The organism is Paraburkholderia sp. BR10923 (genome assembly GCF_040948765.1).
Taxonomy (GTDB): Bacteria; Pseudomonadota; Gammaproteobacteria; order Burkholderiales; family Burkholderiaceae; genus Paraburkholderia; species Paraburkholderia youngii.
Genome location: NZ_JBFPKO010000028.1, coordinates 1 through 82,272, shown reverse-complemented (window position 1 = coordinate 82,272; position 82,272 = coordinate 1). Strand labels below are relative to the sequence as shown.

The 82,272-nt window shown below is 64.5% G+C and carries 64 protein-coding genes and 2 pseudogenes; 25 read left to right on the top strand and 41 right to left on the bottom strand.

Going from position 1 to position 82,272, the window contains the following annotated elements; all coding sequences use genetic code 11:
• Both AB3X94_RS34780 and AB3X94_RS34775 read left to right on the top strand, forming a co-directional pair.
• Positions 1-296: pseudogene (locus AB3X94_RS34780) on the top strand (4-hydroxy-2-oxovalerate aldolase); the annotation flags it as partial.
• Positions 297-365: 69 nt separating this feature from the next.
• The gene (locus AB3X94_RS34775; protein WP_368613878.1) at positions 366-1,457 is read left to right on the top strand and encodes a porin; all 1,092 of its coding nucleotides are present in this window, start codon (positions 366-368) and stop codon (positions 1,455-1,457) included.
• 176 nt (positions 1,458-1,633) lie between these two features.
• Here AB3X94_RS34775 and AB3X94_RS34770 read toward each other — a convergent pair whose 3' ends face one another.
• On the bottom strand, positions 1,634-2,326 hold the full coding sequence (locus AB3X94_RS34770; protein WP_176111905.1) for a phosphatase PAP2 family protein: 693 nt from the start codon (positions 2,324-2,326) through the stop codon (positions 1,634-1,636).
• A 162-nt stretch (positions 2,327-2,488) separates the two neighbouring features.
• Entirely contained in the window at positions 2,489-4,057 is a 1,569-nt protein-coding gene (locus AB3X94_RS34765; RefSeq protein ID WP_176111904.1) for a hypothetical protein, read from the bottom strand.
• A gap of 506 nt (positions 4,058-4,563) precedes the next feature.
• Between AB3X94_RS34765 and AB3X94_RS34760 the strand changes: the two are divergent.
• A pseudogene (locus tag AB3X94_RS34760) lies at positions 4,564-4,692 on the top strand (class II aldolase/adducin family protein); the annotation flags it as partial.
• 75 nt (positions 4,693-4,767) lie between these two features.
• On the opposite strand, the gene AB3X94_RS34755 reads toward AB3X94_RS34760, so the two are convergent.
• The 5 genes from AB3X94_RS34755 to AB3X94_RS34735 form a co-directional block, all read right to left on the bottom strand.
• The gene (locus AB3X94_RS34755) at positions 4,768-6,081 is read right to left on the bottom strand and encodes an MFS transporter (RefSeq protein ID WP_368613877.1); all 1,314 of its coding nucleotides are present in this window, start codon (positions 6,079-6,081) and stop codon (positions 4,768-4,770) included.
• A gap of 45 nt (positions 6,082-6,126) precedes the next feature.
• Complete coding sequence (tcuB, locus tag AB3X94_RS34750) at positions 6,127-7,344, bottom strand: tricarballylate utilization 4Fe-4S protein TcuB (protein ID WP_368613876.1); 1,218 nt, start codon at positions 7,342-7,344, stop codon at positions 6,127-6,129.
• Positions 7,331-8,740 (bottom strand): FAD-dependent tricarballylate dehydrogenase TcuA, encoded by a 1,410-nt coding sequence (gene tcuA / locus AB3X94_RS34745; protein ID WP_368613875.1) that lies wholly within the window; start codon positions 8,738-8,740, stop codon positions 7,331-7,333. The genes tcuB and tcuA overlap by 14 nt, the downstream gene beginning before the upstream one ends.
• A 52-nt stretch (positions 8,741-8,792) precedes the next feature.
• Complete coding sequence (locus AB3X94_RS34740) at positions 8,793-9,758, bottom strand: LysR family transcriptional regulator (RefSeq protein WP_176111901.1); 966 nt, start codon at positions 9,756-9,758, stop codon at positions 8,793-8,795.
• Positions 9,759-9,825: 67 nt separating this feature from the next.
• The gene (locus tag AB3X94_RS34735; protein WP_368613874.1) at positions 9,826-11,862 is read right to left on the bottom strand and encodes an ATP-binding protein; all 2,037 of its coding nucleotides are present in this window, start codon (positions 11,860-11,862) and stop codon (positions 9,826-9,828) included.
• Positions 11,863-12,163: 301 nt separating this feature from the next.
• Between AB3X94_RS34735 and AB3X94_RS34730 the strand changes: the two genes are divergently transcribed.
• Positions 12,164-13,282, top strand: a complete 1,119-nt coding sequence (locus AB3X94_RS34730) for a patatin-like phospholipase family protein (protein WP_368613873.1) — start codon at positions 12,164-12,166, stop codon at positions 13,280-13,282.
• A gap of 64 nt (positions 13,283-13,346) precedes the next feature.
• On the opposite strand, the gene AB3X94_RS34725 is transcribed toward AB3X94_RS34730, so the two are convergent.
• The 3 genes from AB3X94_RS34725 to hppD all read right to left on the bottom strand — a co-directional run bounded on the left by AB3X94_RS34725 (position 13,347) and on the right by hppD (position 17,229).
• Complete coding sequence (locus AB3X94_RS34725; RefSeq protein ID WP_368613872.1) at positions 13,347-14,552, bottom strand: amino acid aminotransferase; 1,206 nt, start codon at positions 14,550-14,552, stop codon at positions 13,347-13,349.
• 44 nt (positions 14,553-14,596) lie between these two features.
• Positions 14,597-15,982: an amino acid permease gene (locus tag AB3X94_RS34720; RefSeq protein ID WP_368613881.1), complete on the bottom strand. Its 1,386-nt coding sequence runs from the start codon at positions 15,980-15,982 to the stop codon at positions 14,597-14,599.
• Positions 15,983-16,155: 173 nt separating this feature from the next.
• Positions 16,156-17,229: a 4-hydroxyphenylpyruvate dioxygenase gene (gene hppD / locus AB3X94_RS34715; protein ID WP_176111897.1), complete on the bottom strand. Its 1,074-nt coding sequence runs from the start codon at positions 17,227-17,229 to the stop codon at positions 16,156-16,158.
• Between the two features lie 287 nt (positions 17,230-17,516).
• On the opposite strand from hppD, the gene AB3X94_RS34710 reads away from it, so the two are divergent.
• Positions 17,517-17,990: an Lrp/AsnC family transcriptional regulator gene (locus tag AB3X94_RS34710; RefSeq protein WP_013094327.1), complete on the top strand. Its 474-nt coding sequence runs from the start codon at positions 17,517-17,519 to the stop codon at positions 17,988-17,990.
• A 106-nt stretch (positions 17,991-18,096) separates the two neighbouring features.
• Here AB3X94_RS34710 and AB3X94_RS34705 read toward each other — a convergent pair whose 3' ends face one another.
• The 4 genes from AB3X94_RS34705 to AB3X94_RS34690 form a co-directional block, all read right to left on the bottom strand.
• Positions 18,097-18,849, bottom strand: coding sequence for a dTMP kinase (locus AB3X94_RS34705; RefSeq protein ID WP_368613871.1), 753 nt, complete (start codon positions 18,847-18,849; stop codon positions 18,097-18,099).
• Between the two features lie 9 nt (positions 18,850-18,858).
• Positions 18,859-20,286 (bottom strand): tryptophanase, encoded by a 1,428-nt coding sequence (locus AB3X94_RS34700; RefSeq protein ID WP_368613870.1) that lies wholly within the window; start codon positions 20,284-20,286, stop codon positions 18,859-18,861.
• A gap of 68 nt (positions 20,287-20,354) precedes the next feature.
• The gene (locus tag AB3X94_RS34695) at positions 20,355-21,887 is read right to left on the bottom strand and encodes a radical SAM protein (protein ID WP_368613869.1); all 1,533 of its coding nucleotides are present in this window, start codon (positions 21,885-21,887) and stop codon (positions 20,355-20,357) included.
• A gap of 81 nt (positions 21,888-21,968) precedes the next feature.
• Positions 21,969-23,078: a hypothetical protein gene (locus AB3X94_RS34690; RefSeq protein WP_368613868.1), complete on the bottom strand. Its 1,110-nt coding sequence runs from the start codon at positions 23,076-23,078 to the stop codon at positions 21,969-21,971.
• A gap of 524 nt (positions 23,079-23,602) precedes the next feature.
• Here AB3X94_RS34690 and AB3X94_RS34685 point away from each other — a divergent pair.
• Genes AB3X94_RS34685 through AB3X94_RS34635 form a run of 11 tightly spaced genes read left to right on the top strand, consistent with a single transcriptional unit; the run spans position 23,603 to position 39,870 of the window.
• Complete coding sequence (locus AB3X94_RS34685; protein ID WP_368613867.1) at positions 23,603-24,373, top strand: Coq4 family protein; 771 nt, start codon at positions 23,603-23,605, stop codon at positions 24,371-24,373.
• An 18-nt stretch (positions 24,374-24,391) separates the two neighbouring features.
• A complete protein-coding gene (locus tag AB3X94_RS34680) occupies positions 24,392-24,721 on the top strand; it encodes an acyl carrier protein (protein ID WP_176111891.1) in 330 nt (109 codons plus the stop codon).
• Entirely contained in the window at positions 24,718-25,635 is a 918-nt protein-coding gene (locus AB3X94_RS34675) for a hypothetical protein (protein ID WP_368613866.1), read from the top strand. Before AB3X94_RS34680 ends, AB3X94_RS34675 begins: the two co-directional genes overlap by 4 nt.
• 26 nt (positions 25,636-25,661) lie before the next feature.
• The gene (locus tag AB3X94_RS34670; protein WP_368613865.1) at positions 25,662-26,744 is read left to right on the top strand and encodes an SDR family oxidoreductase; all 1,083 of its coding nucleotides are present in this window, start codon (positions 25,662-25,664) and stop codon (positions 26,742-26,744) included.
• Positions 26,745-26,762: 18 nt separating this feature from the next.
• Positions 26,763-28,424 (top strand): nucleotidyltransferase domain-containing protein, encoded by a 1,662-nt coding sequence (locus tag AB3X94_RS34665; protein WP_368613864.1) that lies wholly within the window; start codon positions 26,763-26,765, stop codon positions 28,422-28,424.
• A 15-nt stretch (positions 28,425-28,439) separates the two neighbouring features.
• Positions 28,440-31,217 carry a phosphoenolpyruvate synthase gene (locus AB3X94_RS34660; protein WP_368613863.1) on the top strand — a complete coding sequence of 926 codons (2,778 nt, stop codon included), beginning with the start codon at positions 28,440-28,442 and terminating at the stop codon, positions 31,215-31,217.
• 54 nt (positions 31,218-31,271) lie between these two features.
• Positions 31,272-32,276: a fatty acid desaturase gene (locus AB3X94_RS34655; protein ID WP_368613862.1), complete on the top strand. Its 1,005-nt coding sequence runs from the start codon at positions 31,272-31,274 to the stop codon at positions 32,274-32,276.
• A 16-nt stretch (positions 32,277-32,292) separates the two neighbouring features.
• The gene (locus tag AB3X94_RS34650) at positions 32,293-33,963 is read left to right on the top strand and encodes a fatty acyl-AMP ligase (RefSeq protein WP_368613861.1); all 1,671 of its coding nucleotides are present in this window, start codon (positions 32,293-32,295) and stop codon (positions 33,961-33,963) included.
• A gap of 2 nt (positions 33,964-33,965) precedes the next feature.
• Positions 33,966-35,072, top strand: coding sequence for an efflux RND transporter periplasmic adaptor subunit (locus tag AB3X94_RS34645; RefSeq protein WP_368613880.1), 1,107 nt, complete (start codon positions 33,966-33,968; stop codon positions 35,070-35,072).
• The gene (locus tag AB3X94_RS34640) at positions 35,069-38,314 is read left to right on the top strand and encodes an efflux RND transporter permease subunit (RefSeq protein WP_368613860.1); all 3,246 of its coding nucleotides are present in this window, start codon (positions 35,069-35,071) and stop codon (positions 38,312-38,314) included. The genes AB3X94_RS34645 and AB3X94_RS34640 overlap by 4 nt, the downstream gene beginning before the upstream one ends.
• A 2-nt stretch (positions 38,315-38,316) precedes the next feature.
• Positions 38,317-39,870, top strand: coding sequence for an efflux transporter outer membrane subunit (locus tag AB3X94_RS34635; protein ID WP_368613859.1), 1,554 nt, complete (start codon positions 38,317-38,319; stop codon positions 39,868-39,870).
• Here the strand turns inward: AB3X94_RS34635 and AB3X94_RS34630 are convergent.
• Positions 39,807-40,694 carry a class I SAM-dependent methyltransferase gene (locus AB3X94_RS34630; RefSeq protein WP_368613858.1) on the bottom strand — a complete coding sequence of 296 codons (888 nt, stop codon included), beginning with the start codon at positions 40,692-40,694 and terminating at the stop codon, positions 39,807-39,809. The genes AB3X94_RS34635 and AB3X94_RS34630 overlap by 64 nt on opposite strands.
• Before the next feature lie 231 nt (positions 40,695-40,925).
• On the opposite strand from AB3X94_RS34630, the gene AB3X94_RS34625 reads away from it, so the two are divergent.
• The gene (locus tag AB3X94_RS34625; RefSeq protein ID WP_176368678.1) at positions 40,926-41,282 is read left to right on the top strand and encodes a CPBP family intramembrane glutamic endopeptidase; all 357 of its coding nucleotides are present in this window, start codon (positions 40,926-40,928) and stop codon (positions 41,280-41,282) included.
• Positions 41,283-41,302: 20 nt separating this feature from the next.
• Here the strand turns inward: AB3X94_RS34625 and AB3X94_RS34620 are convergent, their stop codons facing one another.
• Positions 41,303-44,596 (bottom strand): adenylate/guanylate cyclase domain-containing protein, encoded by a 3,294-nt coding sequence (locus AB3X94_RS34620; RefSeq protein ID WP_368613857.1) that lies wholly within the window; start codon positions 44,594-44,596, stop codon positions 41,303-41,305.
• Positions 44,597-44,844: 248 nt separating this feature from the next.
• Here AB3X94_RS34620 and AB3X94_RS34615 point away from each other — a divergent pair, with 248 nt between their 5' ends.
• A complete protein-coding gene (locus AB3X94_RS34615) occupies positions 44,845-47,073 on the top strand; it encodes a SulP family inorganic anion transporter (protein ID WP_368613856.1) in 2,229 nt (742 codons plus the stop codon).
• Between the two features lie 36 nt (positions 47,074-47,109).
• Here AB3X94_RS34615 and AB3X94_RS34610 read toward each other — a convergent pair whose 3' ends face one another.
• Entirely contained in the window at positions 47,110-47,409 is a 300-nt protein-coding gene (locus AB3X94_RS34610) for a hypothetical protein (protein WP_368613883.1), read from the bottom strand.
• A 177-nt stretch (positions 47,410-47,586) separates the two neighbouring features.
• Here AB3X94_RS34610 and AB3X94_RS34605 point away from each other — a divergent pair, with 177 nt between their 5' ends.
• On the top strand, positions 47,587-50,193 hold the full coding sequence (locus AB3X94_RS34605) for a PAS domain-containing protein (protein ID WP_368613855.1): 2,607 nt from the start codon (positions 47,587-47,589) through the stop codon (positions 50,191-50,193).
• 42 nt (positions 50,194-50,235) lie between these two features.
• Here the strand turns inward: AB3X94_RS34605 and AB3X94_RS34600 are convergent, their stop codons facing one another.
• From AB3X94_RS34600 to AB3X94_RS34530, 15 genes are all read right to left on the bottom strand, one after another.
• On the bottom strand, positions 50,236-51,357 hold the full coding sequence (locus AB3X94_RS34600; protein WP_176111878.1) for an asparaginase: 1,122 nt from the start codon (positions 51,355-51,357) through the stop codon (positions 50,236-50,238).
• Between the two features lie 74 nt (positions 51,358-51,431).
• Positions 51,432-52,850, bottom strand: coding sequence for an aspartate ammonia-lyase (gene aspA / locus AB3X94_RS34595; protein ID WP_368613854.1), 1,419 nt, complete (start codon positions 52,848-52,850; stop codon positions 51,432-51,434).
• 95 nt (positions 52,851-52,945) lie between these two features.
• Positions 52,946-54,412 carry an aspartate/glutamate racemase family protein gene (locus AB3X94_RS34590; protein ID WP_176111876.1) on the bottom strand — a complete coding sequence of 489 codons (1,467 nt, stop codon included), beginning with the start codon at positions 54,410-54,412 and terminating at the stop codon, positions 52,946-52,948.
• Positions 54,409-55,704, bottom strand: coding sequence for a dicarboxylate/amino acid:cation symporter (locus AB3X94_RS34585; RefSeq protein ID WP_368613853.1), 1,296 nt, complete (start codon positions 55,702-55,704; stop codon positions 54,409-54,411). The genes AB3X94_RS34590 and AB3X94_RS34585 overlap by 4 nt, the downstream gene beginning before the upstream one ends.
• A gap of 187 nt (positions 55,705-55,891) precedes the next feature.
• Positions 55,892-56,812, bottom strand: coding sequence for a LysR substrate-binding domain-containing protein (locus AB3X94_RS34580; RefSeq protein ID WP_368613852.1), 921 nt, complete (start codon positions 56,810-56,812; stop codon positions 55,892-55,894).
• A 94-nt stretch (positions 56,813-56,906) separates the two neighbouring features.
• Positions 56,907-58,367, bottom strand: coding sequence for an NAD-dependent succinate-semialdehyde dehydrogenase (locus AB3X94_RS34575; RefSeq protein ID WP_368613851.1), 1,461 nt, complete (start codon positions 58,365-58,367; stop codon positions 56,907-56,909).
• 27 nt (positions 58,368-58,394) lie between these two features.
• The gene (locus AB3X94_RS34570; protein ID WP_368613850.1) at positions 58,395-59,102 is read right to left on the bottom strand and encodes a GntR family transcriptional regulator; all 708 of its coding nucleotides are present in this window, start codon (positions 59,100-59,102) and stop codon (positions 58,395-58,397) included.
• Positions 59,103-59,113: 11 nt separating this feature from the next.
• Positions 59,114-60,211: an ABC transporter ATP-binding protein gene (locus tag AB3X94_RS34565; protein ID WP_176111871.1), complete on the bottom strand. Its 1,098-nt coding sequence runs from the start codon at positions 60,209-60,211 to the stop codon at positions 59,114-59,116.
• Between the two features lie 28 nt (positions 60,212-60,239).
• Positions 60,240-61,034 carry an ABC transporter permease gene (locus AB3X94_RS34560; RefSeq protein WP_176111870.1) on the bottom strand — a complete coding sequence of 265 codons (795 nt, stop codon included), beginning with the start codon at positions 61,032-61,034 and terminating at the stop codon, positions 60,240-60,242.
• Between the two features lies 1 nt (position 61,035).
• Entirely contained in the window at positions 61,036-61,920 is an 885-nt protein-coding gene (locus tag AB3X94_RS34555) for an ABC transporter permease (protein WP_176111869.1), read from the bottom strand.
• Between the two features lie 73 nt (positions 61,921-61,993).
• Complete coding sequence (locus AB3X94_RS34550; protein WP_176111868.1) at positions 61,994-63,025, bottom strand: ABC transporter substrate-binding protein; 1,032 nt, start codon at positions 63,023-63,025, stop codon at positions 61,994-61,996.
• A gap of 110 nt (positions 63,026-63,135) precedes the next feature.
• Positions 63,136-64,104: a flavin reductase gene (locus tag AB3X94_RS34545; RefSeq protein ID WP_368613849.1), complete on the bottom strand. Its 969-nt coding sequence runs from the start codon at positions 64,102-64,104 to the stop codon at positions 63,136-63,138.
• The gene (locus tag AB3X94_RS34540; protein WP_368613848.1) at positions 64,097-65,020 is read right to left on the bottom strand and encodes an alpha/beta fold hydrolase; all 924 of its coding nucleotides are present in this window, start codon (positions 65,018-65,020) and stop codon (positions 64,097-64,099) included. Before AB3X94_RS34540 ends, AB3X94_RS34545 begins: the two co-directional genes overlap by 8 nt.
• 250 nt (positions 65,021-65,270) lie before the next feature.
• Positions 65,271-65,957, bottom strand: a complete 687-nt coding sequence (locus AB3X94_RS34535) for a GntR family transcriptional regulator (RefSeq protein WP_176111865.1) — start codon at positions 65,955-65,957, stop codon at positions 65,271-65,273.
• Positions 65,958-66,059: 102 nt separating this feature from the next.
• On the bottom strand, positions 66,060-66,350 hold the full coding sequence (locus AB3X94_RS34530) for a DUF1330 domain-containing protein (RefSeq protein WP_018436685.1): 291 nt from the start codon (positions 66,348-66,350) through the stop codon (positions 66,060-66,062).
• Positions 66,351-66,584: 234 nt separating this feature from the next.
• Here AB3X94_RS34530 and AB3X94_RS34525 point away from each other — a divergent pair, with 234 nt between their 5' ends.
• The gene (locus tag AB3X94_RS34525) at positions 66,585-67,187 is read left to right on the top strand and encodes an amino acid synthesis family protein (RefSeq protein WP_176125497.1); all 603 of its coding nucleotides are present in this window, start codon (positions 66,585-66,587) and stop codon (positions 67,185-67,187) included.
• Here AB3X94_RS34525 and AB3X94_RS34520 read toward each other — a convergent pair.
• On the bottom strand, positions 67,180-67,371 hold the full coding sequence (locus AB3X94_RS34520) for a hypothetical protein (protein WP_368613882.1): 192 nt from the start codon (positions 67,369-67,371) through the stop codon (positions 67,180-67,182). The genes AB3X94_RS34525 and AB3X94_RS34520 overlap by 8 nt on opposite strands.
• Here AB3X94_RS34520 and AB3X94_RS34515 point away from each other — a divergent pair.
• The 3 genes from AB3X94_RS34515 (at position 67,279) to AB3X94_RS34505 (ending at position 70,213) form a co-directional block, all read left to right on the top strand.
• A complete protein-coding gene (locus AB3X94_RS34515; RefSeq protein WP_368613879.1) occupies positions 67,279-67,620 on the top strand; it encodes an alpha/beta fold hydrolase in 342 nt (113 codons plus the stop codon). The two genes, AB3X94_RS34520 and AB3X94_RS34515, sit on opposite strands and share 93 nt — an antisense overlap.
• Positions 67,621-67,693: 73 nt before the next feature.
• Positions 67,694-68,731, top strand: a complete 1,038-nt coding sequence (locus AB3X94_RS34510) for an LLM class flavin-dependent oxidoreductase (RefSeq protein WP_176111862.1) — start codon at positions 67,694-67,696, stop codon at positions 68,729-68,731.
• 12 nt (positions 68,732-68,743) lie between these two features.
• Entirely contained in the window at positions 68,744-70,213 is a 1,470-nt protein-coding gene (locus tag AB3X94_RS34505) for an aldehyde dehydrogenase (protein ID WP_368613847.1), read from the top strand.
• Between the two features lie 137 nt (positions 70,214-70,350).
• Here the strand turns inward: AB3X94_RS34505 and AB3X94_RS34500 are convergent, their stop codons facing one another.
• The 6 genes from AB3X94_RS34500 to AB3X94_RS34475 all read right to left on the bottom strand — a co-directional run bounded on the left by AB3X94_RS34500 (position 70,351) and on the right by AB3X94_RS34475 (position 77,267).
• Positions 70,351-71,757 carry a DNA-binding protein gene (locus tag AB3X94_RS34500; protein WP_368613846.1) on the bottom strand — a complete coding sequence of 469 codons (1,407 nt, stop codon included), beginning with the start codon at positions 71,755-71,757 and terminating at the stop codon, positions 70,351-70,353.
• Between the two features lie 149 nt (positions 71,758-71,906).
• Complete coding sequence (gene lipA, locus AB3X94_RS34495; protein WP_368613845.1) at positions 71,907-72,887, bottom strand: lipoyl synthase; 981 nt, start codon at positions 72,885-72,887, stop codon at positions 71,907-71,909.
• 5 nt (positions 72,888-72,892) lie between these two features.
• A complete protein-coding gene (locus tag AB3X94_RS34490; protein WP_176125491.1) occupies positions 72,893-74,002 on the bottom strand; it encodes an acetoin dehydrogenase dihydrolipoyllysine-residue acetyltransferase subunit in 1,110 nt (369 codons plus the stop codon).
• Between the two features lie 3 nt (positions 74,003-74,005).
• Complete coding sequence (locus AB3X94_RS34485; RefSeq protein ID WP_368613844.1) at positions 74,006-75,010, bottom strand: alpha-ketoacid dehydrogenase subunit beta; 1,005 nt, start codon at positions 75,008-75,010, stop codon at positions 74,006-74,008.
• 135 nt (positions 75,011-75,145) lie between these two features.
• Positions 75,146-76,129 carry a thiamine pyrophosphate-dependent dehydrogenase E1 component subunit alpha gene (locus AB3X94_RS34480; RefSeq protein WP_176111856.1) on the bottom strand — a complete coding sequence of 328 codons (984 nt, stop codon included), beginning with the start codon at positions 76,127-76,129 and terminating at the stop codon, positions 75,146-75,148.
• A gap of 82 nt (positions 76,130-76,211) precedes the next feature.
• Complete coding sequence (locus AB3X94_RS34475) at positions 76,212-77,267, bottom strand: NAD(+)/NADH kinase (protein WP_176111855.1); 1,056 nt, start codon at positions 77,265-77,267, stop codon at positions 76,212-76,214.
• 440 nt (positions 77,268-77,707) lie between these two features.
• On the opposite strand from AB3X94_RS34475, the gene AB3X94_RS34470 reads away from it, so the two are divergent.
• Positions 77,708-79,648: a sigma-54-dependent Fis family transcriptional regulator gene (locus tag AB3X94_RS34470; protein ID WP_368613843.1), complete on the top strand. Its 1,941-nt coding sequence runs from the start codon at positions 77,708-77,710 to the stop codon at positions 79,646-79,648.
• Positions 79,649-79,992: 344 nt separating this feature from the next.
• Here AB3X94_RS34470 and AB3X94_RS34465 read toward each other — a convergent pair whose 3' ends face one another.
• On the bottom strand, positions 79,993-80,352 hold the full coding sequence (locus AB3X94_RS34465; RefSeq protein ID WP_312883699.1) for a hypothetical protein: 360 nt from the start codon (positions 80,350-80,352) through the stop codon (positions 79,993-79,995).
• Here AB3X94_RS34465 and AB3X94_RS34460 point away from each other — a divergent pair.
• A complete protein-coding gene (locus tag AB3X94_RS34460; protein ID WP_368613842.1) occupies positions 80,234-81,775 on the top strand; it encodes a hypothetical protein in 1,542 nt (513 codons plus the stop codon). The genes AB3X94_RS34465 and AB3X94_RS34460 overlap by 119 nt on opposite strands.
• Positions 81,776-81,807: 32 nt before the next feature.
• Here AB3X94_RS34460 and AB3X94_RS34455 read toward each other — a convergent pair.
• Positions 81,808-82,272, bottom strand: a 465-nt coding sequence (locus AB3X94_RS34455; RefSeq protein WP_368613841.1) for a hypothetical protein, incomplete at its 5' end; no start/stop codon positions are given.

Here is an 82,272-nt window from a genome sequence, read left to right as displayed (position 1 = left end):
CAGCGGAGCGCATGGGCTGGAATCACGGCACCGACCTCTACACGCTGATGGACGCCGCCGACGACATCGTGCGTCCGCTGCAGGACCGGCCGGTGCGCGTGGACCGCGAAACGCTCGCGCTCGGCTACGCGGGCGTGTATTCGAGCTTCCTGCGTCATTCGGAAGTGGCCGCGAAGAAGTACGGTCTGAAGACCGTCGACATTCTGGTCGAGCTGGGCCGGCGCCGCATGGTCGGCGGCCAGGAAGACATGATCGTCGATGTCGCACTCGACTTGATGCAGGCACGCCAGGCTTGAAGCGCGCGGACTAGCAGCCTCATTGAAGCTGCACAAAAGATCGATCAAATAAATTATCTGGAGACTGGAATGAAAAAACATTCCATTGCAATTCTTTTTGGATTCCTGCCTGTCGGATACGCGTTCGCCCAGAGCAACGTCACGCTGTACGGCCTGATTGACGGGGGCGTCTCCTATGTGACGAACCAGGGTGGGCATTCGGTCACGAAGTTTGACGACGGCATCTATACGCCGAACCTGTTCGGCTTGCAGGGCGCCGAAGATATCGGCGGTGGAAACAAGGTCATTTTCAAGTTGGAGAACCAGTTTCAGCTCGGTACGGGCGCGACGGTGCAGCCGGGCATCTTCGGGCGGAATGCTTACGTCGGTCTGGATAGTGCCAGCTTCGGCAAGCTGACTTTCGGCAATGTCTTCGATTTCATGACGACGTCGCTGACCGAGGCGGGCAATGCTCCTGCCGTGTTCACTGGCGGCTTGTACAACTTCGCGGCCGGCCCGTTCCAGAAACTGAACATTCCGCAAAACCCGACCGGCTGGTTCGACTGGAGCCGCATGAGCGGCATCCCGGCGGCCAATTCGATCAAGTATCAATCGCCGGTGTTTGCGGGCTTGTCCGCTGGGGCAATGTATTCGCTCGGCGGAGTGGCTGGTTCGTTCGGGTCGAATTCAACCATGAGCTTCGGGTTGAATTACGGTGCCGGTCCGTTCGGAGTCGGGGCCGCCTACACGAAAGCGAAATATCCGGGCTCCAGCAACGGCTCGCCGCAGATTCCAATCACGAACTGGGGTTTCGGCGCTCACTATGTAATCGGACCCGTCTACACGGTCGCGAACTTCACGACCGTGCGCAACTCGTTCAACGGCGCCGCGGCCTTTGCCGCACAAGTCGGCGCCAGTTGGCAGATCACTCCCGCGTGGTCGTTCGGCGGGAACTATATGTACCTGAAAGGTAACGAGGAACTCAACAACAACCACGCGCATCAGTTTGGTGCAACGCTGAACTATTCGCTCTCCAAGCGGAGCATGGTTTATGCGGAGGGCGTTTATCAGAAGGCGAGCGCAGGTTCGCAGGCTGCCATCAACGGCATCATGGGTCCCAACGGATCGTCTAGCACGACGTCGCAAGCCATTGCACGAGTTGGCCTTCGCACCGCGTTCTGATATCCGGCTGTTCTGGGCTGGACGTGGCGATCGGCAACGCTTGCGGGCGGTGACTGCGCAGCGTCGTAACCGCTTTCAACTCGATGCTGCTCGCCACACTGCACGACGCCTGCTACTACGCCGACGATTACTCTGCCAGTTTCAAACGCATTGCCGATTGAATCAGGATGGGTAATTCATAGGTGTCTGATCACACTGCCGGCCAGCTTGCGCAGTTCGTCGAACTGCGTGGCGAGTTCGAGGCACAGCATGAACGCCAGCGATGCTGACGGTCCCGGGTAACGCTCCATCCAACGCAGCGCCGGAGTAGCGTAGCGCACGCGAATCGCATCTCGCGTCATTAGATAGGTGATTCCGGCGCCGATGAGCGCGCCCACCAGCAAGTCCGACGGATAGTGAAAGCCGAGATAGGCGCGCGGCACGCAAATGACCAGCACCGCATAGATAAGCACCAGCACACCGACGGCCCGCCACACGAGGAAGATGCCAGTCGCGATCGCCATCCATAGCATTGCGTGATCGCTTGGGAAGGAACTCCATGTCGACAGCTGTGCGTCGTCGATGACGCGACCCGCGAAGCGCAGATGCAACTCGCTGCTAAAGACGGGACGCACTCGGAACGGTAACCAGTGAGTCAGCAGCCTTCCGACGAAGAGCGCCAGGAGGCCGCTGAGAAGCGTTGCGAGCACCATTTCCCGCCGCCATTCGCGGCGATCGCCACGCTGAAACCACATCCACCACAGCAACGGTATGAGTACGAGCCCTTTGAACGTGTAGAGGTCTGCAATGACCTCTATGGTTTGGGTCGTGAGATTCCCGAAGTGGATGTTGGATAGATATGTTTCGATAGATGAATCGATGCTGTTCATTGTCTTGTTGGAATATCGAGCTGGTCCCATCGGAAATCAGCATGGTCCATTGGATGTGCCACATTTCACGACGCTTACTTTCACCGACAACTTCTACTGCACAATTTCATCGCAAACTTATGGGGATGGCCTACTACCTGAAGAGATCAAGGAACAACGAGCTCAGCGGGGGCGCAATTCATAGAGCCGATGTTCCGGCAAAGTCGCAACCAGTTGCCAACCATCAAGCGTCTCGGGTAGACGCCGGTACGGGTCGAGCACCGCAAGATAGACCGTCGTGAACCGGCTTTGAAGGTCCGGGAAACGATCCAGCAGTTCAGTCGACCAGGCGCGCAACATCTCGCCATCTGCCAAGACATTCGGTTTCCGGGTGGAGCTGTCGTCCTGGAACTCCCTCAATGCTACGTTCTCGCTCCGGTAAAGCACGGGTTGCTGCCCCGGTTTGAGATACAAATCCGGCACCAGAACGCCATTCACCGTTGCGAGCGCCACCACCTTGTCCAGATATGGATTCCAGCGGTGGGGGTCTTTCCATGGAGACCGGTCGGCGGTGTCCTGCTTGTACTGGAACAACACGGAACCGGCCTTCAGCGACGCGAACGTATCGCGGTAAGCCTGAATGACAGGCCTGTCGCCACGCCAGTCTTCAGTCACAGTCACGATCCGGAAAACAAAGACAAGCGTGAGCGCGACTGCGCCGATACGTTGAAAACGTGGCGCCACCGAGGGCCGTATGCCGACCAACGCAGTCAGCAAAAACGCGAAGCTGATCGCACATCGCTCGATCACACCGTAGGAAGCAAATGCGTCAAACGGTGCGAGTAGGACTACCAGTGGAAGTGAAAACACGGTTATCCGGAACTCTGGCTCGCACGTCCACCATTTCAGAACGAGACCAATGGCCACGAACAGGCTCAAACCCGCCACGATCGCCACATCGCCCGCACGATTGCCCACCGAGAAGACATCGATGCAGAAAGCGAGCTTCGAAAGTACGTGGATAAGGCCGAAGTGAGTTGACCCGTGAAGGCCACCGGTGGTGCTGCGGACCAACAGTGCAAGAGGAAGCAGCAACGGAACGACGCTCGCGGCCGCGTGGCGAGCAATTGATTGACTCGAGATCTTCCCCTCGCGAAGAAGACAGCCAAGTTCCCACGTGCCTACGACCAGAGCGAAAACGGCGAGTGGAAACAGATGGCAAAAATAAATAACAAGGGCACTGCAGCACGAGACCACGATCCGCGCGAGGGTGGCTCTGCGCAACGCCACATGCGCGGCGATCGCCCAAAAGGAAATGCCAAGACCGAACAGAAAGTTATCGTAGCCGCGGATGAGTATCCAGTTATAGAGTAGCAGGAAGCTGACAAGCGGCAACCATGACCAGCGGCCATTGGCAACACGGCTCAACACCAGGCAGCCCGACGTCAATAGCCCGAGTTCAGCGAGGGTAAATAGCCAGGCGGCCCATTCTACCGGTATGAGCTTCGTGAACCACGGGAGGGCCAGGTCCATCGCAAGGTCAGGCACGGCATCCCAATGAACGACAAAGTTTCTCGCATACGAAGCCGGATGAGAAAGGATATCGACCCTGACGATATTGTAAAAGTGTTGCCCAAGAGGCGGATATAGCGTGACGAGGAATGGCACCGACGCAACCACGGTCGCAATAAGCCACACACCCCACAGACGCATAAGCGAGATGCCAGTGTTCATCCGGTCGCTCACAGTCATCGAAACCTCGGAAGGTTGATTTTGAACCCTCCACGCAAGGTATTCTCGAATTGTTCTGTTCACCGAAATTTCCGTTTCTCAAGGAAGCTGTCGCGCAGCTATATTCGAGGACGCTTTCGGTCTGATGGTGCTATATGTCACTTTTTTTACAAGCATACGCGCGCGCCAATATAGCCATTTGTACGTCACCTCACACAAAGATGAAGACATTCCTTCCGGTCTCGCTGACGAAGGCACCGTGACGTCCCTGGACAGACGCAGCGCAGATGGAATGAAGCGATAAAGCAGACGAAATCGCTTTGTTACGATGAACGACCCGGCGTCGATACCGGCTAAGTAGATGCTCAAGGAAAGCACCGAGGGTCGGCCGCATCGCGCGATGGTCGCATGCCGACATGCAGAGGAAGAACTGGAGCCGTGCCCATTCGTCCGTCAGCCGAATGGCCTTCAACCCGTAACGCGATAGATAAGCGTCCGCAATCAGGCAGCACGGAGTTGAATCCGGTGTGCCCAAAGACGTGCTCGAAGAGACCTACATGAACTATCAACCGCAGACGCGTCGCCCGTACGGTGTGATGGAATGGCCGGCGCTGCTGCGCAAGCTGGATCGGATCGATCCGTCGTATCGGGAATGAGCGAGAGGGCGCCGCCAACCGTGGCGGCGCCCTCTCCATACAGCTCAGCACGTCAACGGCAACGCGCTAAAAGCCTCACGCCGACGAAGAAGCCGCCCGCTCCGCTCGCCGCCGATAGAGCCCAAGCGTCGCGCCAAGCCCGCATAGCGCGGCAAAACTGAGCCAGTAGCCGGGCGCGGCCTTGTCGTGTGTGGTTTCGATCAGGAAGGTCGACACGGCCGGCGTGAAGCCGCCGAACAGCGCCGTCGCGAGACTGAACGCCAGCGAAAAACCCGCGACGCGCACCTCCGCCGGCATGACCTCGGTGAGCGCTGCGACCATCGCGCCGTTATACATGCCGAAGAAGAACGAGAACCACAGCAGCACGCTCAGCATGCGGCCGAAGCTCGGCGCCGCGGCGAGCCACGACAGCGCCGGATACGCGGTGAAGATCGCCAGCAGGGCAATGGTCAGCAGAATCGGCTTGCGGCCGATCCGGTCCGACAGCGCGCCGCCGATCGGCAGCCAGACGAAGTTCGACACGCCCACCAGCAACGTCACCATCAGGCTATCCGATGTCGACAGTTTGAGAACGGATTTGCCGAAGGTTGGCGTGTAGACGGTGATCAGATAGAACGTGGTCGTCGTCATCGCGGTGAGCAGCATGCCCGCGATCACCGTGCGCCAGTTGCTGAGCAGCATCGCGAAGATTTCGCGCGTCTGCGGATGATGCCGGCGCGCCTCGAACGCGGCGGTTTCCTGCAGCGAGCGGCGCAGCATGAACAGGAACGGCACGATCGCGCAGCCGATGAAGAACGGAATGCGCCAGCCCCACGCGCCGATCTGCTGCGCGCTCATCCAGTGATTCAATCCGTAGCCGAGCGCCGCCGCCATCACGATCGCGACCTGCTGGCTGGCCGACTGCCAGCTCGTGTAGAAGCCCCTTGCGCCGGGCGTGGCCATTTCCGCGAGATACACCGACACGCCGCCCAGCTCCGCGCCCGCCGAGAAGCCCTGCAACAGCCGCCCGAGCAGAACGAGCGCGGGCGCGAGCAGGCCGATGGTCGCGTAACCGGGCACGCACGCGATCAGGATCGTGCCGCTCGCCATGATCGACAGCGTAACGATCAGGCCGGTACGCCGCCCCACCTTGTCGATATAGGCGCCGAGAAAGATCGCGCCCAACGGACGCATCAGAAAGCCCGCGCCGAACACGGCGAAGGTCAGCATCAGCGACGCGAACTCGCTCGACGCCGGAAAGAAAATCTTCGAGATCGACGTGGCGTAGAAGCCGAACAAAAAGAAGTCGAACTGCTCGAGGAAGTTGCCGCTCGTCACGCGCAGTACGGCCGCGGCTTTGGACGAGCGCGCCCCGACCGGCGTGCCGGCTAGTGGTTCGGTAGCGTTCATGAATATGTCCCCTGTTGTTATACCAATATGCGGCGCGTGATGCGCCTAGTCCGAGCCGAGACCCAAGGTATTGGGCTGGCGCTTTTCGATAGATGATTTGAGCAGCGCCGCCGAGCGGAAAATGCCGTGCGCGAACTTGCCGTACGGAAGCGTCGCGAACAAGGCGATCACGATGCCAAGATGCACCGCCAGCAGCCACGGCATCGCCGCCGTTTCGCGCAATGCCAGCAGCCCGAGGCCCGACGCGCTGGTGAGCAACAGCAGCGCGATGAAGGCACGGTCCATCGGACGCTGGCGCGCATCGCCCTGCTCAGGATGGCGCTTCAGGTTGAGCCACAGGAGCCCCAAGGGCCCGACGATCAGGCCGATCCCGCCCGCCGTGCCGAGCAATACCGGTAAGCTGAAGACAGGATACGGCGCTTCCTCGCCGAGCAGGTAGTGATAGAGCGTCGCCACCACCGTTGCCGAGAAACACAGCATGAACCCGTAGAACGTGAAGTGGTGAAATTTCCGCCGCGCGAGCGTGAAGGCATCGTTCGATTCGTTGCAGCCATCGCCATGCCCGCCGTCGAGATACTTGAGCGTCAGCGCGTTTTTCGCCGCTTCCGTCACGGCCGGCGTGCTCGCGTTCGCGGTTCCCGGCGACACGTCGCCCCAGAAGCGCGTCACGCCGATGCCGAGCGCCACGATCGCGAACAGGAAGACCGCGCCGAACATCGCCGCCAGCAGGTTGTGCGGGAAGATCGCGTAGAAGTTCGCGGGCGCGACGTTGCCGCTCAATCCGCCATGCATTGCGGTGCCGAGCAGCAGAAACAGCGCGAGCCCCGCCGCCAGCGCGACCGACAGCGTCACGCCATTGCGCTTGTACAGCTTGCCTAGCGCCTTGGGCCACGCGTATTCGGTGTAGGTTTCGAGGCGCACTTGCGCCATCGCCTTCGGCACGTTGACCGCGAATTCGTGCGGCGGCGCGTACTGGCATGCGTGGTAGCAGGCGCCGCAGTTATGGCACAGATTGGCCAGATAGTTGACGTCGGCCTTGCCGAATTCGAGGCGCCGCGTCATCGCCGGGAACACCGCGCAGAAGCCTTCGCAATAGCGGCACGCGTTGCAGATCTGCATCTGGCGCGCCACTTCGCCTTCGCTTGCGGTCAGCGGCACGATCGGAATCACGCGCGAGCCGCCGCGCGTGCGTTGCATGTCGTGCTTCGATTCGAACGCCGCGGCGCGCGTGCGTTCGGACGCGAGCGTGTCAGTTTGCTGCACAGGAAACCTCCGTAGTCTGCAGTGCGGCGCGCGCGGCCTGAGTGCCGGCAATGCGCCCGAACGCCGTGCCGATCGACATGCCGACACCCGCTGTATAGCCCTTGCCGAGCACGTTGCCCGCCATCATCTCGCCCGCGACGAACAGGTTCTCGCTCGCCTCGCCGCCGAAGTGCACCTGGGCGCGGTCGTTGGTCTTCAGCCCGAGATACGTGAACGTGATGCCGGGACGCAATGCGTAGCCGTAGAACGGCGGCGTGTCGATGGGGCGGGCCCAGTGCGTCTTGGGCGGTATGACGCCTTCCGTGTGGCAGTCGTCGAGCGAGGTGTGATCGAAGGTGCCGACCCGGCATGACTCGTTGTAGCGCGACAGCGTCTCCACGAAGCGTGCTTCAGGCAGCTTCAGTTGGCGCGCGAGTTCGGGCAGCGTGTCGGCCTTCACGCCCGGAAACACCGGCGGCATGAAGCGGCCAATCGCCTTCGAATCGATGATCGAGTAGCCGATCTGTCCCGGTTGATGCGCAACGAGGCGTCCCCAGATCGCATAGCGTTTCGGCCAGAAGTCCTCGCCTTCGTCGTAGAAGCGCTCGGCCTCGCGATTGACGACCACGCCCAGCGACACGCAGTCGATGCGCGTGCAGATGCCGCCGTCATAGAGCGGCGCGCGCGCATCGATGGCCACGCAGTGCGACTGCGACGGATCGCCGATCATGTCCGCGCCGGCATCCCGCATGTGGCGGATCAGCACGCCCTTGTTGAAACGCGTGCCGCGGATCAGGAAGTTGTCGGCGGGCCATTCGCCGCGCTCGTTTTGCCCCCAGGCCTCGCGCAGCCATTCGCGGTTCGATTCGAAGCCGCCCGCCGCCAGCACGCAGGCGCGCGCCTCGAAGCGCCGGCTGCCACTCCTGGCCGCGACGAAACGGCCGCCGTCCAGTTCCAGCGAATCGACCGGCGTGTCATAGCGAATCTCGACGCCCAGCGCCTCGGCACTGCGGTAATAGGCATTCACGAGCGCCTTGCCGCCACCCATGAAAAACGCGTTGGTGCGCGCCACATGCAGCGCGCCCGACAGCGGCGGCTGAAAGTGCACGCCGTGCTTTTGCATCCAGGGCCGGCACGACGACGACGCGCGAATCGTCAGGCGCGCGAGATGCTCATTCGTGATGCCGCCGGTGACCTTCAGCAGGTCTTGCCAGAATTCTTCTTCCGGATAGGCATCGACGAGCACGTCCTGCGGCGCGTCGTGCATGCAGCGCAAATTGCGGGTGTGTTGGGAATTGCCGCCGCGCCATTCGCGCGGCGCCGATTCGAGGAGCAGAACCGACGCGCCAGCTTCGCGCGCCATCAATGCCGCGCAGAGCGCCGCATTGCCTCCTCCGATTACGAGTACGTCGACCATCTTGTGGGCCTCCTTTCGGACGCACTCTAAAGGTCGCGCTCGTCCTCCGCCATCAGCGGGCCGTCAACAGGCCTTCAGTTTTTGTGAAGCCCTCCGACTGACGCAAGCGCGCGCCGGGCCAGCGGCCTTCACGCACCAGTTCGCGCGCGACGTCCGCGAGCACCACGCGCGCGGCGAGCCCCGCAGGTGAAAGCTCGTCGTCGGAGATGCTCGCGATCATATTGGGCCGCACGGCGAAGCTTTCGGACACGGGCACGCTAGCCAGCACCGCGTTCTCCGGCCGCGCGAGTGCGGCGCCGGGCTGGATGGTCGCGGCGATGCCCGTGCGCACGACGTCCATCAGCAGAGCGAGGCCGTCTACTTCAGCCGCGATGTTCGGTTCATATTTGGCCCGCTTGAACGCGGCGGACAGCAGCGAGCGCAGGCCGTGCGCGCCGCTCGGAAGAACGAGGGGAAGCTTGCCGAGTTGCCCGAGACGCACGCTCGCGCCCGACGGCATGCCTTCGAGCTCGTGCCGGCCGATCACGAACAGCCGCTCGTCGAGCAGCGACACGACGCTCCAGCGCTGCGCGGGCTCCGGGCGAAACAGCACGGCAAGATCGATCTGGCGTGCGCTCAGCATCGACGCGAGATAGCCGGACAGGCTTTCGACGATGCGCAGCCGCACGTCGGGATAGCGCGCGCGCATGGCCTGCATGAAGGGGACCCCGAGCACGCTGGCGGTGCTGGGCGCCATGCCGACGCTGACGTGGCCCGAGAGCCGGGCAGCGCGCGCGGCGAGCGCCGCGTCGTCGATATGACGCAGCGCGAGTTGCGCCTGACGCCAGAACGCGAGACCGGCATCGGTCGGCACGACGCCGCTGGAGGTGCGCTGCAAAAGGCGCGTCGACAGTTCGCCTTCGAGGCGGCTGATCTGCTGACTCAGCGCGGAAGTGACGACGCCGAGTTCGAGCGCGGCCTTCCCCATGCTGCCGTGTTCGACGACGCTGAGGAAATAGCGTAGTTGTCTGAGTTCCATTTCACGATCGGCCTGGACGAGAATCGGGGCTATTGTCGCAGATTGGAAATGGGGTACTGACGGCGGGTCACGGCTCGCGTTTACGTTTTTCGCCGGTCATCCGCCTGATGATCGCGAGCAGTTCCTCGATATCGACGGGTTTGACGAGATGCGTATCACACCCCGCCTCCGCTGAGTGAGCCACGTCCTCAGGGTGTCCGTATCCCGACACGGCGACGATTTCAACGCGCTTGCCGGCCGCCTGATGTTCCCTCAGCCGACGAGCAACCTCATAGCCGCTGATTCCCGGCAGCCCAAGATCGAGGAACACGATCTGCGGCTCGAACGCAGCGGCTATCTGAAGCGCCTCTTCACCGCTGTGCGCGGTGCGCACATCGTGCGCGTCGAGAATCATGGCGAGCGACACAGCGGCATCGCTGTTATCGTCGACGATCAGAACCCGCAGACGGTCGGACGCTGGCAGACCGGCTTCGGCACCGTCCTTCGCGTCCTGACCGCGGCCCTGGCAAACGGGTAGACGTATTTCGAATTCACTGCCTCTGTTCTTGCCTGCGCTCCTCGCGGCAATGGTCCCGCCGTGCATCTCGGTCAGCGTCTTGCACACCGACAGCCCGATCCCAAGACCGCCCCTCGACGGCTCGCCGTGGCAGGAACCCTGTACGAACAGATCGAACACGTGAGGCAGTGCGTCGTCCGAAATACCTGTGCCCGTGTCCGACACCGTCACGGAGACTTCCTGCCCGACGAGCGTTGCGCATACGACAATCCGCCCACCCTCGTCGGTGTATTTGATCGCGTTATCGAGCAGATTCGAAAATGTCTGGGTGATCCGCGCCGGGTCGCCGTGCACGTACACCGGGTGCTCCAGCGGCAGACGCACGATGTCGTGATGCCGCTGCGACGCAGCCGGCATCGTGATCTCGAGAGCGTGGTCGAGTGCCAGCCTGATATCGAAGACCTCGCGCTTCAACTCGATCTTGCCGGTGGTGATTCTCGATACATCGAGCAGGTCGTCGATCAGATGCGACAGGTGACCGGTCTGGCGTTCGATCACATTGCGCAGCCACTCGCGTTTGGCGGGATCGGCTCCCGCGCTGTGACCCAGCAGATGCGCGGCGTTGCGCACGGGCGCCAACGGATTGCGCAGCTCGTGCGCGAGCGTGGCCAGAAAGATGTCCTTGCGGCGATCGGCGTCGCGCAGTTTCGCCTCCGCGTCGGCCCGCTCCGTCACGTCGCACAAGCTGCCGATGAACGTGTAATCGTCCTGATGAATCGGCGGTCGCAGATACCCGAACATTTCGACGGTCCTCAGCGCACGATCGCTTATGCGGTGCAGCCGGAACGCGACATGCACCGGTTCGCCGGAGACCCGCCGGGCCTGGAAATGGCTTCGCAGCAGTTCGACATCGTCCGGATGAACGACCGACGTCATGAACTCGGTTTCCGTCAACGGGCCCCTGTCCTCGGGCTGCCCGGTGATTTCGTACATCCGGCGGTTTTCCCACACGCCTTGTCGCGACGCGCCACACCACTCGAAGATGCCGATGCCGGCCGCGCTCGTCGCGACACGCAGCCGCTCCTCCGTGAGCTTCAGCGCGGTCAGCGCCGTGCGCAGGCTGTCCTGTGCCGCCGCCACCTCGCCCGCCTGACGTTGCATGTACGCCTCGATCGCGTTTTCGATCATCGCGCGAAAGGTGCGCTCGACAACGTCGTGCGCCCGCATGTGAACGTCGACGGAAGCGGCAACGGGACCGAAATACGCGCGGATCTCGTGCTTCAGAAAGCGCTGCATCAGATCCATGTTGCGAAACAGATCCGTGACCCGCCAGTCGTCCGGCCAGAACCTGCCGGGCTGCGCGATACCTACGTGATCGGTTAAAGACGCGTCGCTGTCGGCGACCAGCAAGGAAGCGCATACCTCGGCCAGCATGTAGGCGAAACAGGCAGTCAGTCCCTGCCCGCTGTCCGCACCGGGGTGCGCGCCCTGCTCCGAAGTCTCGGCGATCCAGCGCTGCATCAGCTGCTCACGGGTACGCCCCAGCCTGCGCGCCAGCCCATTTAGCGTGATCGCGCCTCGGCAATCCTGGTCGAAATCCCGTTTCATCGAGGCGCCCCCGGACAAGCGCGGTGAGCCCGCGATGCCGCCCTGGCACGCTGGCTTATGTCATTCAACTTCTCTCTCATGGCCCGTTTTTTATCGGATATGTCGCTTGCGACTATTAATAGTATCGATCGGCCGAGGTTTGGGCCCCGGCCCGCCGCAAATCGCCTCACACTGTACCTGCTGCCGGGCGGCGGTTTAACCGAGACAAACCCGCAGCCGCGTCTGGCGAGGCTAGACCAAACGCGTGACACTTACGGGTAAGATTGCCGGAACGCGATCAAGACGCGAAGGAGCCGTGACGATGGAGGAACCTCGGAACTCGACGCGGCACAAGGGCCCCAAGGTCGCGCTTGCCCTGCAAGGCGGCGGTTCGCACGGCGCGTTCACGTGGGGTGTGCTCGACCGTCTGCTGGAGGCTTCGTCGCAGGCAATGCCACTCGATATCGCGGCAATCAGCGGCGCGAGCGCGGGCGGCATCAATGCGACGCTGTGCGCGGCGGGTCTCGCGACCAGCGGGGCAACGAAAGCACGCGACATGCTGCGCGCGTTTTGGGAAGCGGTATCGCGCGCCGGCGCGCTGGCGGGCAACGCGCTCCTCGGCTTTTCCGAACCTGGCCCATTCGGCGGCTGGAATATCGACTGGAATCCCGCCGCCATCATGCTGGAGGCCGTCGGACTCGTCGCTTCGCCTTATGGCAATCCGTTCTACCGCGATCCGCTCGGGCCGGTGATCCGTTCCGCGCTCCCCGAGCACGATCTCGCCGCGCTCAATACGACGCGCGACGGCCCGCAACTATTCATTTGCGCAACCGACGTACGAACCAACCAACGCGCAATCTTCACCCGCCCCGCTATTTCGATTGACGTATTGCGCGCTTCCGCATGCCTGCCGAACGAGTTTCGCACCGTCAGCGTGGACGGCATACCGTACTGGGATGGTGGTTATCTGGGCAACCCGCCTTTGGCGCCGTTGATCGAGCACGCCCACGACCTGATTCTCGTGCTCGCGAATCCGTTCGTGCGCCACGATATGCCGCCCAAAGATGCGCGCGGCATTCTCGAACGGCTCAATGAAATCGGTTTCAACGCGTCCGTGGTGCTGGAGATCAACGCGATCGAAGCGGTCAACCACGTGCTCGATTCGGTCGGCGAGGAAGCGGCGAGCAAGAGCCGCTACAAGCCCGTCAGGTTTCACCTGATTCGCGACGACGAATTTCTGGCGAAGTTCGGATTCGTGTCGAAGAGCAGCACGTCCTGGTCATTGCTCAGCACGCTGTTCGAGCATGGCCGTGAAGTCGCCGACGAATGGCTCAAGGGCGGCTACGCGAAGCTCGGGCAAGCGTCTTCGGTGGACGTCAAGGCTTCGTTGATCGATCCGACGCTCAAGCACAGCGGCAACGCGAGCGCGCGACGAAACTGACATGGACGGACGGCGCATTTGACGACATCGCGTAGCAGGCTGGCGCGCTCAGCCTGCGGTGCTGTCAATCGCCTGCGCGCGAGATGACCTTGGCGATGGCCTGCGCCGCCGTCGCAACGTTGTTGTCATTGAGCGCGGCGACGCACATGCGCCCGGACCGAATCAGGTAGACGCCGTGCCGTTCGCGCAGCGTGTCGACCTGCTCCGCCGACAGCCCCGTGTACGTGAACATGCCGCGCTGCTCGAGGTAGCGCGCGAGCATCGTGTCCGGCACCTTGCCGCGCAGGCGTTCATGGATCTCCGCGCGCATGCGCATGATGCGCCGGCACATCGAGGCAAGCTCCTGTTGCCACGATTGCCGCAGCGCCGGTGTGGTCAGCACGCGCGCTACGATCTTCGCGCCATGCGTCGGCGGATTGCTGTAGTTCGCGCGCACAGCGCTCGTCAATTGACCCAATACGCGCGCGGCAATGTCCGGTGACTCACAAATCACCGACAGTCCGCCGCACCGCTCGCCATACAGCGAGAAGTTCTTCGAGAACGAATTGGCCACCAACGCCGGCACGTTCTGGCGCACCAGTTCACGAATCGCGAATGCGTCGGCGTCGATACCAGCGCCGAAGCCTTGGTACGCCATGTCGATAAAGGGCAGCAGGTTCCGCTTTCCAATGACCTCGATCAGTTGCACCCATTGCGCGTCGTTCAGATCGACACCCGTCGGGTTGTGACAGCACGCGTGCAGCAGGACGACGCTGCGCGCCGGCAGAGCGTCGATGGCCGATAGCATCTCTTCGAACTTCAGACCGCCGCTCGACTCGTCGTAGTACGGGTACGCATTGACTTCGAATCCCGCGCGCTCGAAGATGAAGCGGTGGTTTTCCCACGTCGGATCGCTGACCCATACCCGCGAGCCCGCAAAGTAGCGCTTGATGAAATCCGCACCGACCTTCAGCGCGCCCGAGCCGCCCAAGGTCTGCACGGTCGCGATGCGCCCCTCGGTACGCGCCGCCGAGTCGTCGCCGAACACCAGCGATTGCACGGCATCGCGGTAGTGGGCGAAGCCCGCCATCGGCAGGTACGGCTTGGGACCGAGTTCGGCGAGCAGTTGTCCTTCGGCCTCGCGTACCGCTTGCATCACCGGCAAGCGGCCTTGATCGTCGTAGTAAATGCCGATGCTCAGATTGACCTTGTGCTCGCGCGAATCCTTCGCGAAGTTTTCGTTCAAAGTGAGGATCGGGTCGCCCGCATAGGCATCGATGTGTTCAAACATGCTAGTTCCTTGAATCAGGCCAAAAGATCGCAAAAGCGCGGTGCCTAGCGCGTCGGCACGCCAACGGCAACCGAGGCGCCCGCCCGCCTGTTGCGCACGCGATAGCCGACGCCCAGCGCAACGAGCCAAACGGGGATCAGGTAGACCGACATGCGCAGATCCGGTATCAGCCACATCACGACCAGAATGCCGGCAAGGAAGATCAGGCAAAGATAGTTGGTAAGCGGATAACCGAGGCTGCGGAATAGGGTCGTCTCACCGGCGCGCGCTTTCGCAGCGCGGAAACGCAAATGAATGATGCTGATCATTGCCCAGTTGATGATCAGCGCCGAGACGACGAGCCCCATCAGCAGCTCGAATGCCTTGCCCGGCATCAGATAGTTGATTACCACGCAGGCGGCCGTCGCCACGGCGGACACACCCAGCGCGACGAGCGGAATCCCGCGCGCGTTGACCTTCAGCAGAGCGCGCGGCGCATTGCCCTGGCCTGCGAGGCCGTAAAGCATGCGGCTGTTGCAATAGACACCGCTGTTGTACACCGACAGCGCGGCGGTGAGCACCACCGCATTGAGGACGTTGGCGACGAAGTTGCTATTCATCGCGTGAAAGATCAGCACGAACGGACTACCGCCCGCGACGACTTTTTCCCACGGATACAGCGACAGCAGCACGCCGAGTGCGCCGACGTAGAAAATCAGGATCCGGTAGATCACCTGGTTGGTCGCGCGCGGGATCGTGTGCGAAGGATCTTCGGCCTCGGCGGCCGTAATGCCGACGAGTTCCAGTCCACCGAACGAGAACATGATGACGGCCATCGCCATCACGAGACCCGACACGCCGTTCGGGAAGAAGCCGCCGTGGCGCCACAGATTGGTCACCCCCGCCTCAGGACCCGCATGGCCCGAAATCAGGAGATAGCCGCCGAAGCCGATCATGCCAACGATCGCCGCGACCTTGACGATCGAGAACCAGAATTCGAGTTCGCCGTATGACTTCACGCTCGTGAGGTTGATCGCGTTGATCACGCCGAAGCACACGAGTGCGGAGACCCACGTTGGCAGTCCTGGCCACCAGTACTGCATGTATATGCCAACGGCCGACAGTTCCGCCATGGACACGAGCACGTACAGCACCCAGTAATTCCACCCGGAAACAAAGCCAGAGAATTGCCCGCAGTATTTTCCTGCGAAGTAACTGAAAGAACCTGCGACGGGTTCGTCGACGACCATTTCGCCGAGTTGCCGCATGATGAAGAAAGCGACGATGCCCGCGATCGCGTACCCAAGCAACACGGACGGCCCTGCCGTCTTGATGGTCTGCGCGATGCCGAGAAACAGGCCCGTGCCGATTGCGCCTCCTAGCGCGATCAACTGAATGTGACGATTCTTCAGGCCGCGCTTTAGCGTGCCCTGTTGCTGGTGTGCCACGATGTTGTCTCCTGTGTCCTGCGGTTGGTTCTGGACGCCACGCTTCGCTTTTTTCGCCTGCTCGGGTCAGAGCAGGCGAAGTATGCCGAGGCCTCACAGCCGACGCTTGTGACGCCGGTGCCGTGTCTTGCTGGGATAGGTATGGTTGAAGCGGCGATGAACGGGTTGCATGCGCGTCAAACTTTCAGCGTGCCCCGCTCGATCTGATCGCGTTCGAGCGACTCGAACAGCGCCTTGAAATTGCCTTCCCCGAAACCTTCATCGCCCTTGCGCTGGATGAATTCGAAAAAAACGGGGCCAAGCAGCGGTTTGGAAAAAATCTGTAGCAACAGGCGCGGCGATCCATCCGCAGTCGTTCCATCGAGAAGAATGCCGCGCGACTGCAATTCGCCAACCGGTTGACCGTGGCCTGGCAGGCGGGTTTCGAGCGCATCGTAGTAGTAGCTGTTCGGCCCGGTCATCAGCGGCACGCCAGCCATCTGCAGGTTGTCGATCACCGCGATCAGATCGTCGGTCAGGAAGGCGATGTGTTGAATGCCCTCGCCGTTGAAGGCCATCAGAAATTCTTCGATCTGGCCGCTCCCCTTGCCGGACTCCTCGTTCAATGGAATGCGGATCTTGCCGTCCGGCGCCGTCATCGCCTTCGACGTGAGCCCCGTGTATTCGCCCTCGATGTCGAAGTAGCGCAACTCCCGGAAGTTGAACAGCGTCTCGTAGAAGTTGGCCCAATACGTCATGCGGCCGCGATAAACGTTGTGCGTCAGATGATCGACGAGGCGCAAGCCATGACCGGCCGGCCGGCGCTCGACACCTTCGATGAACTCGAAATCGATGTCGTAGATCGACTTGCCGTCTTCGAAGCGGTCGATCAGATAAAGCGGCGCGCCGCCAATGCCTTTGATTGCCGGCAATCGCAACTCCATCGGACCGGTTGCGATTTCGATCGGCTGAGCGCCCAGCGACAGCGCGCGGGCGTAGGCCTTGTGCGAATCTTTCACGCGAAATGCCATGCCGCAAGCACTCGGGCCATGTTCGGCGGCAAAGTAAGCGGCCTGACTATTGCGCTCACGATTCACGATGAAGTTGATTTCGCCCTGGCGGTAAAGCAGCACGTCTTTCGAACGGTGGCGAGCCACCAGTGTGAAGCCCATCTGCTCGAACAGCGGTTCGAGGACATCGGGTGCGGGCGAGGCGAATTCAACGAATTCGAAGCCCATCAGTTGCATTGGATTGTCAAACAGGTCGGCCATGATTTCTCAGGTTCAGCGGAGGATGAATGATTGGTGGCGATCGACGGGCACTGACTGATGCGGAGGCATGTTGGAACAATGAAAGAAAATTTCCCATTCGTCACGCAGGGGAAGGCCCCTCGAGCCACCTGCCCATCTGACCACCTTCCCAGCACACGCGCTCGTGTCGCAGCAACATCTGGAATCAGTTTAATTTTTTATCGATGCAATAGGATTTCCTAGCGGACGCAGACAAACCCTGATTTGTGCATTAATATTTCATTTCACTGCCGAACGAGGAAATAAGAGTGCACACAATCGACATCGACCGAATCGACGTGCGTTTGCTGGAGATTCTTCAGTCGCAAGGGCGCATCTCCAATCTCGAGTTGGCGGAGGCGATCAAGCTGTCGCCCGCGCAAACGCTGAGGCGTCATCGCCGGCTCGAGGAAATGGGCGTAATCAAGTGCTACGAGACGCGGCTCGACGCGCAGCTGCTGGGCTTCGGCGTAGTGGCTTTCATCCAGGTGACGATGGAGCGAGGCCATGTGCGCGACCTGTCGAAGTTCAAGCGAATGATCTCGGAACTCACCCAGGTTCAGGAATGCTTCGTCGTAACGGGTGATATCGATTACATGCTCAAAGTCGTCGCGCACGACCTGAAAGCGCTGTCGGAGTTTCTACTGGATACGCTGATGCGTATTCCGGGCGTGAGCGGAGTCAAGTCCAGCGTTTGCCTCGATGAAATCAAATGTACAGGCGCTGTCCCGTTGGCAGCCTAGTGAATCGACTCGGAGACCGTACTGACATGCTCACCAAAACGTGTCGACGTGCGTTTTGTCGCCCACCTCGACGCCAGGACGCGGCGTGTCGGTGCAGGTCGAAGCCTCAGCATGCCGCCAGGGTTCGTGCAGCGTGTTCCGCCGCGATAGGGCCCAACCGCCCCGCAACCCGTTCGATAGCCGCGATACGACTGATTGCCGCGCGGTACGTCTCGTCGATACTCCGCTCCCCATCCAGCGCGACGACGCCATTGACGTCGAACACGGCGCGATAGGCCGCCACCTGACGCGTCAGAAAACTCATCGGCGGCGGCTGGTCGGTCACGTCGTTCCTTGAGCGCACGCGGCGGTGTGAAGTCGCGCCGGAAACGTTCAGACCAAAGGCGACGTCGGGACGCAGCACATGGCCAGCGATGCTGCGGAGCACCGGCGCAGTCGCAGCCGGATCGGAACGAGTGCCGATCTCGGCCTGAGAGGTGAACACGTAGCGGTCGCAAAAGACTACGTCGCCACGTTCCAGTGCCGGTATGACCGTGTCGGTCAGATGCTGGACGAGGTCGCCCATGATGGACAGCAGAATGCCCAGCATGTCGACGCGACGTACGCTTGCGTCGGGCTCCGAGCTCGCTTTGGAGGTATGCCAGTGGCTGTCGACCATATCCCGGAACACCGCATCTTTGCGGATGCGACTGGTCGGCGTAAACGTCGTCACGCAATTGAGCCCTGCACGCGTACACGCGCTTTCGAGCTTTTTCATCAGTGAGGACTTCCCGGCCCCATCCACGCCGCACAACGTGACCAGCACGCCGGGATAAGCATGCGGTTTGAGCTCAAGCGCTTCGAACACGGCATTCGACATGAAATCACCTCAGACCATCACTTCGCGGCTCTCCGCAAACACCTCGTCATGGGCCTCGATCGGCGCGAGCACCGCGGTGAAGTGCTTGAGCATCGGCGGCGCCGAGACGATGCGCATACCGCGGATCGCATCGCGTCGCTGGTAGACCCGGATCAACGCCGCCGCAACCGCCGCGAGGTGGCTATCGGTGTAGACGCGGCGAGGAATGGCGAGCCTCAGCAGTTCCAGCCTCGGGGCGCTGAGCGCGCCCGTCGATGGATCTTCTTTCAGGAACGCCAAAGAGCCCAGACCGACGGCGCGCACGCCGCCCTCCAGGTAAAGCTCGGAAGCCAGCGCCTCGGCTGGGAACTCCGAGCGCGGCACGTGCGGCAGGAAGGCGGCCGCATCGACATACACCGCGTGTCCACCGGTCGGCCTAAGAATCGGAACGCCACCGGCAAGCAGTGTGTCCCCTAGCCGTTCGACCTGACCCACGCGGTGTTGCAGGTATCTGTCGTCGACCATCTCGCGCAGACCGATCGCGAGCGCTTCGAGATCGCGGCCTGCCATCCCTCCGTAGGTGACGAAGCCTTCGTGCAGCACGAGCAGCGGCACAACCTGCTCGTAGAGCACGCGCGACCGTGTCGCGAGCAAGCCGCCGATGTTGACCAGCGCATCCTTTTTGCAACTGAACGTGCAGCCGTCGGCGTAGGAAAACTGCTCCTTCAGAATTTCCGCCACCGACCGGTTCGCATAGCCGCTCTCGCGCTGCTGGATGAAATAAGCATTCTCCGCGCAGCGCGCCGCGTCGAAGTACACGGGAATCGCAAACTCATCGGCCAACGCTTTCACCGCGCGCAGGTTCGCCATCGATACCGGCTGTCCGCCGCCCGCGTTGTTCGTCAGCGAGACCATGATTAGCGGAACGTTGTCGCGCCCTTCGCTCTCGATCACGTTGCGCAGTTTCTGCACATCCACGTCGCCCTTGAACGGATGCTCGACAGAGGGTTGGTAGCCGATTTCGGCGACACACGATATCGCGGTCCCGCCGGCAATCGATACGTGCGCCTCGGTCGAATCGAACGGCGCGTTGAACGGCACCACCTGTCCCGGGCGCACGAGGGTCCGGAACAGGAAGTGCTCGGCCGGCCGTCCCTGGTGAGTCGGCAATACGTATTCGAAGCCGAGCATGTCCCGCACCGCCTGCGTCAGCTTGGTAAAGCTGCGGGAGCCGGCATACGACTCGTCGCCGGTCATGATGCCCGCCCACTGGTTCGCGCTCATCGCGGAGGTGCCGCTGTCCGTCATCAGATCGATATAGACGTCGTCGGCTTCGAGGCGAAACACGTTGTACCCGGCAGCGGCAAGCCGCGCCTGCCGTTGCTCGCGGTCGATCAGCCTGATCGGCTCGACCATCTTGATCCTGTACGGCTCAGGCTGGCTGTTTTCTAAAAGCATGCACTCCTCCTGCGTTGAAAGTACACGGGCCAGCGGATGGCTGGCCGCTTCGGACATCACATCCCGCGTCAGGCGCTTTGCTCGATCGGCAAAATCTCGATCGGCGTCCAGTCCGGATCGCCGCCGTCCGCCGACGCGCGGTGACAAGCGCGCGCGTGATGGGCCGCTTCGAAGCGTTTCTCGATCCGGTTCAGGATCGACCAATACGCGCCGCGTTCGCCTTGCGCGATCGCTTCGACCAACGCGTCGTTCGCGTTGTAGTTGAACAGGCTCGCATTGGTCCCGAAGAACCGCCGGTCATTGCCGATCAGATCGGCAACGAACTGCTGCGGGTCCGGGCCCAATGCGGTCGGCAGATAAAACACCGGGTGCAGCAGATCGTCGTTGCCTTCGATATGGCCGTGCAGATTCGGATTCCCGGCATGCAGGCCTTCGCGGCGGATCATCTGTTCGAGCTCGGTGCCCGGAAAAATCCTCAGCCCGACCGTGACCGAAACGCGCTCCGGATCGACCCGCTTGATGAACTCGATCGTCTCGCGAGCGGTCTCCTGCGTCTCGCCGGGTGCGCCGAACAGCAGTTCGATGATGTGCTCGAGGCCGTGGCGCTTCGCGGTATTGACCGCATGTTCGATGTCGGGAGCACTGAAGGTGCGGCGCAGTATCTTCAGCATCGTTTCGCTGGCGGTATCGACGCCGAAGTTCATGCCGACGCAACCGGCCGCTTTCATCGCGGCCGCGAGTTCGTCGGGAAACGGCCGCGGCATCCCGTACGCATACCACTGGATTTTTCCGGCGAGCCCGTGCCGGATGATGGCGGCGCACAGCGCCATCGGATGCGCGACGCTCAGATTGAATTCCGAGTCGTTGATGTGAAAGACGTTGACCCCGCGCTCCTCGAGCGATGCCATCTCGGCGACGACGTCATCGGGTTCGCGCATGCGCACCGAGCGGCCTTTGATCAGCGGCTCGACGCAATAGATGCAGGAGCGATTGCAGCCGCGTTTCGTTTCGATGCCGATCTGGCCGCCTTTGGCGAAATAGTGCGGGTTGTTGACCAGCTCGCGTTTGTGAGGCCCTATGCTGGCCAACGGTCCGCATGTGTTGGGCGCGAGCGGCGTAGCATGCACGCCGGCCGTATCGCGGTAGACCAAGCCGGGTATGTGCGTGAAACTCCTGCCTTCTTCGAGGCAGGTCAGCAGTTCGGGAAAGCTGAATTCGCCTTCCCGAACTATGCCGAAGTCCGCGTCGAGGTACGCAAGCAGTTTTTCCGGCATCACCGAGTAGCCCGCGCCGCCCATCACGATCGGGACCGCGCGCGCACGCCGAAGCATCGCGACGATGTCCCTGATGCGTTCGAGAAAGCTGTAGCCGCTGGAGAAATAGACGTCGTCGGTATTTCGCAGCGTCACCCCCCAGTAATCCGGCGCGGCGGTGTGGCAGTGCTCGGCAATGGCCGCCTCGCAATCGTCGGAGAAGCACAGGTCGAGCAAGTTGAGCTCGAACCCTGCTCGCTCCATCGGCGCCGACAGATAGTCGAAGGCAATCGGCGCAATCGCCGGCTTGATCTGGTTCGTGTTGACGAAGGTGACGCGCTTGGCCATGTTCGATCAGTCTCAGTGGAAAGTTTCGCGAGGGTTCGCAAGGGGTCGCAAGGGGTCGCAAGGGGTCGAAAAAGGGCGCGGCTAGACGGCGACGTCGATCGACATCTTCTGGCCCGCGCGGGCCACCGTCATCTCGCTCATGAATTCACTGAACCGATGCCGCATCACCGCCGAGAGGTGCTTCGCCTTTTCCTCGCAGTCGGAAAACGCATAGAAGCCCGGACCCGCGCTGCTCATCCCCGCGTACACCGCGCCCTCGCGTTGCATCGTCTCGTCGAACTCACGCATCACGTCGGTCCGGAAGATGCCTTCGAGCACCTTCATGTTGCTCATGCTGTTGAGTTCCCAGCCGTGCTTCAGAAACGCGAACAGGTCGTTGCGATGCAGCGCCGGCCGCAGTTTCTGTTCGATGAAGTTTCGCCAAGCGGTGCCATAGCGCTTCTGCCACTCGACGAAATGCGTCGGCACGAAACCGGCCTCGGTGGAGCCGGACATGTCCGCGCCTTCGCCATGCGCACGCAGCGCTTCGGTCGATAGCGTGTCGTAGTTGCCAACGGCGGTGGTCACCCACAGGTTTTCCGAACTCAGGTTGCCGAGGAAACGGCCGTTGCCGTGTTTCTCGTCGACCCAGACCAGCCCGCCGAAGAACAGGCAAGCTTCACCGACGCCGGTCTCGAGGCCGAAATACACGTGCTCGTCATCCTTCGCGGTCTCGACGTAGTTGCGGGTGATCATTTCCCACATGTCGTGCGGCGAAAACGGTGAGCCGAACAACGCGTTCAAGCCGGCGAGCGTCGCGGTGTTGAACGACACATTCGAGCCGAAGCCGCTGTGCTGATGCTGGATGCTGCGCAGCCGATCGACACGGATGTCGTCGCGTGCGTAGCCGACCGTTCGCTTGAACAACTCGAGCATGTGCCGCCCGCTCGGCACGTCGCAGCCGCCTTCGCCGTTGTTCGTCTTCGTGACGGTAATCCGGTGTCCGACCGTGCTCGTCGATACGCCGAGTCCGCCGCCGCCGAAGCCGGGCATCATTTGCATGAAGTCGAACACGGCGAAGTGAAGGCGCCCTGGCACCGAGACTTCGGCACGATCGTAGCTCGGCACCGCGTCGCGCTCCCAGTGCGGCAGCACAGTCAGATTCGCCCCCGGCAGGAACTGCCCCGCTTTCGCCTTCCAGGCCTGATTCATTGCTCTACCTCCGTCCTCGTGAGTTCCAGGAATTCCAAAGGGCACCACCCGTTGTTCGCGCTCCTGGTGCACTGTTCGTGCCAGGCATTCTTTAGCTGCGCGAAGTGAGTCCCCGTCAGAGGCAATGACGCAAGCAGGCCGCCAGATTTCAAAAGGCCGGGCGATATATCCGAACGTTTAGATGTTTGGACGTTGGCATGTGAACCGGGCCGGTACAGACGTCATGCAGTCGAGCTGCAACCAACAGATCTCCTTCGGATGTTGGCCCGGCACCGACATTCAAGAGCTGCGAGGGGTTTTCCTCCAACGTGCGTCGGCAATGCGCCGACACCGCTTCAATCCGCGCGATACCCGCCCCGCCTTTTGAGATCTGGGCACTTCGTTCCGTTCTTGCAGGGGATGAGGACGACTTGCGTGGTGCCAACGGATGACTGGCATGAACCCTGCAAAAAGCGTCCGCAAGAAGTGGCACCGGTCGATCGCCACTCGTGACCCGCCCTCTTGATCTTTGCCGGGAGCCGCAGATGACAGCAACTTTGAAGGACGACGCGCTGGCGCGACGCCACATCGATTGGCCGCGCGCGTTGCGAGCGATCAAGGCGTTGAGGGAGAACGTAGACGACATTCAGCACGCCTACGAAGTGATGATCGCGCTCGACGGCGGTCAGATGGAGACGATGTACCAGCGCTTTCTGAGCGAGCCGGGCGCCGGCGCGCTGATTGCGGAGCAGCCGTCGCTGCTCGACACGCTCGCTGATTCCGACACGCTGCTGCGCTTGCCGCCCGGCTCGTTCGGCCGCGCCTACATGGCGATGATGGAGCGCAGCGGCTACAGCGCCGATGGTCTGCTGCAAGCAAGCCGGCTGGCCGCCGGTCTCGAAGAAATCCTGCCGGGCCCGGACCGTCAGTGGTTCATCGAGCGCAGCGGCTGCATTCATGACCTGCTGCACGTGTTGACGGGCTATGGACAGGACTGGGCCGGCGAGACCTCGCTTCTCGCATTCGACTGCGGCCTCGAACCGATGCGCGCGCGCATCGTCGGTCTGCTCGGCACCGCGTTGACCGCGCCGTGGTGGCCGAACTTCTGGGTCCATCGTTTTCTGCACCGCGCATGGCTGCGTGGCAAGCGCGCGCGCATTCCCCTCTCATACCGCTGGGAACAAGCGTTGGAGCGACCGCTCGCACTCGTCCGCCTGCAACTGGCGATCGAGCCGGTCGCGCTCGCGCATCCCCAGGGCATCCTGGCCGGTGGCCAGACTCTGCCGTGGCGCTACGCCGCGCCGAGCAACGCGTGAACGGAAAAGGAACCCAGCATGGCCAGCACACCGAAAAATGCGTCGCTGCGCAACACCGTATTCGGCATCGTACGCACGCAGTTGCTGCGCGTCTGCCGCGAGCATCAGCGCGACTTCAACGCAGAGATTCACCTCGAGAGTTCGCTGATCGCCGATCTCGGCCTCGACTCGCTATCGCTCGTCGAAGCGGTGGTCGCGGTCGAGCAGGCGTTCGGCATCGACCGTCTGCCGCTCGAAGCGTTGAACGAAGAACACGCCGAAACGTATTTCACGGTCGGCTCGCTCGTGGACCTGTGCATCCGGCACGCCGCCATCCGCGTGGACGCCAACGAGGGGATGCGTACATGAGCCCGCGCCTTTCGCTGGCCACCGCGCAGGCAAGACGTGGCCGGCTTGCGGCCGCGGCAGCTGCCGTCGGCAACACGCTCGGCCGCTTGCCGCTGGCCGCCGAAGCGCTGCCGATCGCCGGCGCGTTCGTCTGCTCGCTGCTGCTGTACGGACGGATCGCCGGCGTCGCCGTTGAACCGGGCTGGCGTGTGCTGGCCGGCCTCGTGTCCTTTCTCCTGCTGTTCGTCCAGCTTCGCTTGATCGACGATCTCGACGATCTCGAACGCGACTATCCCGCCGGGCACGCGCTGTTGGCGCGCCGCGAGGCACGACGCACACGTCTCGTCGCCAGCCTCGCGACCAGCGCGCTGCTGCTCGTTGCGCTGAACACCGGCATGGGGCACGCGAGGACGGCCGCCGCTGCCGCCACCGCCCTCGCCTTCGCCGCGCCGTTCGTATTCAAGCGGCTGCTCCCGAGCAGCCCGCTGCTGTGCTTTCCCGCATTCGAGGGGGCGCCCTTCGCGGTCTTCATGTACGGCTATTTCTGGTGGCGCGACATGGCTGGCCGCGAACTGAGCTTCTATGCCGTGATGTGCGTAGCGGGCTCGATGTGGACCGGCTACGAATTCTGGAAGTTCTCGCGCAAAGTCGGCACCACCGCACTGCAGCCCTATCACCTGTCGGCGCGCGAAATCCGCGTCGCGCTGAATGTCCTGCTGATGCTGGCGCTCGGCATCAACGTGTCGCTGTCGCGCCTCGCAGGCCTGTCGCAAACCTATTCGATCTATGCGGCGACGCTGCCACTCGTATGGCTCGTCTGGCTCAACGCGAGTCGGCCGGGCCCCGCGAGCAGGCCGAGCCGGCCACGCTGGGCGGGCACGCGCTTCATCGTCGCCGTCGAGCTCGGAATGCTGGCCGAGATTCTCCTCAAATGACACGCAACCCTGGATGGTCACCCACGATGAATAAGCACGTTCTCGTCACCGGTGCGCGAGGTCTGTTGGGCGCCGAAGTGATCGCCCGGCTCACGGCAATGGGCTACCCGGTCGTCGCATTCTTGCGCTCCGAAGGACCGGTTGTCCGCAACGACGGCACGCCGCTCGCGGCAACCACGTACGACGGCCACACGCCTGCGGCCGGAACCTTCGCGTGTGTGCGGGGCGACGTCGCCGAACCCCAGCTTGGGCTCGATCCGCACACCTACGAGGCGCTGCGCGCGACGACGGGCGCGATCGTCCACTGTGCCGCGCTCACCAGCTTCGGCCGCAAGCCCGAGGTCTACGACGCGATCAACTTTCGCGGCACCGAGCGCATCGTCGAGTTCGCGCAACCTCGCGACGAAGCGCCGATTCCGCTGCTCTACGTGAGCACCGCCTATGTCTGCGGCGAGCGTCCCGGCGTGTTCAGCGAGGACGATCTGGACCTCGGCCAGCGGCTGGGCAACCCGTATGAGCAGAGCAAGTACCGCGCGGAACAATCGGTGCGAGCTGCGATGCGCAGCGGTCTGCCGGCCGCGGTGCTGCGCCCGTCGATCATCGTCGGCGACTCGGCGAGCGGCGTGATCCGCAAGTTCGACACGCTCTACACCGTCGTGCGCCTGACGGCCGCGGGACTCGTGCGCACGATGCCCGGCGACTACGGCGCGACGCTGAACATCGTGCCGATCGACTGGGTCGCCGACTGCGTCGTCGAGGCACTGGTGAAGTTCCCGCTGGTGCGCGGACGCACGCTGCATCTGACCTCGGGCGCGCCGACCACGCTGCGCGAAATCAACGACGTCTGCGCGGAGTTCCCGTCGTTTCACGTGCCTCGCTATGTGCCGCGGCATGTGTTCGACGCCGCCGCGATGAAGCCGCTCGAGCGGCGCTACTACGACGAGGTCGTGAAGCTGTACGAGTCGTACCTGACGCGCCAGGTGCGCTTCGCACGCGACGCAACCGCCGCGATCCTGCCGGCCCTGCCTCGCGCGACGGGCAAAACGCTGCTGCGCAGGATCTTCCGTTATGGGATCGCGGCGGGCTACTTCGTGCCGCGCACGGCTTGACGCTCAGGGAGCCTAACCATGTTGATGACCGATCCGATTCTCGCCGAGCTCTGGCAAAAAGCGCGCACCGCGTTGAGCGCCCAGTTCGAACAGCGGGCACCGAGCGCCGTCTTTCTCGAAGGCTCGATCGCCGAAGGTTTCGGCAACGAGCGCTCCGATGTCGACTTCGTCGCGATCGTCGATAGCGGGCTGGAGCCGGCCACGATGCCGTACATCCTGTTCATCGACGGCCGCCGCATCGAAGTCAGGTTGCTGAGTCCGGCGCGCCTGCGCCGCGAGCTCGCGCAGGTTCGCGCAGCGCTCGGCAAAGGGCGTCGCGCGGTCGCGCGCCTGTCGTGGAATCTGCTCGAACGGTGCCAGCGCTTCATCGGCGCGCTGCCGATCGACAACCCGGCATTGATCGAAACGCTGCAAGCGGAGCTTGGCCGCGACGCGCTCTGCGAGGCGGTGGCGCTGTGGTTCGAGGATTTCGCGCGCCAGACCGGCCGCTATGCGGTCGCGATGTTCGCGCTCGGCGAGCCCGACTACGCCCGCGCCTGGATCAGAACCGCCGCGTTTCATGCGGCGAAGAGTCATGTGGCGCGGCTCGGCGAGTGCTACATGAGCCCGAAATGGCTGTCGCTGCAACTCGAACGCGCGGCTGTCGACGCGGGTCTCGCCGGCCGTCTGTGGAACCTGCTGCACGCGCCGCGCGAGCATGGCGCCGAAAGCGCGTTCCTCGCGGCGGGGGTCGCGCTGCTCCGCGAGTTCGGCGTCCGCGGTGTGAGCCTCGCGGCGGAGAACGTGCTGATCGGCCCAGGCAAGGACGCGACGACCTGGCAGATCGGCGAACGGGTCCATGTGCTGCGAGGCAGCGACGTCTTTGCGCTCGACGACGAAGCCGCCCAGGCCTGGCGTGCGATCACCTTCGACACCCCATGCACGGCCATCGCCAGCCGTGGCGACGCGCAGGCGGCGAGCCGGCAGCGCGCGCTGATCGCGGACTTCAGCCGGCTGGGTCTCGTCAGCCTGCGCTGGAAGGGCAGCGGAGAAATCCACGCACGACAGCAGGCGACTTCGACGCCGGTGTCCCGTGCGCCGTTGATCTCGATCGACGGCGCACGCCTCGCGGCCGGCCGCGCGAGCGGTGCCCAGTTGCTGCCGATGCCCGCCGGGCGCTTCGCCGAAGCGGGCCTCGAGATGGTCTGGGCCAACATCGGCCTCGAAAATGCGCGCGAGGACGCCCAGGGCGCACTGCGGCGCGGCCAATGGAAGGTGCTCGAGTACGCGCTGCAACGGATGATGCAAACCGCCTGCATGGTCACGCTCGGCGCGCACGGCGTGACGCCGCAGTCCACGATGGAAGAAGCGACGCTCGACGCGATCCGGCTGCTGCCTCTCGATGCGGCGCTGATCGACGGCATCCGCGAACTCGAACAGTGCTCGATCGGATCGGCACCGGATGCCGAGCGTTACGTCGCGCTGGCCGATGAGCTCGCGCAGCGTCTGCGCAACCTCGGCGGCGACCCGCAGTTTCCGGCGAGCTTCGATACGGCGTCGGGCTGGCGCGGCACGATCCACGCCGCCTACGACTGGATCAACCTCGGTGCGCATCTGCACGCGCGCTTTCCGCAGACCGCTCACGGCGGACGCGGTACCGCCGAGGAAGCAAGAGACCTGCTCGCTTCGTCGAGCACCTGAGCAACGGGGACCTCAATGAATTTCGACACCATTGCGCGCGCATGCGGCGAATTCGAAGCGGGCAAGAGCTACGCACAGCACGAGAGCTTCGACGCAAGCAGCAGCGCCGGCCCAACAGCATCGCCACGTTTGATCCTCACCGCAGCAAGTCCGGCCGAAGCCATCGAGCGGCTCGCCGGCAACAAGGGACGATCGCTCCATCGGCTGGCGAACCTCGGTGTAGCAGTGCCGCACTGGGCGATCCTCGGCACCGACTGCTTTGCGGAGTGCCGCCGCGACGGCGGCCTCGATCAAACCATCGCCACGCTGCTCAGCGACTTCACGCCCGCCAACGCCGCCGCGATCGCGAGCAGGATTTGCGAGGCCGTGCTGACGTGCGACATCAGCGCCGCGTTGCGCGCCGACATTGCACGCGCGCACGATGCGATCGGAGACGGACCGCTCGCGGTGCGTTCGTCAGGTGTCGAAGAAGACAGCGCGAGCTTCTCGTTCGCAGGCCAGTTCGACACGTTCCTCGATGTACGCGGGCTCGACTCGACACTCGAACACGTGCGCCGGTGCTGGGCCTCCGCGTATTCCGAGCGCTCGCTGCGCTACCGGCATCAGCACGGACTCGACATGGCCGGCGCCGGCATGGCCGTGATCCTGCAGCGCCTCGTTCAGGCGGACACGAGCGGCGTCGTGTTCACGATCAACCCCGCCAACGGCAACCGCGACGAATTGGTGCTGAGCGCCGTCTACGGGCTCGGCGAAGGACTCGTGTCGGGCGCCGTCGACGCCGACACGATCACCGTGGACCGCCACACCGGGCAGCACAAGCAGGTGGTGATCGGTGAAAAACGCGAGCGTCATGACGGCCGCCGCATCCGCGAGGTGCCGGCCGCGCTGCGCGATGCTGCGGCCCTTTCCAACGACGAGATCGAGCGCGTCGTGGCAGCGGCCCGCACGCTCGAAAGCAGGTTCGGCGAGCCGCTCGATATCGAATGGTGTATCGCGGAGCACCAGTTGTGGATTCTGCAGGCGCGCCCGGTGACCACGCCGGTCGCACCGGCCGCATCGCGGACCGGCGAATTCCAGCTGTGGGACAACTCCAACATCGTCGAGAACTATCCCGGCGTGACCACGCAACTGACCTTCACCTTCGCGCAGCACGTCTATGCGCAGGTGTTCCGCGAGTTCTGCCGGCTGCTCGCGATTCCGCACAAGCAGCGGCGCGAGATGGACGGCTTCCTCGGCTCGACGCTCGCGTTCCTGAACGGGCGCGTGTACTACAACCTGCTGCACTGGTACAAGCTGTCCGGGCTCGCGCCGTTCCAGGACCTCGGACGCAAGATGATGGAAGTCCAGATGGGCGTCGACGAGCCGCTCGATCTGGCGAGCTTCGCCGAGCTGATCGCGCCGTACAAGGCCGGCTCGCGCGCTGCGCTCGCCTGCATCCGCGCCGTGAGCGGCACGAAGTTCGCGTGGCACTTCGCGCGGCTGGAGCGCAACGTCGAGCGCTTCCGCGCGTTCTTCTATCCGGTCTACGACGAGTTCAACGCGCTCGACTATCGCTCGCATCCCGCCGATGCCGTCTATGCGCACTACTGCCGCTTCGAGCGGGCGCTGCTGGCACGCTGGGGCATGATGATCGTGCTCGAATCGGCGATCGGTCTCAGTTACGGCGTGCTCCGGCGCCTGATCAAGCGGTGGATTCCCGATGCGCCCGACTGGCTCGAAGTGGCGGTGATCGGCGGCATGGATGACATCGAGTCGATCGAGCCGGTCCGCAGGCTGGCCGCGCTGGCGGAAGCCGTGCGGTCGAAGCCGCGGGTCGAAGCGCTGATCCGCAACACGCCGTCAGCCGAAGCGTATGCGGCGCTGCGCGAATGCGGCGCGCCGGAGATCGTCGCCGACGTCGAGCGCTACCTCGCCGACTTCGCGTACCGCAGCAACAACGAGCTGAAGCTCGAAGAACCCGATCTGCGCGAAGACCCGGGCGTGCTGTTCGATATGTTGAAGGCCTCGCTCGCGCATGGCGCCGCGACGATCGATCGCAGCGCCACCGAAGCGCGCATCGACGCGTTGTTGCGTGAGCGGCTTAATCCGCTGCAGCGCTGGATCTTTGCCCGCGCACGCAGCCGCGTGCGCGCCGCGATCCGGGCGCGCGAGACCGTGCGCTTTTGCCGTTCGCGCGCGTTCGGGGTCGCGCGCCGGATGTTCCGCGCGATCGGCGAGGGTCTCGCCGCCGACGGCGTGCTGGCCACAGGCCGCGACATCTTCCATCTGCGTCTCGACGAAATTCGCGGCTGCTTCGAAGGCACCGTGTCCCACCGCGAACTGCGCCCGCTCATCGAGCAGCGCAAGCGCGACGACGCGAGCTATCGCGCGATGGATGATCTGCCGCCACGCTTCCTCACGCATGGTCCCGTAGCGGCCTGGCTCAGCAAGCCGGCGAACCTCGCCGCGCTGCACGCGGCGCCCGCCCATGCGGCCGGCGCGACGCTGCGCGGCACGCCCTGCTCGCCGGGCTTCGCCGAAGGGCGCGCGAAGGTCGTGCGCGAAGCGAACGAATTCGACGGCGGCATCCTCGTCACCTATCGGACCGACCCCGGCTGGGTCCCGGTATTCGCGTCGGCGACCGGCTTGCTGATCGAGCGCGGCAGTCCGCTGACCCATGCCGCGATCGTCGCACGCGAAATCGGCATACCGACCGTCGTGCAGATTCCGGGCCTCACCACGCGCGTGCAGTCGGGCATGCAACTCAAGGTCGATGGCCATAGCGGCGTCATCGAACTGCCCGAGCCAACCTGAAACGAATCCCTACTTCCTGACTGACCACTGCAACCGCCCCTGAAGGAAACTGCCATGTACCGCCTGCTCAACGATCGTCGCGACCTGCCGCATCTGTGGCTCTACATCGAGTGCGCGCTGATATTCATCCCCGCCGCAGCCGTGCTGTATTGGCTCGGCCACTTTCCCTGGTGGGCGGGCGTGGCCTATGTGGTGGTCTGGAACATGTTCGGCGACCGCTTCACGATGAGCTACCACTGCACGCTGCATCGGCGGCTCTTCAGGAAGAAGTACCGTGCGCTCGAAATCCTGCTCGACTGGGTGCTGTGCCCGTTCTTCGGCCAGACGCCGGGCACGTTCTATGTCCATCACATGGGCATGCATCACATCGACGACAACCTGCCACGCGACCTGAGTTCGACGATGCGGTTTCAGCGCGATAGCGTCATCGGCTTTCTGCACTACTACCTGCGCTTCGCCGCGCTGGTGCCGGTCGAGCTCAGCGTCTATCTGTGGCGCTCGCGCAATACGAAGCTGATGCGCCAACTGCTCGTCGGTGAGATCGCGTTCTACGCGGCGATCGGCGCGGCCGCGTACTGGAACCTGCGGGCGACGCTGGTCGTGTTCGTGTTTCCGTTCGTGTTCGTGCGGCTGATGATGATGATCGGCAACTGGGTCCAGCACGCGTTCATCGACCCCGATCATCCGGACAACCCGTACACGAGCAGCACCAATACGATCGACTCGCGTTTCAATGCGCGCGTCTTCAACGCCGGTTATCACATCTACCACCACGTCCGCAAAGGCACGCACTTCAGCGAGCTCACGAAGGAGTTCGCCGCGAACCTGGAGAAGTACGGTCACGAGGATGCGGTCGTGTTCGATCGCATCGACATCGCGCAGATCTGGCTGCTGCTCGTCACGCGTCAGCACCGCAAGCTCGCCAGGCATTTCGTGCGCTTGCCGGGCGCGCCGGTGCGCAGCGACGACGAGGTGATCGCGCTCTTGCGCCGCCGTCTGCAGCCGATCCGCGACTGGTCGCCCGCTGCTTCGCTCGATCACGGAATCTCGACCAAGTAAGCGGGGAGCCGTCACCATGAACCTGACGCTAGTCGATGCCGTTTCAGCGCTGCCGCGCGGCGACGCTCGAGGCCTTCGTTTTGTCTCCTCGCACGGCGACGAGCACTACTATCCGTATGAGGCGCTCGAGCGCGAGGCACGCCAGCGTGCGAAAAAGCTCGTGGCACTCGGCCTGAACAAGGGCGACCGTATCGCGCTCGTGATCCTCGACCCGGAAGCGTTCATCCTGAGCTTCCTCGGCGCGTCGTTCGCCGGTCTGGTGCCGGTCCCGATCTTTCCGCGCGGAAGCCTGAACTTCAGAACCCGCGAACGCTACGCCGAAACCGTCAGTCACATCGTGCGCTCGGCAGGCGCGCGGATGCTGCTGACGTCGAACTCGACACGCGAGACTATCGAGGACGTGCTGGCCGCCGACACCGGCCTCGAATGCATCGTGACCGTCGAAGCGCTGCTCGACGGCGAGCCGCCCGCCTGCGATTTGCCCGCGCTGCATCCCGATGACCTGTGTTTCCTGCAATACACGTCGGGCAGCACGTCGCTGCCGAAAGGCGTGATGGTCACGCATCGCAATCTGATCGCGAATGCGACAGCGTTCCTCGGACCGCGCGGCATCGATCTGCACGAGCAGGACGTCTATGTGAGCTGGCTGCCGCTGCACCACGACATGGGACTCATCAGCGTGCTGGGCGCGCTGATCTGCGACTTGCCGAGCGTGCTGCTAGCAACCGAAGCATTCGTGCGCCGGCCTGGCCTGTGGATGGAGGCGATCACGAAGTACCGCGGCACGATCAGCTTCGCGCCGAACTTCGCGTATGCGCTCGCCGCGCGCCGCACCCGCGACCAGGATCTCGAAGGCCTCGACCTGAGCCGACTGCGCGTGGCCGGCTGCGGCGCCGAGCCGATCAACGCGCAAGCGCTGCGCCAGTTCTCCGCGCGCTTCGAGCCGGCCGGCTTTCGCGCCGAAGCGCTGCTGCCGTGCTACGGGATGGCCGAGGCAACACTCGCGATCACGTTTCACGAGCACGGCCAGCCGATCGTCACCGACGTCGTCTATGCGGCGCCGCTCGGGCTCGGCCGAGCGATACCGGCCGCGCGTGATACCGGCTTGCGCACGATCGAACTGGTCGGCTGCGGCCATTGCTTTCCCGGACACGAGCTGCGGATCGTCGACGAATCCGGGCGGGCGTTGCCCGAACGCTGCGTCGGCGAGATCGTCACGCGCGGGCCCAGCATCACCGTGGGTTACTACGGCCTCACCGAAGCGAGCGCCGACGCGTATCGCGACGGCTGGCTGCAGACCGGCGATCTCGGCTACGTCGCGGGCGACCAGCTCTATATCTGCGGCCGCAGCAAGGACCTGATCGTGATTCACGGCTCGAACCTCTATCCGCAGGACATCGAATGGGCGGTGGCCGAGTTGCCGAGCGTGCAAAGCCGCGGCGTGATCGCGTTCAGCGTGATGCGCGACGGCGACGAGACGCTGGTCGTCTGCGCCGAGGGCAAGCCCGCGGAGGCCACGGCGCTGCGCCGTGCGATCGCGCAGAAGGTCGCCGAATGCGCGGGCCTGCAGGTCGGTCACGTCGCGATCGTACAGGCGGGCAGCTTGCCGCGGACTTCGAGCGGCAAGGTGCAGCGCCGCCGGACCAAAGCGCAGTTCGAAGCCGGCGAACTGGAGGAACACTCGTGAGCATGCGCTGGCGCGAGATCGTGCTGACGGTGTCGGGCGCGCTCGCGCTCGCCGCCTGTCACGCGAAAGAAGCCGAGGTGACGCTGCCGCGCCCGGTCATCGCGGTGGTCGTGCATCGGGACAGCAAGCCGGTGCTCGCGACGCTGCCGGGCGAAGTCAACGCGCGCTATGCGACGCCGCTGTCGTTTCGCGTCGCCGGCAAGCTGGTCGAGCGGAAGGTGCGGCTCGGCGATACGGTCACGGCCGGCCAGGTGATCGCGCGGCTCGATGCCGACGACGCGCAGCGCAGCCTCGCGAGCGCGCAGGCCCAATTGATGGCGGCGCAGCATCGGCTCACCTTCGCCGAGCAGCAACTCGATCGCGACCGGGCGCAGGCGCAGGAACAGCTGATCTCGACGGCGCAGCTGGAGCAGACCCAGGATGCGTATGTGGCGGCCGCCGCGCAGCGCGATCAGGCGGTACAGCAGTTCGCGCTGCTGAAGAATCAGACCCAATACACGGTCCTCACGGCGGACCATGCCGGCGTCGTCACCGCCGAAGACGCCGATACCGGGCAGAACGTCGCGGCGGGACAGCCGGTCTACCACCTCGCGTGGTCCGGCGAGGTCGATATCCTCTGCGACGTGCCCGAGAGCCTGCTGAACGCGCTGGCGGTCGGCAGCGCGGCCAGCGTGTCGCTGCCGGCCGTCACGGACCGACGCTTCACCGCGCACGTCCGGGAGCTGTCGCCGGCAGCAGACCCCGGCAGCCGCACCTATCGCGCGAAACTGACGCTCGATGCGCCAGGCCCCGAAGTCCGCCTCGGCATGACGGCCACCATCACCTTCGCCGACGCGTCCGGCGAGGCGCAAGCGGACGACCCGATCACGCTGCCCGCCAGCGCGCTCTTTCACGACGGCAATGCGCCGGCCGTCTGGGTCGTGCGGCCCGGCGACGAGGCGCTGGAACTGCGCCGGGTCCAGGTGGGCCGCTATGACGACCGCACGATCTCCGTCGCGCGAGGCCTCACCGATGGCGAGCGCGTCGTGCTGCAAGGCGTGCACACAGTCAGCGCCGGCGAAACCGTGCGCGCGGTTGCGCCGTTGCATCCCGAGGACTTCGCATCATGAGAGCGCTGTTTGGCCAGGGGCCCGACGGGGCGGGCGGCCCCGGTGAACCGGGTGGACCGCGGCGGCCAGCAGCGGACGACACCGGCCGCTTCAATCTGTCCGCGTGGGCAATCCGCAACCAGGCGCTCGTCTTTTTCGCCGTCGTGCTCGCGACGCTGTTCGGCGTGCTCGCCTATTCGCGGCTCGGACAATCGGAGGACCCGCCGTTCACGTTCCGCGCGATGGTGATCCGCACCTTCTGGCCCGGCGCGACCGCGCGCCAGGTCGAGGAGCAGGTGACCGACCGGATCGGCCGCAAGCTGCAGGAGACGCCGCATCTCGACTATCTGCGCAGTTACTCGCGTCCGGGCGAATCGCTAATCGTCTTCACGATGAAAGACTCCGCGCCGGTGAGCGAGGTGCGCGACACATGGTACGAGGTGCGCAAGAAAATCGGCGACATCGCGGATACGCTGCCGCCCGGCGTGCGCGGGCCGTACTTCGACGACGAATTCGGCGACGTCTACACGAACATCTATACGCTAGCCGGCGACGGCTTCTCGCCGGCCCAACTGCACGACTATTCGGACGAACTGCGCGGCGTGCTGCTCCGTGTGCCCGGTGTCGCGAAAGTCGATTATTTCGGCGACCCCGACGAGCACATCACGATCGAGATTCCCAACGCGCAATTGACGCGGCTCAGCATCACGCCGCAACAGCTCGCGCGGGCGATCAACGCGCAAAACGCGGTCACGCCGAGCGGCACGCTCACCACCGCGTTTGATCGCGTGTTCGTGCGTCCGAGCGGCCAGTTCACCGACCTGACGGCGATGAGCGACACGCTGATCGACATCAATCACCGCCTCGTTCGTCTTGGCGACATTGCGACGATCAAGCGCGGCTACGACGATCCGCCGGTCTCGAAGGTTCGCACCAACGGCCGCCCGGTGCTCGCCATCGGCATCACGATGCAGACTGGCGGCGATGTGATTCAGCTCGGCAGGCTGCTCGACGCGAAGACGGCCGAATTGCGCGCGCGTCTCCCCGCGGGGCTCGAACTCGTCCAGGTGTCGAGCATGCCGCACGCGGTCTCGCACTCGGTCAACGGCTTTCTGCGCGCCGCCGCCGAAGCGATCGTGATCGTGCTGGCCGTGAGCCTCATCTCATTGGGCTGGCGCGCCGGCGTGGTAGTGGCGATCTCGATCCCGGTCGTGCTCGCGGTCACCGCGCTATGCATGAATGGGTTCGATATCGGCCTGCACAAGATCTCGCTCGGCACGCTGGTCCTCGCACTGGGGCTGCTCGTCGACGATGCGATCATCGCGGTCGAGATGATGGCAGTGAAGCTCGAACAGGGATGGGGCCGCGCGAGGGCCGCGGCGTTCGCCTACAGCAGCACCGCGTTTCCGATGCTGACGGGAACCCTGGTCACGGTGGCGGGATTCCTGCCGATCGCGCTGGCGAAATCGGCCACTGGCGAATACACGCGCTCGATCTTTCAGGTGTCCGCGATTGCGCTGGTTGCTTCGTGGTTCGCGGCGGTCGTGCTGATTCCGTTGCTCGGCTATCACCTGCTGCCCGAACGCAAGGACATCGCGCGCGAGACACCGCCCCGGCGCGCGCTTCGCAAGCTGCGCCGGCGCGACGACGCGCAGACGCGCCGCGCCCCGCTGGCGGCGCCGCGCGCGCCCCGCTTTCATGACCGCCTGCGCGACTGCATCGCGTGGTGCGTGAAGCGCCGCCTCGTCGTGATTGGCGTCACGGCTGCGCTGTTCGTCGTCGCGTTGGCCGGCTTCGCGCTCGTGCCGCAACAGTTCTTCCCGAGCTCCGAGCGTCCCGAGCTGCTCGTCGACATGCGGCTGCCCGAAGGTGCGTCGTTCGAAGCGACGCTGCGCGAAGCCGCGCGCCTCGAAAAGACGCTAGCCGGCCGGCCCGAGATCGATCATCTGGTCGACTTCGTCGGCACGGGCGCGCCGCGCTTCTATCTGCCGCTCGACGTCCAGATGCCCCAGCCGAACTTCGCGCAGCTCGTGATCACCGCCAGGTCCGTCGACGACCGCGAAAAGCTCGAACGCTGGCTCGCGAGCACGCTGCAAAACAGCTTTCCCGCCGTACGTGCGCGCGTTTCGCCGCTCCAGACGGGACCCTCGGTCGGCTATCCGGTGCAGTTTCGCGTCAGCGGAAACGACCTTGCCACCGTGCGGGAAATCGCGGAAAAAGTCGCGGCGACGATGAAGGCCGATGCCCGCACGACGGGCGTGCATTTCGACTGGGACGAACCCGGCGAACGCTCGGTGCGCTTCGAGATCGACCAGCAGAAGGCGCGCGAGCTCGGTGTCACGTCGGAAGACGTGGCGAGCTTCCTCGCGATGACGCTATCGGGCTATACGTTCACGCAGTACCGGGTGCGCGACCGGTTGATCAGCGTCGACCTGCGCGCGCCCCAGCGTGAGCGGGTCGATCCCGCCGAGATCGTGAACCTCGCGATGCCGACGCCGAACGGCCCGGTTCCGCTCGGCACGCTCGCGCACCTGCACAACGAACTCGAATACGGGGTGATCTGGGACCGCGACCGTCAACCGACGATCACGGTCCAGGCCGACGTGCGCGGCAACGCGCTGGACCTCGACGTGACCCAGGCGATCGATCGGACGCTTGCGCCGCTGCGCGCGTCGCTGCCGATCGGCTATCGGATCGAGACCGGCGGCGCGGGCGAGATCAGCGGCAAGGCGCAGGCGTCGGTGATCGCGCAGCTGCCGCTGATGCTCGTGGTGGTGCTGACGCTGCTGATGATTCAACTGCGCAGCTTTGCGCGCGTGCTGATGGTCGTGCTCACCGCGCCGCTGGGGCTGATCGGCGTGGTCGCCGCACTGCTGCTGTTCGGCAAGCCGTTCGGCTTCGTCGCGATGCTCGGCGTCATTGCGATGTCCGGAATCATCATGCGCAACTCGGTGATTCTCGTCGATCAGATCGAACGCAATATCGCCGCGGGCCAGGGGCGCTTCGATGCGATCGTAAGCGCCACGGTCCGGCGCTTCCGCCCGATCATGCTGACCGCCGCGGCCGCCGTGCTCGCGCTGATCCCGCTGCTGCAATCGGCCTTCTTCGGACCGATGGCGACCGCACTGATGGGCGGCATCACAGGCGCGACCGTGCTGACGCTGTTCTTCGTTCCCGCGCTCTATGCGACCGCGTTCAAGGTGCGGCACTTCGAACGCGGTGTGCGAACCGCGTCCTCGACAATCGAATACACGTGGAGCTGATCGTGCGCACAGACTGCAACCCTATCGACGGGCCGGCGAGCGCGCCGCATTTCACTGACGCGCCGCGTCGAGCGCGGGCGGTGGCGACCCATCGCTGGCGCGCGGCGTTCGGCGCGGCCGCTGTGATCGCGCTTGGCGCATGCTCGTTCGGTCCGAGCGGCGAGCCGCCGGCGATGCCCTCGCCCGCCCATTACGGCGCCGAGCCGCAGCCCGCGCAAACCGTCGAGGCGCTCGGTGTAGCACAGCGCTTCACCACCGGCGCGCAGCCGGTGCCGCAATGGTGGCGGCTGTTCGGCTCGACGACATTGAACGACCTCGTCGAAGAAGGCCTGCGCAACAGCCCGACGCTCGCCGCCGCCGACAAGCACCTGGCCGCCGCGCACGAACAACTGCGCGCGCAGATCGGCGCCACGCTGCTGCCGTCGGTCGATCTGGTCGCGCAGGCCTCGCGCGGACGCGATCTCGGCATTCCGGTTCCCGGCGCGCCGAATACGCTGCTTTACAACGAGTTCATCGGCGTGGTCCAGGCGCAATACACGTTCGACCTGTTCGGCGCGGTGCGCAAGGCCAACGCGGCGCGCTCCGCGCGGGTCGACATCGATGCGTATCAACGCGAAGCCGCGCGCCGCGCGCTGGCCACCAACATCGTCACGGCGACGATCGAGGCGGCGATGCTGCGCGCCGAGATCGATGCGACCGAGCGCCTGATCGTGCTGGCGGGCGATCAGGCTCACGATACCGAACGGCATTACCAGCTCGGGTCGCTGACGCGCGGCGACGTGTCGACTGCGCGGCAAAGCATCGCCGCGCTCCAGGTCAGCGCGGCCGATCTGCGGCAACGGCTGACCGTGACCCGACACGCGCTTGCGGTGCTGCTCGGCCGCACGCCCGACGCGGCGCCGCCCGAGCCCGATCTGGCGAGCCTGCATTTGCCGCAGGACGTGCCCGTCGTGCTGCCATCGGACCTGTTGCGCTCACGGCCCGATATTGCGGCCGCCGAGGCGGCGCTGAAAGCCGCCGCGAACGATGTCGGCGTCGCCACCGCACAACTCTTTCCGAGCCTGACGCTGAACGCCTCGATGGGACAAGGCGGGTTCAGCTGGCCGCTCGCGCTGTCGGGCGCCGGCGCGATCTGGAGCATCGCCACGACGATGTCGCAAGCGCTGTTTCATGGCGGCGCGCTCGTCGCGCAGCGGCGCGCGGCGATCGACACCTACGAGGCCGCCGTGTTCGAGTACAAGCAGACCGTGCTGGCCGCGTTCGAGAACGTCGCCGACACGCTTGCGTCGCTCGAACACGACGCGCAGGCGCTCGAAGCCGCGAGCGGCGCTGCCCGCGACGCACGCGAGACGTTCGACGATGCCACGTCACGTCACCGGCTCGGCGCGCTGCCCGCTGCCTCCGCTCGCGGCGGCGAGCAGCAGTACGAAGCAGCGAGGCTGGAAGAAATCCGCCTGGTCGGCCGGCGCCTGGCCGATACGGCGACGCTGTTTCAGGCGATGGGCGAGTTGCCGCCGGGCAACACCCAGACACCCGAGCATCTGGCCGGCAAGTGATCCGCGCGCCGCGCCCGACGGCGCGCGCTTGCGTTCAAGCCTGCGGGTTGCCGCGGAACGCCGACAAGATAAGTCAGACCGAGCGGCGAGCCCTGCACCGGCAGCGTGCCGATGTCCCAATCGAAGCTCTGCTGATCCGGAATACTCGCGACCATCTCACGCAATTCGTCGGGGTTGTAGATGCGCAGCATCGACACGATGCCGTCGAACAGACACAGCAGCGGGATCGCCGGCAGCACATAGGTGAGCGCTAGCCGCGACCAGCGAAACGGTCGGATCAGCGGAGTCAGCGCGAGCATCATCAGCGGCATCACCAGGATGAACACGATACCGAGCAGCCGGTGATCGGCACCTTCGACGACGACGATCGCGCGGCGTTTCGTCACAGCGTCGGCGAGGATCGCGCGCGCATCGTCCGGCCGGAAATGGTGGAACGAGTTGAACATCGTGCGCACGCCGTCGAATCTCGATGGCACGTTCATCGCGTCCACCGGTTCGCTCACATAGGTGACACAGTTGGTCGACCCGGCTGAAATCCGCTCGTACGCGGAGCGATTGGGATAGAAGTCCGTCAACTGCACCATCACGCGGCCGGACAGCGCGAGCAACGGTGCAAGCGTCTGCCATGGCCCGCCGCCGCCCGAGCACAGATCGACGATCCGGTCGCTGCCGACCCGGCGCATCGCCTCGCGCAGCTTGCCCGCGATCACGTTGAAGCCCTTGTGGGAATTGGCCAGAAAGTGCAGCCAGTCCGTCCCGCCGTCACGGAGGGCGCGTGGGCACCACGGCTGGTCTTCGATTTCGAGCAGATGCAGGCGTCGCATGATTACGCGGGCAACCGAGGTAATTGAAAACCACGCCGCTCGGTCAGCCTTGGCGAGCGGCAACTTACTACCGAAGTTAAACGAGCCAACGCGCGGGCTTCTTTAACGGCGTCAATCGACTATACGCCGAGTCGCCCCGCGCGGGCGACGCTCGCCGTTCACATCCCGCATAATGACGACGGATTAGGACTTACCCGCATCAGCCGCCGGACGGCGGCCGGGAGATGAACGATGCAAAACGACAGACCGCCGCCGCGGCGGGTGACATATGAGAAAGGGATCCGGATCGGTGGCTCAGGCTGGTTCGGTCGGTTGCTGACCGTCGCCTTGAGCGCGATCCTGTTCGTGGTGGCCGCGATGCTGTCGATCGTGCTGTTCGCCGTGCTGTTCGCGGTCGGCACGGTCGTCGTCGGCTATCTGTGGTGGAAGATGCGCAAGTTGCGCCGGCAGGCGGCCGCGTATGGCGACGACGGCCGCACCGTCGACATGGAGGTCGTTCACAGGGACACACCCGACGACGATGGCCGCACCATCGACATGGAGTTGGTCCACAAGGACCCGCCCCGCGACGATTCCGCGCCGCGCTGACGATCTGCTCCGCGCCTGTTTCAAGCCGCAAGGGCCGTTTCGACCGCACTCACGTAGTTGCGAAAGCCGGTCTGCTGTAGCGCCTCGAGCAGCCGCAGCAGTTCATGTCGTGTGGCGTCCGTGAGCGGCGCCTGAAGCGCGAGCGCAAGCGCACGGCCACGCGCCGCGAAAAGCTCGGACCACGGCAACGGTTCGCGCTGCGTATAGGCCTCGAGTGCGTCCACGTAGTGCAGCATGCCGGCAGGATCGCCCGCCCCCAGCATCGCTTCGATGGCGTCGCGGTAAAACCACAGGTGATTGTGGCCGACCGCGCCAAGGCGCAACAGCGCCTCACCTTCAGCCAGTAGCCGCGTCCGCTCGTCTTTGTCGTCAACCGCGCGGCTCAGCGCGCTCAAGGTCTTTGGCCCGGAAAACTGACTGCCCACCTCGCGTGAGATGGCGAGTGCTTCGCGCAGCGCCATCACCGCTTCACTGCGGCATCCCTGGTCCAGTAGCAGGCGCCCCTGCATCTCAAGGTTCTGCGCCTGGAAACGGCGCGCACCCAGTTGCCGGATCACGCGCAGTTCCTGCGCCAGATGCTTGCTGGCCGCCTGCACGTCGCCCAATTCCTGGCACGCGAACACCCCCAGCGTCTCACCCAGCAATTGCGCGCGAGGCTGCCCGATCGGCTCGGCGGTGCGGGCGGCGGCGATGGCGTCCTCGCGCGCGGGACCCGCGTCGTTCAGATAGATGCGGCTGAAGCCCTGCATCGACAGGTTGGCAACCTCGATGCGGCCGAAGCCGTGCTCCCGGCTCATCGCCACGCATTCGCTGAAATGATGGAACGCGGTGCGCATGCGTCCCTGCGCATACGCCGCATCCGCCAGGCCTCCGAGCGCGCGAGCCTCGGCCTCGGGCAGACCGAGGCGGCGCGCATAGGCGAGACCGCGCTCGTGTTCGGCGCAGCAGGCGTCGATCTTGCCGAGCGGAAACAGGATGTTGCCGCGCAAATAATGGAGGCTTGCCAGCTCGGCCAGCCGGTTGTCCCGCTCCGCGATCCGTTGCGCTTGCGCCAGCAGACCGAGTGCTTCGTCGAGACCCTCGCTGACCCGCAGACCTTCCGCGAGCCCGAGCTGGCAGTCGCATCGGGCGGTGTCGTCGGTGGCGGCGGCGAGTGCGGTGCGGTACGTCGCGATCGATCCCGCAATGTCGCCCAGGTCGCGCTGAAGTTCGCCCTTGCAGCAGCTCAGTGCATGGCGGTCCGCGTCCGACCGCGCGATCTCGATGCCCCGCTCGGCCAGCCGCAGCGCGGCTTCGAAACGATGAGCGGCGCGCTCAGCCACCGCCGCGCCCAGGTAGGCGTGCGGCGCATGCGGGTCTTCGGCGCGATCGAGATGCTGGGCGTGCAACGTGGCATCGCTCTGTGCGAACCATTCGGCCGCGCGCAAATGAAGTTCACGGCGGCGCGCGCGCAACAACGTCGAATAGGCGCTCTCCTGGATCAACGCGTGCGCGAACAGGAAGTCCTCGCCTTCCGGCAGCACCAGTGCATTGACGAGCAGTCCGGCGCAGACATAGCCAGGATCGTCGATCAGTTCTCGCAGCAGCGCCAGGTCGAAGCGCTGGCCGATCACGGCGGCCGCCTGGAACGCCAGGCGGTCGCGAGGCGCGAGCCGGTCCATCCGCGCGAGCACCAGACTGCGGATCGACGCGGGCACGTTGCTGCCGCTGCCTTCTTCGGCGTTGCGTAGCAGTTGTTCGAGAAACAGCGGATTGCCGCCCGCGCGCTCGATGCAGGCGAGCGCGACACGCTGCGTCGCATCGATGAAATTGCCCGCCAGGCTCAGCGCCTCGTCCTTGCGCAGCGGTCCGAGATCGATCGTGGCGAACGGCGTGTCGCGGCAACGTGCGCGCCAGCTTGCATCGATCGGATCGCCTTCCACGCGCGAAGTCGTCACCAGCAGACCAGTACCGTTGGCAATGCCCGACGCGAACGCCGACAGGTAGCCGATGACTTCGGCATCGGCCCAATGCAGGTCTTCGACGACGATGAGCGTCGCCGCGTGCGCGCAAACGTCCTCGGTCAGCCTCGCGGCGAGCGCCTGCTTGCCGCGCTTGCGCGCGCCGTGGTCCATGGCCTCGTAGATGGTTTGCCATTCGGCGCTCTGCGGGAGGTCGAGGAAGTCGTGCAGAAATACGATCTGCTCGGCCTTGACGATGCCTTGGGTCGCGACCTGCGCGGCGGCGGCTTGCCGCGCTTCACTCGATGCACCGGCCGGCAAGCCGAGCAAGCTGCCGATGACGGTTCGCACCGGGTCCTGGCCCTTGCCGACGCCGAAATCGAGCACGAGGCTTCGATGCAGCGTGAAGCCCTGGGCCTGCGCATGGCGGCGCATCTCGTCGACGAGCCGCGTCTTGCCGATCCCGGCTTCGCCTCGCACATGAACGACGTGCCCCGCGCGCTTTGCCATGCACGCATGCAGGATGCCGTGAAACTGTTCGAGCTCGGCTTCGCGTCCGACGAAATGGCTGTGGCTCGTCCTGACCGGCTCGCTGCCGAGCGCGACGAGGCGCCATGGCCGCACCGGCGTGTCGATGCCCTTGAAGCGCCGCTCGCCGATTGCCTCGCAACTGGCGACGTCGCCGAGCGTGCGCGCTGCGTCGTCGGATAGCCAGGTTTCGCCCGCTGGCGCGGCCGCCACCAGCCGGGCGGCGAGGTTCACCGGATCGCCATGCACGGTGTAGTCCTGCGCGTCGGCGCGGCCCAGCGCGCCCGCGATGACCTCGCCGCTCGCAATGCCGATATGCGCCTGCAACGCCCGTCCGGTCTGGGTGGCCAGTCGCGCCACGCCGTCGTGAATGTCGAGTGCGGCGCGCGCGGCGCGCAGCGTGTCCGTCTCGTGCGAGCGAGGCGCGCCGAACAGCGCCATCACCGCGTCGCCGATGTGCTTGTCGATCGTGCCGCCATAGGCGAGCACGATCCCGTCGACCAGCGCCGTATAGCGTCCGATCAGCGCGCGCAGGTCTTCGGGATCGAGCGAGCGCGACAGCATCGTGTACCCGCACAGATCGGCGAACAGGATCGTGACCTGCCTGCGCTCGTCCGCGGGCACTTCGTGGTCGTCGGCCGGCTGAGGCGATAGCGGCGCCGCTGTCGGTAGCGATGCCGTCGCCGCGGCCAGAATGCGCTTACGGTGGCCGAGCGACTGTACGCCAAGCTCTTTCAGGTCCGCGTCGGTCAGCTGCCCGAGCAGCGACGTGTCGATGTCGTTTGCCGCGAACGCGTGGGCGTACTGCTCGAGCCCGAGGCCCCGCAGCCATTTCTCGATGTCCATGTTCGTCGCCCTGCCTCCGATGCGTGGTCCCGCGGGCAAAAACTCAGACGAATAACGCGCGTGACGGCCGCCGGCGTGAACGTCCCTGACGCGCAGTGCATTCGCGTGGAGCCGCCAGCTACGAGGCCGATGAATAACCAGTGTAGGTGTCCGATCAGCACGCTGCATCGCGTTTGACAGCCGTTCGAGCCGCGCAGGATACTGGCTGGCGCGCCTCGCGGCGCCCTCGCATTCGACCGGGAATCCACGTGAAGCCGGGCAAGACCGTTTCCGTCTCCGACGTCGCGCTGCGCTCGCGTTTGGCGGGCCTGCCAGGCGACGTGGCGGCGGGCGCCGTTTCGACGCTCGTCATGCTGTGCTATGCGATGAGCCTCGGCACGATGATCTTTAGCGCCGATCTTGCGCGCTACGCGATGCTGGGCGTGCCCACCGCGCTCGTGAGCTGTGTCGTCACGGCGCTGGTGATCGCCTTGACGAGTTCGATGCGCATCAACATCGGCGGCCCCGACAGCAACGCGGCGGCCTTTCTCGCGGGGGTGGCGGCGGGTGTGGCCAGCAGCGTGCGCGCGGACGGCGGCTCACCGCAAACGCAGATCCTCACGGTGCTGATCGCAATCGCGCTTTGTTCGGTGATGACGGGCATCGCGCTCTATGCGATCGGCTCGTCCAGGCGCAGCCGCTCGTTGCAGTTCCTGCCCTATCCGGTGCTCGGCGGGTTTCTCGCCGGCACGGGCTACCTGCTGCTCGCCGGGGCGTTCCGCGTGCTGACGGGCCAGCCGCTGGAGTGGCACACGCTCGCCTTGCTCGCGCACCTTCACTGGATCACATGGCTTCCGGCGCTCGTCGTCGGCGTGCTCGCCACGGTGCTGATGCGTACGTGGCAGCACATTGCCGCGTTGCCGCTCACGCTGGCCTTCGGTGTCGTGCTTTTCTACGTTCTGCTACAGGTTGCCGGAATTTCGATCGACGACGCGCGCGGCATGGGTCTGCTGCTGCCGCGCGTCAAGCTGCACCTTGCCGGGCTGCCGGAGCTGCACCTGGCCGCGAGGCTCGGACAGGGCGCCATCGACTGGTCGGCGGTCGGCGCGCATCTTCCCGAAAGCCTGGTGGTGACGTCGGTGTCGGCCGTGACCATCCTGATGAATTCGACCGCGATCGGCACAGCCACCGGGGAGGACGTCGACCTCAATCGCGAGATGCGCGCCGCCGGCCTCGCCAATCTCGCGAGCGGACTGCTGGGCGGCATGGTCGGCTACCAGTCGTTCAATCGCTCGATGCTCAATGCGCGGGTGGGCGCGACGAGCCGGGTGGCGGGCGTGTTCGCGTCGCTTGCGTGCGTGGTCGTGCTCGCGACCTCGCCCGACATCGTGGCGCTGTTTCCGGTGCCGGTGCTGGTCGGCCTTCAACTGTTCATGGGGCTGCGTCTGCTCGTGCATTGGCTCGCGGGCGCCTGGACCAGGCTCAACTGGTATGAGTATCTGCTCGTGCCCGTGATTCTCGGCACGATCGCGGCTTATGGCGTGATCGTCGGTGTAGTCGTGGGCGTCGTTGCGGCATGTGTGATGTTCACGCTGCTCTACGGCCGGGTCGGCTGCATACGCATGGAGTTCGACCTGCGCGCGCGGTCCTCGAATGTGGAGCGCAGCATCGAAGACACCCAGGCGCTGCGTGCCATCGGCTCCCAGGTATGCGGAATGTGCCTGCAAGGCTTCCTCTTTTTCGGCACGGCGAATTCGATTCTGCAGCGCCTGCGGGAACGCTTCAATGCAATCAGTCCCGTGCAAGTCCGTTTCGTCGTGCTGGACTTTGCGGCGACACATGGCATGGATGCTTCGGTATCCATCAGCTTCGTCAAGATCAGGCAACTCTGCGCGGCAAAGAACGCGGACCTCGTGTTGACCGCGCTGCCGCCGCGCTCGCTCGATCTGCTCGAGAAGACCGGCACGCTCAGTCTGAAGATCCATCAATTCGATACGCTCGATGCGGGTCTCGAGTGGATCGAAGACAAACTGCTAGCGTCGAACTCGCTCGCGTTCGCGCATGGCGGCGATCTGCGTGCGATGCTCGAGCCGCATTTCACGGCCAGTGCGTTGAACGGCTTGGTCGCGAGTCTGGAGATGCGTGATCTGCTTTCAGGCCAGGCACTGTTTCGTCATCGCGAGCCGGGCGATGCGCTGTATTTCGTCGAGCAAGGACGTGTCGCGATCTCGCTGCCGCTCGCCGATGGCCGCTCGGCGCGTCTGCGCTCGTTCGGCCCGGGCACGGTAGTGGGGGAAATGGCGGTGTACACGCAGCAGCAGCGCAGCGCGGACGTGATTGCCGAGGCACCGACGCGCGTGTACCGACTGTCGATCTCCCGGCTGCTCGAACTCGAACAGCAGGACCCGGCAACCGCGCAACAGTTGCACCGGTTTCTCGTGAAGACGATTGCGTTGCGCCTTGCCGTTGCCGACGAGGCGCTACGCGCGGCTTTGTAACTTATGTATGCAGGACCGGCGCATCGCGCGCGGTCGTCAGTTGTAGCCCAGGATCGCTGCGGTCGCTACATCCGTGCGGTCGATCGGGTTGCCAGCAAGCAGTACGGTCGGCTCTTTCAACAACAAACGGTATGACGGCACGTAGGTTTCGCTCATCCCAGCCGCATCGCGCGGCTGACCTTCCTGCGGCTTGCTGTTTTCGGGGTGATTCATCGTTGTCTCCTTCTGGATGGCCGGTGGTCCCGTCACGGATGCGTTCAAAGCAGAAATGAGGCACGCGTCCGTTGCGGCGAAACCGCCGGCTTGATATGCGTAATTGAGCAAGTTCAATGCCATCGCGGCATCCGTCTATATCTCCGACCGTCTGGCTCGCCTTTACCGCATGAACATTCGCATGGTACAAACATCGTGTTTGGCAGTTCGGGCTAGCTAATGTAAGCAGGCACACCATGTGCGCAGCGCTGGATCATCCTCGGCGCCATGTCCGCAGAGGAAACCGATGCAAGGACGCTGATGAACGATCCTGCTCACTTCCTTCCTTCATTCGTTTGGCGTGCCGATCGCGACGGCGTCGTCCGCTACGCCAACCCGTGGACATCACGGTATCTCGGCATTCCCGCCCTTGAACTGGTCGGGATGCACTGGAAGGCCTTCGTTCATCCCGACGACATCGATCATGTGCTCGACGCAGTGCGGCAGATGCGGGACGGCACGCTGCTCGGCAATGTCGAAGTGCGTCTGCTGCGCGCGGATGGCGAGTATCGCTGGCACGTGTTGCATCTTCAAGCCGAGCGCGACGCGAATGGCCGCATCGGGGACACGGTGGGCGTCGCGACAGATATCCACGAAGCCCGTCACGCGTGGGCCATGTACGAAGCGAGCGAGCGACGCCTGAAGGCTGCCTTCCACGGCGCTCGCATGGGTGCGTGGGAATGGGACATGAAGCGCCGCGTCGTGCGAATGACCTCGCAACTCGCGGATCTGTACGGGTTTCCACCCGGCACCGATGCGCTTGCGCTATCCGATCTGGAGAACCGTGTCGAACCCGAGTATCGGGCGCTATTCCAGCGGAAGGTCGATGACGCTCTGCAACACGGCGGTCCCTTCGAATTCGACTTCGTGCTGAACGGTGGATCGCCTTCCCCACGCTGGCTGCGCATGCGCGGCCACGCGGAATACGAGAACGGTACGCTCGCGCATGTGTACGGCGTGACCTTCGATATCAGCAAGGAGCGGGCAGCCGAAGAGCAACTCAGTCTCAGCGAGCGGCGTTATCGGGTGCTCGTGGAATCGACGGGCGCACTCGTATGGTCGGCCGAGCCGAACGGCGACATCCGGCCCGCAGGCGAGGACTGGAGCCGCTTCACGGGCGACGGCGCGGTCCGTCTGGCGGACTGGGGATGGCTCGACTACGTTCACCCGGACGACCGCGAGGCGGCAAGGCAGGGGTGGGTCGATGTGCTGCAGCGACGCGCGCCCGGATCGATCATGTTCCGCATGCGGCGTCACGACGGCCAGTACAGGATGATGCACGCCCAGGCGGCGCCCCTGTTCGACAGCCACGGCAAACTCCAGGAGTGGTTCGGCACAACGACCGATGTGACGCCTCAATATGAAGCGCAATTGGCGATCGAAGCGCGCAACCTGCGTCTGTCCGTCGCGATGCAGGCGGCGCGGCTGAACATCGTCTGCTTCGACCTGACCTCGCGCACGCTGTGGTTCGAAGAGGGCCACGCACCGCGGACAGACCATGTGCTCAGCTACGACGAGGCGCTGCGCAACGTGCACCCCGACGACCGCGCGATGCTCGAACAGTATGTCTGCCGAGTGGCCGAAGGCCACGACCCGGTCGCGAACTTCGAATTCCGCTTGCAGAACGCGTACGGCGAACAATGGATGCACGGCAGCGCGCTGCTTCAGCGAGGCGCGGACGGCAAGCCGTTGCGCATCATCGCCAGCGTGATCGACATCACCCAGCGCAAGCAGCTCGAACTGATGCTGCGCGAAACCGATCGCCGCAAGGACGAGTTTCTCGCGATGCTCGCGCACGAACTGCGCAATCCGCTCGCGCCACTACGCACTGCCATCGCATTGCTCGACAAGCAGCCCGACACGGGCTCACGCCCCCACGAACTGATCAACCTGATGCGCCGGCAGGTCGAGCACATGACGCGAATCGTCGACGATCTGCTCGAAGTGTCGCGCATCACCCAGGGCCGCATCGTGCTGCAACTCGAGCCCGTTCTGGTCGGCACGGCCGTCTATCACGCTGTCGAGGCGATCGCGGCGATGGCCGAAGCTCGTCATCAGCAGTTGCACGTCAGTGTTTGCGATCCGACCACGTGGGTATGCGGCGACATCACGCGGATTTCGCAGATCTTCGTCAATATCCTGAACAACGCGAGCAAGTACACGCCGGAGAACGGGCATATCACGGTGAACGTGGCGGCCGACGGCGAATGGGTTTCCATCGTCACGCAAGATACCGGCACGGGCATTTCGGCCGAGCTTCTGCCGAAGGTGTTCGAGCTCTTTTCGCAAGGCGAACGCACGCTCGATCGCTCGGATGGCGGCCTCGGCATCGGACTGTCGCTCGTCAAGAAGCTCGTCGAAATGCACAACGGCACGATCGCCGTGCACAGCGAAGGCCCCAATCTCGGCACCACGGTGACGGTCCGACTGCCGCGTTTGCACCACCATGAACGCCATTCGGCGGTCGCGCTGTCGGAGCCCGCGCCGGGGCACGCGCGAACCGCGTTGCGCGTGCTGGTCGTCGATGACAATCGCGACGCCGCCGATTCACTCGCGATGCTGTGCGAATCAGAAGGGCATGTGGCCCGCGTCGCGTATTCGTCAGCCGAGGCGCTGGACGCGGCACCGTCTTTTGCGCCGGACGTGGCGCTGCTCGATATCGGCTTGCCGGATATCGACGGATACGCACTGGCTAGGCAGGTTCGCCGCAAAGGCGATGCGAAGCCCTTGCTGATCGCGATCACCGGATACGGTCAGACGGACGACAGGCTGCGCGCACAATCGGCGGGCTTCGACTATCACTTCGTCAAACCCGTCAATATCGACAGCCTGCTGAAGCTGCTTTCGTCGCTGATGGAGGGGCGCTAGAGCGGCTATCCGTCGCTTGCGATGCCGCGCCGCCCCAACCCATCACCACGTTCCGCTGAATGCCTGCTGCACCTTGACCGGATCGGTCACGCCGTTGGCCACCAGCAACTGCGTCAGCAAGCGCGCCTTCTGCGGATTCAGATCGAGCGATGCGACGAAGCCGCGCTTGTCGTCGTCCACCTCGACGTTCCGGTTCACGAATCCCGACACGAGGCGCGTCGAACGAACCACTACGATGCCTTTTGCCGCCGCGCGGTCGAGCGCCGCGAGGGCTTCCTTCGACATGTCACCGTCGCCTTCGCCGGCGACGACGATGCCCTTCGCGCCATCGGCGATCGCATGCTCGATCTGGCGGCCATCCATGTTGCTATGCGCATACACGATATCGACGCGCGGCAATTGCCCGTTCGCGGGCAGGCTCAGCGCGGTGCGCGTCGCTTGCACCGCCGGCATCACGAAGCGCACGCTGGCCGGATCGACATAACCGATCGCGCCCGCGTTCGGCGACGCGAACGCCTGTACCGCCGTGGTATTGGTCTTGGTGATCCAGCGCGGCGCGTGAATCTGATCGTTCATCACGACCATCACGCCCCGGCCACGCGACTGCGGGCTCGCCGCCACTTCGACGGCTTCGTACAGATTGTTGGGGCCGTCGGCGCTGGTGGAACCGCCCGGGCGCATCGAGCCGACCAGTACCACCGGCTTGTCGGAGTGCAGCACGTTGTTCAGGAAGAACGCGGTTTCCTCGATCGTATCGGTGCCGTGCGTAATCACGACGGCGTCGGCCTCGTTGCGCTCGAAAGCCTCGTCGATTCGCCGCGCAAGCTGCAACCAGATCTTGTCGTTCATGTCCTGCGAGCCGACGTTCGAGATCTGCTCCGCGTTGATGCTCGCGAGCTTCTCGATGCCCGGCACGCCGCGCACCAGTTCCTGCCCCTTCACGTTGCCCGAGTTGTAGCCGATTGCCGAGCGCGGATCGGCGGTGCCCGAGATCGTGCCGCCGGTGGCCAGCAGCAGAACGCGCGGCATTGCGGTAACGGCGCTTGCCTGTTGCGATGACGCGTCGGCCGCCTGCGCGGCGGTACCCGCGGCAAGCGCCACAATCAGCAGTGCCGCCGAACCGCACAGCCGCATTGCTTTTCGATTGATCGTGTTGATGCTCATGTTTCGTCTCCACCATCGTTTAAAGGAGTCGCGTGCGTATACACGCGACCTGTCACTGGGAAAACCTTCGTCGTTCATTCCGCCGGGGACATTTTTCTCGGTTGCGTCAGCATGGCCGGTTGAAGGATCTGGTCGAGCTGCGCCTGGCTCAGCAGCCCTTTGTCGATCACGATCTGCGCCACGCTCTTGCCCGACGCCAGCGCTTCCTTCGCGACTTCGGTCGAGTGCGTATAGCCGATGTACGGGTTCAGCGCGGTCACGATGCCGATCGAGTTCTCGACGATCGCGCGCAGCCGTTCGCGATTCGCGGTGATGCCGTCGACGCATTTCGACGCGAGCGTGAGGCACCCCGCGCGCAGATGCGCGACGCTCTTGAACAGGCTGTGCGCGATGATCGGTTCGAACGCGTTGAGCTGGAGCTGACCCGCTTCGGCGGCGAAGCTCACCGTCACATCGTTGCCGATGACTTCGAACGCGATCTGGTTGACGACCTCCGGAATCACCGGATTCACCTTGCCCGGCATGATGCTCGAACCCGCCTGCACCGGCGGCAGGTTGATTTCGGCGAGGCCCGCGCGCGGACCGCTCGAAAGCAGGCGAAGATCGTTGCAGGTCTTCGACAGTTTGACGGCGACGCGCTTCAGTACGCCGGAAAGCTGCACGAACGAGCCGACATCCTGCGTCGCTTCGACCAGGTTCGGTGACGTGGTCAACGCAATACCGGTTATTTCGCTCAGGTGCCTGCAGGCAAGCTGTGCGTATTCCGGATGCGTGTTGATGCCGGTGCCGATCGCGGTCGCGCCGAGGTTGATCTCGCAGATCAGTTGGGCGGCCTCCTTCAGCCGCTCTTCATCTTCGCCGAGCATCACCGCGAAGGTGCTGAACTCCTGGCCGAGCGTCATCGGCACCGCGTCCTGAAGCTGCGTGCGGCCCATCTTCAGGTCGTTGCCGAATTCCACCGCCTTGCGTTCGAACGATGCGCGCAACACGCCCATCGCGTCGACGAGTTGCATGATTCCAGCGTACGTGGCGATCTTCAGCGCGGTCGGATAAACGTCGTTGGTGCTCTGGCCGAGATTCACATCCTCGTTCGGATGGAGAATCGCGTATTCGCCGCGCTGTCGCCCGAGATGTTCGAGCGCGAGATTGGCGATCACCTCGTTCGCGTTCATGTTGGTCGAGGTGCCCGCGCCGCCCTGAATCACATCGACGACGAAATGCTCGTGCGCGGTGCCTGAGCGCACTTGCCTGCATGCATGCACGATGGCCTGCATCTTCGCTGCGCTCAACAGGCCGAGATCGTGATTCGCAAGCGCGGCGGCTTCTTTCACGCTCGCCAGTGCATTGACGAGGTTCGGATACACGGAGATCGGAAGACCGGTGATCGGAAAGTTCTGCAGCGCGCGCAGCGTGTGTACGCCGTAGTACGCGGTCGCGGGCACGGCGAGATCGCCGAGAAGGTCGTGTTCGATACGTTCGGTCGGTGCAAGCATGAGTTCCTCTCAGGTTCTGAAAACGACACGCGAGCGGGGTCATCCGGCACACGTCGTGTGCAGGTCCGTCGCGTTGAATGGTTGATGCGGTTGGGTTATCGAGGCGGCGCGGTCGCGCAGGCGACGCACTGCTTCGCGAGCACATCGGTCGGATCGACGACGTTCACGCGCGCGCCGTTCGCTCCGATCACATACGGCTCGCGCAGCAGCAGCGGCAGTTCCGTGCAGCCGAGAACGATCACTTCGACGCCCTCGGCGATGAGTCCGTCGATCGCCGCGGCGAGGTCTTGCTGGCACTGCCCCGCGGTGAATCCGGCCTTCACGCCTTCCTTGCCGTAGATCGCGTCCATCACGCGCGCCTGCAGCGCGGGTGCCGGCACGACCTGCCGCAAGCCCTGCGATTCGAGCGCCTTCTGGTAGACGCCGCTCGCGAGCGTGCCGGAGGTCGCGAGCACGCCGACCGAGCGCAGCGCGGGAAACGACTCGCGCAGATAACGCACGGTCACCGTCAGCATATTGACGATCGGCACGCCGAGATAAGGCTGGATCCGCTCGACGAAGGCATGCGCGGTATTGCACGGGATCGCGATCAGATCCGCGCCGCCCGTTTCGAGTTTCTTGCAGGTCGCGTACAGCGAGATGGTCGGATCGGGTCCATCGCCAATGAGGTTCTCCGTGCGATCCGGGATCTGCGGGTTCTGCTCGACGAGCAGCTTGATGTGGTCCTGATCGCGCTGCGCGGGCGTCGCACGCACGATCTTGTGAATGAAATCGACGGTGGCCGCTGGACCCACGCCGCCTACCACGCCGACCTTGAAGATCGTCTCGGGCGTGTGGTACTGACCGGACACGACGTATTGCGCGTAAGCCAGGTTCGAATCGACGAGCGGCACGCGCAACGCACCCAGTTCATCCGCGACCAGCGCGATTTCGGTGAGGCCCGGCACGATGACGTTGGCGCCCTGCGCGATCAAATCCTCGCAAGCCGCGCGCAGCAATTCGACCGGACGGCCACGCAGATTACCGCTCTTCACGCCATCCTCCCCATAGACGGCTTCGGTGACGAAATCAGTGCCGTCGCTGATGCGCGGGTGGATCACTTCGAATTCTGGCGCCGCAAAGCACTTCTCGAACAGACGCTTGCGTCGCGTATAGGCCGATGCGAGCACGCCCACGCGGCGCACCGCGGGAAATCTTCTGCGCACGTGGCTGCGCACCGCATCGACCATATCGACGATCTGTAGCGGCGAATTGGCTTTCAGTTCGTCGATGAACGTATGGCTCAGGAAGCACGGCAGCACGACCGTCGTCACGCCGCGCTTCTCGAAGCTGCTGATCAGATCGAAGATGTACAGCTTGCGCTGCGTCAGCGTCTCGCTGTCGGCATCGGCGCTGCGAAACGGCTGCTGCTCGAAGATCGCATCGAAGTGCTCGGCGTCGCGCGTGGCCGGCGTCGATTTGATCAGTTTGAAGAACACGTCCGCACTCGCGAGCGGGCCAAGCCCGCCCACCACCCCGAACTTGCGCGCGCTCGTGGCAGCGGTTGCATCGATGCCGCTCATTTCGTCTCGCCTTCGAACTGGCCGAACGAAGCCGTGGCGATCGCCGCGGGGCGCTGCTGGCGCGCCACGCGCTTGCCTTCCCACTTCGCGATGGCTGCCGTCGCGATGCTGTTGCCGATTACGTTGGTCGCGGTGCGCCCCATGTCGAGAATCTGGTCGATCGCGAGCACCAGCACGACGCCCGATGGCGGCAGATGGAACATCGGCGCCACCGCCGCGACGACCACCACCGAGCCGCGCGCGACGCCCGCCATCCCCTTGCTGCTCACCATCAGCACCAGCAGCATCACGATCTGCGTGCTGATCGGCATGTCGATGCCGAACGCCTGCGCGATGAAGATCGCGGCGAACGCCTGATACATCATCGAGCCGTCGAGATTGAACGCATAGCCGAGCGGCAACGTGAAGCCGACCACTTTCTTGTCGACGCCGAATTCCTCCAGCTTCTCCGTCAGGCGAGGATACGCCGCCTCGCTGCTCGCCGTGGAGAACGCCAGCATCGCGGGTTCGCGGATCACCTTGAGCAACGCCCAGATCGGCTTGCCGAGAAAAGCGTAGCCGGCGAGGATCAGCGCGGCCCACAGCAGCGCGAGCCCCGTATAGAAGCTGGCGACGAGCTTGCCGTACGTGGTCAGCACGTCGAGACCATGCACCGTGATCGCCGAGGCCAGCGCGCCGAACACACCGAGAGGCGCGAGACGCATCACGTAATCGGTCAGCTTCAGCATGGTGGGCACGAGTCCTTCGACGCCCGCGATCAGCGGCGCGACGCGCGGGTCCGACTTGATCACGCTGAGCACGATGCCGAACAGCACGGAGAAGACGAGGATCTGCAGGATATCGTTGCGCGCCATCGCATCGATGATGCTGGTGGGGAACGCGTGGGTGACGAAGTCCTTGAAGTTGAGGCTGGACGTATTGAGGCCCGTGGCCACGTCAGCGCTCGTCTGGGCCATGTGCAAGCCCGCGCCCGGTTGCAGCAGATTCGCGAGCACGAGGCCGAGCGCGAGCGAGAACAGCGACGCGCACAGGAACCACGCGATCGAGCGCAGCCCGATGCGGCGCACGTCGCTGGTGCCTTCCATGCCGGCGAGACCCGACACGAGCGTGGCGAACACGAGCGGCGCGATGATCATCTTCACGAGCCGCAGGAAGATATCGGTGATGATCGAAAAGTAGCCGGCGATCTCCTTCGCGTGCGCGGCGTCGGCCGCGGTGCGATGGCAGACATAACCGACGGCCACGCCGAGCAGCATGCCGGCGAGGATGTAGAGGGTAAGCCGATTCTTCATGTGTCTCCGTCCAGGGATGGCGCACGAACGATCGGCATCGACCGGCGCGCGCTCGGGAATGGCCGGCACATCGCATGTCGATGTACCGCTTTTTGTGTCTGGACGGAATTCTAGAGACGGCAGAACCGCCTTGAATGCTAGTGTTGCATACGGCTATGCAAGTTTCGCATAACGCGGGATAACCCTATCAGCGCTGCTCGGCGGGCCCCGACGAAGCCAGAAGATGCCGCCACAGCGTATCGAGAAGTTCGCTGCGATTCGTCAGGTCACGGTACACGCGCAGCTCCAGTTGCAGTTGCCATTCGGAGCGGCCGGCGGCGACGAGTTGGCCGCTGTCGAGTTCGGCGGCGATCGAGCTCTTCGGCAACCATGCGACGCCCTCGCCCTCCAGCACGAGCTTCTTCACGACCTCGGCCATGTCGGACTCATAGTGAAGATGCAACGCGGGCGACGCTTTGCTCTGCTCCATCAGCAACGCGAAGCAGCGCCCGAAGTAGCTGGTCTCCGTGTAGGCGATGAACGGCATCGGATGTTCGATCACGCCGGGCAGACGGTACCCGTGCGCAAGCCGCTGATTGGGCCTGCATACCGGCATGAAAGTGTCGACGCCCACGGTCACGCATTCGTACCGGGTCGGATCGAGATGCAACGGCAGCTGCGGATGGTGATAAGCGAACATCAGCTCGCAGTTGCCGTTGACCAGCATCAGTATCGAATCGTGCACGTTCGCCGGAATCACGCGCGCGCGCACTTCGCCGACATGCTTCGACAGCGTGCGCAACCACGCGGGCAGGAAGTTGAGCGCGATCGTGTGGCCCGCCGCGATCTGCAGGCTCGTGCCGGCAATGCGCTGTTCGGTGCGAATGATCGCGCGCGTGTCGAACAGCTTGTCGAGGATGTCTTCGGCCGCATCACGAAACAGTTGGCCAGCCGGAGTCAAGGTCGGCGGAAAGCCGCTGCGATCGACGAGATCGGCGCCGACCCATTGTTCGAGCTGCTGAATCCGTCTGCTGAATCCCGACTGCGTGACGTTGCGAAACTCCGCCGCGCGGGAAAAGCTCTGATAGCGGGCGAGCGCGATGAAGTCTTCGATCCACTTGATTTCCATCAGCCATCGGTCTCCGGTCAGGCGACGAATCGGCTCGCCGCCGCGCCCGCAATTCTACGCTTGGCCGTGCCGCACGCTGACTATCGGATCGAGGTCAAACCGCCATGCACAGGTACTTGATCACGAGGTAATCGTCGATTCCGTAGTGCGATCCTTCCCTGCCGAGACCCGACTGCTTCACGCCGCCGAACGGCGCGACCTCGTTGGAGATCAGGCCGGTATTGATGCCCACCATGCCGTATTCGAGCTGTTCGGCCACGCGCCAGATGCGGCCGATATCGCGGCTATAGAAGTAGGCGGCCAGTCCGAACTCGGTGTCGTTGGCGAGTCGCACCACTTCTTCGTCGCTAGAGAAACGGAACAGCGGCGCGAGCGGGCCGAAGGTCTCGTCTTTCGCCACGGCCATCTGCGCGGTGACGTTGGTCAGCACCGTGGGCTCGAAAAAGCCGTGGCCGAGCGCGTGGCGCTTGCCGCCGGTGGCAAGCGTCGCCCCTTTGCCGAGCGCGTCGGCGATGTGCGCTTCGACCTTGCTGAGCGCCGCGTCGTTGATCAGCGGACCCAGCGTGACGCCGCCCTCCATGCCGTGCCCAACCTTCAGGGCTTCGACTGCCGCAGCCAGCTTCGACGCGAACGCGTCGTACACCCGCTCATGCACGTAGAAGCGATTCGTGCACACGCAGGTTTGCCCGTTGTTGCGGTACTTCGATGCAATCGCGCCTTCCACCGCGGCGTCGAGATCGGCATCGTCGAACACGATGAATGGTGCATTGCCGCCTAGTTCGAGCGTGACCTTCTTCACCGTGGGCGCGCTTTGCGCCATCAGCAATCTGCCTACGCCGGTCGATCCGGTGAACGATAGCTTGCGAACCACTGGGCTGCTCGTCATCGCGCCGCCAATCGCCTTCGGATCGCCGGTCACGATGTTGAGCACGCCCTTGGGCACGCCGGCCCGCTCGGCCAGAACCGCGAGCGCGAGCGCGGAGAACGGCGTGGCTTCGGCGGGCTTCACGACGATCGGGCAGCCCGCCGCAAGCGCCGGGCCCACCTTGCGGGTAATCATCGCGTTCGGAAAATTCCAAGGCGTGATGGCGGCGCACACGCCGATCGGCTCCTTGAGGACGACGAGCCGCTTGTCCGATGCCGGCGTCGCGAGCGTGTCGCCGGCCACGCGTTTGCCTTCCTCGGCGAACCACTCGATGAACGATGCGCCGTAAGCGATTTCGCCCTTCGCTTCCGCGAGCGGCTTGCCCTGTTCCGCCGTCAGGATCAGCGCGAGGTCGTCGGCGTTCTCGATCATCAGCTCGTACCAGCGGCGCATCACGACCGCGCGCTCCTTGGCCGTGCGGGCTCGCCACGCCGGCCACGCGGCGTTGGCCGCATCGATCGCCCGCGTCGTTTCTGCCTCACCCATCAACGGGACACTGCCGAGCGTTGCGCCCGTTGCCGGGTCCAATACGTCGAAGCTCGCACCCGAGTCGGCGGGGCACCATTGCCCGTCGATATAAGCCTGATGGCGCAGAAGCGCCGCGTCCTTCAACAGGGTCTTCAATTCCACGTTGCTTTCCTTTGATACACAAAAATGCTAGCCCGCCTGACGCCACACCGCCTGTTCGTGCCCTTCCGCCAGCAGCTTGCGGGCGATTTCGGCCACCCGGTGCACATGCGCGATCGCGGCCTCGCGCGCGGCGGCGCTATCGCGAGCCGCGATGGCCGAGAGAATGCGATGCATCTCGTCGACGGCCTGGCGGCCGCGGCCGTCGGAAGCGATCGTCAGCGCTCGCAGACGGTTGATGCGCGCGGTCAACGACTGCACGATTTCCCAGGCCACATGCTTTTTTCCCGCGATGAACATGCGTTCGTAGAAGGCCGTAGTGAGCGCCCTGACGGCCTGATGATCCTGCGCTTCGAACGCTGTCTGAATCTGGCCGATGAGGCCGGCGAGATCGGCAACCGTCTGCTCGTCCGCATGCCGCGCGCAGGCCATCGCCGCCTCGCCTTCGAGCAGCGCGCGTATTTCGTAGATCTCCGCCGCCGTATCGAAGTCGAGCACGGCGACGATCGGCCCCTGGTTCGGTATCGAGTCGACGAGCCCTTCCGTTTCCAGGTGCCGCAACACCTCGCGAACCACGGTGCGGCTCACGCCGAGAATCTCGCAGAGCGAGCGCTCGACGAGCCGCTCGCCGGGGTGGAAATGGGCCTCCAGGATCGCCGTGCGCATCTTCTCGAGCGCGAGTTCGCGCAAGGTGGTCGTCGGGCGTTGAACCTTCAGCGATGGCAGTGCGCCGCTCATGGCAGTCGCCGTCATGCTTGCGCGAACAGGCGCACATCGCGTGCGTCCCAGTCGACGAGCGCCTGGGTGCCAATCGCGATACCGCTGTCGTGCCGATGCGCGGCCGGCATCCGGATCGAGATTTCCTGCTGCCACGGGGTCGCCACCGCGTAGTGCATCGCGTCGCCGAGATACGTGATATCGCGCACCGTCACGGGCAGGCCGCTCGTGCCGTTCCCCCCGCTTGCGGCTTGCAGCGCGCTGATGCGCATCTGCTCGGGCCGGATCATCAAGGTGCCGTCGTCGCCCGCGCTGAGCGCGGGACTGAAGGCGTCCGACGCGATCTCGTGACCGTTCGGAAACACGCCGTTCATGCGGCCGTCGTTATTCTTCGTGACCTTCACGGGCAAGAAATTCGAATTGCCGATGAAGCTCGCAACGAAGCGCGACGCCGGGTTCGCGTACAGCTCCTCACCGGTGCCCACCTGCTCGATGCGGCCTTTGTTGAACACCGCGATGCGGTCGGACAGGCGCAGCGCTTCTTCCTGGTCGTGCGTGACGTAGAGGATCGTCACGCCGGTTTCCTGATGGATGCGGCGCAATTCGAGCTGGATTTCCTCGCGCAGCTTCTTGTCGAGCGCGGACAGCGGCTCGTCCATCAGCAGCACGGGCGGATCGTAGGCCAGCGCGCGGGCGATCGCCACGCGTTGCTGCTGCCCGCCCGACAACTGCGCGGGCATCCGGTCGCGGCACTCGGACAGATGCACGAGCTTGAGCATCTTGTCGACCTTGGTCTTGATTTCGGCTTCGGGGCGGCGGCGCACGCGCAGCGGAAACGCCACGTTCTCGCCTACCGTCAGATGCGGGAACAGCGTATAGCGCTGAAACACCATGCCGATGTTGCGCTTGTTCGGCGCGACCGCCAGCAACGGCTTGCCGTCGAGCAGCACGCGGCCGTCGGTGGGCTCCTGGAAGCCCGCGACGATATACAGCGTCGTGCTCTTGCCCGAACCGGACGGCCCGAGAAACGTCATGAATTCGCCCTTGCGCACATCGAGAGAAACCTGATCGATGGCGACGACGTCGTCGTAGGTCTTGCGCAGACGCTGGATTTGCAGGAATGCAGTCATGGCTCGTTTACCTCGCTGATTACATCGATTAGCGCGCGCGGCGCAGCACGGCGCCCGCCAGCATCAATACGGTCGTCAATGCGACCAGCAGTGAAGACGCCGCCGCAACGACGGGCGTCAGGTCCTGCCGCAGCGTCGACCAGATACGCACGGGCAGCGTTTGGAGTGTCGGGCTCGACATGAAGATCGACACCACGACTTCGTCCCACGACGCGAGAAACGCGAAGATCGCGGCGGCGAACAGGCCGAGCCGGATCGCGGGAAGGGTCACGCGCAGCTTCACGGTGAGCGGCGACGCGCCGCAGATCAGCGCGGCATCTTCGAGCGCCGTATCGAAGCTCACCAGCGAGTTGCTGATGGAGATGATCGAGAACGGCAGCGCGATGATCAGATGGCCGAGCACGAAGCCGGTCATCGTGCCGTTCAGGCCGATGCGCAGAAAGAACGCGTACAGCGCGACGGCCAGAACGACGACGGGCAGCACCATCGGTGTCAGGAAGAAGCCTTTCACCGCTTCGCGGCCGCGGAACTTGCCGCGCACCAGCGCAAGCGACGCAAGAAAACCGAGCAGCACCGAAAGCGCCATCACGATCACGGCCAGCTTCGCGCTCGTCAGCAGCGAGTCGATCCAGCCCGCGTCCGTGAAAAGCTGCCGATACCACTCCAGCGTCCAGCCCGGCGGCGGGAAAATCAGCCACTGCGAATCGCCGAAAGACAGCGCGACGATGAACAGGATCGGCAGCAGCAGAAACAGTGCGACGGCCGCGCCTATGGCCACCAGTGCCCAGCGAAGCCCGCCGAGACGATCGAAATCGAGCAACATGTCAGCGTCCTCCCTGAATTGCGCGCGCACTGCCGGTAAAGCGCAATTGCAACGCATAGAGCACGAGCGTCACGCTCAGCAGTACGAAAGCGGCAGCACCGGCGAGGCCCCAGTTCAGCAGTTCCTGCACGAGCTGCGCGATGAGTTCGGCGAGCATCATGTACGACGGACCGCCGAGCAGCGCGGGCGTGACGAAGTAGCCGAGCGCCATCACGAACACCATCAGCGCGCCGGAGGCCACACCCGGCATCGCGAGCGGCACGAGGATGCGCCAGAACGCCTGCCAGCGGCTCGCGCCGCAGACCGCGGCGGCACGCAGCGTCGACGGATCGATGCCGCGCAGCGTCGCGTGCAGCGGCATCACGAGGAACGGCAGCATGATGTACGTCATGCCGATCGTCACGCCGGTGAGGTTGTTCACGAGCGCGAGCGGCTCGTGAATCAGGCCGATCGCCATCAGCGCGCGGTTGATCGGACCCGTACCCTGCAACAGCACCATCCACGCGAAAGTCCGTGCGAGCAGGTTGGTCCACATCGACAGCAGCAGGATCGCGAATAGCACGGAGCTGAGCTTGCGCGGCGCGATCGCGAGCAGCCATGCCATCGGAAAGCCCACCAGCACCGTGACGACGGTCACGACCGTCGCGACGAGAAAGGTATTGCCGAAGACGCGCAGATATGTGGTCGAACCGACCAGTTGCTGATAGTTCTCCAGTCCCGGTGTCGGCTCGAGCACGCTGCGCAATAGCAGCGACAGCACCGGCAGCAGGAAGAAGATCAGCAGCAGCAGCATGGCCGGCGTCAGCAGCCAGATGCTGCGCCAGTCGCGCCGCTTGCGCGCGGCCGTCGCGGGCGGATGCGCGACGGTACTCATTACGTTGGGCATGATGTCTCCTGCTCGGTGTCTCTGCGCGCCGGTTCATTGCGTGGCGCTCGGCTCTAACGTCGGTCCGTGCGGCTTATTTCGATTGCCACGCGTACCAGCGCTTCGCAATCGCGTCGCGGTTGTCGGCCCAGTACTTCATGTCGAGATTGATCTGCGAGTCCTTGTACTGGTCGGGCAGCGTCTTCGCCATCGCGGCCGGCATCAGCGCGGCCGACTTCACGTTGATCGGCGCGTAACCCGTCTCGGCGGCGAATTTCGCCTGCGCCTGCGGGCTCGTCGCGGCCGCCAGATACTTCATCGCTTCCGCACGATGCTTGGCGCCCTTCGGAATCACCAGCATGTCGGCGGCGGTCAGGTTCTGGTTCCACGAAATGGCCACCGGCACACCGGTCTGCGCGAGCGCGTGCAAGCGCCCATTCCAGAACATCCCGATCGGCGCTTCGCCCGATGCGAGCAGTTGCTGCGACTGTGCGCCGCCGCTCCACCAGACGATGTCGCTCTTGATCGTGTCGAGCTTCTTGAACGCACGGTCGAGGTCGAGCGGATAGAGCTTGTTCGGCGGCACGCCATCGGCGAGCAGCGCGATTTCCAGCACGCCCGGCGCCGACCACTTGTAGAACGTGCGCTTGCCGGGGAATTTCTTCGTGTCGAACAGATCTGCCCACGTCTGCGGCTGCGCGCCCGTGTACTTCGACTTGTTGTAGCCGAGCACGAACGAGTAATAGAAGCTGCCCACCGCGTCCGGGGTCGCAAAGCGCGGGTCCAGTTCGTCCTTCTTCACGACCGAGTAGTCGATCGGCTCGATCAGGCCGGCCTTTTGCGCGGCGTACGCGAAGTCGCCTTCCACATCGACGACGTCCCAGCTTACGTTGCCGCTATCGACCATCGCCTTCAGCTTGCCGTAGTCGGTCGGGCCATCCATCAACACGGTGATGCCGCTCGCCTGCGTGAACGGCTGCGCCCAATTCTTCTGTTGCGACGACTGCGTGGTGCCACCCCAGCTGGTGAAGACGATCGGGTCTGCGGCGAGTGCGGGCGCTGCCGCGAGCGCCGTCGCGCAAGCAACGAACAACGGCGCGATAAACGGAATGCTTCTGCTGCTCATGTCTGTCTCCGGGATACGGTTGGGTGTTGCTTCGTCGGTCCGGCGGCGAGAAAACGCGCCGGCTTCGTCGTTGTGAGTTGTGAGTTGTGGGTTGCAGCGATGCCGCGCTGTCAATGCGCGAGGCCGAGCGGCTGCACGGTGCCGGCTTCGCTGTCGCCGACATAAATGCCGAACGCGTCCTGCCTGCGTTCGCGCTCATAGCGTTCGAGCATCGAGCGCACCGCGGCGTCGCTCACGTCGTCCCACGGAATCTGGGACAGCGGCACGATGCGCACGCTGCTGTCGAGCCACGGCGAGCCGTTGGGAATCACGCGGCCGCGATAGTAGATATGCACGCCGGGCTCCTTGCCGCTGCCGTCCTCAAACACTGCGAACAGGAAGTCGAGATGCACATGCAGGCCGAGCTTGGCGAGCACGCCGTGCAGGCTCGCGGGGTCGCTGGCCGGGTCGAGCTTGATGCCGGTTGGCAGCCCCAAGCCTTTGCCGGTGTCGACGAGCACCAGCCCGTCGCGGTGCTCGAGGATCGCGCCGACTTTCGCGCGCCCACCGGCCGCGGCCAGCGCGTCCTGCGACAGGCTGAAGTTCACGTATGCGCCGCGGCAGTAGCCTAGCGGCGACGAACTCGTTTGCACGAAATCCACCACGCGACCGATCAGGATGATGTGATCGCCCGCATCGACCACTTGATGCGTCGTGCAGTCGAAGCTCGCGGCCGAGCCATCCATCACCGGCGCGCCCGTTTTGCGCGTGCTCCACGGCACTTGCGCGAACTTGTCCGCGGCCTTCGAAGCGAACACGCCGGACACATGCTTCTGGTCTTCGGCGAGCACGCTCACCGCGAAGCGGTGCGTGTCCGAGAACACTGCGTAACTCGCCGCCGTCTTCGCGACGCACACGAGAATCAGCGGCGGATCGAGCGACACCGACGTGAACGAGTTCGCCGTGAAGCCCCGCGGCGAACCGTCCGCCTGGACGGTCGTGACGACGGTCACGCCCGTCACGAATGCGCCGAGCGCGCGTCGAAAATCGACGATATCGAAAGGGGGTTGCGCGCGCGGGGCGGTGATCGACTCAGCCATGGCGTTCTCCGGTTGGTACTGCGGTAGTTGCTGCGGTAGTTGCTGCGGTCGTTGCGGGGCTCTTCCTTCGCAACGCCGATGCTTCGACGAGGAACGCGAGCAGGCTTGCGTTCACGCGCTCCGGGTCGGTGACGTTCATCATGTGGCGCGCGTTCGCGATCACTTCGGCGCGGCCCTGTGGTGCCGCCGCGGCCATCGCCCGCGACATCTGCGCGCTCGAATTCGGATCGCCCTCGCCCGTCAGAAATAGCGCGGGAACCGCGAGACTCGCGAGACGCCCGACATGCGCGTCGTCCGAGCAGGCGAACAGACGGTAGGTGCGCGCGTAGCCCACCGGATCGACGGCAAGCAGCAGCGCTCGCACCGCCCGCGCGGCCTGGGTCAGGTGTCCCGGAATGGGATCGCCGAACCAGCGCGACAGGGTTCCGTCCACCCCGGTGTCGGCACGCGCATCGCCGAGCGTGGCCGCGCGCGTCATCACCGCCTCGCGCTGTGCCGGCGTGCGGTCGTACACCGCGTTCAACGCGGCGACGCTGAGCGTGCGCTCGGGGTGGGTCAGCGCGAATTCCAGCGCGACCAGCGCGCCCATCGAATGCCCCACCACGTGCGCGCGCTCGATCCGCAGCGCGTCGAGCAGCGACGCGAGCTGCGCCGCGTATTCGTCGAGCGAGGGCTCCGCGCTCGGCAGCACGCTGTCGCCGTGCCCCAGCATGTCGTAGACAACGACGCGAAACGATTCGGATAACCCATCGATCTGCGGCGCCCACACGCTCTGATTCATGCCTACGCCGTGGATCAGCACGACGGTTTCGGCGGCGGCGTCCGATTGCCGCGCGTACACGCTGTAGCAGGTGCCCGCGGTTCGGCCACGCTGACCATGCGAGATCACGCGCGTCGGCGACATATCAGGATTCATCGGACACGCTCCACTTCGCACGTCATGGGGTTCTCCTTTCAGGCTTCGAGCCGCAGATCAATATCGATGAGATTATGGTATGCCATCTTATGGCCTACAACAATGCATGACGTATTATGGAATACCATGATATTGCGATGAATTACGCTGGCACGGTTTGGGCTAAGCGCGTGTTTGCTTGATCAAACAGCCATAAGAAAAGGCCGCCGGCAGATGCCGGCGGCCTTGATAGGGGCGACTACGGATGGGCTTAGGCGTCGCCGGTCGCTTCGTTCTGCTCCGCAAGAACCGCCAAAGCCAGTTCCGACACCCGCTTGATATGCGCGAACGACGCTGCGGACGCCGCGTCACCGTCGCGCCGCTCGATCGCGTCGAGCAGCAGGTTCATTTCGCGGTTCGAATCGCCGCCTCGGCCCGGCGTCGCGATGGTCAACGCGCGCAGGCGGTTGATGCGCGCGTTCAGCGACGTGACGAGCGCCAGCGACACCTGTTTGTTGGCGGCTTCGAACAGCGTTTCATAGAAGCGCTCGGTGTATTCGAGCACGCGGGGCAGATCGCGTTTCTCGAATGCGTCTTCGATGATTGCGCGGATCTCGCGCAGTTGCCGCACGACTTCAGGCGTGGCGCCCTCGGCGCAGGCCCGCGCGGCGTTCGCTTCGAGCAGCCCGCGCAACTCGTAGATCTCGCCGACCTGCGCGGGGTCGAGCCGCGCGACGATCGGTCCTTGCCGCGCGACGATCTCGACCAGGCCTTCGGTCTCCAGATGCCGCAGCACCTCGCGCACGACGGTGCGGCTCACGCCAAGTTCGTCGCACAGCGTGCGTTCGACGAGGCGGGTGCCCGGCCGGAAATACCCCTGGACTATCGCGGCGCGCAGTTTGTCGAGCGTGAGTTCACGCAAGGTTTTGACATTGCGGTCGATTTTGAGGTCGTGCATATGCGGCAGTGGGACGATGGACGAGGGCCCGCACCGAGGGCGCGGGCGTGGAATGCCATATTATGACTCATCTGACTTTCAGGCTTGCACACGAGGGCACAATCAGCCGCCCAGGCCCTCGACGATCGTGATCTGTGCCCGGCAATGTCCATCGCGCTTCTGTTTGGCGGCCTGATACTCGGGCGAGTGATAGCAGTCGAGCGCCGTTTGCATGTCCCTGAAGCGAATCACGACGTGCCGCTCGAACGATTCACCTTCCAGCACCTCCGACGCGCCGCCGCGCGCGAGAAACACCGCGCCGTACTTGTTGAACGCCTGCGGTGCGATGTCCGTGTAGCCCTTGTATTTCGCCGCATCGAGCACGGTTACGTGGGCTATCCAATATGCAGCCATATCTCCTCCTTCTTAAATCCAGAATGGTTTGCGCCATAGCTGCCGCTTCGTTGATGGTCCGACGAACCGCGCGCTACGTTTTTTGGACGTCGCTGCTCGCCAGCAAATCCCTCGCAAAAAACGCCCTTTCCCCGCCAGACGCGGCTTCCACGGCGCCCCGGGTTAACACTCATGGCATGCCGTAACATGGTATACCACAATGCCTCACACATCCAACCAACGCAGGAAGCCGCCATGAGCCTGATTCGCAAGTCCATCCTCCATGTCGAGACCGTCTTCGTCGACGGCGACAAGGTCGCCGCCAAGCCGCTGAAAATGATCGGCGCGGCCGCCGTGATCAAGAACCCGTGGGCGGGCCGCGGTTATGTGGAAGACCTGTCGCCGGAGATTCGTGCGCTCGCGCCGCAACTGAGCGAGCACCTGACCAGGCTGATCATCGACGAAGCCGGTTCGGGCGAAGCGGTCGAAGCGTTCGGCAAGAGCGCGATCGTCGGCCTTGCGGGTGAGATCGAGCATGCGTCCGCGCTGATCCACACGCTGCACTTCGGCAACACGTATCGCTCGGCCGTCGGCGCGAAGTCGTATCTGGCGTTCAACAACACGCGCGGCCCCGCCAACGCGCCGCTGCTGATCCCGATGATGGACAAGAACGACGAAGGCCGCCGTTCGCACTATTTGACGCTGCAGTTTGCGATTGCGGACGCGCCGGCCGCGGACGAACTCGTGATCGCGATTGGCGCCGCGACCGGTGGCCGTCCGCATCACCGCATTGGCGATCGCTACAAAGACCTCGCAGAGCTCGGAAATGACGTCAAGAACCCTGCAGCTGTCAAATAAGCGCGGCGCGCACTATCTGGAGCAGGGCAGCGGCGAACCGCTGGTCCTGATCCACGGCGTCGGCATGCAGGCGCTCGCGTGGTATCCGCAGATCGAAGGGCTGTCGTCCGAGTTCCGGGTGATCTCGGTCGATATGCCGGGCCACGGTCGAAGCGATCCGCTCGAGCCAGGCGCCGGCTTGCAACAGTTCGTCGAGTGGGCAGCAGCGAGAAGTACCAGCCCGACGCATCGGCAAGCTTCATCTATTCGGCCTACGACAACACCGAAACCCAACACCAGTACATCCCGTTCCTGTGCAGCGCGCCGGATGAACTCGCCGCTTCGGCTGACGCTTCGGGCAAATTCATCGGCCTCGACGACATCGACACGCAAGCGTTGCAGGACAACGCCGTGGCCAGCATGCTGCACCGCTACCGCAAGGAAAGCCAGTTGAAGAGCTACGTGTTGTACTTCGGCGACCATAGCAACGGCACAGTCCGCCCGCTTCATTCCTGAAAGGTCACATCATGCGATTTTCCCTCTTCGTTCACATGGAGCGCGTCTCCGGGCAGACCAGTCAGAAGCAGCTGTATGACGAAATGGTCGAGCTTTGCCAGATTGCCGATCGCGGCGGCATGCACGCCGTCTGGACCGGCGAGCACCACGGCATGGACTTCACGATCGCGCCGAATCCGTTCATCAATCTCGCGGACCTCGCCAACAAGACGAAGCACGTGAGGCTCGGCACCGGCACGGTGGTGGCGCCGTTCTGGCATCCGATCAAGCTCGCCGGCGAAGCCGCGATGACCGACATCATTTCGAACGGCCGCCTGGAGCTGGGCATCGCGCGCGGCGCGTATTCGTTCGAATACGAACGCCTGCATCCGGGGCTCGACGCGTGGGGCGCGGGTCAACGCATGCGCGAACTGATCCCGGCCGTGAAAAAGCTCTGGGAAGGCGATTACGCGCACGAAGGCGAATTCTGGAAATTCCCTTCCACGACGTCTTCGCCGCTGCCGCTGCAGCGCCCGCACCCGCCGATCTGGGTGGCCGCGCGCGACCCGAACAGCCATGAGTTCGCGGTGTCCAACGGTTGCAACGTGCAGGTGACGCCGCTGCATCTGGGCGACGAAGAGGTCGAGAAGCTGGTTGGCCACTTCAACGCCGCGTGCGAGAAGTTCAGCAACCTGCCGCGCCCGCAGATCATGCTGCTGCGTCACACGTATGTGGCGAGCAGCGAAAACGACGCGCAGATCGCGGCCGACGAAGTGAACACCTTCTACAACTACTTCGGTGCATGGTTCAAGAACGAGCGGCCGGTGAGCCGCGGCATGATCAAGACGCTGAGCCCGGAAGAGATCGCTGCTCATCCGTTCTACACGCCCGCGGCGATGCGCAAGAACAACGTGATCGGCACGCCCGAGGAAGTGATTGCGCGCCTGAGGGCATACGAGGCGCTCGGCTTCGACGAGTACTCGTTCTGGATCGATACGGGCATGAGCTTCGAGCGCAAGAAGGCTTCGCTCGAACGCATGATCAACGACGTGATGCCTGCATTCCGGTAAGGGGCCGACGCCATGGATTCGCATTTTCAGCTGTACATCGACGGACAGTTCGAACCCGGCGCCGCCACGTTCGCGAGCGTCAACCCGGCCACCGGCAAAGCGTGGGCGCAAATGCCCGAAGCGCGCACGGAGCAGGTCAACCGGGCGGTCGAGGCGGCCAGCCGCGCGCTCACCGATTCCGCGTGGGCCGGCCTCACCGCGTCGGCGCGCGGCAAGCTGCTCTACAAGCTGGCCGGGCTCGTCGAACAGGCTGCGCCGCGACTCGCTGAAATTGAAACGAACGACACCGGCAAGATCATTCGCGAGACGTCCAGCCAGATTGTTTACGTCGCCGAGTACTACCGCTACTACGCCGGCATCGCCGACAAGCTCGAAGGGAGCAGCATTCCCGTCGACAAGCCGGACATGCAGGTTTGGCTCGAACGGCAGCCGGTCGGCGTGGTCGCCGCGATCGTGCCGTGGAATAGCCAGCTGTTCCTATCCGCCGTCAAGCTCGGGCCGGCGCTCGCCGCCGGTTGCACGGTCGTGCTGAAGGCGTCCGAGGAAGCCCCGGGACCGCTGCTCGAATTCGCGAAGCTCGTGCACGAGGCCGGCTTCCCGCCAGGCGTCGTCAACGTGATTACCGGCTTCGGGCCGGAATGCGGTGCGGTGCTCAGCAGCCATCCGAAGGTCGACAAGGTTGCCTTCACGGGCGGCCCGGAAACTGCGCGGCACATCGTGTCGAACACCTCGAACAACCTCGCGAAGGTGTCGCTGGAACTGGGCGGCAAGTCGCCCTTCATCGTGTTCGCCGATACCGATATCCAGAGCGCCGTGAACGCGCAGGTGGCGGCCATCTTCGCGGCGAGCGGCCAAAGCTGCGTGGCGGGCTCGCGGCTGCTGATCGAAGCCTCCGTGAAAGAGCGGTTTCTCGCCCTGCTGGTGGAGCGCGTGTCGCGCATACGCGTGGGTTCGCCCAACGAGATGACGACCGAATACGGGCCGCTTTGCACCGAGAGGCAACTGCGCAACATCGAGAAGGTCGTCGCGAACTCGGTGCGTCAGGGCGCCAGGGTGCTCACCGGCGGCAAGACGCTCGCGCGCGACGGCTACTACTATGCGCCGACGATTCTCGACTGCACCGGCGTGAGCGACGCCGACAGCATTACGACGGAGCTGTTCGGGCCGGTGCTTTCGGTGGATACGTTCACCACCGAGCAGGAAGCGATCGACAAGGCTAACAGCACCGCCTACGGTCTCGCCGCGGGCATTTTCACCACCAGCCTGACTCGCGCGCATCGCGTGTCGAAGCGCGTGCGCTCGGGGATCGTCTGGATCAACACTTATCGCGCGGTGTCGCCGCTGGTGCCGTTCGGCGGCTTCGGCCTGTCCGGTCACGGCCGCGAAGGCGGCATGGCCGCGGCGCTCGAATACACGACGACGAAGTCGGTATGGCTGCGCACCTCGGACGAGCCGATCAGCGATCCGTTCGTGATGCGCTGAGTCCAGCGCGCGGTCCATTCCCCGCTGCACCGTTTCAAAGCCGTAGAGGGCAATGCCATGTCACGTCCATCGAACGTGGCATGGCGCACGCCTGTGCGACAAAGAGCCGTCGAACGACAACAGCCTTCTGACCATTGTCACGCAGGCGAGCTTTCGGTGTTCAGCTTCGACACCGCACCCGTCTGCTCGTCGTAGCGGTAGCCTTGTTTCTCGAGGTGAGCGGTGATCGTTTCGACGATCACTTGCTGCTGGATCTCCTTGCGCAGCAATTCATGCTCCGGCTCGACCCGACCGAGTTCAGCGGAAAGCCGGCGGCTCAAGGTCGCTTCGCCCGCGCCGCGGGCAAGGACGACCACCATTTTTTCATTCGCCTGAGTCAGCTGCTGCTTCAGTGCGTTCGAGTAGTCGGACCATTTCCTGACGGTCTCCCGCGCCTCGGCAATCGCTGCGGCATGCGCTTGCGCGTCGCGCGACATCTGCGCCTTCAATGCCTCGAGTTCCTGCGAGTCGACACCCGCCGGCGACGCCGATTCCGCGTCCTCGGCCTTCTCGCTCGCGGCCGCCGCGCTTTCGGCCAGTTCGGCCGCGCGCTGCTGCTCCGCGTCGGCACGCTCCTGCGCTTCGGACAAGCTGGCCGACAACCTCGCGATTTCGGAAGCGTCCGCATCGCGCTCGTCGCTCAGGCTGGCGATTTGCGTCTGGGCATTCTGCAATTCGAGCGCGGCGGCATCCCGTTCGGCCTGCGCGCCTTCGACCTCTTCGCGTCGGGCCGCATGCGCTTCCTGCTCGGCCTGCAGTTGCGCGCGAATCGCTTCGAGCTCGCTCTGAAGACGAGCGACCGCTTCGGCATGCTCCGCTTCCAGCGCCGCGCGCTCTGCTTCGCCGGCCGGCGTTTCGACTACCGACTTGGCCGACTCGCTCGCCGCCTCGCCCTCGCCCGCGGCATCGCTCTCGTTGCCCGCAATCGCTCCACGCTGCGCGGCCTGTTCCGCGCGCTCCAGTTCCGCTTCGAGGTGCGAAACGCGGTCGGCAAGCTCCTGCGCGCGCTTCTCGGCCGCGTCGGTGCGTTGCACCGCGAGCGCGATGTCCTCTTCCAGCCCGGCCACGGCATCGACCTTCTCGTCGTAGGCGCTGGTCATCTTGTCCAACTGGACCTGCAGCGCATCGAGTTCCTGGACGGTGGTTTGCAGTTCGGCGAGCGCTTCATCGCGCTCGTTGCTGGCGTCCTCGACACGCTGACGCATCGCGGCGAGGCGTCGCGCCACTGAGCGTTCCGCTTCGTCCTGCGCCGACGTCCACAGCCGGTCGAGCGCTTCGCGCATGGTGTCCGTCACGGTTTCCGGCAAAGCAGGACGTTCGACGACCTGCGGCACCCGCGCGGCGCGCGTCTCGCGCCACTTGCGCAATGCCGCGGACACCGCGACCACCGAACCGCTATGGACTTCGGACCAGATGGCGACGGGAGACACCTTCTGGCCCTCGTCGGCCATCCGGTTTGCGATTTCAGCTACGAGTTCGTCCGTGATCGTAATGTTGCTTGACATGTCTGCCTCGACAAAGTGCACGTGGTGACGAATACCGTTTCGTCGTCCGGGAGGCAGCCGCGCGCTGGGACTCGCCTCGTATAGCCACCAATTGTCGGCTACCTGGCTGGCGGCCAATCGGTCGAAAAGCCGAGGTTACGGGGAGGTATTCACGGGATTGGGGCGTGGCCCCGCGGCGTCCGATCCGCGTGATACGACGAGCGCACGAGCGGCCCCGCCACTACTTCGACGAACCCCATCTTCAAACCTTCATCGCGCAGCATGTCGAAAGTCGCGGGCGGCACATATCGCCGCACCGGCATGTGATACCGCGACGGCGCGAGATACTGACCGATCGTCAGTACGTCGACGTCGTGCGCGCGCAGATCGCGCATCGTCGCGAGCAGTTCGCTGTCGGTCTCGCCGAGGCCGACCATCAGGCCGGATTTGGTCAACGCCGCCGCGTTCTGGCGTTTCGCTCGCGACAGCAATTCGAGCGAGCCGCGATAGTCCGCGCCTGCCCGCGCCGCCCGATACAGCGACGGCACCGTCTCGATGTTGTGGTTGAAGACGTCCGGCCACGCGCCGGACAGCGCATCGAGCGCGCGCTCGATTCGCCCGCGAAAATCCGGCGTCAGGATTTCGACGCGAATGCCCGGTACGCGCTCGCGCACCAGCGCGATACAGCGCGCGAAGTGCGCGGCGCCGCCGTCGCGCAGATCGTCGCGGTCCACCGATGTAATCACCGCGTAGCGCAGCCCCAGCGCCGCGACGGCGTCGGCGAGCCGCGCGGGCTCGTCCTCGTCGAGCGCTTGCGGCCGGCCATGCGCGACGTCGCAGAACGCGCAGCGCCGCGTACAGATCCCTCCCATGATCATGAATGTCGCGGTGCGCTGCGCGAAGCACTCGCCGATGTTCGGACACATCGCCTCCTCGCAGACCGAATGCAACTTGTGCTCGCGCAGAACCGCCGCCATGCCCGCGACGGTTTCGCTCATCATCGGCCGAGCATGCAGCCAGGGCGGCTTCGGCAAGACGGCCGCATGGTCCGCCGGCACGATCTTCACCGGAATGCGGGCGAGCTTGTCGCGATTGCGCTTGCCCTGCTGGCCAAGCGCCGTGACGCTGTCGGTATGAGAAGCGGCGTCCATCGCGGTTATCCGAAGAACTCGTTGAGCAGGCGGTTCACGTCCGATGCAGCCTCCATCTGCACCATGTGCCCCTTGCCGTCGATTACGTGCACGCGCACCTGAGCGGGCAGCCCCTGTGCGTGCGCGGCCGGAATGATCTGGTCCTGCGCCCCCCAGATCACCAGCGTGCGCGGCGCGAGCGTGTCGAGCCGGTCGCGATAGACGCGGCTTTGCACCCCGCCTTCGAACGCGGACGCGGCAATCTTGCGCAACGCGTCGTTCACGCCTTCGAGCCGCTTGTACTTGACGATGTCTTCGACCAGTTGCCGCGTGACCAGCGACCCGTCGGCGAACAGCTTCACCAGATGCGGCTTCAGCGTGTTGCGGCTGCTGCCCGCGACGAAGCCTTCGATGTACTCGCGGTTGATCTCGTCGCCGAGCCCCGCGCCCGCGATCAAGGCCAGCGACGCGACGCGTTCGGGCGCCTTCGCGGCGACCGTCATCGACACGGCGCCGCCCATCGAATGGCCGACCAGATGCGCGCGCTCGATGCCCCGGTCATCGAGAAACGCGATCACGCTGTCCGCCAGTTCGTCGAGGCTGCCCGTGTCGACCGCCTTGCCCGACTCGCCGTGCCCTGGCAAATCGAGCGCCCACACGGCGCGGTGCGCGGCGAGATCCGCATGGTTGAAGAGCCAGTTGTTCAGATCGCCGCCGAAGCCGTGGATCAGCACAGCGGGCGTGCCGCCGTCGCCGATCTTCAGGTAACGCACGGTGCGCCCGCCGATCTGCGCTTTTTCCGGCTGCGGCCCCGCGTCCGCGGCATCCGCGGTGGCCGGCACGAAGTCGCGCTGGAACGCCTCGACGGCTGCATCGATGTCGGCATCGGACGTCTCGGCGTCCGCGACCACGCCGAGCAGCGCGCCGATCGGCAGCGTGTCGCCCTGCTGCGCGATCTGCCGGCGCAATGTGCCGTCGAAAGCGCACTCGACGCCCGACGATATCTTGTCGGTCTCGACGTCGAGTATCTCGTCGCCCTTCGCGACTTTTTCGCCGACCTCCTTCAGCCAGCCGTTGACCTGCCCCTGCTCCATCGACAGCCCCCACTTGGGCATCGTGATCATGTGAATCGGCATTGCTCAGCTCCTTACTTTCCGCACGGCCGCGGCGATGTTCTCCGCCGACGGGATATACATGTCTTCGAGCACGCCTGCGAAAGGCGCGGGCGTATGCGGCGCGGTCACGAGTTCGATCGGCGCCTTCAGCGAATGGAACGCGCGCTGCGCGACCAGCGCGGCGATATCGGTCGCAATCGAGCAGCGCGGATTCGACTCGTCGACCACGACGACGCGTCCGGTTCGCTCAGCGCTTTCCAATATCGTTTCCTCGTCGAGCGGCGAGGTCGTGCGCAAATCGATCACCTCGGCCTGGATGCCCTCTTTCGCGAGCGTTTCGGCGGCATCGGTCGCGTGATGAACCATCCGGCCATACGTGACGATCGTCGCGTCGTCGCCTTCGCGCACCACGTTCGCTTCACCGAACGGAATCGCATACGACTCTTCCGGCACGTCGCCGTCGCGGCCATACAGCAGCTTGTGCTCGCAGAAGATGACCGGATCGTTGTCGCGGATCGCCTGGATCAGCAAACCCTTCGCGTCGTACGGCGTCGACGGGCACACCACCTTCAGGCCGGGTATGTGGGTGAACAACGACGTCAGCATCTGCGAGTGCTGCGCGGCCGCGCGCAGGCCAGCGCCCTGCATCGTGCGAATCACGACAGGCGTCACTGCCTTGCCGCCGAACATATAGCGAAACTTGGCGGCCTGATTGAAGATCTGGTCGAAGCACACGCCCATGAAATCGATGAACATCAGCTCGGCCACCGGACGCAGACCGCATGCGGCCGCGCCGACCGCCGCGCCAATGAAGCCGCCTTCCGATAGCGGCGTGTCGAGCACCCGCCCCGGATATTTGTGAAAAAGCCCTTTCGTCACACCGAGCACACCGCCCCACGCATCCTGCTCGCCTGGGGACCCGGCGCCGCCCGCGTTGTCCTCGCCCATCACGATGACGGTTTCATCGCGCGCCATCTCCTGGCTCAGCGCTTCGTTGATCGCCTGAGAAAACGTGATCTTCCGTGCCATGACTGTCTCCTGTCGATCGGAGTTAGCGCTTTAGCTGTCGACTGGTGTTGGCGCTTCAGCGCCTACTCCAGTCCCATGCAAAGCTCTTACTGCGATCCCATGCAAAGCTGAAGGTTGATTGATTCGCGCTGTGGATTACGGATAGGACACGTAGACGTCGGTCAGCAGGTCGGCAGCCGTCGGCAGAGGCGCGGCCTTCGCTTCCGTCACTGCGCCGTCGATCAACTGCTTCACCGTCGCATCGATGCCGCGCAGTTCGTCGGCGCTGAGCATTTCGGCCCGCACCACGCGCTCCTCGAAGCGCTTCAGGCAGTCTTTTTCGTCGCGCAGCTTCTGCACTTCGCCGGGCGCGCGATACGTTTGCGCATCGCCTTCGAAGTGCCCGAAATAGCGCGACAACTTCATTTCGACGAGCGTCGGGCCACCGCCGCCGCGCGCCCGCTCGATCGCGGCGCCCAGCGCCTCGTGCACCGCGAAGAAATCGAAGCCGTCGACGATCACGCCGGGCATGCCAAAGCCGCTCGCGCGGTCGGCGATGTTGTCGGCCGCGACCGACCATGTCGACGAGGTCGCCTCCGCATAGCCGTTGTTCTCCGCAACGAAAATCGCCGGCAGGCGCCAGACGGAAGCGAGATTCATCGATTCGAAGATCACGCCCTGGTTCGACGCCCCGTCGCCGAAGAAGCACACGCCGACGCCGCCGGTCTTTTTTAGCTTCGCGGCGAGTGCGGCGCCGCACACGAGCGGACCGCCCGCGCCGACGATCCCATTGGCGCCGAGCATCCCTTTCGACAGATCGGCGATATGCATCGAGCCGCCTTTGCCACGGCACACGCCGGTGCTGCGGCCGTAGATTTCGGCCATCATGCCGCGCACGTCCACACCCTTCGCGATGCAGTGGCCATGACCACGGTGCGTGGTCGCGACATAGTCCGCATCGTTAAGATGCATCATCGTGCCGACCGCCGACGCCTCCTCGCCGGCATACAGATGCACGAAGCCGGGTATCTCGCCGGTCGCGAATTCGACGTGCAGACGCTCCTCGAACTCGCGGATCGTGCGCATCATCCGGTACGCTTCCAGCAGCTTTTCCTTGCTCAACTGCGTCGAAACAGACATGGTGTGTCTCCTGGGAATGATCTCGATGGTCACTGCTACTTCAGCCGGCTTTGCTTCCAGCGTTGGCTTCCTCCTGAGTTGATTAGCTCCGACGCGCCGCCGCTTCGCGCATCAACTGCCGCGACGCGCAAAAGCGCAGCGTGCGGCCGACATCGACCGTGAGCGGTCCCGCCCAGTCGAGCGCGATCTCGTAGCGGTCGTCGCGTTCGAGCTCGATCTCGCGCTCGCCGTCGAAGGCGAGCGTCCCTCGTTCGGTATGCAGCGGCGTCCAGCAACCTGCTTCGAAACGCTCGCAGGTGCGCATCGTCACCTGATCGACACGGCCCGGCGCGAGCGGCGCGAAGATCGGCACGCCGGATTCGCCCGCACGCGCGAACGTCAGATGCAGCCCGTAGGGCGCGCCGCGCTCGACCGGCGCCCATGCGCCGCCGATCGACGACAGGCCGATGCCATCCGGCGCCGCGAACGTCAGAAACAGCGCTTCGAGATCCGCCGGCTCGCAGACCGCCCGCGCGCCGACGAACCGCTGCCGGCTCACGCACACATCGACCAGCGCGATTTCCTCCCGCCCCTTGTTCGGGCCCGCGACGCAGCGGACCACGAGACGCTTGTTGCGCGTCAGCGCGACCTCGGGCGGCACGAGCCCGGAAGCGGCGAGCGCGCCCGCGAGGCCCGCCACCGTCGCTTCGCGCAGTTCTGGAAACGCGTTGTTGGTGCCCGTCGACAGCGTCAGCAGCGGCACGTCGCCGCAATGCGCGGCTACCGCGCGATGCGTGCCGTCGCCGCCGAGCACCGCGATCAAGTCGACACCCAAGCCGACCATTCGCGCGACACCCGCGTGAGTGTCCGCCGCGCTGTCCGTGATCGGCAGTTCGAGGAATTCGACCTTCGGCCAGGGCTGCGGCTCGGCCACGGCTGCATGGGTTTCGAGCGCACGCAGCACCAAGGCGGCGACCCCGGTGCGGTCGCGCAAGGTCAGCACGCGAGCGACGCCGAACATGCCGAGGCCCGCGAGAAGGCGCACGACCATGTTCGCTTTCTCGGCGGTCGGAAACACCGAAGCGTGTGTAGTGAGGCGTCGAATATCACGGCCCGATGCCGGGTTCGCGATCACGCCGACGGTGATGGGCGATAACACTGGCTTGTCTCCGGTGCGCGAGTTGCGAAGCGGACTTGCTGGGGTGAAGCGCGCTTGCTGTCGCGTTTGCTTTCGTCTGCCAGCGATACTGCAAAGGTCGGGCCAGTTGCTTGCGCGCCGTGCGCACGCGCCGGAAGCGTTGTATTCAAAGGGCAGCCGCGGGGGCCCGCGTTCACGGCCGCTTTCATCGGACCTGCGCCGCGCAGTTCACTGTGTCTCACGAGCGCGCTTCGCGACGAGGCGCGAGGCTCGACACACGCCGCGGCGCTTGAGCGGCACCGCGCCAGACAAGGGTTTGCGCGATGCGACCAGCGTCTCGCCAGCCTCTGAGACGTTCGTCTCACGCGCCTCGAGTGCTGCGCCGCAATGTGATTGCTCGTGGCGGATGTGCTACAAGACAGGGACTCGCCCTACTCGGTGTCGCTCGCCTGGAGCCGGCCATGCCCTATGTTTCTCAAACGCAGCACGTCGATCGCGTACGCGGGGCCATCGAAGGACGCTTGCCCGCGCCAGCGAATTCGCCGCGCCTCGTGTCGTCGTGGCAGCGCTCGTACGAGCAGTACCGGCTCGACCCCAGCTCCGTGATCGGCCCGCGCGTGCTGTCGTCCGCCGAGCTGCGTGAAGTCCAGGGCAAGGAGGAAGCCTTTCTGCGCGCATCGGGCCAGTGCCTGACGCGGCTGCACGAAATGATTCGCGTCGCCGACTATTGCGTGATGCTGTCCGATGCGCACGGCGTCACGATCGACTATCGGATCGACCGCGACCGGCGCAACGATTTCAAGCATGCGGGGCTGCATATCGGCTCGTGCTGGTCCGAGCGCGAAGAAGGCACATGCGGCATCGCGAACGTGCTCACCGATCTCGCGCCGATCACGGTGCACAAGACCGATCACTTCCGGGCCGCGTTCACGACGCTCACGTGCAGCGCTTCGCCGATCTTCGCGCCGACCGGCGAATTGATCGGCGTGCTCGATGCCTCGGCGATCCGATCGCCGGACAACCGCGACAGCCAGGGGCTGGTTTTTCAACTGGTGCGGCAAAGCGCGAGTTTGATCGAGGACGGCTACTTCCTGAACCAGACCGCGCAGCACTGGGTGCTGTTCGGCCATCAAAGCCGCCATTTCGTCGAAGCGCAACCCGAAGCGCTGATCGCCTTCGACGAATGCGGCAACATCGCCGCCGCGAACCGCAAGGCGCATGAGAGCATCGCGGGCCTCGACGGTCCGCGCCACATCGACGAGATATTCGACACGTCCGAGGTCCGTCTGCACGACGTCGCGCGCACCGACATGATCGTGGCGCTGAGGCTGCGCGCGACCGGCGCGATGCTGTATGCGCGCATTCGCGCGCCGATGAGACGCGCGGCCCGCCCGCTCGTCACGACACGGCCGGGCGATGTGCACGCCGATGGCAGCATCGGCGCAATGAGCCGCTTTCTGCACAGCTCGGACGAACGGATCGCGCGCAACGCCGAAGTCGCCTTGCGGATTGCCGGCAAGCGGCTGCCGGTTCTGCTCCTCGGCGAAACCGGTGTCGGCAAGGAGGTGTTCGCGCACGCGGTGCACGACTCGGGCTCGCGGCGCACGCGGCCGTTCGTCGCCGTGAATTGCGGCGCGATTCCGGAGCCGCTGATCGAGAGCGAGCTGTTCGGTTATGCGCCTGGCGCGTTCACCGGCGCCCGCAGTCGCGGCGCGCGCGGCAAGATCGCGCTCGCGCATGGCGGCACGCTGTTTCTCGATGAAATCGGCGACATGCCGCTCGGCCTGCAAACCCGCCTGCTGCGCGTGCTCGCCGAGGGCGAGGTGGTGCCGCTCGGCGGCGAGACGCCAGTGCGCGTCGATATCGACGTGATCTGCGCAACGCACCGGGATCTGATGCAGATGGTCGATGCCGGATCGTTCCGCGAGGATCTTTACTATCGACTGAGCGGCGCGACGCTGCGGATACCGCCGCTGCGCGAGCGCGCCGACATCCGCGATGTGATCGATACGGTGTTCAACGAGGAAGCACAGGCGGCCAGCCATGTGCTGATGCTCGATCCGCAATTCGCCGAGCGCCTTGCCGCCTTCTCGTGGCCTGGCAATATCCGGCAGTTGCGCAACGTGCTGCGCTATGCGTGCGCGGTCTGCGATTCGGCTCGCGTCGAGTTGCGGCATGTGTCGCCAGACTTTGCCGCGCAACTCGCGCCCGCCGCGACGCCGGCTCTCGCGGCGGCCTCCACGTCGCCGGCCAGCGCCGACGACGAGCGGGCACGGATCGTCGCGGCGCTCACGCGTTGCCAGTGGCGGCCTAACGCCGCCGCGCAGGCGTTGGGCATATCGCGCGCGACGCTGTACCGGCGCATCGCGCGGCTGGGCATCGTCGGGCCGCATCGCGCATAGGCGCCGCGAAAGGCGGCGGGGGTTCCAAGCCCGCCGCTGCCCACACCTCGCCCCATTCCCACGCCCACATCCAGCGAGTGAAATCTTTCCGCAGTTCGTCCATCGCGAGCGAAAAGATTTTATTTCCGCCCCACCCTGCTCCCACGCGCAATTTGTGCCGACAGACAGGCATGACTTGCCGGACTCAGTGATCGGTCGCAACCAAAGACCATCCACTACCGCACATCGCATGTCCTGAACGGCTCACGCGACGCACTCGCGACCCGCAGGACTCCCCCTCTCTCTCCAGATTTTCTCGTGGGCCGCCTCGCGGCAGCCCGCGCTATTGTCATGATTGGACGACGTCAATTTCTTGGCTGTCTTACCGCGCTCGGCGGAACTGTCGCATTGAGCGCGTGCGGCGGTGGTGGTGGTAGTAGTGGTACGCCGGATGCCGGCGGTTCTTCCACGGGCAATTCCGCGAGTCCGTCGGGCACCGCGGCATCACCCTCTACCGGCACGGCAAGCTCCGGAATCGCGGCCTCGACGGGCACGACGGGCACGACCACCGCGAGTATTGCGCCCTCGACGGGTAGCGCGACCACGGTGGCGAACGGCTCGTCGCCGGCTCCATCAAGTGGAACGGGACGCGCCGACACGTCCGGCGCGAGCTCGGGCGACAGCTCCGGCTCAGCATCAGACCCGAACTCGGGGTCGCCCGGCAACGCTTCGAACGCTTCGCCACAGAACACGACGATCCCGCCGGCGACGGTAATCATCGACAGTCAGAACGCGTCGTGGACCCTGGTCGGCGGGTCTGTCTACAGGAACGGAGTCGCAGCGGGCGACACCTACAACGTTTCGTTGATCCTCTGGTACGGGAGCGCGGTCTATCACGAGGGAACCGGCGGTCAGTTTTACGGATGGAATGGGACGACATGGTTTGCGTGCAATGACCCGCGTTTGGGCGGCACCTCCGCCGACGGCGCCATGATCCCGCCCGCGACGTATCTGATCGACAAGGCCGGCTCGATATGGACCGTCGTGAACGGCGTCGTGTATCGCAATCGCAATGCCGTCGGCACGATGTCGAATGCGGCGCTGCTGCTGTGGTACGGCGGCAAGTTCTGGGCACAATCGACCGGCGGTCAGTTCTATGTATGCGGCGATGCGGATCAATGGTTGCCGTGCAGCGATCCGCGCATCGCGACCGCGGCGCCAGCCGGCTCGTTTCACGGTATCAACGGGCATTACGATTACCTGTATTCGACGTCACAGATCGTATCGATCATGCAAGCCCTCGGCTGCTCGACGTACCGGCTCAGCTGTACGGACTACGCACCGCAACTCGCCAAGGTCCTGGCGTTGGCGCAAGCATTCCAGCCGGCGGGCTTGACTCTTTTCGTGCTGATCGACGTCGGCATCTACGACGGCAACGGCAACCTGTTCACGAGTGAAGCGGCGGCCTATACGCGGGGCTTCAATTGCGCGGTGACTGTCGCGTCGGCATTGCAACCCCACGGCGTGACCATGTATGAATGCGGTAACGAACTGACGCGCGCGAACGGGATCATTCTCGACTCCACCAGCGCGGGAACGAGCGTCGTCGACTTCAACAATACGAACTGGCCGCTGATGCGCGGTGCGATGCGCGGCATGATCGACGGCGTGAAGTCGGTGCAGGCGGATGCTAAATGCGGCGTCAACTTTTGTGTTGCTGATATCGGCGCGTCCGACGCTCTGTGGGATGGCAAGCAGCCCGATGGCACGAGCGGCCATCCGACCGTGAGGTGGGACCTGACAACGTGGCACAACTACGAGGTGTACGGCGACATCTTCGACATCGGCACCGACGGGTCCGGCCCGGGCTTCGATTTGCCCACCTATTGCAAGGCCCGCTATGGCGTCCCCTTCGTGATCTCGGAATGGAACACGGGGCCGGAGAAGAGCGAGGCATACCGGGCCAACTACATCAGCTCGCGTCTGCTCACTTACTATCAGGCGAGAAAGACGAAGAACATCCAATCGGCGATGTATTACGAGCTCGATAGCGGGGACTCCACCTACGGCCTGATGATCAACGGCACGGCGCTTGCGCTTCCGTATAACGCGTTCGCGAGTTTTATCGCGAGCCATGCCGATAGCTGAGCGTATGTTGCGACGCGTACTTTCCGATCGCCTTAAACAAGGAGAATGGCCACCAACTGACCGGCAGTTGCAATAACGACAGCCAGTTCGACCGGATTGGCCAGAAGAAGGCCGAGAAAATCTGAATCGATAGCGCGCGCGCGCCAGGTCCCGACAAAACCGACCGACAGAATCAGCCCGAATAAAAGATCGAATCCAAATCCTGCGGCGATCCATTTGTTATGCCTGACGACATGCTCAGCGAATGCGAACATTGCCAGAAAGGCGATTTGGGATATGAGAACAACCAGTACCGCAATATGCTGCTGATTATCCTTTTTCATTGGCTGGCGGAAATCCGGTTGCTCGAAGCCGCTAAGACCTCCTTGCTCGTCTGGCCGAACTTCGGCAATACGGGCGCCTACGGGGGCAGACACCCGGGGCAGACACCCGCATGCCCTCAAGTACGAAGTTGGCCCCGGCTTCGGTCGTGGCCTGAGCGCTGTCAGCGCCAGGCC

Coding starts and splice junctions, on each gene's coding strand:
- AB3X94_RS34775 (WP_368613878.1), top strand. CDS start 366: ATGAAAAAACATTCCATTGCAATTCTTTTTGGATTCCTGCCTGTCGGA.
- AB3X94_RS34770 (WP_176111905.1), bottom strand. CDS start 2,326: ATGAACAGCATCGATTCATCTATCGAAACATATCTATCCAACATCCAC.
- AB3X94_RS34765 (WP_176111904.1), bottom strand. CDS start 4,057: ATGACTGTGAGCGACCGGATGAACACTGGCATCTCGCTTATGCGTCTG.
- AB3X94_RS34755 (WP_368613877.1), bottom strand. CDS start 6,081: ATGAACGCTACCGAACCACTAGCCGGCACGCCGGTCGGGGCGCGCTCG.
- tcuA (WP_368613875.1), bottom strand. CDS start 8,740: ATGGTCGACGTACTCGTAATCGGAGGAGGCAATGCGGCGCTCTGCGCG.
- AB3X94_RS34740 (WP_176111901.1), bottom strand. CDS start 9,758: ATGGAACTCAGACAACTACGCTATTTCCTCAGCGTCGTCGAACACGGC.
- AB3X94_RS34735 (WP_368613874.1), bottom strand. CDS start 11,862: ATGAAACGGGATTTCGACCAGGATTGCCGAGGCGCGATCACGCTAAAT.
- AB3X94_RS34730 (WP_368613873.1), top strand. CDS start 12,164: ATGGAGGAACCTCGGAACTCGACGCGGCACAAGGGCCCCAAGGTCGCG.
- AB3X94_RS34725 (WP_368613872.1), bottom strand. CDS start 14,552: ATGTTTGAACACATCGATGCCTATGCGGGCGACCCGATCCTCACTTTG.
- hppD (WP_176111897.1), bottom strand. CDS start 17,229: ATGGCCGACCTGTTTGACAATCCAATGCAACTGATGGGCTTCGAATTC.
- AB3X94_RS34705 (WP_368613871.1), bottom strand. CDS start 18,849: ATGTCGAATGCCGTGTTCGAAGCGCTTGAGCTCAAACCGCATGCTTAT.
- AB3X94_RS34700 (WP_368613870.1), bottom strand. CDS start 20,286: ATGCTTTTAGAAAACAGCCAGCCTGAGCCGTACAGGATCAAGATGGTC.
- AB3X94_RS34695 (WP_368613869.1), bottom strand. CDS start 21,887: ATGGCCAAGCGCGTCACCTTCGTCAACACGAACCAGATCAAGCCGGCG.
- AB3X94_RS34690 (WP_368613868.1), bottom strand. CDS start 23,078: ATGAATCAGGCCTGGAAGGCGAAAGCGGGGCAGTTCCTGCCGGGGGCG.
- AB3X94_RS34685 (WP_368613867.1), top strand. CDS start 23,603: ATGACAGCAACTTTGAAGGACGACGCGCTGGCGCGACGCCACATCGAT.
- AB3X94_RS34680 (WP_176111891.1), top strand. CDS start 24,392: ATGGCCAGCACACCGAAAAATGCGTCGCTGCGCAACACCGTATTCGGC.
- AB3X94_RS34675 (WP_368613866.1), top strand. CDS start 24,718: ATGAGCCCGCGCCTTTCGCTGGCCACCGCGCAGGCAAGACGTGGCCGG.
- AB3X94_RS34670 (WP_368613865.1), top strand. CDS start 25,662: ATGAATAAGCACGTTCTCGTCACCGGTGCGCGAGGTCTGTTGGGCGCC.
- AB3X94_RS34665 (WP_368613864.1), top strand. CDS start 26,763: ATGTTGATGACCGATCCGATTCTCGCCGAGCTCTGGCAAAAAGCGCGC.
- AB3X94_RS34660 (WP_368613863.1), top strand. CDS start 28,440: ATGAATTTCGACACCATTGCGCGCGCATGCGGCGAATTCGAAGCGGGC.
- AB3X94_RS34655 (WP_368613862.1), top strand. CDS start 31,272: ATGTACCGCCTGCTCAACGATCGTCGCGACCTGCCGCATCTGTGGCTC.
- AB3X94_RS34650 (WP_368613861.1), top strand. CDS start 32,293: ATGAACCTGACGCTAGTCGATGCCGTTTCAGCGCTGCCGCGCGGCGAC.
- AB3X94_RS34645 (WP_368613880.1), top strand. CDS start 33,966: ATGCGCTGGCGCGAGATCGTGCTGACGGTGTCGGGCGCGCTCGCGCTC.
- AB3X94_RS34640 (WP_368613860.1), top strand. CDS start 35,069: ATGAGAGCGCTGTTTGGCCAGGGGCCCGACGGGGCGGGCGGCCCCGGT.
- AB3X94_RS34630 (WP_368613858.1), bottom strand. CDS start 40,694: ATGCGACGCCTGCATCTGCTCGAAATCGAAGACCAGCCGTGGTGCCCA.
- AB3X94_RS34625 (WP_176368678.1), top strand. CDS start 40,926: ATGCAAAACGACAGACCGCCGCCGCGGCGGGTGACATATGAGAAAGGG.
- AB3X94_RS34620 (WP_368613857.1), bottom strand. CDS start 44,596: ATGGACATCGAGAAATGGCTGCGGGGCCTCGGGCTCGAGCAGTACGCC.
- AB3X94_RS34610 (WP_368613883.1), bottom strand. CDS start 47,409: ATGGCATTGAACTTGCTCAATTACGCATATCAAGCCGGCGGTTTCGCC.
- AB3X94_RS34605 (WP_368613855.1), top strand. CDS start 47,587: ATGAACGATCCTGCTCACTTCCTTCCTTCATTCGTTTGGCGTGCCGAT.
- AB3X94_RS34600 (WP_176111878.1), bottom strand. CDS start 51,357: ATGAGCATCAACACGATCAATCGAAAAGCAATGCGGCTGTGCGGTTCG.
- aspA (WP_368613854.1), bottom strand. CDS start 52,850: ATGCTTGCACCGACCGAACGTATCGAACACGACCTTCTCGGCGATCTC.
- AB3X94_RS34590 (WP_176111876.1), bottom strand. CDS start 54,412: ATGAGCGGCATCGATGCAACCGCTGCCACGAGCGCGCGCAAGTTCGGG.
- AB3X94_RS34585 (WP_368613853.1), bottom strand. CDS start 55,704: ATGAAGAATCGGCTTACCCTCTACATCCTCGCCGGCATGCTGCTCGGC.
- AB3X94_RS34580 (WP_368613852.1), bottom strand. CDS start 56,812: ATGGAAATCAAGTGGATCGAAGACTTCATCGCGCTCGCCCGCTATCAG.
- AB3X94_RS34570 (WP_368613850.1), bottom strand. CDS start 59,102: ATGAGCGGCGCACTGCCATCGCTGAAGGTTCAACGCCCGACGACCACC.
- AB3X94_RS34565 (WP_176111871.1), bottom strand. CDS start 60,211: ATGACTGCATTCCTGCAAATCCAGCGTCTGCGCAAGACCTACGACGAC.
- AB3X94_RS34560 (WP_176111870.1), bottom strand. CDS start 61,034: ATGTTGCTCGATTTCGATCGTCTCGGCGGGCTTCGCTGGGCACTGGTG.
- AB3X94_RS34555 (WP_176111869.1), bottom strand. CDS start 61,920: ATGCCCAACGTAATGAGTACCGTCGCGCATCCGCCCGCGACGGCCGCG.
- AB3X94_RS34550 (WP_176111868.1), bottom strand. CDS start 63,025: ATGAGCAGCAGAAGCATTCCGTTTATCGCGCCGTTGTTCGTTGCTTGC.
- AB3X94_RS34545 (WP_368613849.1), bottom strand. CDS start 64,104: ATGGCTGAGTCGATCACCGCCCCGCGCGCGCAACCCCCTTTCGATATC.
- AB3X94_RS34540 (WP_368613848.1), bottom strand. CDS start 65,020: ATGAATCCTGATATGTCGCCGACGCGCGTGATCTCGCATGGTCAGCGT.
- AB3X94_RS34535 (WP_176111865.1), bottom strand. CDS start 65,957: ATGCACGACCTCAAAATCGACCGCAATGTCAAAACCTTGCGTGAACTC.
- AB3X94_RS34530 (WP_018436685.1), bottom strand. CDS start 66,350: ATGGCTGCATATTGGATAGCCCACGTAACCGTGCTCGATGCGGCGAAA.
- AB3X94_RS34525 (WP_176125497.1), top strand. CDS start 66,585: ATGAGCCTGATTCGCAAGTCCATCCTCCATGTCGAGACCGTCTTCGTC.
- AB3X94_RS34510 (WP_176111862.1), top strand. CDS start 67,694: ATGCGATTTTCCCTCTTCGTTCACATGGAGCGCGTCTCCGGGCAGACC.
- AB3X94_RS34505 (WP_368613847.1), top strand. CDS start 68,744: ATGGATTCGCATTTTCAGCTGTACATCGACGGACAGTTCGAACCCGGC.
- AB3X94_RS34500 (WP_368613846.1), bottom strand. CDS start 71,757: ATGTCAAGCAACATTACGATCACGGACGAACTCGTAGCTGAAATCGCA.
- lipA (WP_368613845.1), bottom strand. CDS start 72,887: ATGGACGCCGCTTCTCATACCGACAGCGTCACGGCGCTTGGCCAGCAG.
- AB3X94_RS34490 (WP_176125491.1), bottom strand. CDS start 74,002: ATGCCGATTCACATGATCACGATGCCCAAGTGGGGGCTGTCGATGGAG.
- AB3X94_RS34485 (WP_368613844.1), bottom strand. CDS start 75,010: ATGGCACGGAAGATCACGTTTTCTCAGGCGATCAACGAAGCGCTGAGC.
- AB3X94_RS34480 (WP_176111856.1), bottom strand. CDS start 76,129: ATGTCTGTTTCGACGCAGTTGAGCAAGGAAAAGCTGCTGGAAGCGTAC.
- AB3X94_RS34470 (WP_368613843.1), top strand. CDS start 77,708: ATGCCCTATGTTTCTCAAACGCAGCACGTCGATCGCGTACGCGGGGCC.